At 33.5% G+C, this 115,343-nt stretch carries 105 protein-coding genes, 2 tRNA genes and 1 pseudogene (1 of these 108 cut by a window edge); 48 read left to right on the top strand and 60 right to left on the bottom strand.

From position 1 onward, the window contains the following. Positions 1 to 193 precede the first annotated feature (193 nt). From GWR14_RS03675 to GWR14_RS03640, 8 genes are all read left to right on the top strand, one after another. Positions 194 to 2,917, top strand: coding sequence for a TonB-dependent receptor (locus tag GWR14_RS03675; RefSeq protein WP_246236273.1), 2,724 nt, complete (start codon positions 194 to 196; stop codon positions 2,915 to 2,917). Between the two features lie 242 nt (positions 2,918 to 3,159). Further along, positions 3,160 to 4,086 carry a magnesium transporter CorA family protein gene (locus tag GWR14_RS03670; RefSeq protein ID WP_163407699.1) on the top strand — a complete coding sequence of 309 codons (927 nt, stop codon included), beginning with the start codon at positions 3,160 to 3,162 and terminating at the stop codon, positions 4,084 to 4,086. A gap of 259 nt (positions 4,087 to 4,345) precedes the next feature. Then, positions 4,346 to 4,960 (top strand): hypothetical protein, encoded by a 615-nt coding sequence (locus tag GWR14_RS03665; protein WP_163407698.1) that lies wholly within the window; start codon positions 4,346 to 4,348, stop codon positions 4,958 to 4,960. A 4-nt stretch (positions 4,961 to 4,964) separates the two neighbouring features. Next, positions 4,965 to 5,255: a winged helix-turn-helix domain-containing protein gene (locus GWR14_RS03660; protein ID WP_163407697.1), complete on the top strand. Its 291-nt coding sequence runs from the start codon at positions 4,965 to 4,967 to the stop codon at positions 5,253 to 5,255. An 81-nt stretch (positions 5,256 to 5,336) separates the two neighbouring features. Then, a complete protein-coding gene (locus tag GWR14_RS03655; protein WP_163407696.1) occupies positions 5,337 to 6,725 on the top strand; it encodes a DUF4153 domain-containing protein in 1,389 nt (462 codons plus the stop codon). Between the two features lie 261 nt (positions 6,726 to 6,986). Then, positions 6,987 to 7,460 carry a hypothetical protein gene (locus GWR14_RS03650; protein ID WP_163407695.1) on the top strand — a complete coding sequence of 158 codons (474 nt, stop codon included), beginning with the start codon at positions 6,987 to 6,989 and terminating at the stop codon, positions 7,458 to 7,460. A 102-nt stretch (positions 7,461 to 7,562) separates the two neighbouring features. Beyond that, entirely contained in the window at positions 7,563 to 9,308 is a 1,746-nt protein-coding gene (locus tag GWR14_RS03645) for a tetratricopeptide repeat-containing sensor histidine kinase (RefSeq protein ID WP_163407694.1), read from the top strand. Next, positions 9,301 to 10,047, top strand: coding sequence for a LytR/AlgR family response regulator transcription factor (locus tag GWR14_RS03640; protein ID WP_163407693.1), 747 nt, complete (start codon positions 9,301 to 9,303; stop codon positions 10,045 to 10,047). Before GWR14_RS03645 ends, GWR14_RS03640 begins: the two co-directional genes overlap by 8 nt. 195 nt (positions 10,048 to 10,242) lie before the next feature. On the opposite strand, the gene rluF is transcribed toward GWR14_RS03640, so the two are convergent. From rluF to GWR14_RS03615, 5 genes are all read right to left on the bottom strand, one after another. Further along, positions 10,243 to 11,055 carry a 23S rRNA pseudouridine(2604) synthase RluF gene (rluF, locus tag GWR14_RS03635; RefSeq protein ID WP_163407692.1) on the bottom strand — a complete coding sequence of 271 codons (813 nt, stop codon included), beginning with the start codon at positions 11,053 to 11,055 and terminating at the stop codon, positions 10,243 to 10,245. A gap of 117 nt (positions 11,056 to 11,172) precedes the next feature. Continuing rightward, on the bottom strand, positions 11,173 to 11,520 hold the full coding sequence (locus tag GWR14_RS03630; RefSeq protein ID WP_163407691.1) for an antibiotic biosynthesis monooxygenase family protein: 348 nt from the start codon (positions 11,518 to 11,520) through the stop codon (positions 11,173 to 11,175). A gap of 64 nt (positions 11,521 to 11,584) precedes the next feature. Next, a complete protein-coding gene (locus GWR14_RS03625; protein ID WP_163407690.1) occupies positions 11,585 to 12,448 on the bottom strand; it encodes an alpha/beta fold hydrolase in 864 nt (287 codons plus the stop codon). Positions 12,449 to 12,503: 55 nt separating this feature from the next. Beyond that, a complete protein-coding gene (locus GWR14_RS03620; RefSeq protein ID WP_163407689.1) occupies positions 12,504 to 13,283 on the bottom strand; it encodes a zinc ribbon domain-containing protein in 780 nt (259 codons plus the stop codon). Between the two features lie 3 nt (positions 13,284 to 13,286). Beyond that, on the bottom strand, positions 13,287 to 14,381 hold the full coding sequence (locus GWR14_RS03615) for a Nif3-like dinuclear metal center hexameric protein (RefSeq protein WP_163407688.1): 1,095 nt from the start codon (positions 14,379 to 14,381) through the stop codon (positions 13,287 to 13,289). Positions 14,382 to 14,505: 124 nt separating this feature from the next. On the opposite strand from GWR14_RS03615, the gene GWR14_RS03610 reads away from it, so the two are divergent. Genes GWR14_RS03610 through lpxK form a run of 3 tightly spaced genes read left to right on the top strand, consistent with a single transcriptional unit; the run spans position 14,506 to position 16,038 of the window. After that, a complete protein-coding gene (locus GWR14_RS03610; RefSeq protein ID WP_163407687.1) occupies positions 14,506 to 14,754 on the top strand; it encodes a DUF2683 family protein in 249 nt (82 codons plus the stop codon). After that, complete coding sequence (locus GWR14_RS03605) at positions 14,730 to 15,011, top strand: Txe/YoeB family addiction module toxin (protein ID WP_031455909.1); 282 nt, start codon at positions 14,730 to 14,732, stop codon at positions 15,009 to 15,011. The genes GWR14_RS03610 and GWR14_RS03605 overlap by 25 nt, the downstream gene beginning before the upstream one ends. A gap of 4 nt (positions 15,012 to 15,015) precedes the next feature. After that, positions 15,016 to 16,038, top strand: coding sequence for a tetraacyldisaccharide 4'-kinase (gene lpxK, locus GWR14_RS03600; protein WP_163407686.1), 1,023 nt, complete (start codon positions 15,016 to 15,018; stop codon positions 16,036 to 16,038). A 5-nt stretch (positions 16,039 to 16,043) separates the two neighbouring features. Here the strand turns inward: lpxK and GWR14_RS03595 are convergent, their stop codons facing one another. From GWR14_RS03595 to lipA, 3 genes are all read right to left on the bottom strand, one after another. Then, positions 16,044 to 18,206, bottom strand: coding sequence for a tetratricopeptide repeat-containing hybrid sensor histidine kinase/response regulator (locus GWR14_RS03595; RefSeq protein WP_163407685.1), 2,163 nt, complete (start codon positions 18,204 to 18,206; stop codon positions 16,044 to 16,046). A gap of 25 nt (positions 18,207 to 18,231) precedes the next feature. Further along, positions 18,232 to 19,230: a type I glyceraldehyde-3-phosphate dehydrogenase gene (gene gap / locus GWR14_RS03590; protein WP_163407684.1), complete on the bottom strand. Its 999-nt coding sequence runs from the start codon at positions 19,228 to 19,230 to the stop codon at positions 18,232 to 18,234. A 63-nt stretch (positions 19,231 to 19,293) separates the two neighbouring features. Continuing rightward, positions 19,294 to 20,160 (bottom strand): lipoyl synthase, encoded by an 867-nt coding sequence (gene lipA, locus GWR14_RS03585; RefSeq protein WP_163407683.1) that lies wholly within the window; start codon positions 20,158 to 20,160, stop codon positions 19,294 to 19,296. Between the two features lie 242 nt (positions 20,161 to 20,402). On the opposite strand from lipA, the gene GWR14_RS03580 reads away from it, so the two are divergent. Beyond that, positions 20,403 to 21,278, top strand: a complete 876-nt coding sequence (locus tag GWR14_RS03580) for a M48 family metalloprotease (protein ID WP_163407682.1) — start codon at positions 20,403 to 20,405, stop codon at positions 21,276 to 21,278. Between the two features lie 57 nt (positions 21,279 to 21,335). Here the strand turns inward: GWR14_RS03580 and GWR14_RS03575 are convergent, their stop codons facing one another. From GWR14_RS03575 to recF, 13 genes and pseudogenes are all read right to left on the bottom strand, one after another. Continuing rightward, complete coding sequence (locus GWR14_RS03575) at positions 21,336 to 21,716, bottom strand: PH domain-containing protein (RefSeq protein ID WP_163407681.1); 381 nt, start codon at positions 21,714 to 21,716, stop codon at positions 21,336 to 21,338. A 46-nt stretch (positions 21,717 to 21,762) separates the two neighbouring features. After that, positions 21,763 to 22,511: pseudogene (locus GWR14_RS03570) on the bottom strand (DUF4184 family protein). Positions 22,512 to 22,608: 97 nt separating this feature from the next. Beyond that, the gene (locus GWR14_RS03565) at positions 22,609 to 23,460 is read right to left on the bottom strand and encodes an energy transducer TonB (RefSeq protein ID WP_163407680.1); all 852 of its coding nucleotides are present in this window, start codon (positions 23,458 to 23,460) and stop codon (positions 22,609 to 22,611) included. A 156-nt stretch (positions 23,461 to 23,616) separates the two neighbouring features. After that, a complete protein-coding gene (locus GWR14_RS03560) occupies positions 23,617 to 24,168 on the bottom strand; it encodes an RNA polymerase sigma factor (protein WP_163407679.1) in 552 nt (183 codons plus the stop codon). Further along, positions 24,159 to 25,265 carry a glycosyltransferase gene (locus tag GWR14_RS03555; protein WP_163407678.1) on the bottom strand — a complete coding sequence of 369 codons (1,107 nt, stop codon included), beginning with the start codon at positions 25,263 to 25,265 and terminating at the stop codon, positions 24,159 to 24,161. Before GWR14_RS03555 ends, GWR14_RS03560 begins: the two co-directional genes overlap by 10 nt. Before the next feature lie 82 nt (positions 25,266 to 25,347). Further along, entirely contained in the window at positions 25,348 to 25,962 is a 615-nt protein-coding gene (locus tag GWR14_RS03550) for an FMN-binding negative transcriptional regulator (protein ID WP_163407677.1), read from the bottom strand. 11 nt (positions 25,963 to 25,973) lie between these two features. After that, positions 25,974 to 26,432, bottom strand: coding sequence for a GNAT family N-acetyltransferase (locus GWR14_RS03545; protein ID WP_163407676.1), 459 nt, complete (start codon positions 26,430 to 26,432; stop codon positions 25,974 to 25,976). Then, on the bottom strand, positions 26,429 to 26,935 hold the full coding sequence (locus tag GWR14_RS03540; protein ID WP_163407675.1) for a hypothetical protein: 507 nt from the start codon (positions 26,933 to 26,935) through the stop codon (positions 26,429 to 26,431). The genes GWR14_RS03545 and GWR14_RS03540 overlap by 4 nt, the downstream gene beginning before the upstream one ends. A gap of 26 nt (positions 26,936 to 26,961) precedes the next feature. Continuing rightward, complete coding sequence (gene murB, locus GWR14_RS03535) at positions 26,962 to 27,975, bottom strand: UDP-N-acetylmuramate dehydrogenase (RefSeq protein ID WP_163407674.1); 1,014 nt, start codon at positions 27,973 to 27,975, stop codon at positions 26,962 to 26,964. Between the two features lie 114 nt (positions 27,976 to 28,089). After that, positions 28,090 to 28,512 (bottom strand): hypothetical protein, encoded by a 423-nt coding sequence (locus tag GWR14_RS03530; protein ID WP_163407673.1) that lies wholly within the window; start codon positions 28,510 to 28,512, stop codon positions 28,090 to 28,092. Between the two features lies 1 nt (position 28,513). Further along, positions 28,514 to 29,566, bottom strand: a complete 1,053-nt coding sequence (locus GWR14_RS03525) for a glycosyltransferase (protein ID WP_163407672.1) — start codon at positions 29,564 to 29,566, stop codon at positions 28,514 to 28,516. Between the two features lie 70 nt (positions 29,567 to 29,636). Beyond that, positions 29,637 to 30,314, bottom strand: a complete 678-nt coding sequence (locus tag GWR14_RS03520; RefSeq protein ID WP_163407671.1) for a DUF2461 domain-containing protein — start codon at positions 30,312 to 30,314, stop codon at positions 29,637 to 29,639. A gap of 120 nt (positions 30,315 to 30,434) precedes the next feature. After that, the gene (gene recF / locus GWR14_RS03515) at positions 30,435 to 31,514 is read right to left on the bottom strand and encodes a DNA replication/repair protein RecF (protein WP_163407670.1); all 1,080 of its coding nucleotides are present in this window, start codon (positions 31,512 to 31,514) and stop codon (positions 30,435 to 30,437) included. Positions 31,515 to 31,755: 241 nt separating this feature from the next. Here recF and GWR14_RS03510 point away from each other — a divergent pair, with 241 nt between their 5' ends. The 6 genes from GWR14_RS03510 to GWR14_RS03485 all read left to right on the top strand — a co-directional run bounded on the left by GWR14_RS03510 (position 31,756) and on the right by GWR14_RS03485 (position 38,054). Continuing rightward, on the top strand, positions 31,756 to 32,535 hold the full coding sequence (locus GWR14_RS03510; RefSeq protein WP_163407669.1) for a tetratricopeptide repeat protein: 780 nt from the start codon (positions 31,756 to 31,758) through the stop codon (positions 32,533 to 32,535). 92 nt (positions 32,536 to 32,627) lie between these two features. Then, positions 32,628 to 33,200, top strand: a complete 573-nt coding sequence (ribH, locus tag GWR14_RS03505) for a 6,7-dimethyl-8-ribityllumazine synthase (RefSeq protein WP_163407668.1) — start codon at positions 32,628 to 32,630, stop codon at positions 33,198 to 33,200. A gap of 176 nt (positions 33,201 to 33,376) precedes the next feature. Further along, complete coding sequence (mutL, locus tag GWR14_RS03500) at positions 33,377 to 35,290, top strand: DNA mismatch repair endonuclease MutL (protein ID WP_163407667.1); 1,914 nt, start codon at positions 33,377 to 33,379, stop codon at positions 35,288 to 35,290. Continuing rightward, a complete protein-coding gene (locus tag GWR14_RS03495; RefSeq protein WP_163407666.1) occupies positions 35,287 to 36,084 on the top strand; it encodes a rhomboid family intramembrane serine protease in 798 nt (265 codons plus the stop codon). Before mutL ends, GWR14_RS03495 begins: the two co-directional genes overlap by 4 nt. A 46-nt stretch (positions 36,085 to 36,130) precedes the next feature. After that, positions 36,131 to 36,991: a rhomboid family intramembrane serine protease gene (locus GWR14_RS03490; RefSeq protein WP_163407665.1), complete on the top strand. Its 861-nt coding sequence runs from the start codon at positions 36,131 to 36,133 to the stop codon at positions 36,989 to 36,991. Positions 36,992 to 37,007: 16 nt separating this feature from the next. After that, positions 37,008 to 38,054, top strand: a complete 1,047-nt coding sequence (locus GWR14_RS03485; protein ID WP_163407664.1) for an endonuclease/exonuclease/phosphatase family protein — start codon at positions 37,008 to 37,010, stop codon at positions 38,052 to 38,054. A gap of 90 nt (positions 38,055 to 38,144) precedes the next feature. Here GWR14_RS03485 and GWR14_RS03480 read toward each other — a convergent pair whose 3' ends face one another. The 7 genes from GWR14_RS03480 to GWR14_RS03450 form a co-directional block, all read right to left on the bottom strand. Continuing rightward, positions 38,145 to 38,759, bottom strand: a complete 615-nt coding sequence (locus GWR14_RS03480; protein ID WP_163407663.1) for a WbqC family protein — start codon at positions 38,757 to 38,759, stop codon at positions 38,145 to 38,147. 91 nt (positions 38,760 to 38,850) lie between these two features. Then, positions 38,851 to 40,545: a signal peptidase I gene (gene lepB, locus GWR14_RS03475; protein WP_163407662.1), complete on the bottom strand. Its 1,695-nt coding sequence runs from the start codon at positions 40,543 to 40,545 to the stop codon at positions 38,851 to 38,853. Between the two features lie 47 nt (positions 40,546 to 40,592). Further along, entirely contained in the window at positions 40,593 to 41,300 is a 708-nt protein-coding gene (gene dapB / locus GWR14_RS03470) for a 4-hydroxy-tetrahydrodipicolinate reductase (RefSeq protein ID WP_163407661.1), read from the bottom strand. 45 nt (positions 41,301 to 41,345) lie between these two features. After that, positions 41,346 to 41,906: a DUF5683 domain-containing protein gene (locus GWR14_RS03465; protein WP_163407660.1), complete on the bottom strand. Its 561-nt coding sequence runs from the start codon at positions 41,904 to 41,906 to the stop codon at positions 41,346 to 41,348. Next, the gene (locus GWR14_RS03460) at positions 41,906 to 42,808 is read right to left on the bottom strand and encodes a ParB/RepB/Spo0J family partition protein (RefSeq protein WP_163407659.1); all 903 of its coding nucleotides are present in this window, start codon (positions 42,806 to 42,808) and stop codon (positions 41,906 to 41,908) included. The genes GWR14_RS03465 and GWR14_RS03460 overlap by 1 nt, the downstream gene beginning before the upstream one ends. 5 nt (positions 42,809 to 42,813) lie before the next feature. Beyond that, positions 42,814 to 43,581 carry a ParA family protein gene (locus GWR14_RS03455; RefSeq protein WP_163407658.1) on the bottom strand — a complete coding sequence of 256 codons (768 nt, stop codon included), beginning with the start codon at positions 43,579 to 43,581 and terminating at the stop codon, positions 42,814 to 42,816. Positions 43,582 to 43,957: 376 nt separating this feature from the next. Next, a tRNA-Pro gene (locus tag GWR14_RS03450) sits at positions 43,958 to 44,032 on the bottom strand. A 177-nt stretch (positions 44,033 to 44,209) separates the two neighbouring features. Between GWR14_RS03450 and trxB the strand changes: the two genes are divergently transcribed. Then, positions 44,210 to 45,157, top strand: a complete 948-nt coding sequence (gene trxB, locus GWR14_RS03445; protein ID WP_163407657.1) for a thioredoxin-disulfide reductase — start codon at positions 44,210 to 44,212, stop codon at positions 45,155 to 45,157. 133 nt (positions 45,158 to 45,290) lie between these two features. Here trxB and GWR14_RS03440 read toward each other — a convergent pair whose 3' ends face one another. The 5 genes from GWR14_RS03440 to GWR14_RS03420 form a co-directional block, all read right to left on the bottom strand. Beyond that, a complete protein-coding gene (locus tag GWR14_RS03440) occupies positions 45,291 to 46,124 on the bottom strand; it encodes a GIN domain-containing protein (protein ID WP_163407656.1) in 834 nt (277 codons plus the stop codon). An 85-nt stretch (positions 46,125 to 46,209) separates the two neighbouring features. After that, complete coding sequence (locus GWR14_RS03435) at positions 46,210 to 46,941, bottom strand: head GIN domain-containing protein (RefSeq protein ID WP_163407655.1); 732 nt, start codon at positions 46,939 to 46,941, stop codon at positions 46,210 to 46,212. A 3-nt stretch (positions 46,942 to 46,944) separates the two neighbouring features. After that, positions 46,945 to 48,675: a PspC domain-containing protein gene (locus GWR14_RS03430; RefSeq protein WP_163407654.1), complete on the bottom strand. Its 1,731-nt coding sequence runs from the start codon at positions 48,673 to 48,675 to the stop codon at positions 46,945 to 46,947. A 3-nt stretch (positions 48,676 to 48,678) separates the two neighbouring features. Further along, positions 48,679 to 49,011 carry a PadR family transcriptional regulator gene (locus GWR14_RS03425; protein ID WP_017498072.1) on the bottom strand — a complete coding sequence of 111 codons (333 nt, stop codon included), beginning with the start codon at positions 49,009 to 49,011 and terminating at the stop codon, positions 48,679 to 48,681. Positions 49,012 to 49,207: 196 nt separating this feature from the next. After that, positions 49,208 to 49,687: a DUF4870 domain-containing protein gene (locus GWR14_RS03420; protein WP_246236272.1), complete on the bottom strand. Its 480-nt coding sequence runs from the start codon at positions 49,685 to 49,687 to the stop codon at positions 49,208 to 49,210. 230 nt (positions 49,688 to 49,917) lie between these two features. On the opposite strand from GWR14_RS03420, the gene GWR14_RS03415 reads away from it, so the two are divergent. Beyond that, complete coding sequence (locus tag GWR14_RS03415; protein WP_163407653.1) at positions 49,918 to 50,370, top strand: DUF4442 domain-containing protein; 453 nt, start codon at positions 49,918 to 49,920, stop codon at positions 50,368 to 50,370. A gap of 74 nt (positions 50,371 to 50,444) precedes the next feature. Here the strand turns inward: GWR14_RS03415 and GWR14_RS03410 are convergent, their stop codons facing one another. The 7 genes from GWR14_RS03410 to GWR14_RS03380 all read right to left on the bottom strand — a co-directional run bounded on the left by GWR14_RS03410 (position 50,445) and on the right by GWR14_RS03380 (position 58,733). After that, complete coding sequence (locus GWR14_RS03410; protein WP_163407652.1) at positions 50,445 to 50,597, bottom strand: hypothetical protein; 153 nt, start codon at positions 50,595 to 50,597, stop codon at positions 50,445 to 50,447. Positions 50,598 to 51,182: 585 nt separating this feature from the next. Continuing rightward, complete coding sequence (locus GWR14_RS03405; RefSeq protein ID WP_163407651.1) at positions 51,183 to 53,423, bottom strand: multicopper oxidase family protein; 2,241 nt, start codon at positions 53,421 to 53,423, stop codon at positions 51,183 to 51,185. 6 nt (positions 53,424 to 53,429) lie between these two features. Beyond that, on the bottom strand, positions 53,430 to 55,961 hold the full coding sequence (locus GWR14_RS03400) for a heavy metal translocating P-type ATPase (protein ID WP_163407650.1): 2,532 nt from the start codon (positions 55,959 to 55,961) through the stop codon (positions 53,430 to 53,432). A 319-nt stretch (positions 55,962 to 56,280) separates the two neighbouring features. After that, positions 56,281 to 56,841 carry a helix-turn-helix domain-containing protein gene (locus GWR14_RS03395; protein ID WP_163407649.1) on the bottom strand — a complete coding sequence of 187 codons (561 nt, stop codon included), beginning with the start codon at positions 56,839 to 56,841 and terminating at the stop codon, positions 56,281 to 56,283. 2 nt (positions 56,842 to 56,843) lie between these two features. Continuing rightward, positions 56,844 to 57,371 carry a DUF3347 domain-containing protein gene (locus GWR14_RS03390; RefSeq protein ID WP_163407648.1) on the bottom strand — a complete coding sequence of 176 codons (528 nt, stop codon included), beginning with the start codon at positions 57,369 to 57,371 and terminating at the stop codon, positions 56,844 to 56,846. A gap of 97 nt (positions 57,372 to 57,468) precedes the next feature. Then, the gene (locus tag GWR14_RS03385) at positions 57,469 to 57,828 is read right to left on the bottom strand and encodes a hypothetical protein (RefSeq protein ID WP_246236271.1); all 360 of its coding nucleotides are present in this window, start codon (positions 57,826 to 57,828) and stop codon (positions 57,469 to 57,471) included. Positions 57,829 to 57,899: 71 nt separating this feature from the next. After that, positions 57,900 to 58,733, bottom strand: a complete 834-nt coding sequence (locus GWR14_RS03380) for an AraC family transcriptional regulator (RefSeq protein ID WP_163407647.1) — start codon at positions 58,731 to 58,733, stop codon at positions 57,900 to 57,902. A gap of 103 nt (positions 58,734 to 58,836) precedes the next feature. Here GWR14_RS03380 and GWR14_RS03375 point away from each other — a divergent pair, with 103 nt between their 5' ends. From GWR14_RS03375 to GWR14_RS03340, 8 genes are all read left to right on the top strand, one after another. After that, entirely contained in the window at positions 58,837 to 60,003 is a 1,167-nt protein-coding gene (locus GWR14_RS03375; RefSeq protein WP_163407646.1) for an MFS transporter, read from the top strand. 733 nt (positions 60,004 to 60,736) lie between these two features. Further along, entirely contained in the window at positions 60,737 to 64,021 is a 3,285-nt protein-coding gene (locus tag GWR14_RS03370) for a SusC/RagA family TonB-linked outer membrane protein (protein WP_163407645.1), read from the top strand. Between the two features lie 20 nt (positions 64,022 to 64,041). Beyond that, entirely contained in the window at positions 64,042 to 65,877 is a 1,836-nt protein-coding gene (locus GWR14_RS03365; RefSeq protein ID WP_163407644.1) for a RagB/SusD family nutrient uptake outer membrane protein, read from the top strand. Between the two features lie 38 nt (positions 65,878 to 65,915). Further along, positions 65,916 to 67,517 (top strand): DUF5123 domain-containing protein, encoded by a 1,602-nt coding sequence (locus GWR14_RS03360; protein WP_163407643.1) that lies wholly within the window; start codon positions 65,916 to 65,918, stop codon positions 67,515 to 67,517. A 50-nt stretch (positions 67,518 to 67,567) separates the two neighbouring features. Next, positions 67,568 to 69,079, top strand: coding sequence for a right-handed parallel beta-helix repeat-containing protein (locus GWR14_RS03355; RefSeq protein ID WP_163407642.1), 1,512 nt, complete (start codon positions 67,568 to 67,570; stop codon positions 69,077 to 69,079). 114 nt (positions 69,080 to 69,193) lie between these two features. Beyond that, the gene (locus GWR14_RS03350) at positions 69,194 to 72,085 is read left to right on the top strand and encodes a pectinesterase family protein (protein ID WP_163407641.1); all 2,892 of its coding nucleotides are present in this window, start codon (positions 69,194 to 69,196) and stop codon (positions 72,083 to 72,085) included. Between the two features lie 220 nt (positions 72,086 to 72,305). After that, on the top strand, positions 72,306 to 73,184 hold the full coding sequence (locus GWR14_RS03345) for a T9SS type A sorting domain-containing protein (RefSeq protein ID WP_163407640.1): 879 nt from the start codon (positions 72,306 to 72,308) through the stop codon (positions 73,182 to 73,184). 133 nt (positions 73,185 to 73,317) lie between these two features. Further along, positions 73,318 to 74,217: a carbohydrate kinase family protein gene (locus GWR14_RS03340; protein ID WP_163407639.1), complete on the top strand. Its 900-nt coding sequence runs from the start codon at positions 73,318 to 73,320 to the stop codon at positions 74,215 to 74,217. A gap of 24 nt (positions 74,218 to 74,241) precedes the next feature. On the opposite strand, the gene GWR14_RS03335 is transcribed toward GWR14_RS03340, so the two are convergent. Both GWR14_RS03335 and GWR14_RS03330 read right to left on the bottom strand, forming a co-directional pair. Then, positions 74,242 to 74,511, bottom strand: a complete 270-nt coding sequence (locus GWR14_RS03335) for a hypothetical protein (RefSeq protein ID WP_163407638.1) — start codon at positions 74,509 to 74,511, stop codon at positions 74,242 to 74,244. 116 nt (positions 74,512 to 74,627) lie between these two features. Beyond that, positions 74,628 to 74,701, bottom strand: a tRNA-Met gene (locus GWR14_RS03330). A gap of 152 nt (positions 74,702 to 74,853) precedes the next feature. Here GWR14_RS03330 and GWR14_RS03325 point away from each other — a divergent pair. Together GWR14_RS03325 and GWR14_RS03320 are read left to right on the top strand one after the other, a co-directional pair. Then, positions 74,854 to 75,246: an START-like domain-containing protein gene (locus GWR14_RS03325; RefSeq protein WP_163407637.1), complete on the top strand. Its 393-nt coding sequence runs from the start codon at positions 74,854 to 74,856 to the stop codon at positions 75,244 to 75,246. A 54-nt stretch (positions 75,247 to 75,300) separates the two neighbouring features. After that, positions 75,301 to 76,140 (top strand): aminotransferase class IV, encoded by an 840-nt coding sequence (locus GWR14_RS03320; protein WP_163407636.1) that lies wholly within the window; start codon positions 75,301 to 75,303, stop codon positions 76,138 to 76,140. Here the strand turns inward: GWR14_RS03320 and GWR14_RS03315 are convergent. The 5 genes from GWR14_RS03315 to GWR14_RS03295 all read right to left on the bottom strand — a co-directional run bounded on the left by GWR14_RS03315 (position 76,137) and on the right by GWR14_RS03295 (position 80,720). Further along, positions 76,137 to 76,697: a YqgE/AlgH family protein gene (locus GWR14_RS03315; protein ID WP_163407635.1), complete on the bottom strand. Its 561-nt coding sequence runs from the start codon at positions 76,695 to 76,697 to the stop codon at positions 76,137 to 76,139. The two genes, GWR14_RS03320 and GWR14_RS03315, sit on opposite strands and share 4 nt — an antisense overlap. Positions 76,698 to 76,826: 129 nt before the next feature. Next, positions 76,827 to 77,099 (bottom strand): HU family DNA-binding protein, encoded by a 273-nt coding sequence (locus GWR14_RS03310; protein WP_163407634.1) that lies wholly within the window; start codon positions 77,097 to 77,099, stop codon positions 76,827 to 76,829. Positions 77,100 to 77,278: 179 nt separating this feature from the next. Next, positions 77,279 to 78,226: a methionyl-tRNA formyltransferase gene (gene fmt / locus GWR14_RS03305; protein ID WP_163407633.1), complete on the bottom strand. Its 948-nt coding sequence runs from the start codon at positions 78,224 to 78,226 to the stop codon at positions 77,279 to 77,281. Then, positions 78,226 to 80,121 carry a RecQ family ATP-dependent DNA helicase gene (locus tag GWR14_RS03300; RefSeq protein ID WP_163407632.1) on the bottom strand — a complete coding sequence of 632 codons (1,896 nt, stop codon included), beginning with the start codon at positions 80,119 to 80,121 and terminating at the stop codon, positions 78,226 to 78,228. Before GWR14_RS03300 ends, fmt begins: the two co-directional genes overlap by 1 nt. 65 nt (positions 80,122 to 80,186) lie before the next feature. Beyond that, positions 80,187 to 80,720, bottom strand: coding sequence for an AAA family ATPase (locus GWR14_RS03295; protein ID WP_163407631.1), 534 nt, complete (start codon positions 80,718 to 80,720; stop codon positions 80,187 to 80,189). A gap of 289 nt (positions 80,721 to 81,009) precedes the next feature. Here GWR14_RS03295 and GWR14_RS03290 point away from each other — a divergent pair, with 289 nt between their 5' ends. The 4 genes from GWR14_RS03290 (at position 81,010) to GWR14_RS03275 (ending at position 84,424) form a co-directional block, all read left to right on the top strand. Then, positions 81,010 to 81,306, top strand: a complete 297-nt coding sequence (locus GWR14_RS03290) for a DUF493 family protein (protein WP_163407630.1) — start codon at positions 81,010 to 81,012, stop codon at positions 81,304 to 81,306. A gap of 4 nt (positions 81,307 to 81,310) precedes the next feature. Continuing rightward, a complete protein-coding gene (locus GWR14_RS03285; RefSeq protein ID WP_163407629.1) occupies positions 81,311 to 82,033 on the top strand; it encodes a DUF4290 domain-containing protein in 723 nt (240 codons plus the stop codon). A gap of 96 nt (positions 82,034 to 82,129) precedes the next feature. Continuing rightward, a complete protein-coding gene (gene murA, locus GWR14_RS03280) occupies positions 82,130 to 83,443 on the top strand; it encodes a UDP-N-acetylglucosamine 1-carboxyvinyltransferase (RefSeq protein ID WP_163407628.1) in 1,314 nt (437 codons plus the stop codon). A gap of 102 nt (positions 83,444 to 83,545) precedes the next feature. Further along, positions 83,546 to 84,424 (top strand): cation diffusion facilitator family transporter, encoded by an 879-nt coding sequence (locus GWR14_RS03275; RefSeq protein ID WP_163407627.1) that lies wholly within the window; start codon positions 83,546 to 83,548, stop codon positions 84,422 to 84,424. A 251-nt stretch (positions 84,425 to 84,675) separates the two neighbouring features. Here GWR14_RS03275 and GWR14_RS03270 read toward each other — a convergent pair whose 3' ends face one another. The 3 genes from GWR14_RS03270 to GWR14_RS03260 all read right to left on the bottom strand — a co-directional run bounded on the left by GWR14_RS03270 (position 84,676) and on the right by GWR14_RS03260 (position 88,497). Further along, on the bottom strand, positions 84,676 to 87,165 hold the full coding sequence (locus GWR14_RS03270) for a DUF5686 and carboxypeptidase regulatory-like domain-containing protein (RefSeq protein ID WP_163407626.1): 2,490 nt from the start codon (positions 87,163 to 87,165) through the stop codon (positions 84,676 to 84,678). 223 nt (positions 87,166 to 87,388) lie between these two features. After that, positions 87,389 to 87,802, bottom strand: coding sequence for a type II 3-dehydroquinate dehydratase (aroQ, locus tag GWR14_RS03265; protein ID WP_163407625.1), 414 nt, complete (start codon positions 87,800 to 87,802; stop codon positions 87,389 to 87,391). Positions 87,803 to 87,936: 134 nt separating this feature from the next. After that, the gene (locus tag GWR14_RS03260) at positions 87,937 to 88,497 is read right to left on the bottom strand and encodes a porin family protein (RefSeq protein ID WP_163407624.1); all 561 of its coding nucleotides are present in this window, start codon (positions 88,495 to 88,497) and stop codon (positions 87,937 to 87,939) included. 380 nt (positions 88,498 to 88,877) lie between these two features. Between GWR14_RS03260 and GWR14_RS03255 the strand changes: the two genes are divergently transcribed. After that, on the top strand, positions 88,878 to 89,351 hold the full coding sequence (locus GWR14_RS03255) for a hypothetical protein (protein ID WP_317165155.1): 474 nt from the start codon (positions 88,878 to 88,880) through the stop codon (positions 89,349 to 89,351). A 79-nt stretch (positions 89,352 to 89,430) separates the two neighbouring features. After that, the gene (gene xerD / locus GWR14_RS03250; RefSeq protein WP_163407622.1) at positions 89,431 to 90,327 is read left to right on the top strand and encodes a site-specific tyrosine recombinase XerD; all 897 of its coding nucleotides are present in this window, start codon (positions 89,431 to 89,433) and stop codon (positions 90,325 to 90,327) included. A 74-nt stretch (positions 90,328 to 90,401) separates the two neighbouring features. On the opposite strand, the gene rny is transcribed toward xerD, so the two are convergent. The 3 genes from rny to GWR14_RS03235 form a co-directional block, all read right to left on the bottom strand. Next, positions 90,402 to 91,961, bottom strand: coding sequence for a ribonuclease Y (rny, locus tag GWR14_RS03245; protein WP_163407621.1), 1,560 nt, complete (start codon positions 91,959 to 91,961; stop codon positions 90,402 to 90,404). 209 nt (positions 91,962 to 92,170) lie between these two features. Further along, entirely contained in the window at positions 92,171 to 92,464 is a 294-nt protein-coding gene (locus GWR14_RS03240; RefSeq protein WP_163407620.1) for a cell division protein ZapA, read from the bottom strand. Between the two features lie 5 nt (positions 92,465 to 92,469). Continuing rightward, positions 92,470 to 92,760: a hypothetical protein gene (locus GWR14_RS03235; protein WP_163407619.1), complete on the bottom strand. Its 291-nt coding sequence runs from the start codon at positions 92,758 to 92,760 to the stop codon at positions 92,470 to 92,472. A 178-nt stretch (positions 92,761 to 92,938) separates the two neighbouring features. On the opposite strand from GWR14_RS03235, the gene GWR14_RS03230 reads away from it, so the two are divergent. Genes GWR14_RS03230 through GWR14_RS03215 form a run of 4 tightly spaced genes read left to right on the top strand, consistent with a single transcriptional unit; the run spans position 92,939 to position 98,501 of the window. Continuing rightward, positions 92,939 to 94,633, top strand: coding sequence for a M23 family metallopeptidase (locus GWR14_RS03230; RefSeq protein WP_163407618.1), 1,695 nt, complete (start codon positions 92,939 to 92,941; stop codon positions 94,631 to 94,633). Positions 94,634 to 94,644: 11 nt separating this feature from the next. Further along, on the top strand, positions 94,645 to 97,113 hold the full coding sequence (locus GWR14_RS03225; RefSeq protein WP_163407617.1) for a TonB-dependent receptor: 2,469 nt from the start codon (positions 94,645 to 94,647) through the stop codon (positions 97,111 to 97,113). Between the two features lie 44 nt (positions 97,114 to 97,157). Then, complete coding sequence (locus tag GWR14_RS03220; RefSeq protein ID WP_246236270.1) at positions 97,158 to 97,739, top strand: hypothetical protein; 582 nt, start codon at positions 97,158 to 97,160, stop codon at positions 97,737 to 97,739. A gap of 42 nt (positions 97,740 to 97,781) precedes the next feature. After that, the gene (locus tag GWR14_RS03215) at positions 97,782 to 98,501 is read left to right on the top strand and encodes a CREC-EF hand family protein (RefSeq protein ID WP_163407615.1); all 720 of its coding nucleotides are present in this window, start codon (positions 97,782 to 97,784) and stop codon (positions 98,499 to 98,501) included. Positions 98,502 to 98,635: 134 nt separating this feature from the next. Here the strand turns inward: GWR14_RS03215 and GWR14_RS03210 are convergent, their stop codons facing one another. The 5 genes from GWR14_RS03210 to GWR14_RS03190 all read right to left on the bottom strand — a co-directional run bounded on the left by GWR14_RS03210 (position 98,636) and on the right by GWR14_RS03190 (position 104,825). Then, positions 98,636 to 99,337 (bottom strand): hypothetical protein, encoded by a 702-nt coding sequence (locus tag GWR14_RS03210; RefSeq protein WP_163407614.1) that lies wholly within the window; start codon positions 99,335 to 99,337, stop codon positions 98,636 to 98,638. A gap of 128 nt (positions 99,338 to 99,465) precedes the next feature. Then, positions 99,466 to 101,295, bottom strand: coding sequence for an ABC transporter ATP-binding protein (locus GWR14_RS03205; RefSeq protein ID WP_163407613.1), 1,830 nt, complete (start codon positions 101,293 to 101,295; stop codon positions 99,466 to 99,468). A 190-nt stretch (positions 101,296 to 101,485) separates the two neighbouring features. Beyond that, complete coding sequence (locus tag GWR14_RS03200) at positions 101,486 to 103,213, bottom strand: phospho-sugar mutase (protein ID WP_163407612.1); 1,728 nt, start codon at positions 103,211 to 103,213, stop codon at positions 101,486 to 101,488. Positions 103,214 to 103,350: 137 nt separating this feature from the next. Next, positions 103,351 to 104,307: a glycosyltransferase family 2 protein gene (locus GWR14_RS03195; RefSeq protein ID WP_163407611.1), complete on the bottom strand. Its 957-nt coding sequence runs from the start codon at positions 104,305 to 104,307 to the stop codon at positions 103,351 to 103,353. After that, the gene (locus tag GWR14_RS03190) at positions 104,307 to 104,825 is read right to left on the bottom strand and encodes a DUF4199 domain-containing protein (protein WP_163407610.1); all 519 of its coding nucleotides are present in this window, start codon (positions 104,823 to 104,825) and stop codon (positions 104,307 to 104,309) included. Before GWR14_RS03190 ends, GWR14_RS03195 begins: the two co-directional genes overlap by 1 nt. Before the next feature lie 251 nt (positions 104,826 to 105,076). Between GWR14_RS03190 and GWR14_RS03185 the strand changes: the two genes are divergently transcribed. The 3 genes from GWR14_RS03185 (at position 105,077) to GWR14_RS03175 (ending at position 108,564) form a co-directional block, all read left to right on the top strand. Then, on the top strand, positions 105,077 to 105,331 hold the full coding sequence (locus GWR14_RS03185) for a type B 50S ribosomal protein L31 (RefSeq protein ID WP_011921626.1): 255 nt from the start codon (positions 105,077 to 105,079) through the stop codon (positions 105,329 to 105,331). Between the two features lie 193 nt (positions 105,332 to 105,524). Further along, positions 105,525 to 106,700, top strand: coding sequence for a GlmU family protein (locus GWR14_RS03180; RefSeq protein WP_163407609.1), 1,176 nt, complete (start codon positions 105,525 to 105,527; stop codon positions 106,698 to 106,700). A gap of 229 nt (positions 106,701 to 106,929) precedes the next feature. Continuing rightward, positions 106,930 to 108,564, top strand: a complete 1,635-nt coding sequence (locus GWR14_RS03175) for an ABC-F family ATP-binding cassette domain-containing protein (protein WP_163407608.1) — start codon at positions 106,930 to 106,932, stop codon at positions 108,562 to 108,564. 69 nt (positions 108,565 to 108,633) lie between these two features. Here the strand turns inward: GWR14_RS03175 and GWR14_RS03170 are convergent, their stop codons facing one another. Continuing rightward, complete coding sequence (locus GWR14_RS03170) at positions 108,634 to 110,094, bottom strand: S41 family peptidase (protein WP_163407607.1); 1,461 nt, start codon at positions 110,092 to 110,094, stop codon at positions 108,634 to 108,636. A 161-nt stretch (positions 110,095 to 110,255) separates the two neighbouring features. On the opposite strand from GWR14_RS03170, the gene GWR14_RS03165 reads away from it, so the two are divergent. The 5 genes from GWR14_RS03165 to GWR14_RS03145 all read left to right on the top strand — a co-directional run bounded on the left by GWR14_RS03165 (position 110,256) and on the right by GWR14_RS03145 (position 113,640). After that, positions 110,256 to 110,765 (top strand): RNA polymerase sigma factor, encoded by a 510-nt coding sequence (locus GWR14_RS03165; protein WP_163407606.1) that lies wholly within the window; start codon positions 110,256 to 110,258, stop codon positions 110,763 to 110,765. After that, the gene (locus GWR14_RS03160; protein WP_163407605.1) at positions 110,752 to 111,243 is read left to right on the top strand and encodes a hypothetical protein; all 492 of its coding nucleotides are present in this window, start codon (positions 110,752 to 110,754) and stop codon (positions 111,241 to 111,243) included. Before GWR14_RS03165 ends, GWR14_RS03160 begins: the two co-directional genes overlap by 14 nt. Positions 111,244 to 111,258: 15 nt before the next feature. Continuing rightward, the gene (locus tag GWR14_RS03155; RefSeq protein ID WP_163407604.1) at positions 111,259 to 111,831 is read left to right on the top strand and encodes a DUF4252 domain-containing protein; all 573 of its coding nucleotides are present in this window, start codon (positions 111,259 to 111,261) and stop codon (positions 111,829 to 111,831) included. A 1-nt stretch (position 111,832) separates the two neighbouring features. Next, positions 111,833 to 112,375 carry a DUF4252 domain-containing protein gene (locus GWR14_RS03150; RefSeq protein WP_163407603.1) on the top strand — a complete coding sequence of 181 codons (543 nt, stop codon included), beginning with the start codon at positions 111,833 to 111,835 and terminating at the stop codon, positions 112,373 to 112,375. Between the two features lie 209 nt (positions 112,376 to 112,584). Continuing rightward, entirely contained in the window at positions 112,585 to 113,640 is a 1,056-nt protein-coding gene (locus GWR14_RS03145) for a virginiamycin B lyase family protein (RefSeq protein ID WP_163407602.1), read from the top strand. Between the two features lie 74 nt (positions 113,641 to 113,714). Here the strand turns inward: GWR14_RS03145 and carB are convergent, their stop codons facing one another. Further along, positions 113,715 to 115,343, bottom strand: partial view of a carbamoyl-phosphate synthase large subunit gene (gene carB, locus GWR14_RS03140; RefSeq protein WP_163407601.1) — the 3' portion only. 1,227 nt of this gene lie beyond the right edge of the window; 1,629 of the gene's 2,856 nt are visible here — the last part of the coding sequence; the start codon falls outside the window, past its right edge; the stop codon is at positions 113,715 to 113,717.

The following is a 115,343-nucleotide window of genomic DNA, read 5'->3' as shown; positions in this document are numbered from 1 at the left end:
TTATGCTTGTCTATTTAACATTTGTTGGGATTTATTTTTTGAATTAAAAAGTAAGTTTGACCCTAATAAAACAATAAAATATAAATAATTGAGTTTTTTTTAATAAAAAATATAAGTCATTTATGGTGAAAATTGTAGGTTTCCAGATATCTTTTGATGCTTTTTCAGTTCTTTTAAATAAAGGTACTTTATAATGAATGATATGATAAAAACGTTAAGTTTCATTGTGTTTTCTTTATGCTGTTTTTCTTCTTTAGCACAAAAGAGTATCGCTCTAAATGGTAAAATTGTTACAGAAAAAGAAGCACCCATTGAGGCAGTAACAGTTTACCTGATTCATCCCAAAGACTCTTCGGTAATAAATTATACTCTTTCTGATAAAAATGGTCACTTTAAATTAGAAACCAAAGCAATCTCCCAAAATATTATTTTGAAAGTTTCAGGAGAAGGTTATCAGGAGTTTTCTGAAACCATTGAAAAACTAACTCAAAATATGGATTTGGGAGTTATAAAACTTCTGAAACATGAAAACGAACTCAATGAAGTCATTGTAAAAAGCGAGGCTCCTGTTCGTGTTAAAAAAGATACTGTAGAATTTAACGCTTCCTCTTTTAAAATGCGCCCGGATGCTAATGTTGAAGCTTTGCTGAGGCAACTGCCAGGAGTAACCATTGATGCCGACAAAAAGATAATGGTAAATGGTAAGGAGGTTAATCAGATACTGGTAAACGGAAAACCTTTCTTTGGCGAAGACGGAAAAGTGGCGCTTCAAAACCTTCCGGCAGAAATTATAAAAAAAATACAGGTTTCGGATACCAAAACCAAAGAACAGGAATTTACCAAACAAGCCTCAACGTCAAATAATGCATCTATCAATCTAACGATAGAAAAAGACAAAAACAAAGGTTTTTTCGGAAAGGTACTTGGTGGTTACGGCAGCTCTGAACGTTATGAAAGCAGTGCTCTGATGAGTTATTTTAAAGATAAAAAACGCATTAGCTTTTTGGCTTCTTCCAATAATATCAATGCTACAGGGTTTTCTATGGATGAGGTTTTTGATAACATGGGAGGAGGCAGGAATCCAGGTTCCCGAGGTCCTGTAATTGGAAGAGGTCCGGGAATAATAAAATCAAATATGATTGGATTGAATTATGCTGATGAATGGTTTAAAGGGGCTAATTCTAACGTAAATTATTACTTTACGAATTCAAACTCTGAAAATAATAACACAACAACAGAAGCAACTTTGTTACCAACCGGTTCATTACTGGCTGTGTCTAATTCTAAAGACACCAGGGATTTTAATAAACACAATGCTGATTTGAATTTCGAATATAATATTTCGCCTGCTACAAAAATTATTGTTACACCAAAAATTGAAATAGGCAGAACCACATCAATAAGTGATTTTGATAAAAAAACATGGAATGAGAACAATCAGTTAATCAATACAAGCGGTTCTTATAATACGAATGAAACGGATAATAGCAATTTTCAAAATAATATTTTCGTTTTTACGAAAGGGAAGAGAATAGGAAGATACTTTACAGCCAATTTTCAGAACGAAAATTCAAGAAACGATTCCGATTCTAAAATAAATTCATTGACTGTTTTTACAGACGGATCAAGCCCGGATGATGAGCGTATCCAGGATGTTATTCAGAATACAGATAGAGATAAATACTCGTCTGCGATTCAATATACTGAACCTGTAAGCGATTCAGTAAGTTTAAATTTTAAAATTGTTTCAGATTTTGAAAAAACAATAGATGATAAAAAAACATTCGATCGTAATGGAGGGAATGATGATTATAATGATTTGTATAGTAATTACAGTTCTTCTAATAGATTTCAAATTAGCCCTAAAGTTGGATTTAGCATCAATAAAAAGAAATTCAATTTAACGGTATCTACAGGGACTTATCTTGTAAAGACACAAAATCATGCGCTCTATTTGAATGAAACAACCGATCTGAATAAAAACTATGTTATTCCCGAAGGTACAATTCAGACGAATTATCGGTTTACGAAGTCAAAAGGTATTTTCATGATTTATGATCGCAGGTTTACGATTCCAAAAGATTATCAGGTTTTGGCAGTTGCTAATCTGGATAATCCGCTAGTGGTCAGAACCGGAAATCCTGACCTTAAGGCTTCAACTTCACATTTTTTGTACCTTACTTTTTCAGACTATGATTTCCAGTCACGTTCAGGCTATTACATTTATACAAATTCAACCTATTATGATAATCAGATAGTAGGAGCTTCAGCCTATAATGCTTCAGGAAAACAAATTTCAACTTATGATAACGTATACGGAACATATAATACGATTGTAGGAGGGGAATGGAGTAAATCTATAAAAAAGGATGCCCATACTTATGGGCTGAGATTTAATTTAAGTACCACTTATAATTATGATAAAGGTTTTACTAATGGTGAGTTGTATTCGGCAAAATCACTGCGTTTTATGCCGGGAATGAGATTCTCGTATGATTATGGAGAATTGCTGAGCATCAAACCGTCTTATAATTTTACTTATAATGATACCCGATATAGTAATAGTTCCATAAGTTCAACTTCAAATACAACACACAATTTTAATGTGGAAATGACTACTCTCTGGCCTAAGAACTGGGTTTTGGGTAATGATTTTGGCTATTCATATAATTCAAACATCTCAGGGCCTTACAAAAAAGATTTTTATTTATGGAACACAAGTTTGTCTTATAAGTTTGCTGAAGACAAGTTTACTTTCAAAGTAAAAGTTTATGATATACTGAATCAAAATCAGAGTACTTCCAGGACTATTACGCCAACCTCAGTAGTCGATTCAGAAAATACTGTTTTAAAGCGCTATGTCATGTTCTCTTTATTGTATAAATTTCAAAATTTTGAGATAAAGAAAAAGAATTAAACTATAAATAAAATAATTTCAGCTTTACAGAAAAAACATAACAAAACTTTCGGATATGCTCATGTTGTCCGGAATTATTTTAGTATTTAATTAATAATTTTAAATTTCTGTTCTAAAAAATAAAAGATAATTTTGCGCCACTTAAAAAACACTTCTCCAAATGGACGATTATTATTCGTTAGTATTAAATTAAAGTAGCTTTTGAAAATTTTCAAAATGCTGCATAAAACCTGTATTTTGAAATGAAAGTATTTTACACAAGCAACAACGGAGTAACAGAAATCCCAACATGGAAACCAAATTGCTGGATTAGTATTCAGGATCCAACAGATTCAGAAAAGAAATATTTATTAGAAGAGCTTCAGATTCCCGAAGCCTTTTACAATGATATCGAAGATATCGACGAAAGACCCCGTATCGAAATTGAAGATGGCTGGACATTAATTATTATGAGGGTTCCCATCAAAAGTGATGATGTTAAATTGCCATTTCAAACCATTCCTCTGGGCGTAATTTTTAGAGAAGACATCTGTGTAACTATTACTTTTTACAAAACAGAAATTATAGCTGATTTTGTATTGTACTCACAGCGTAAAAATATAGGGATCAAAGACAATCCCGATTTGGTTTTAAGATTATTGCTTTCATCCAGTGTATGGTATTTAAAATATTTGAAACAAGTCAATCAAAAAATAAAACTGGCAGAAGATAATTTAGAAAAATCAATCAAAAATGAAGAACTGCAGGCACTCCTTCAAATAGAAAAATGCCTGGTGTTTTTTATTACTTCCTTAAAAGCTAACGATGTATTATTTCAGCGGATTAAAAACCTAAAAGCTCACAAAGCAAATTACGATTTGGAACTGCTGGAAGATGTTGAAATAGAATTGAGCCAGGCACAGGATACGGCCAATATTTACAGTAATATTTTAACCGGAATGATGGATGCCTATGCTTCTGTAATCTCCAATAACATGAACAACATTATGAAGCAGATGACTTCAATTTCAATCATTCTGATGATTCCCACGCTTATTGCCAGTCTGTACGGGATGAATGTACCGAATGGATTGGAAGACAGTAAATATGGTATCTGGATTCTTCTTCTCATTTCAGTTCTGTTATCTGCTTTTGGCGTATTTCTTTTCAAAAGAAGAAGATGGTTTTAAATCAATAAATTAAGAAATTACAAAGGTCTGTTCGTGTGAACAGGCTTTTTTTGTTTCACAATACGGTCTATCCATGCTACTTCGGTAGCTTATTTCAAACAAAGTTCACTGAATTCAGATGTAAATAAAAATTAAGTGAAGTTATCCCTCACGCACATTAGGAGTTAAAAGAGTTTTACAGACAAAAAATAAATAAATTCAGTTTTTAGTTTGCCAATTCAAAATAAACAATAACTTTGTATTGCAAAGTACTTTAATTATGAATCAGAAGCACCAGGAAGATTTAGCACATATTCGTTCTATGATGGAACGTTCTTCAAGATTTATATCCTTAAGCGGACTCTCAGGAGTTTTTGCGGGATTGTCTGCCCTTATCGGCGGATTGTACGTTTATGCTGTATTGGAGAAATACGGAATTAATTATTTTGAAATAAAAGAAAGAACTTTTTCTTCTGATTTGATTTCAGAATTAATTTTGACCATGTTCCTTATTTTAGTCTTCGCCTTAACTTTCGGGATTTTATTTACCATAAGAAAAAGTAAAAAATATGATTTGCCGATCTGGACATCGGCGACTAAAAATATGCTTTTAAATTTAGCAATTCCACTTTTGGCAGGCGGTATATTTTGTCTGGCACTTTTGTACCACCACATATACATTTTAATTGCACCTGCAACATTAATTTTCTACGGATTAGCTGTAATAAATGCTGAAAAGTATACATTTTCGGATGTGAAGTATTTGGGATACTGCGAATTGGTTTTAGGATTTGTTTCTCTGTTTTGTTTAGGATATGGTTTGATTTTTTGGATAATTGGATTTGGTATTTTACATATCTTGTACGGATTAATAATGTTCAAAAAATACAAATAACCCCATGGGAATTATTGATAAATTAAATAAAGATTTCGAAAGCCGTGTCAGATTAGGGATAATGTCTATTCTGATTGTAAATGAGTGGATTGACTTCACCGAAATGAAAACACTTTTGAATATCACAGATGGTAATTTAGCAAGTCATTCCTCTGCTCTTGAAAAAGCCCAGTATATTGAAGTAAAGAAAGAATTTGTAGGCAAAAAACCTAAAACCTCATATAAAGTTACCGATATTGGTCGTGCTGCTTTTAAAGAACACCTTAATTATCTGGAAAAATTAATGAAATTTTAATAACTAAATTTTTTTACCTAAAAACTTTGAAATACAAAGTACTTTTTAAATGTAAAAACTATAAACAATAATTCTAAAATCATGAAAAAACACCAATTTATTCTGGCCGGCAGTTTGATTTTTACACTGCTTTTTTACAATGAGACAATGGGGATTAATCTGGCTCTTTTCGGGTTAGTGATTACCGCTGCAATCTGTTATTTTTTTCAGGACAAATTTACAGACAGAACCCATTTAATATTAGTCGTAACCTCCATATTGTCTTGTCTGGCGTTTGCCTGGTACGGAGATTTTGCTTCTTTCTGGGCGTTGGCATTGTCAGTTACCTTTTTACAGTTTAAAACTCATGAAAGAGAACTTAAAGTCATTCAGGTAGTACCTCTTATTTTTTTAAACGGAATTACGTCGTTAGGACGCATTTTAATGTTTAAACAATGGCTTCCCGAAAAGAAAATCCATAATAATTTTGCTAAAAAACTGGTTGCCTTTGTCGTTATTCCGGCCGTTTTTCTGGGATTGTTTTTTATCGTCTATTCTTTCGGAAGCGACCATTTTTCTTCTCTGTTCACAGATTATACTTTAGATATTGATCTTTGGCAGTTAATCGTTATTTCCGTTTTAGGATTCTATATTTCTTTCAGTTTTTGGAATTACTGGATTCCGGAAGTTTGTTATGAAAAAAAGCATTTACTGGATAATGATTTCAGCAATACAGAAGCAATAGAAAACCAAAATACATTTTCTTTCCTTGATGTAGATTTTGAAAGAAAGAGCGGCGAAATTACGCTCGTACTTTTAAACCTGATGTTATTGGTATTCATTGGAACGTATAATTACGAACAGTTCTTTGAGGTGGTCGAAAAAACAAATTTAAGCTCAGATACACACGAACGCGTAAATGCTGTGATTTTCTCAATCGTTATGGCAGTAGGAGTAATTCTGTTTTACTTTAAAGGAGGATTCAATTTTGATGAAAAAGCAGCCCGTCTAAAAAGACTTGCCAAAATATGGATTGCATTAAACTGTGCTTTAATTATAAGTGCATTCACTAAAAACACCGAATATATTGCCTTTTTCGGATTAACGTATAAAAGACTGGGAGTATACTTATTTTTAGCTTTAGCCATTATTGGTTTAATACTTTCTTTTCAAAAAATTATCAGGCAAAAAACAAACGCTTATCTTTTTAACCACATGATTTGGTATTTATACGGAACGATTTTGGTTTGCAGTTATTTCAATTGGGGAAATCTGATTACCAATTATAATATTTCAGTAAACAAAGGAGTAGAGCCTACGTTTCTTAGTGATTTAAATTTTAATGATGAATCAAGGAGGGAATATTTTTTTAAGAACAATTTAGATGGTAAAGTAAAAGAAACTGCAAGAGAATACAAGATTCATTCTTATCAGGAAAAATCATTTTTATCAAAAACATTGTATTATGAGTTTTTGAAAGAAAATAAATAAACAAAAAACGACTAAATCCTACCATATCAAACGGTAGGATTTTTTTTATAAAATATTTTTTTGTATTGATTTGGTTTGTTTTTTTATTGACAAAAAGCAAATAATAACGTTGAATGTACACTTAAACAAAACTTATTCAGAAATACTTTGTTATATTTGATGTCGAAATCTTGCTTGTTATGTCAGTTAAATATGCCTTAATTGAGTACTATTTCATAAATGCAAAATATTAATTTAACCTAACCCCTAAAATTTATTACCATGGAAAAAACTACCCCGATTGAAGACCCTGTAATCATTTATCCTCCAGGAACAGATATTACGCCTGTAGCAGGAGCAAATTCAATAGGAAATGTGACATTTCAGGAAACGAAATCTGTAGAGATTTTAGCTCCTTATGTTGAAGCCTATTATTCTGCCAGAGAGAATACACTTACAATGAATGCTATTATTTATGTAGCTGCTGAGGTTATCAAAAATGAAGTACTTGATTATAATATAATTCAGAATACCTATATAGATATAGAAGGACAACCACAATTGCAATTTTTTATAGTATACAATCAGCCTGAAGAATTATCAGGAGATTTGTTTATTTATGAAGTAATCTTTCAGGCTGATGCAGATATTTTTATTGGAGGACTTTCAAAGCTAACATCAATCCAGACATTTCTATGGGATTCTGATCCAGTAACATCTAGAGGCACAGTTACTATAGTTCAACCAACTAATTAGAAGTGAAAAATAACTATTTTCTCCTAAAATAATATATTTCTACAATTATCATTAATATGTTTTTGATAGATGAAGATATTAAAAATATAATCATAAAATATAATGATTAAAGTTAAATGTTATTTTGTTTTAATATTTCTATTAATTCAGCTTTTTGCATTTTCGCAATTAAAACCCTCTAATGATGATGCTTTTAATACTGAAATTAAATTAAAAACGAAGGAGTTTAAAGAGCAGGTTAATTTTAGTATTGCTGGGGCATTTTTTTTACAGGAAAAATGGGATTCTACATTAGTGTATTCTATGAAACAGCTTAGTGATGCTAATGCAAACACTGAAATTATGAACTATTGCCATTACTTTAGAGCTATTAGTTTTAGAAATAAAAAACTTCTTAATGAAGCAAAGAAAGAATTTAATAGAATTTCTAATGATTTTAAGTTTTACCATAAAGTTAAAAGTCTTTTAGGAGAAATTGCATTAGAACAGAATGAATTTAAGAAAGCGCTAAGTTATTTTAAGGAGATAGAAAAATATTCTGCTTCGAAAAATAGTACATTAAAAGGAAATAATGTTTTGCATGATATTGGATTATGTTATTTGCATTTGAAGGAGTTTGATAAAGCAGAAGAATATTTATTTAAAAGTGCTCATGAACATGAGGCAGAAAAAGATACTTTAATGCTTATTGGTTCATATGTTGATATAGCTAATTTATATTATGAACAATATAAAGATTCACAAGCAATACCCTATTTTGAAAAAGCATATCATCTTTCTAAAAAAGTAAAATCATTTGAGTTAAAACAAAATGCCACATTAAACATGGCAGTAGTAGAAGAGAACAGAAAAAATTTCCCTTTAGCTTTAACTTACAGAAAAGAATACGAAACCTGGAAAGATTCTTTAAACGATCAAAACAAAGTCTGGGAGATTGCAGAAGTTGAAAAGAAATTTGCAGTCAAGCAAAAGCAAAAAGAAGTCAACGTTCTTGCTGCAGAAAATAAAGCAAAAATAGCCGAAAGAAATGGGTTTCTCATTTCTTCGGTTTTGTTGTTTGTACTGTTGGGTACCGGAGTTTATTTTTACAGGCAGAAAATCAGAAACAATAAAATAATCCTGGCTCAGAAAAACGAACTGGACGAACTGAATGCTACAAAAGATAAATTGTTTTCAATTGTCAGTCATGATTTGCGTTCTTCGGTAAACGCCTTAAAAACCAGCAATGGTAAATTGATCCAGAATCTGGAAAGTAAAAACTATACCGAACTCGATGTTTTATTGCACAAAAACAGTTCAATTGCCAGTGGTGCGTATAATTTATTAGACAACCTGCTCAATTGGGCTTTGCTGCAAACCAAACAAGGTTATTTTTATCAGGAATCATTGCATTTGATGAGAATTGTAGAGCATGTAGAGTACAATTACAAACCTTTGATGTTGAATAAGAATATTGAATTTAAAAGCAATGTTTCAGCTTCAGATTATGTGTTTGCCGATCTGGATTCGCTCAAAATCATTATTCGGAATTTTTTAGACAATGCGATTAAATTCTCTAAAGAAAACGGAACGATCTCTATTTACAGCCGTCCTTCATCAGAAGAATTTTGTTATCTGGTAATTGAAGATACCGGATTAGGAATGAACGAAGCGACAAGAAAAGAATTATTAAAAGAAACCATTTTGCTTTCGAAAAAGCAAAACGATGATATCATAGGAACCGGATTGGGAATGCAGTTGTGTAAAAGCCTGATTCGTAAAAACGAAGGGAAACTCGATATAGAGAGTGAGGAAAATGTTGGAACCAGGATTATCATAGCATTACCAAAGTTTAAAAACCATGGATAATATAAATGTACTTATTGTCGAAGATACACAGGAAGAAAGCGACGCACTTGTAAAAGTACTTACTGAAAATAATTATAACATTGCCGGGATTGCCCGTACGTATCAGGATGCATTAACGCTATTTTATCAAAAAGAAATTGACATCGTGGTTATCGATGTTTTTTTAGACGGAAAACCGGACGGAATTACCTTTGCAGAAACCATAAATATTGTTCCCAATAGCGTAAAACCATTTGTTTTTTTAACCAGTTCAAAAGACCGTCAGGTTTTCGAAAGGGCTAAATTGACCAAACCTTTTAGCTTTTTGTTGAAACCATTCAATGAGCTTGAAATTTTATATGCACTTGAAATGGCAGTCGAAAAGTTTTACGGACAAACCAATGCTTTCCATAGCGAAGATCAAAATGCTGTTGTCAGTAACGATTCGCTGTTTATTAAAAAAAATAAATCCTTGAAGAAAGTTCAAATCAGGGATATTGTGTACATAGAAGTCGAAGACCGCTATTGTAACATCATAACCGAAACAGAAAAATTTGTCATTTTAATTTCACTGACCAAAATCATTCAGCTTCTGGATCCGTCGGAATTTTTTCAGACCCACCGAAATTATATTGTAAACGCCAGTAAAATAGAGGAAATAATTGTAAATGATAATTTGATTGTCTTAAAAGGAAAACATAAAGTTACCTTAAGTGACAAATACAAAGACTTTGTAAAACACTTTAGAGTATTGAAATAAAATTTGTTTTTGAGTATTTTAGTGTTATATCATTTATGCGTATAAATAAATATTTTTTATATAACACTAAGTGCCAGAAATGAAACAATGTTGTGTTTTGAGATTAAACGAAACAATCTAAAATGCTTATATTCAATAGATATTCAAGGTCTTGTTTCTTTTGACTTTAGGACTTTTAAACTTTCAACTTTACTGTTAACGATCTCCTCTTTTTTTAAATCGGGGATCGTGTTTCGAAATGAATCCAGCTCTTCTTGTAGCCGGTTCAGGTTTGGGAAAACTTGCCTCTTCCGTTTTACTGGAAGGCTCGATTAACTGATTTAATTCTTTGATTTCAGCATCGGTTAAATCCCTGTAGCGACCAACGGGAACATCCAGCGAGATATTGATAATCCGGATACGTTTCAGTGCAGTAACTTCATATCCTAAATACTCAGACATTCTACGAATCTGACGGTTCAAACCTTGAGTCAGGATAATTTTAAAAGTATATTTACTGATTTGTTCTACTTTGCATTTTTTGGTAACGGTATCTAAAATAGGAACTCCGTTGCCCATGCGTTGTATAAAACGGTCGGTTATCGGTTTGTTTACGGTTACAGTATATTCTTTTTCGTGATTGTTACGGGCGCGCAAAATCTTGTTTACGATATCACCGTCATTAGTCATAAAAATCAGACCTTCACTGGCCTTATCCAGTCTTCCGATCGGGAAAATACGTTTTGGGTAATTGATATAATCGACAATGTTGTTTTTGACTTCCAGATTGGTGGTGCATTCAATTCCGACCGGTTTGTTGAAAGCCAGATAAATCATTTTTTCGTGTTTTTCAACGATTAGTTTTCCGTCTATGCGCACTTCGTCATCAGGTGAAACTTTGGTCCCCATTTCGGGTACAGAACCGTTTATGGTTACTCGTCCTTCTTCGATCAGTTTGTCTGCTTCCCGGCGTGAACAATAACCGGTTTCTCCAATGAATTTGTTAAGGCGTTTTAGATTTTCTTCCATGATACAAAATTAGTCAAATTTTAGACTTCTTAGATTGCTGGGCTACTTAGAATTTTAGATTTGGTTTGAATTTAGAAATTTTAAATAGATTTCTGTTTCTCTATGACTTTGATTGTCCTATTTATGATGAAATTCTTTGCTGTCTTCAGGAGTCTCATTTCTTTCAAACATTCCATAATCACGAATTACGGTTGCAATTCGTAAATGATAATCTTTAAAGATTTTATTTCTGCCTTTTTCCTGAGCTTGGCGGTGCATTTCTAGATTTCTCCATTGTTGAATACTTTCTTCGTTTTTCCAAAACGATAAAGACAGAATTTTTCCAGGGTCACTCAGACTCTGAAAACGTTCAATAGAAATAAATCCTTCAATACGATTTAATTCAGGCTTTAGACTTACAGCAATATCTAAATATTCTTCTTTTTTACCTTCGTTTGGGATGACTTCAAAAATTACAGCTATCATTTTTTTGAGTTATGAATTAAGTTAGAAGTAAGATATAACGAGTCTTTGTTCCTTTGAACCTTTGCTATTCTGAACCTTTCGAAGAAAACAAAAAGGCAATCACTTTTTGATACAATTCATCATCGTGCATGCCGTGACCTAACCCTTTGGTTTCTATAAACTGACTGTTTTTCCAGTTGCTGGCGATTTTTTTCCCTTCTTCAAAAGCAACAATTTTGTCTGTTGTGTCATGAGCAATTAACCCCGGAATATTGAATTGAGAAGCAAATTTTTGTCCGGAGAAATCTTCGAGTTTAAAATTGAAATGCGTTAAAAAACGATTTTCTAAAAGCGAAAACATCCTGGTATTTAAACTCAGCATCGATACATAATTATCAATCAGCGTTTTTAGGTCTGACGGTGCTCCTAAAATAACCATTTTATTAATGCTGGTATTTGGAAACAAATATTGATGGTACACACAGGCTGCACCCCCGATAGAATGCCCGATGATAATATCCGGCTGGTATTTTTCTACCGCTTTATTGATAAATTCAGCATAAAGCGGAACATTAAATTCCTTTCCGCTGCTTTGTCCGTGAGCAGGTGCATCAAGAGCGATAATGGTGCTTCCGGATTTTTGAAGATGCGGAAGCGTTTTTTTCCATCTTGATGAATTGCTTTCCCAACCGTGAACCAATAAGATTTTGGTTTCGTTTCCTTTCCAGATATAGGTTTGAAAATGGTGTTCGTTATGATGAAACGTTTCTGTTTCTGTGTTTCTTAGGATTTTTGGCAGTTTTTCTTTTTGCAGTCTGCCATCACGTGGCTGGCTGAAAAGCGCATAAGAAAGTTCAACAGCTTTTTGTGGGCGGATATAACTAAGTAAGTTAATATATTGTCCAACCGATTTTAATGTAATAAAACGAATTCCTTTTTTAAGTCCCAAACCTGGTAAAATTTATGGTAAAAAAAAGTCCCGATGTTGATCGGGACAATTTTATTTAGATTTTAGCGAACAATTGTTCCATTTTCTCTCTCTCTTCATCAGCAAGTGCGCTGTCAACTAAGATTCTTCCAGAATGCTCATCCGTTATGATTTTCTTTCTTGAAGCAATTTCTACCTGAGTCTGTGGAGGAATTGTGAAGAATGATCCGGCAGAAGCTCCTCTTTCGATAGACACAACAGCTAAACCATTACGAACACTGCTTCTGATTCTGTTGTAAGCTGCCAATAATCTGTCTTCGATTTGTGCGGCATATTCAGCAGATTTCTCAGTTAAGAAAATTTCTTCTTTTTGAGTCTCAGCCATAATAGCATCTAACTCTGATTTTTTATGTTTTAAGTGTGAGCTTTTAGCTTCTAATTTTTCTTTTAGATTTGAAATAACTTCTTTCTTGTGCTCAATAGAAGCTTTCATTTCTTTGATTTGTTTTTCAGCCAGCTGAATTTCTAATTCCTGAAATTCAACTTCTTTTGTCAAAGAATTAAATTCTCTGTTATTACGAACAGATTCTTGTTGTTTTGTGTATTTTTTGATAACCTCTTTGTGCTCCTCAATTGCAATTTTCTTTGCTTTGATTTGCTCTTCAATCACTTCTAGTTCACCTTTCAGTTTCTCTGAACGAGTGTTCAGACCTGCAACTTCATCTTCTAAATCTTCAACTTCTAAAGGCAGTTCTCCTCGTACGTTTCTAATTTCGTCAATTCTTGAGTCAATAAGCTGTAAATCGTATATGGCTCTTAACTTGTCCTCAACACTTAATTCTTTCGTATTCGTCATATTCTATAAGTACTTAACTGGATTTGTATTTTCTTCTGATAAAATGATGGCAAAATTAAGGATTTTTTTCCTAAGATAATCAACAATATAATTTTTTGTATAGCGTTCGCTCTCAAAATGACCAATATCGGCCAAAAGTAACTTGTTTTCGGCTTCATAAAACTGATGATATTTTAAATCAGCAGTTAAAAAAGCATCTGCTCCTGCGTTGATGGCGTTTCGAATGGCAAAACTTCCCGAACCGCCCAAAACAGCTACTTTTTTTATTTTTTTTCCTGTAAAGGCTGAATGTCGGATTCCGTCAGCAACCATTTTATCTTTTACAAAATGCAGAAACTCTTTTTCATCCATTTCGGTTTCAAATTCACCAATCATTCCTAAACCAATGTTTTGATGCGAATTTTGTAAATCATAAATTTCATAAGCCACTTCTTCGTAAACATGATTCGCAAAAAGCGCTTTTAAGATTCTGGATTGTAAATATTTTTCAAAAGTAACTTCAATTTTTATTTCCTCTGTTTCTGTTAATTCGTGGCGTTCTCCAATTACAGGATTGCTTTCAGAATTGCCTTTGTAAGTTCCGGTTCCGTTTGAGTTAAAACTGCAGTTTTCATAATTGCCAATTGTTCCGGCTCCGGCTTCAAACAGTGCCAGACGTACTTTTTGTGCATTTTCGGGAACTGTGTAAGTAACTAGTTTTTGAATGAAATTCTGCTTAGGAATCAAAATCTTTGAATTGATTAAGCCTAATGCATCACAAAATATTTTGTTTACTCCCTGCGAATGATTATCTAAAGCAGTATGAACGGCATAAATAGCAATATCGTTTTTGATGGCTTTTAAAATGGCACGTTCGACATAGTTTTTGCCGGTGATTTTTTTGATTCCGGAGAATAATATTGGATGAAAACAAACCACCAGATTACAGTTTTTGGTAATGGCTTCGTCAATTACTGCCTCTAAAGCATCATGGCAAATCAAAACCCCGGTGGTTTCAGTTTCTGAATTCCCGACTAAAAGCCCAACATTGTCAAAATCTTCAGCATAGGCCAAAGGAGCCATTTCTTCAAGAACGTCTATTATATTTTTGATTTTCATCTTTAAATTTTCATTATTTGTATTAACAAATTAACGAATTTGTTTGAAGTTGACCTTTGCTGAATGCATATTATTTACATTAATAATGCATATTTTGTATATTTGTAATTCTAAATCAATCGATATGACTACAGTAACAATAAAAATTAACGAACGTACTAAAGCAGGAAAAGCTTTTATGGCTATTTTGTCTGAAGCTTTTGTTAAAGGAGCTGATGGAGTAGAGATTGTAGAAACAGATTCAAAGAAACTTATAAAAAAAAACAGCCCCTATAATCCTGAATTTGTAAAAATGGTTTTAGAATCAGCAAAAAGAGGTGATTATACTGATGTTGATCCAAAAGATGTATGGGGAAGTTTGGGCTTAAAATAGAAAAATTAGCTGAAGCACATTTAAAGAAACATTTTAAAGCAGGTAATCAGGCCAGTATTAAAAAAATCACTCAAATATTAGAAGAACTTAGTGAAACTCCTTATGAAGGCGTTGGAAAACCGGAAGCATTAAAATACGGACTAAGTGGTTTTTGGTCGAGAGAAATAAACTCTAAAGACAGAATTATATATAAAGTGCAGGAGGATATTGTAACCGTTTTTGTAATTTCCGCAATGGGACATTATTCAGATAAATAACTTTATGAACTTACTTAGAAAAATCCTTTTTCCTTTCGCTATTTTATACGGATTTATTACTTCTATCCGTAATTTCCTTTTTGATAAAGGAATTTTAAAATCTACTTCGTTTGATATTCCTGTAATTGCGGTTGGAAATCTTAGCGTAGGCGGAACCGGTAAAACACCTCAAATTGAATATTTAATTCGGTTATTGTCGGATAATTACAAAGTAGCCACTTTAAGTCGAGGTTATAAAAGAAAATCAGAAGGTTTTGTTCTGGCTGATTCAAATTCAAATGCTGAAATTCTGGGTGATGAACCTTTTCAGTTTTATCAAAAATTTCCAAACATTCAGGTGGCGGTTGATGCCAATCGGGCTAACGGAATTACGCAATTGCTTTCACAGAAAATAAAACCGGAAATTATTTTACTGGATGATGCTTATCAGCACCGAAAAGTAAAAGCAGGATTTTATATTTTACTGACAGCTTTTGATGATTTGTATGCTGATGATTTTATGCTTCCAACCGGAAATTTGCGTGAAGGCAGGAGCGGAGCCAACCGGGCTAATATTGTGGTTGTTACCAAATGTCCGAAGAATTTGTCTGATGAAAAACAAAGTGAGATTCGGGAGAAATTAAAACTAAACTGTTCACAGCAAATCTATTTTACGTTTACAGATTATGATGATGCAATTTATAATGTAGGAGAAAAAATTGCTGTAAACGAAATTAAATCAGAGCCAAAACTGCTTTTGGCCGGAATTGCAAAGCCAAAACCTTTTTTTGATTATTTAAAGAATGAAAATGATGTGTGTCTGACTTTTCCGGATCATCATCATTTTTCTGAAACAGACTTAAAGGCAATTCAGGACAAAGCCGGGAATGAAAAAATCATTACTACTGAAAAAGACTATGTGCGGCTGAAAGATTCAGGATCGCTTTTACAATTATATTATCTGCCAATAAAAAGTTCTTTTGTCAGGCATCAGCAAAATTTTGACGCTTCAATTCTGAAATTTGTCAGGGATAATATAAATTTTTAGATAATTTATTTAAAAAATTTAGCAATTGTACTATAAAACTCATCAGGCACAAAGGGTTTTGTAATGACGTCATTCATTCCAAAAGATAAAAGCTGATCTCTGTTTTCGTCAAGTGAAATGGCTGTTAATGCAATAATAGGTGTGGTTTTGTCAAATTCACGAATTTGTTGGGTTGCAATTGTTCCATTGATTCCGGGAAGGTGAACATCCATTAAAATCATGTCAAATTGTTTTGTTTTTATTAGTTCTATGGCTTCTTCGCCGGTATCTAATATTTCACAATTCATGGATTTTTTCTCCAGCATTTTCCTCGTTATCATCTGATTTATTTTGTTGTCTTCAATCAATAAAATCAGTTTGTTTCTTAGTTGGTAGTCATTGTATATTTTAGTTTCCGGAATATCTGTTGATGGTTTGTCGCTTATTCCAAAACTTAATTTTAAACTAAAAGAAGATCCTTTGCCAACCTCGCTTTGTAGTTTTATTTTTCCACCCAAAAGTTCTGTTAGTTTTTTGACTATGGTAAGTCCCAAACCGGTTCCTCCATATTTTCGATTTACTTCTACAGAACCTTGTGAGAAGCTTTCAAAAACCTTTTTTTGTTTGTCTTTTGGAATGCCGATTCCGGTATCTGTTATTTCAAAGTAAACAGTAGCATTTTCGTTTTCAAGATTATCTAATTTAGCGATTACACTCACTTCACCGTTTTGAGTGAATTTTAAAGCATTGTTTATCAGGTTCAGGATTATTTGTGACAGCTTAGTTTTGTCGCCAATAAGGTTGTCCGGAATAGCATCGTCTACTTCAAGTTTAAAATGATTGTTATTGACAGCTGCTAATTCTTTTAATGAATTTTGAATGTTGACAAGCAGTGTTTTTAAATCAAAAGTGATTTTTTCAATTTCAATTTTAGTCGATTCAATTTTGTTTATTTCAAGGATCTCATTGATAAATGTTGTGAGGTAATTTCCGGAGAATTGCAGGGAATCTAAATATTTTAATTGGGACTCTTTTGGGTCGTCTTCAATTAATATATGAGCAATTCCGTTAATGGCATTTAGTGGTGTCCGGAGTTCATGGCTAACAGTAGATAGAAATTCTGATCTCGCTTTTGTCGCTTCTTCAGCTTTGTTTTTGGCTATTACGAGTTCTTTGTTTTTTTCTTTTAATAGTAAATTGTTTTGCGTTCTGATAATATTGTTTTTGTACAATGCCAGACTCAGTAACGATAAAATAGAGATAAGGGCAATCGCTAAAATGCTGATTAATTTTGAATAACGGTATGTTTTTACCTGTGCAGTTTCTTCACTTTTTCTTTTAAATTCGTCATTTAAAAGTTCATTTTTCTTTGTTTTTTTGAATTCGTCAAAAACAAATTTAGCATTTTTAAGCTTTACAATATAATTCTCGATCTGCTGGTACTCATCTAAATAGCTAAAGGCAAGTTCAAAATCTTTTTTGTTTTTATGATATTGACTTAGCGCCAGAATAATTTTTGACTTTTGTTTTAAATTCTGATTTTTTTGATAAAGTTTTAGTGCTTTATTAAAATAAACAATAGCCGAATCATTTTTTTGTTGTACAGCAATTAAACCGAGCTGATAATAAGCATCGGATCTGAGTGTTGAAAAATTATTATTGTCCGGAAGCTGGATTATTTTTTTTAAAATTTTGGAAGCTAAAATGTAATCTTTATGGGATTTAAGTTCAATTGCTTTTTGTAAATTTAAATTCTGAGAGTCGTTTAAATTCAGTTTATTGAAAACTGCATCTGCTTTTTTATAGTATGCTTCGGCAGTTTCATAATTCTTTTTTTCGGTGTTTACAATTCCGATGTAATATAAAGCAAGTGCTTTGGTTGCTGATAATGGGAGCTTATTAAATAAGGTAATGCTCTTATGAAGCTGTTTTAAAGCCTCGTCATAATTGAACTGGTTGTAGTGGATTTTTCCAAGCTTAAAAGTTTGATTTGCCTGATTTTCTGTTAAATGATGATTTTGGCAATAGTTTATAGATCGTTCTGTAAACAATACAGCTTTATCATATTGTTTATTTTTAAGACTGACGTTTATGGCTTTGTTGTAATACGAAATACTGTCTATATCCGTTTTGGTTTGCGAATACAAAGAGGTGTAATAAAAACTGATAAAAATAAAAAGGTATTTCATATTGTAATACTTTTTATAATGAATCTTATGTTTTTCTCATCAGCAGAATTAAATCGATTAATCTTGATGAATAGCCTATTTCATTGTCGTACCAGCCTACTACTTTTACCATTTTATCTATGACAGATGTCAATTGGGCATCAAATAAGCAAGAATGTGTATTGCCTATAATGTCAACGGATACGATTGGGTCTTCTGTGTAATCCAGTATTTTATTTAAATATGTTTTTGAGGCTTTTTGAAAAGCCTCATTAATTTCTTCGATTGTAACAGCGCGTTTTACATTGAATGTAATATCTGTTAAAGAACCATCAGGAACCGGTACACGAATACCGCAACCTCCAATTTTTTGGTGCAGATTAGGGAAGATTTTGGTAAGTGCCTTGGCAGCTCCTGTTGTTGTCGGAACAATTGACTGACTGGCTCCTCTTGCTCTTCTTAAATCTTTATGTGGCTGATCGTGTAAACTCTGGTCTGTTGTGTAAGAGTGTATTGTTGTAATGTAAGCTTGTTCAATTCCGCATAACTCATCAATAATTTTAATCATTGGAGCGGCGTTGTTTGTTGTGCAACTTGCATTTGAGACAATTTTTTCATTTCCGTCCAAAATTCCTTCGTTTACCCCCAGAACAACTGTTTTTATTGTGTCTACTTCAGACGGAGCAGAAAGAATCACTTTTTTGGCGCCGGCTTCAATATGTGCATTTAGTTCTTCGTGCGTTTTGTTTTTTCCTGTTGATTCAATTACAAAATCAATATTATGGCTTTTCCAGTCTAAATTTGAAATCTTATTTTCATGAAAAAATAAATAATGTTTTTCATTTACAAAAATGCCTTTTTCATCATGAGATACCGCAAAAGGTAAAACTCCGTGAATGCTGTCATATTTTATTAAATGTGACATTGTTTTGTTGTCTGCAATATCATTAATTGCAACAACTTCAATTTCGTTATGATTTAAAAGTAATCGAAATAAATTTCTGCCGATCCTTCCAAAACCATTTATAGCAATTCTAGTTTTCAAATTTTTAAGCTGTTGATTTGTTTAATCGGTTAAAACAAATTAAAGATTAACCGAATAAACTTTTTACAATATATGTTTTTGTGCTTTGTAAGATGAGCGAACAAGAGGTCCGCTCTCCACATGACGGAATCCTAATTCAAGTCCAAATTTCTCGTATCTTTCAAACTGTTCCGGAGTTATGAATTCTTTTACCGGTAAGTGTTTTTTACTTGGTTGTAAATATTGACCGATAGTTACTACATCGACATTTGCATTGCGTAAATCTCTCATGGTTTGAAAAACTTCTTCTTCAGTTTCTCCAAGACCTAACATGATTCCTGATTTGGTTCTGTTAATTCCTTTCTCTTTCAAATAACGTAAAACCTCCAGGCTTCGGTCGTATTTTGCCTGAATACGCACTTCACGGGTCAGTCGGCGAACAGTTTCCATATTGTGTGAAACAACTTCCGGATTCGCTTCTACAATTCGGTCAATGTTTCTTTCGATACCTTGAAAATCAGGGATTAAAGTTTCAAGTGTAGTATTTGGGTTCATTCTGCGGATTGCTTTTACAGTTTCTATCCAGATAATAGAACCACCGTCTTTTAAATCATCTCTGTCTACACTTGTGATTACAGCATGTTTAATATTCATTATTTTGATAGAGCGGGCTACTTTTTCAGGTTCATCCCAGTCTACAGTTTCGGGTCTTCCGGTTTTTACACCACAAAAACCGCATGAACGTGTACATACATTTCCTAAAATCATAAAAGTGGCCGTTCCTTCTCCCCAGCACTCGCCCATATTTGGGCAGCTTCCTGAGGTACAGATGGTGTTGAGGCTGTATTTGTCTACCAAACCACGAAGTTCAGTGTATTTTTGTCCAATAGGAAGCTTAACTTTTAACCATTTAGGCTTTCCGGTTGGTATATTTTCTATTGCGGTTTCCATACATTAAAATTGAACTACAAATATACGTAAACTTGTATAAGTTAGGATACTGTCTAATTACTATCTTATCGATTTTATTGGTTAATTATCGATGATTTGTTAATTTTATATGATAAATTAAGTCCGAATTTGAATAATACAATGAACTTATTGTTTAAATGGTTAAAAAAGAAATAAATATTAAGGGTTTTATAATTTTAGTTCTAAGTATATTTGTAGTGTTAATTTAAATCTGATTAAGAATGAAAAATAAATTTATACTTTTAGGAATTCTGTTTGCTTCTTTTGGTGTAAGCCAAATGAATGCACAGATTAATTTGGGAGATAAGGCCATTGGAGCTCTTCAAAAAGGAGTTACAAGTTTTACTTTAACAAACGCTGATGCAGCAAAATTATCTAAGGAAGCCGTTGATAAATTGGATGCAGAGAATCAGGTGGCCGGTCCAACAGATCCTTATACACTGAGACTAAATAGGGTTTTTGGGAAACATTCCTCAGGAGAAGGTTATACCCTGAATTATAAAGTGTATAAATTAAAAGAAGTAAATGCATTTGCAACGGCAGACGGTAGTGTTCGTGTGTATTCAGGATTAATGGATATAATGGATGATAATGAATTGCTGGCAGTAATTGGTCATGAAATTGGTCACGTTGCTAATAATGATTCAAGGGATGCTATGCGTGCGGCTTACCAAAAAGAGGCTCTGATTGATGGTGCTTCTTCACAGTCGGCTACAATTTCTAGTGTTACAGACAGTCAGTTAGGAAAAATTGGAAGTGCTATGATTGACAGCAAGCACAGTCGAAAACAAGAAGCTGAGGCCGATTTATTTGCGTATAATTTTATGAAGAAAAACGGCTATAATGTTAATGCTGAAGAATCTGCATTTAGAATTTTGGCTAAAATGAGTGAGGGTACAGAAGCATCGTTTTTAGAGAGAATGATGAGTTCACATCCTGATTCAAAACAGAGAGCCGAGGATGCCAAAAAAAGAGCCGAGAAAGATGGCTTGTATAAAGCTTATGTACAGCAAAAAATAGTAAATACAGCACCTGCAGCCACACCTGCAAAAAAGACAACAACGAAGAAAAAAACGACAACAACAAAAAAGAAATAAGAGTTTCTAAAATAAGTAAAAAGCCCGGCAAATTTAAAACTTGTCGGGCTTATTTTTTTAACCTAAAACGTGATGTGCCAGTACTTTTTGTACGTCATACACATTTACCGATTTATTGAATTGTTTTACAATGCTTGGCTGTAATTCGCTTGAAACCCAAATTTTTAATTCGGCATCAAGGTCAAAAGTTCCGGCAGTTTCTACACTAAATCGTGTAATGCTTTTATATGCAATTGATTTGTATTCTGTTTTGCTGCCTGTGATTCCCTGTACGTCAACTAAAATTAATCTTTTGTTGGTAAAGATAAAAGTGTCACGGATTAATTTGAAACCTATTTCAAATTGTTCATTATCAGTTAAAAGCTGTCCGTATTTTTTAATTAAATCTTCTTGGTTTACAGAACTGGCATTGCCAAGAATAGCTGAAAATATTCCCATTTTTTACTGTTTTTAATTTTGATTTATTTGTTAAACTATTGTAAAATTAATCGATTTTCTGGTTTTTTGAAAATTTGTTTAAGTTTAATACAAGCGGTGTCAGAATTAATGAAATTAGAATAGATGCAATAATTGAAACGATAATGTTGCCATATTCTTTAGCTCCAAGACCTGTATTAAATCTAAATGCTAAAATCGTAGTAGAGATTAATAATAACAAAATCCAATAGTTTTTATTTATTAAAGAAACTGGAGGAGAGCTTTTGGGTAGCTTAAAAAAGGTATAAATAATAATAGTTCCTCCTGTAATTGTGCTTGAATGTTGTGCAATTTTTATTGCTGGAATTTTTATATTAGAAATAACAAAAGTTTTTTGCAGACTGGCGATATGATTGATAAAATATCCGTGATCATGAGTAAAACTGTCCCACAAAAGATGTGTAGTTGTTCCGATTAAAATTGATATTATTATAACAAACCAGTTCTTTTTAAAAGAATTGCTCCAGTCAAAATTATTAAAAGTGAAAAATCGTATTTGAAATACCTTTGGTGCATTTTGGAACAACTGTTTTTTAATAATATTGTGAAAAAGAAAACAGAGAAGAAGAGCAAGAGGTAAATCAAACCATAAGATTCCATCAAGTGTATGGCTGTAAAGACTTTTACTTTCATTCTGATAAAATATTCGAAATCCGGGACTATACTACCAATGACAAGCCCTGTTAATGAAAACCAATTTTTAGGTAAATATTTAAATGGTAAAACAACCGCGGGATGAGAAAAGGTAAAAGGCATTAAAAATAATTTTAGACGCTGGGTTGATTAATTTTGATATAAATGTACATTTTTAATCAAAAAAAAAGCAGAACCTAAATTCTGCTTTTTTCTATCATTATTCCATTTCTGTTTTTATAGTAATCGGAAGGTTATACGCCGTTCTTACTGGTTTTCCGTCTAAAATTCCGGGAGCCCATTTTGTTTTTAGAGATTTTAAAACTCTTACAGCTTCTTTACCCATTCCGTAACCTGGATCGCTTTTTACTACAATATCAGTCATTGTACCGTCTTTTTCGATTACAAAAGAAACGTATACTCTTAATGTTTTCTCGGCATCCAGTTCTGGCTTGTTGAAATTGTTTCCTACATAAGTATAAAACTTGCCTATTCCTCCAGGGAACTCAGGCATTTTGTCTAATATTGCACTGTTTATTATGGTACTTCCTGTTCCGCCGTCAACTCCTGAACTGGTTCCGGTTCCGTCTCCTGTACCGCTACCTGATGATGGTAATGCATTAACTACAGTACCGTTTCCTGTAGAAGTATTGTCTACAACAGGTGTGTTGTCTTTGTTTGGAGCGATTTCTGGTAAAGCATCCTGGGTAGGAACAACAACAGGATTTACTAACTGACGAGCCTCTGTTACTTGTGCAACAGCCTGTTGTTGCTGTGCTGGTGGCGGAGCGACAGCTTCATCTGTTTTTGGCTTTACTATTTGGTCTAAATCAACTGGTCTCATTACGTCATCAATCGGAGGAATGCTTTCAGTAATAGGAGAGTTTGTTGTGAATTTACCAATCAGCATCGATACACTTCCTATGGTTGCTATTAACAGTAGGGCCATAAATAGTGCTGTGACAGTTGTTTTGGCATTTTCCTGGCGTAATTGATACGCGCCATATTCTTTGTTTTTGTTTTCGAAAACAAGATCGGTCCACTTGGTTTCATAGATGCTTAATTTAGACATGGTAATTGGATTTAAAAGGTTAAGTAATATTAAATCATAAGCAATAAGGATTTTAGTTTAACTAAAAACGAAAACAAAGAACTTTTGGTATGTGAATTGTTTATTTTTTTAAGAATAAAATTATGGATATTTTATCCTTTTTTTAAAGATAGTAAATTATCTGTTACGTTCGATAATTTCTGCCAATAATTTTTTGGCGCGGAGTAATTTTACTTTTACATTGCTTAAAGGCTCATCAATTTTGAGTGCAATTTCCTGATAGGTCATTTCCTGAAAATAACGTAACTGAATGACTTCCTGATAGTGTGGTTTTAATTCTTTGATGCATAAAAGCAAACGGGAAAGGTTTTGCTCCTTAATTAATGCATCTTCTGCAGATGGAGTAGGATCGGCAATATTGTATGCCTGCTGATCTTCGTTGTCGGTGATTTCAATAAAAAGACTGGTTTTCTTTTTTCTTAATAAATCAATATAAACGTTTTTTGCAATGGCAATTAACCAGGTGTTGAATTGAAATTCGGGATTATAAGTAGCAATTTTATCGAAAGCTTTTGAGAAAGTTTCAATGGTAATATCTTCAGCCGTAGTTTCGTTTTCGGTACGTTTTAGCATAAAGCTGTACACTTCATTCCAATAGAAATCTAATAAAAAAGTAAAGGCAATCTGATCACCTTTTTTTGCTTTTTCTATTTTAGAATTTATTTCCAATGTACAGGTTTTGAGAAAATATTGGTTATAAAGATATTGATTTGTGTGAATATAAGTATGAATTCTACAACCGGAAACCAAATTTTAAGATCTTTTTCTTTTAATTTGCCTGCAGAGAATCCGGTTACAGTCCAGGCAATAGTATAACGGGTTGCCAATAGAGCCAAAACCACGATCCATTGAAATTGAAATGACAATAAAACAATGGCTAATACGAAGAATAATAATTGTGAACTGTAAAAAAGCCCCAGTTGTATTTGATCAAAAAATTTATAATAATTAGCAGTCGAAGTATGTCTTCTTTTTTGCGAAAACCATTCTTTGTAAGTTTCTTTCGGTTTTGAATAGGTAAAACTTTCAGGAGCATACGCAATGGTAGTGTTGGCTTTTCTTGCAGCCTGATTTACAAATAAATCATCGTCTCCTGAACGCACCTGTATGTGTTCGATAAAACCATTTACATTAAAAAACTCTTCTTTTTTATAAGCTAAATTTCTTCCAACTCCCATATATGGAAGTCCGATTCTGGCCCAGGAAAAATATTGTGTTGCAGTCAAAACAGTTTCAAAACGAATGACTTTGTTCAGTAGGGAACGATTAATTTTTTCGTAACCGCCGTAGCCCAAGATTATAGTCTTGTTCATGGTAAACTGAGAACTCATAGCTGTAATCCATTCTGTTGAAGTTGGGTAACAATCAGCATCTGTAAACAAAAGATAGTCTTTTTTTGAAGCTTTGATTCCTAAAGTCAGGGCATACTTTTTATTTCCCCAAAAGGCTTCGTTGTTTTGGACTTTTACTAAACGGATATTAGAATATTGCTTTTCAAATTCTTCAAAGACTTCTAAGGTTTCATCGCTTGAAGCATCATCAATTAGCACGATTTCAAAATCAGGATAATTTTGTTCTGCCAGTAGCGGAATATATTTTTTTACGTTTTCTTCTTCATTTTTGGCACAGACAATTACTGAAACCGGAAGTTTTTTTTGGGTAATGTTTTGAGATTTAGCGAAAGCAAACTTTCCGAAAATCCCTAAGTAGTAAAAAACCTGGATGAATACAACAGCAATAAAGAAGTAAAGTAAAAATATAAGCATATGTTTTAATGTCTTTTAATTTCCGAATCTTGCGAGTGCAAATGTAGGTATGAATTCCTAATTTTCAATAGTTAAAACCGATTTACTTTCGGCATTTTGACATTTCTTTTGCAACAGCAATAGCCTGAGGGTTTTCCGTTTTCTCCAGTTCTGAAATTATATTTTTGTAATTAGAATCATCACGGTTCTGGGATAGTTTTTTAGTCGCCTGAATTTCATTGATTTCGATTTCAAAACCAAAGATTCCTCTCGCTTCACGCATAGTTTTTGCTGATAAATTTTCTACCCGGACAGGATTTTTAGAATTGGCTTCGTATTTATCAACCAGCTTTTTTAACTGCTCTACAGAAGTTTCATAATCCACAATTCTGATTTTTCCATAAATATGTACGGCTATGTAATTCCAGGTTGGTACATTTTCGTGATCGTACCAGGATGAAGAAATATAGCTGTGTGGGCCTGTAAAAACAGCTAAAACCTGATCGTTTTCCTGAAAACCTTCTGCCTGCGGATTAAGTTTTGAAATATGGCCCTGTAAAACTTCTTTTCCGTCAGCATTAATCTCAAGTTCAATTGGAATATGAGTAGCACATAATTTTCCGTTAGTCTGATTGATTAGGATTCCAAAACTGTTTTCTTTTAAAAAAGTTCTGATTTCTTCGGGATTTTCGTTTTTATATAAATCAGGTGTGTACATTTCATATTGTTTTATGTCAATGATTTTCCAAAACAAATTGCTTCCGGCCGATCTGCATATTTTCCGTAATTCGGAATTACGTTGTAGCCTTGTTTGAGATAGAATTGAACAGCTTCGTTATTTTTTATGCGGGTTTCCAAAATCAGATTTGTGTATCCAATTGATTTGGCTTTTGCTTCTAAAAAGTCTAAAACCGTCTGTCCGATTTTTTTTCGCGGAAGCTTCGAATACATTCGTTTTACTTCACCAGTGTTTTCGTTAATTGGTCTAATCGCTCCACATCCTACAATTTCATTGTTTAATTCAGCGATGACAAATACAAATTTAAAGTTGTCATACTGCCAGTCTGTGAATGAATTCTTTCCATCACTTCCAAAACGGTTAAATAAATTTGCAGATAATTCTTCTGTAATTTGAAAAGTCTTTTCGTCGTTTGGATTCGTTATTTTTATGGAAAGAATTTTCGTCATCTTTCAAAAGGCTTTTTGGAATTAAATAAATTTGGTTTAGCACTTAAGTATAAAATGGTTAAGCCAATGATTGTAAAAATAATTCCTTCAAAAAGGCATTGTGCTCCCAAATCATTAAAAAGTGCTGTTCTAACAGGGCGGAATAAATGCGATACTATTTCTCTTCTGAAAAATTTAAGTCTTAAGAGGGCATAAAGGGATATTGCAATTATGATGGTATTTAATGGTGAAAGTTTATTTTTCCAGTTGAGGAAAGAAATTAAGAATATTCCAACTAATAAACCCAAAAAAATCCAGACATATACTCCGGGCCAAAAGCTTAAGGCATCTTCTTTTGTTGGGAATAATTGATTGTAATATTCTGGTTTTTGAATTTGAAAATGATTTTTTAGACAAATGACTTTTTCAGTTACACTATAAATTCTGAGTTGGAGGATTCCATTAATGAAGAAAATCATTCCAAAGAACTGAATTAAGATAATTCTAATGTTTAGTTTTCTCATCAATAGCAAAAATAAATGAATCCTTTTTAAATAACGTTTACTTCTGCATCAATATGGATGCCAAAAGTTTCAAAAACGGTTTTTTGAACCTCCTTTGAAACTGCTAAAATTTCCTGTCCGGTTGCATTTCCATAATTTACAAGGACTAGAGCCTGATTTTTATGAACGCCGGCATCACCAAAACGTTTTCCTTTAAAACCAGCTTGTTCAATCAGCCAGCCAGCTGGAACTTTTACCTCGGTTTCTGAAACTTCATAATATTTCATTTCAGGAAACTTTTGATGAATTTTTTCAAAATCAGACTTTAAGATAATTGGGTTTTTAAAGAAACTTCCACTGTTACCTAACTCTTTAGGGTCTGGTAATTTACTTTTTCTGATAGCGATTACAGCATTGCTGACATCTTTTAGGGAAGGTTCAGTAATATTGTTTTTTGCTAATTCAGCCAGAATATCCCCGTAAGAAGTATTGATTTTATGATTGCGTTTGGTCAGTTTAAAAATGACCGAAGTAATTATATATTGGTCTTTTACTTTATTTTTGAAAATACTTTCACGGTAGCCAAAATTGCATTCCGCATTGGTGAAAGTTTTCATTTCCTGAGTTGCAATATTCATAGCTTCGCAAGAAATAAAAGTATCTTTAATTTCAGTTCCGTAAGCTCCAATATTCTGAACCGGAGTTGTGCCTACATTTCCGGGAATCAATGACATGTTTTCTAAACCGCCAAAATTATTGTCAATTGTCCAGAGAACGAAATCATGCCATACTTCTCCCGTCTGGCTTTCTACCCAAACAAAATCATCGTCTTCTTTCGTGATTTTTTTGCCTTTTAAATCGATATGAATCACCAAAGCATCAATATCTTTCGTCAAAAGCATATTGCTTCCGCCTCCTAAAATAAATTTTTTCTTGTTTTTGTTTTCTTCTAAAACGGTTTTCAATTCTGCGATAGAATGTACAGCAACAAATTCTTTAGCATTAGCATCAATGCCAAATGTATTATAGTTTTTTAAAGAAAAGTTGGATTGGATTTCCATAAATAAAAAGGCTTTTTAATCTGAATTCAAAAGTATGAATTATAAGTTTTGGTAACTGAAAAGAGTGCAAATTTTTATGCTAGGAACGAAAGCTTGGAATTCTTCATGATTAATTTAAGCGTCTTCTAATAAAATCATTAGGATTATAGGGGAAATCATAGAAAGTAACAAAATTAACGCACCAATTATTCGATCTGAAATTTTTATTCCCTTTTTTCCTCTAGGTGGGTAATCCCACTTAGTTGCTATTATAATATTTCGATTGTATAAAGTTTGAAAAAGAGGGTTGAAAAGTCTAACTAATAAAATGAAAATTAAAGGAACAAAATAAAATGCACCTGCAGGATTTGATTTCAATCTAAAAATTCCAATGATGAAAAAACAGAAAGCAAAAATTAAATGTTTTACTAGTTTAGCATTGTCAAAAAGAGTATTATATCTAAAAGTTTTTGGGTTTAATCCTTGTCCCCAAAGCATATAAAAAAATAAGTATCCGAAAGCTAATGCTATAGGAGTGAAAATTAATATTTTTTCCATATTAATAGTCTAGGTTTCGATTCAGTAACTCATGATATTTCTCTGAAATAATCGTCATATTAATATAATAATTCGCATTCTCCTTCACAAATTTTCTATTTCGAATAATCGCCTCATTTCGTAATTCAGGATTTTCAAAAGACCAAATTAATTCTTCTGCCAGCATTTTGACATTATCGATTTCAATTAACTGTCCGTTTTCGCGATGTGTAATCCAGCTTTGATTTCCGGGAATATCAGAAACGACAGGATAGCAATTGCAGGCCATAGCTTCAAATAAAGAGGCCGAAACACCCTCGGTAATTGGCATACTGATATAAATATTCGATTGCTGTAATAATTTTGGAAGTTCTGTATTCGGAATTCTTCCTGTAAATATTACTTTGTTTTCGATCTGGAGTTCTTTTGCTAAATCTTTTAAAAACTGCAATCTTGTTCCGTCTCCAACAATGGTCAGAGAAAAATCAATTCCTTTTTGGTTTAAAATTCCGAAAGCTTTTAGAATAGAATCGTGTCGGTATTCTGGCTGTAGCGAACGTGTTACAATTGCCTCAATTTTGTTCGAATTATTAGTTGAAGGAGTAAAAATTGATAAATCAATTCCTTTTGGGAGTATTAAAACTTTATTCATTTCAACACCAGTCTCTTTCATGTGAATAGCCATGACAGGTCCCCAAGCATGAATTAAATGCGCTTTTTTAAAAGCATATTTCTGAATGAATTTTTTATAAGGATATAAAACTGAAGTTTCAGGCCATAAATCGGTTCTGCCTTGTTGTGCAATAGCAATAGTTTTGGATCCTGATAATGCGGCAAGAAAACCGTAACTTGTTGTTCTTTCAGCAATAATCATGTCCGGTTTTTCTTTTCTGATGATTTTTTGAATAGAAACAGGGGCAAATAAATACTCTAAAATACGTTTGAATCTTTGATTATTTGGAGTTTGAAGTTCCCAGGTAATAATTTCAAAATCGCCAAATTCTTTCAGGCCTTTCATCCAGGTAATGGCGTCGGCGCGATAAGATTCTCCAAGAAAAAGTATTTTCCTTTTCATTATAAAAGTTTTTTCGCCACGAATTCACGAATTAATTTTGAATAAATCGTGAATTCATGGCGTTTTTTTTCTAAAATTCTTCAGTATCCAAAGCGCGGTTGATGAATTCGTTTAGAGGTTTTAAAGCAATAAGTTTTTGACTCATTTTCTTTACGAAATCTTTTTCCAAGACTTCAGAAACGTTATAAACTTGAGTTGCAGTGAAGCTTTTCAGTTTTAAAAATTCAATTGCTGGATGGTCTTTTTCGTAACCGCGAGGCATACTTTTAAGTGAATTGTTTTCGTTTATGTCTAAACTTTTAAACTCTTTTTTGAAGTTTTTATCATTTAAAATTTCCTGTAAATCATCATAGAAAAAAGCAATTTCTTTACGGACTTTCTTTAAGTCTTCTGCTTCAGGTGAATAAAATCCGCCAGCAATAAAACTCGCGCCTTTTTCGATATGAACATAATATCCGGCGCGGTTCAAACCTTTTGTTCCGCCAGACATCCAGATTCCTAAATGTGCTTTGTAAGGAGATTTATCTTTAGAAAAACGAATATCACGGTTAATTCTGAAAGTACAGTTTTTGACTTCCAATAATTCTAAGGAAGGATCGAGTGGTTTCATGACATCGAGAAAATCGCTCACCAATTGATGATAATCTTTTTTAAAAACTTCATATCGTTTTTTATTGTCCTGAAACCAGTCTCTATTATTGTTTCTTTTTAAATCGTCTAAAAATTGCAATGATTCTTTCGCTAACATGTTTCTTAAATATTTATTGCAGTTGTTTTCTAAGTTTTGTTTAGGCTAATTTAATGATTTCTGTTTTGGGACTGATTCTGAAAATGATACAAATTATATCATTTTTTGAAATCATAAAAATTATAAATTAAATATTTTATAACTCTGATGTGTCGATTTTACAATCGTTTCGGTGCGTTCCGGGTGCGTGTCAGAAATAAAAAGCTGTCCAAAAGTTTCGGTATTTACCATTTCTACAATTTTGGCAACACGCGTTTCGTCAAGTTTATCAAAAATATCATCAAATAAAAGAATGGGTTTTACACCGCTTTGTTTTTTCAGAAACTCAAATTGAGCTAATTTTAGGGCTATCAGAAAAGACTTCTGTTGTCCTTGTGATCCGAATTTTTTTATCGGATGTGAATCAATTTCAAAAGACAAATCATCTTTATGAATTCCGACTGTTGTATAATGCAGCACTCTGTCCTTATTGATGTTTTCCTGTAAAAGCGTTAAAAGGTCTTTTTCGTGCAAATGGCTTTCGTAAACCAATTGTACGCTTTCTTCAGATCCGGTTATTGCCTGATGATGTACATTAAATATTGGTATAAATTGCTCAAGGAAATCTTTTCGTTTTTCAAAAATCGATTTTCCGTATTCATTCAGCTGTTCGTTATATATAGATAAGGTGTCGTTGTCAAAAGTATGATTAAGGGCAAAATACTTTAAAAGGGCATTTCGCTGCGTAATTACTTTTTGATAGTTTATTAATTGATGGAGATAAGTAGAATCTAACTGAGAAATTACACTATCCATAAATTTTCGGCGGGTTTCGCTTCCTTCAACAATCAAATCACGATCTGCAGGCGAAATAATGACTAGCGGAATAAACCCGATATGATCTGAGAATTTATCGTAGGGTTTACCATTTCGCTTTAAAACCTTTTTTTGTCCTTTTTTTAAACTGCAGACAATCTGCTCTGTTCTTTCGTTTTTATTTAATTCGGCATCAATTACAAAAAACTCTTCACCATGTTTGATGTTTTGAACAGCAAGTGGATTAAAATAGCTTTTTCCGTAAGCAAGATGATAAATGGCATCCAGTACGTTGGTTTTTCCAATACCATTTTTTCCCACAAAGCAGTTGATTTTGAGGTCGAATTCAAAACTTGCTTCGGAAAAGTTTTTATAATTGAATAAAGAAATTTTGTTTAAATGCATTTTTTAGGGACTCCACGTGAAAAATTCACCGTTTTTGGCAGCAAAAATTTGAGGCTGCAAATTACCGAAAATTATCGATATAATTGGTTTCGGAAGATTCTTAGGCTGATTTATTTTCCTGCTTCTGCGAAAGGACAAATGCTTTAGTAAAATATTTTTTTTAAAATAGTGATAATTTTGCTTTTTTTTATCTCAGTTTCAATAAAAATTTTATTTTTGCCGTTCACTAAATTAATTTTAAATGGCTACTTACAATAAAAGAGGATATAAAGCACCGAAAGAGAAGGAAGTAAAAGAAGTAACTGAAGAACAACAGGTAGTAATTGATGAAAAAGACAGCACAACAGCTGGTGTTTTTTCTAAATTAGATGAAACTGCTTCAAAAACTGAAGACTGGGTTGCTAAAAATCAAAAAATCATTATTGGTTTAGTTGCTGGTATTGCAGTTGCTACTATTGGATATTTAGCTTACCAGAAATTTATTGAAACTCCTAAACAGGATGAAGCTGCTAACGAAATGTTTGTTGCACAGCAAAACTTCCAAAAAGCTGTTGATGGTGTAGCAAGTGATTCATTATACAAATTAGCATTGAACGGTTCTGAAGGTAAATTCGGATTCATTAAAATTGCAGAAGAATATTCTGGAACAGATGCCGGAAATTTAGCAAACTACTATGCTGGTATGGCCTATTTGAATACAGGTAAATTTGACGATGCAATTAAATATCTTGGAGAGTTTAAGTCGGGTGATATGATTTTGAGTGCATTGGCAACTGGAGCTATAGGAGATGCATACTCTCAGAAAAATAACCAAAAAGAAGCTTTAAGTTATTATGTAAAAGCTGCTGAATCTAACAAAAACGATTTTACAACTCCTCGTTTCTTGTTAAAAGCAGGTAAAACAGCTTTGGCTTTAGGTCAGAAGGAAGATGCGTTAAAATATTTGACAGATATCAAAGAAAATTTTGACGGAACTCCTGAAGCTGCTTCAGTTGATGCTTTGATTGGATTAGCGCAATAATTTAATTTTTAGAGTTCAGATTTAGTTTTTAGATTTGTATTTTTGCAATCTAAATCAACCCCGAAATAAGGGTTAAATCTTAAATATTAAAAATGGCTACCGAAAATAAAAATTTATCAGAATACGATAAAAACACAATCCCAAATGCGAAAGACTTTCGATTTGGGATTGTTGTTTCTGAATGGAATGATACTATAACAGAAGGACTTTATAATGGTGCTTTTGATGCGCTGATCGATTGTGAAGTTCCTGCACAGCAAATTATCCGTTGGAATGTTCCGGGAAGTTTTGAATTGATTTATGGAGCAAAAAAAATGCTTCAGACACAAAACGTTGATGTGGTTATTGTAATCGGATGTGTAATTCAGGGACAAACCAAACATTTTGATTTTGTGTGTGAAGGTGTTACACAGGGAATTAAAGACTTGAATGTTCAAACCGATATTCCTGTTATTTTCTGTGTTTTAACAGATAATAACATGCAGCAGTCAATTGACAGAAGCGGAGGAGTTCACGGAAATAAAGGTACAGAAGCAGCAATTGCCGCTATTAAAATGGCCTACATTCGTCAGCAGGCTTCAATTGCACATACATTCAACCAGCCTTTGCTGACTTCCGGTGCTCTGCAGATTGAAGATTCACCAAGAAAAATAGAAAACGAATAAAACACGTTTGTTTTAAAAATATTAAAACCTATACTGTGTAATAATGGTATAGGTTTTTTGTTTTTTTTATGACATGACATATTCTAAAAGCCAAGAGAAAATTATTAAATTTGTATACCTTAGTTTAGATTTTAAATCAAAATTCTTAAATCGTTAATCTACTATCTTAAATTTTAATGTCAAGTATAATTCAATTACTTCCTGATCACGTTGCTAATCAAATTGCTGCTGGAGAGGTGGTCCAAAGGCCTGCTTCAGTGGTAAAAGAATTGTTAGAAAATGCTGTTGATGCAAATGCAACGGACATTAAACTGATTATAAAAGATGCCGGTAAATCATTGGTTCAGGTTATTGATAATGGCAAGGGGATGAGTGTTACTGATGCCCGTTTGTGTTTTGCGCGCCACGCAACTTCAAAAATCCGTCAGGCAGAAGATTTGTTTTCTCTTGCAACCAAAGGTTTTCGTGGAGAAGCATTGGCTTCTATTGCTGCAATTGCCCACATGGAAATGAAAACCAAACAAGATCAGGACGAATTAGGAACGCACATTGTAATTGAGGGTAGTAAATTTGTTTCGCAGGAAGTGGCTGTTTTACCAAAAGGCACTTCGTTTGCCGTGAAAAATCTGTTTTTTAATATTCCGGCACGTCGTAATTTCTTAAAGTCGGATACGGTTGAATTTCGTCATGTCATGGATGAATTTCAGCGTGTGGCACTTGCACATCCAAATATTCATTTTACTTTTTATCATAATGGGAGTGAAATGTATAATCTTCCGGCAGCAGGTTATCGTCAGCGAATTGTTGGAATTATGTCTGGTAAGACTAATGAAAAATTGGTTCCTGTAAATGAAGATACAGAGATTATCAATATTCAAGGATTTGTTTGCAAGCCTGAATTTGCGAAGAAAAATAGAGGAGAACAGTTCTTTTTTGTAAATGATCGTTTCATAAAAAGCGGTTATTTGCATCATGCAGTTATGGCAGCTTACGACGGCTTATTGAAAGATGGTTCACAGCCAAGTTACTTTTTGTATCTTCAGGTACCGCCTAATACAATTGATATTAATATACATCCGACTAAAACTGAAATAAAGTTTGATGATGAATCAGCTTTGTATGCTATTTTGAGAGCCTCAATAAAACATAGTTTAGGTCAGTTTAATGTGGCTCCGGTTTTGGATTTTGACAGAGATTCAAATTTAGATACACCATATCATTATAAAGATATGCAGGCGGAAACGCCAACAATTCAGGTTGATTCCACTTTTAATCCGTTTACCGATGACAAAACGAATCAGCATTTCAGTAAAGCCAGTTCGGGACCTTCAAACTACAGTTCAGGATCTTCGTCCGGGTCATCCTATTCTGGTTATTCAAAACGAGTAGAGCCTACTGCAAGCTGGGAAAGTTTGTATGTGGGACTGGATACCGAAAATTCTGAAAGTATAGAAAGTTCGCCTTTTACATTCGAAAATGAAGAAGTGACTTCTTCTTTGTTTAACGACGATGAGGTAGAACAGACTAGTCAGAAAACGTATCAGATTCATAAAAAATATATTGTTTCGCCAATTAAATCAGGAATGGTTATTGTGGATCAGCAGCGTGCTCATCAGCGTATTTTGTACGAACAGTTTTTACTAAATATGACCGTTACGCAGGCTTCAAGTCAGCAATTGCTTTTTCCGCTGGATTTATTTTATTCTTCTGCAGAAATGGAACTGATTGAAGAATTAAAACCTTCACTGGAAACCACCGGATTTGTCTTTGATGCGACAATGTCAGATCATGTTGTGATTTCCGGAATTCCGGTAAATATTACCGAAAGTGAAGTTCCGCTGGTAATAGAACAATTGTTGAGTGATTTACAGGACGGCATTCCTGCCAACAGTTATAGTCAGAATGATACTATTGCCAAGTCGATGGCCAAAAGTTTATCGGTTAAAACCGGATCATATTTAACCGAAAAAGAACAAGATAATTTAGTAAACGGTTTGTTTGCCTGTAAAGATCCTAATATTTCACCTTTTCAAAAACCTACTTTCATCACTATGCGTGTGGAAGATATAGATAAAAAGTTTGCCTTATGATGAATATCACTCCAGTTGTAAAACAACTCCTTATTATTAATATTATTTTTTTTGTAGGTTCTCAGTTGGTAGATGCATCTTATGGGTATTTATCATTGTTTTATCCTGAAAGTAATAATTTTCAAATTTGGCAGATTATTACTCATATGTTTATGCATGCACCATGGCCAAATTTTGCTCATATTTTATTTAACATGTTTGCATTATATAGTTTTGGTTCTGCATTGGAACATTTTTGGGGAGGAAAAAAGTTCTTGTTTTTTTATATTTCATGTGGACTAGGAGCAGCTTTGCTTCACACAGGAGTAAATTACCTTCAGTTGCAATCGCTTTTGAGTTCGGTTTCAGAATTGAATTTATCTAAAGCTGACCTTCATTTAATTTTGAATACAAGATATGAATCTGGGGAAATTATACAAGGTCAAGTTGCTGCTATTCTAAAAAATGCACATTGTACTCAAGAACAATTTAATATTTTAGGAGAGGCTGCTGGAATTGTACAATCTCCTGTCTTAGGAGCTTCTGGTGCAATCTATGGTTTGCTTACCGCTTTTGCCTTTATGTTTCCTAATGCTGAGTTAGCCTTAATGTTTATTCCTGTTCCAATCAAAGCGAAATATTTTGTTCCGGGAATTTTAGCAATTGATTTATTTTTAGGATTTAAAGGTAGCTCCCTTTTTGGAAGTGGAGGTACAGGGATTGCCCATTTTGCTCACGTTGGAGGAGCGATTGCCGGTTTTTTAATGATGTTATACTGGAAAAAAAATCAGTTCAATAACAATCGTTGGAATTAATTTTTAACTTTAAAATGATTAACTTTAAAAATCAAACGAAGACTTTATGAATATTCTTGACGATCTAAAACTGCAATATAAATTAGGAGGCATCGCAATGCGCATGATTTATTGGAATATTGCTTGTTTTCTTATTTCTTTAGTCTTCTATAAATTTTCAATTGGCCAGTTTGATTTTCCTAATTGGCTTGCATTGTCATCAGATCCGCAGGTTTTTATGTTCAAACCTTGGACATTTTTAACCTATGCGTTTTTCCATTTTGGATTCATGCATTTGCTGTTTAATATGCTGGTCTTGAATTTTGCCAGTAATTTATTCCTGACATTTTTTAATCAAAAGCAATATTTAGGGCTCTATATTTTAGGGGCTATATTTTCAGGGATTGTATTTGTTTTAAGTTATTATGTTTTAGGAAACTCAGCATCAATAGTTGGGGCTTCGGCGGCAATTATGGCAATTTTGGTGGCTGCTACAACCTATCAGCCATTAATGAATGTTAGGCTGTTTTTGTTTGGTAATGTGAAACTTTGGCATATTACAGGAGTTGTTTTGCTGTTAGATTTAATGCAGCTTCGGTTAGAAAATATGGGCGGACATATTTCTCATCTTGCAGGAGCTTTTTTCGGATTTGTATATATAAAAATGCTTCAAAATGGTACAGATTTAAGTGTTGTTGTTTCTAAAATATTAGATTTTTTTGCCAATTTATTTAGAAAATCCCCAACGACCCCATTCAAAAAAGTTCATAAAAATTACAAGAAACCTACAGAGAAAACCACATCACGAATTGTTACGAAAGACAAAACGCAACAACAAATTGATGAAATTTTAGACAAGATCAGCCAGTCCGGTTATGATTGTCTCACAAAAGAAGAAAAAGAGTTTTTATTTAAAGCTGGAAAATAATCCTTAGCCAAAAAATATGAAGAACCTTTCGTGGTTTAACAAAATAATGTTCTTTTTGAATATGGTGCTAACTGTGTTTACATTCAGCATTTATATTTTACCTTTTTTAGCACCTAAAAGTTTTCCACTTTTATCGGTGCTTACACTGTTTATGCCTGCTTTCTTTGTTGCAAATGGATTGTTTTTTCTTTATTGGGCAATTCAGTTTAAAAAACGTCTTATTTTGTCAGGTTTGGTTTTATTGACCGGAATTACGTTTATTAGTAAATTTTATAAAATATCAGGTAAAGAATATATTAAAGGAGAAAAGGATTTTTCTGTAATGAGCTATAATGTTCGGCTTTTTAATGTTTTTAAATGGCTGGATCGTGATGATATTCCGTCAAATATAAAAACTTTTATTGATGAAAAAGACCCTGATATTTTGTGTATACAGGAATATTCTAATTCTGCTCATCTTGATTTAAAAGTATATCCTCATCGTTATATCTTTATTGATGGAAAAAAAATAAAAACCGGTCAGGCCATTTTTTCAAAATTTCCGATTATAAATGAAGGGAATATTGTTTTTCCTAATTCGGATAATAATGTGGTTTATGCAGATATAAAACGTGGTAAGGATGTGATCAGGGTTTATAATATGCACTTGCAGTCTATTAAAATTTCACCTGATGTGAATGAGATTTCTGATGATATTGATAATGTTAACCAAAAAAAATCGCAGCGTATCTTTGCCAGAATAAGCAAGGGATTCAGGCAGCAGCAGGAACAGGCAGAGATTTTCAAAGAAAATATAAAACAATGTAAAACCCCGATTATTATTTGTGGAGACATGAATAATAGTCCGTTTTCTTATGTTTACAGAAATATTAAAGGAAAACTGAAAGATGCTTTTGAAGAAGCGGGAGAGGGTTTTGGAGCGACTTACAAATTCAAATATTATCCGGCCCGGATAGATTATATTTTTACAGATCCTAAAATGAAAGTAAAGCAGTTTGAAAGCTTTTCTGATTTTGAAAATTCAGATCATTATCCAATAATGACAAGACTTTCAATGGAATGATTTTTTAGTCGAAAGTGGAAAGTCAAAAGTCTGAAATTAAAAAGTTAAGTGATATGAAAATAATTCACAACTTACAATTCACAATTAATTTTATATAATTTTCTGCGTTTTTAAATAATCCATTGCGAATTTACCTTCGTTAAAAAGTAAATCTAAAACACTTAAATTGTTGATAAAACCATGTTTGTCATCAAAAACCTGAGGGTATTTTTCGAATGAATTAGCATCTTTTTTTCCGTTTGCCAAACGTCTGAAATCAGCAAAATCTGAAACATCGTGGAAATATTCAGTAGTTTTTCCAAATTCTAATTTCATTCTGAGGCATTTTGTTACAATGTCCAGAACTTCGAAATTTAAATCCATTAAAAAGGTGTGTTTTTTTTCAAAAATCGGAACAATATCGTCCTCAAAGTACTCAAAGAAAGGGGAGCTTCTGTATGCAGCTTCTAATGATTTAAAATGCTGTTTCTGCCAGTCAAATTCATTTTCGATCAAAATATCTTTTGTTTTTTGATGTGTGGTTTTAGAATGTTTGACAGGGATGTTTAATAATTGAATTCCATTCGGACTATAGATATAAGTTCTGTTTCTATTGGTCTGTTTCTGAAAATTATCTTCCATTTCAAAAGTTATAGTTTCAGATTGAGCCATTACCGCAAAATGACTAATTGAAGGAAAATAGGTAGGAAGTAATAAGGAATTCATTTTGTTTGTTTCAGAGTTTAAAAGTTTCAGGTTTCAGGTTGACGTTAAGAACGTGAAACCTGAAACCTGAAACAAAAATAACTTATTTTATTTATGCTTTGTTTTCTTTTCTCTTTTTCCAGAAGAATTCCCCAACAAAATAAAGGGCGAGAACAATTAGGAAATATTTGAAATAAGACTGAGGCTGGCCTTCACCATCAACAGTTGTGAAAACCCTGTCCCAGCGAATTTTGTTGATTCCTTTTCCGTTGGTATCCCAGCTCATCCAAATAAAAACAGGTTTACCAACAATATGGTCGCCGGGAACAAATCCCCAGTAACGACTATCTTCTGAATGATGACGATTGTCTCCCATCATCCAATAATAATCTTGTTTGAAAGTATAAGAGTTAGTTACTTGGTCGTTGATTTTAATTTCATTACCATTGATTTCTAATTTGTTTCCTTCATATACCTTTATTATTCTTTCGTATAAAGTTATGTTGTTACTATTTAATTGTACAGTTTCACCAGCTTTAGGAATTGATATTGGTCCGTATTCATCCATTGTCCATTTTCCATTGTGAGGGAAGATTAAGACATCTCCTTTTCCTTTGTCGATATACCTAACGATTGAATCTATCGTTGAGTTTTTTCTTAATTCAGCTGCGGCTTTTAATGTTAGATTTGCGTTTGCCTGAGCCAGATATTGTTCCTGAGCGTATAATCCTGATTTTGTAATCACATCAGCAGGGATTCCATTAAATCCAGTTTGTACGGTGTATGAATTGTCAGGATTATGGTTAGCAGACATAATATAAGGTCTTACGGCTTCTAATTGCGCATCGCTATTTGGTTTGATTATGTATGTTCTTGCAAATTCAGTAGAACCTGTAGATTTTAATAATTCGTTAGATACGCCTTTAGCAGCATAAATAGTATGTTCGTATTGGGGTTTTGCTCTTTCGGGTAAAATTAATTCTTTACCGTTAATATATACTAAACCATTTTTAATAGATAAATTGTCTCCAGGAATACCTACGCAGCGTTTTACGTAATTTGATTTCTTGTCAATTGGTTTTATAACACCTGGTCTTCCTTTTGGTTCAAAGAAATAATGAACAGTATCAACCGGCCAGTTAAAAACAACAATATCGTTTCGTTTTATTTGTTCTAAAGCAGGAAGCCTGAAATAAGGTAATTGCGGCCAGCTTAAGTAAGATTTCTTTTTTGTTAATGGAATAGAATCGTGAACCATTGGTAAAGCAACTGTTGTCATTGGGACTCTTGGTCCGTAGTTTACTTTGCTTACAAATAAAAAATCACCTATTAATAATGATTTCTCTAATGAAGAAGTAGGAATAGTAAAAGGCTGGATAACATAAGTGTGAACCAGTGTTGCTACGATTATTGCGAAAAGTAAAGAGTTTACTGTATCTGCGGTTTTGTTTTCGCTAGTTAATTTTCTGTTTGCATTATGCTCTAATTTTTGTGTATAGTTGACATAATAAATATAAAATCCGAATGTAAAAATTCCTAAAATAGTATCTAAAGTTGATTTTTTGCCAAAAGTCCTTAAGGTTTCTACCCAAACAACAGGAAACATAATCAGGTTTATAATCGGAATGAAAAGCAATAATGTCCACCATGTTGGGCGGCTTATGATTTTCATTAAAACAATAGAATTATAAACAGGAACAGCTGCTTCCCATGATTTTCTGCCGGCAGCCTGATATAATTTCCAGGTACCTAAAAAATGGATTATTTGTACTGCTAAGAAAAAAACAAACCAAAGATAAAGTGTCATAGTTTTATATTTTAGTTCTGAAATTTCAGAATATTATTTTTTGGATTTTATTTAGATTCCAGATTTAAAACGTCTTTCATAGTGTAGATTCCTGTTTTTCCTGCAAGCCATTCTGCAGCAATAACAGCACCAAGCGCAAAACCTTCGCGATTGTGAGCAGTGTGTTTTATTTCAATGCTGTCAATAGCTGAGTCATAATTTACAGTGTGCGTACCGGGAACTTCGCCAATTCTTTTAGCTTCGATGTGTATTTGATTATCTTTTGCTTCTTCTAAAGTCCACTCCGAATAATTGCTGTTTTCAATAACGCCTTTTGCTAAAGAAATTGCCGTTCCGCTTGGAGCGTCTAATTTTTGAGTATGATGAATTTCTTCCATTGATACTTTATAAGAATCAAACTGAGCCATAATTTTGGCTAAATATTCATTAAGTCCGAAGAAAATATTAACACCTAAACTGAAATTTGAACTGGAGATGAAACCACCTTGTTTTTCGTTACAAAGTGCTATCATTTCATCGTAACGGTCCAGCCATCCTGTTGTTCCTGAAACTACAGGAACATTTGCATGAAAACAATTTGAAATATTGTCTACGGCTGCTGTAGGTACACTGAAATCAATAGCAACATCTGCTGTCGAAAGTCCGTCGTAAGTATTAAACTCGTCTTTTTTCAAAACAATTTCATGACCTCTTTCCAGTGCAATTCTTTCGATTACCTGACCCATTTTTCCGTATCCTAAAAGTGCAATTTTCATTTTTTTTTGTATTTTTTTTAAATTTAAACAGATTAAAAATGCTGTTTAAAAGTTGTAGTTAAAAGTTAGTCCGACATTCGGTTTAAAAGTTACATCCGCAGGGTAAATTTCCGGACGGAGCGATAGTCTTTCGTTGACGTTAAATTGAATTAAAGCAGCATCAACATTGGCATCAATGATGTTTAGAACATAGAATCCAACAACAAAAAGAGCCGATAAATCGCGATTACGCTGATAAAATTTCTGACCGGCGATAAGCCTGTCATCGTCTAGATATTGGTAATTATCATTGTTATAACCTTCAAGTCTTCGTTTATAGGCGTCACGATAATCATTGTATTTTTTGTTATTGTCAATGTAGAAATACAGGCTGGTGCCAATTGCACCGTAAACCAAAGGAATTTTCCAATATTTTTTATTGTATGCTTGTCCTAAACCAGGTAAAATTGCTGAGTAGAAGGCTGCTTTTGCAGGTCTTAGTGGATCTATTTCCTCTAATTTACTAGTGTCTTTAGCTACCAAAACCGTTTCTTTTTCTGCCTGGGCAAAAAGAGAGACGGTTCCTAAGAGAAAGAACAAAAGACTTATGGGGACAATTTTATTCACTATCCGTTTATTAATTTTATAATTCTGTTAAAGTCTGCTTCGGAATTAAAAGGGATTGTGATTTTTCCTTTTCCGTTGCCAGCCACTTTTATGTCAACTTTTGATCCAAAATAGTCGTTGAAAGTGTTTTTTTGAGTTTCTCTAACTACAAACGCAGAATCTGCTTTAGGTTTTCCTTCGGCTTTAGGCTGATTTCCTTCGTGATAATTTTTAACTAAAGCTTCCGTTTCACGAACAGATAAGTTTTGGCTTACTATTTTTTGGTAAATATCAGTCTGAACATCTAAATCTTCAATATTGATAATAGCTCTTCCGTGTCCCATGCTGATAAAACCATCACGGATACCTGTCTGAATAATAGGGTCTAACTTTAAAAGACGTAAATAATTGGCAATAGTAGAACGTTTTTTTCCTACTCGCTCGCTCATTTGTTCCTGAGTTAATTGAATTTCGTCAATTAAACGCTGGTAAGAGAGAGCAATTTCGATGGGGTCTAAGTCATGACGCTGAATATTCTCTACTAATGCCATTACTAATGATTCATTGTCATTAGCAATACGGATGTAGGCCGGAATATGAGTTAGTCCAATTGATGTTGAAGCACGTAAACGGCGTTCTCCGGAGATTAACTGATATTTGTTGAAATCTAATTTTCGAACAGTGATAGGCTGAATTACACCAAGTTCTTTGATGGAAGTAGCTAATTCGCGTAGTGATTCTTCGTTGAAATTACTTCTGGGCTGAAACGGATTTATTTCGATAGCACTTATTTCAAGCTCAATAATGTTTCCAACTACTTTGTCAGCATTTTTATCTTCTACTGATGTAATATCATTTTCAGGATCTTTTAATAATGCTGATAATCCTCTTCCTAAGGCTTGTTTTTTAATTGCTTTTGTCATAAAAACTATTTGCTGTTTTTCTTTATAATTTCCTGAGCTAAATTAATGTAATTTACTGCTCCTTTGCTGGTGGCGTCATAATTGATGATGCTTTCGCCAAAACTTGGAGCCTCACTTAATTTTACATTTCTCTGGATAACGGTTTCAAAAACCATATCATTAAAGTGTTTCTGGACTTCTTCAACAACCTGATTTGATAAACGTAATCTAGAATCGTACATTGTTAACAATAGCCCTTCAATGTCAAGATCAGGATTGTGGATTTTTTGAATACTTTTAATAGTGTTCAATAGTTTTCCTAATCCTTCAAGTGCGAAATATTCACATTGAATAGGAATAACTACAGAATCAGCTGCAGTTAAAGCATTCAGAGTTAGTAAACCCAGAGAAGGAGCACAGTCAATAATGATATAGTCATATTCTTGTTTTGCTTCTTCTAATGCTTTTTTTAGCATGTACTCACGGTTTTCTTTGTCAACCAATTCAATTTCGATCGCAACAAGGTCAATGTGGGCAGGAATCACGTCAACGTTTGGCGATGTACATTTTAAAATGGCTTCTTTTGGTGTTACGGTATGCTCAAGAATTTGGTAAGTTCCAGTTTCAACTGTTTCTACGTCAATTCCTAGGCCAGATGTAGCATTGGCCTGTGGATCAGCGTCGATCAACAATACTTTTTTCTCTAAAACACCTAATGAGGCAGCAAGATTTACTGATGTAGTAGTCTTTCCAACGCCTCCTTTTTGATTAGCAATAGCAATGATTTTGCCCATTTATTTTCTGAATTTTGAACCGTAAAAATACAATTATTTATGGTTTTTGAAAATCTATTTTGTTAACATTTATGAAACGCTCCTGAACCTTTGTTTGGTGGGTGTTTAAGTGAAATTAATTTTACTTTGAATGAAAAATATTAACGAAGATTCTTGCTGTTTAATATAGATTTTGCAAAAAAATGTTGTGCTTGGGAAATCTTTCATAAAAAATGAATGACTATTAAAAAACTCTTTTCAAAAATGAAAAGGGTTTTTGTTGGAGTGGAATGATTCGAATCTGAAATCTTTCCAATTTCAATCAGGACAGGATAATTGTTCCGGATGTTTAGTTTAGAACAAAAAAAAAGTCTTTTCATTTTTGAAAAGACTTTTGTCGGGGTGGCAGGATTCGAACCTGCGGCCTCCTGCTCCCAAAGCAGGCGCGATAACCGGGCTACGCTACACCCCGAAGATGTATTTTGGAATACTGCCCGAAAGCGGATGCAAAGATATAAATAAATTTCGTTTACGAAAGGAAAATTTTAAAATAAATAAAACTTATTTTAAGATAGTTATTTAGGATTTATTTTGAGGGTGATTTTTTATAATAAAGTTTACATTTGCATCTCTAAAAACTATAAATGCTATGTCAGATACAATCGAAAAAATTAAATGCCTAATTATAGGTTCTGGTCCTGCAGGTTATACTGCTGCTATTTATGCTGCCAGAGCAAATATGAATCCGGTTTTATATCAGGGAATGCAGCCAGGGGGTCAGCTGACAACTACAAATGAAGTGGAGAACTTTCCGGGTTATGTTGATGGGGTTACAGGGCCTGAAATGATGATTCAGTTACAGGAACAGTCAAAGCGTTTTGGAGCAGATATCCGTGACGGATGGGCTACAAAAGTTGATTTTTCAGGAGATATCCATAAAGTGTGGATTAATGATAAAATAGAATTGCACTGTGAAACGGTTATTATTTCTACAGGAGCTTCAGCTAAATATTTAGGATTACCATCAGAACAGCATTATTTGAATATGGGTGGAGGAGTTTCTGCCTGCGCTGTTTGTGACGGTTTTTTCTACCGTAATCAGGAAGTTGTAATTGTTGGGGCAGGGGATTCTGCTTGTGAAGAAGCACATTATTTATCTAAACTTTGTAAAAAAGTAACGATGTTAGTAAGAAGTGAGAAATTCAGAGCTTCTAAAATTATGGAGGAGCGTGTTCGTAAAACTGAGAATATCGAGATTTTAATGAATCATGATACTGTTGAAGTTTTAGGTGACGGAAATGTAGTTCATGCTATCAAAGCATTAAATAAAACTAGTGGAGAAGTAATTGAAATTCCTGCAACAGGTTTCTTCGTAGCGATTGGTCATAAACCAAATACAGATATATTTAAAGATTACATCACTCTCGACGAAACAGGTTATATTGTAAATACTCCGGGAACATCTAAAACAAATGTTGAAGGTGTTTTTGTAGCAGGAGATGCAGCAGATCATGTGTATCGTCAGGCTATCACTGCAGCTGGTACAGGTTGTATGGCCGCACTTGATGCCGAAAGATATTTAGCTGCTAAAGAGTAAAGATTTAGTTTCAGGTTTTCTCTGTTTGAAGTTTCAAGTTATTTGAGTGTAAATCTAGAAAGGCTGTAAATAAAAAAATCCATTCGTGATGCGAATGGATTTTTTTATTCATACAAACCTGAAACAAAAAAAATTATTTAATCTTCTTAATAAGTTTAGCTTCTTCACTAAAGCGGGTAAGTTCTATTTTTGGTTTTCCCAAAAGTGAAACTTCTGCTTTGTCTCCTATTGCAAGAGAAATAGAAGTTTCGGCTAAAACAGTTCCTGTTGCATTGTTTTCAGCAGTAAAATTTGCTTCTTTTATGGTGAATTTCGATCCTGTAAAGCTCGAATTATTGTCTATTCTAATACTTCCTTTTTCAGCAGCACCCTCAATGGCAGCTGTTGCTTTTTGGTATAAATCGCATTTGAACTTAATTGCAGATACCAAAGATTTAATAGTTGAATTTTTACTTAATTGTAAAGATCCTTCATCTGATTTTAAATTTAGCTCGGTTTTAGATTTATCGTCAGCGGTTAAACTGAATTTTTTTGCATTTACATTCAAGAACAATTTAGAATAGTCATAACTATAGAAGTTAATATCATCTAACTGAAGTTCCTGGATGGCATACACAATAGCTTCGTTTTTAGTAATTACTTTCGTAAATGATTTGGTATAAGTAACACGGACTGATAGTTTCTTGAAAATAGTGGATTCTTTTGATGTATACAGACGAAGTGTTTTTTCTCTTAAATCCATTCCGATGATATCATGTAGATTGTCATCTGCTTCAATTTTTATTTCGTTTTTTTCGCCTCGTTCCAAATAAACTTCAATGTTGTCATCAACTTCGATAGCATCAAAATCACCAACTTCTTTTACCGATGTTGTAACAATTTTAGTGCCTTTAACTTTTTCTCTTTTTTGCGCAAAAGTGAATGTAGTAACTAATAGCAATAACATTAGGGCTGCGTTTTTCTTCATTAATTCTGTATTTTGATTTTGGCAAATATAAAAAAATCATCCACTTTTGATGAATGATTTCTTTTATATTTAACACATAGTAAGGTTATCCTTTGCTAACGCTCCCACCTGAATTTTCAGTTTTTTCGATTGTTTTAGGTGATGAGTCATAATTAATGCTTCCACCGCTAGAAGCTTCGGCTTTTAAACTTACTATAGGATGTACATCTACACTGGCTCCGCTTGAGGCTTCTGCATGAACTTCATTAGCCAGAAGTTTTTCAGCATTAATACTGGACCCGCTCGATGCTGATGCTTTTATTTTTAATGCTTTGCCTTGTATGTTTATTGTGCTTCCGCTTCCAGAATCACTGGAGATATTGTCAGATTCAATGTTAACATCTATTGAAGCAGCACTGGATGCTTTCAGATCTATATCTTCTCCAAGAATCACTTTTTGAGCTTGTATAGTAGACGCACTAGAAGCCTCCAGTTTGTTGATAACCGGCATTTTTACAGTTACTCTTTTAGTAACATCACCAAATGAACTGTATTTGCATTTAATAATCAATGTTCCGTTTTCTACTTTTGTAATAATGTCTTTTTGCAGATTGTCATCGGCCTCAACTGTAATTTCAGTCGAATCAGACTGTATGATTACCACATCGATAGCATTGCTAACAGATACTTTTTTAAAATCACCCTCAACGATTCTTTTTTGAGTGGTTACATTTCCGCTGCCCTCAATCGTATTCAAATTAAAGTTACATGAGGCAAACAATAATGCAGTAATAGCTGCAATAATGAATTTCGTAATATGAATGATTATTTTTATCATGGTTTAGTTAATTTTAATTATAACTCCGTTTTTATCAGTGGTTAGCCTTCCTTTTCCTTTTTTGGCATTTAAAACTTCTTCTCCATTAATTTTAATCGAAACTTCTTTTACAGTATCGTTTTCATTAACGTAATCGTTGTCATTTTTATAGTCATTATCATTATAATCGTCTTCATCTGCAGGACAATTCAAACATTTAATTTTAGAACCCTGTACTTTATAGCTATAGTTTCCGCTAAAGTGTAAGTTAAAGAAATCATTTTCAGAGTCATCATAGTCCTGTATTGAAGCATCTGGTTTAAATAATTGACCTTCTGGTAAGTATAAAAATACATCTACTTCCTGACCTCTGAATTTATTTTTCACATCTGTAAGAAAATAATTATCCAAAATTAAATAATTTCCTTTGATCTGAAAGTTGTAAATAATTTTTTCTGCTCTTTTTTTAGCACTTGTAAATGAATTTCCCCTTGCACTTTTTTCGATTTGTATGTAAGGAGCTGCTTCATCGGTATGCAAAACATGTAAACGAACATCATTTGAATAGATTAAATCATTATTGGCAGAGTCCTGTACAAACTCAAAATCTTTATGATGATCTAAATCTTTCGCATAGTAATCATTATATCTGAACTTTACATAAAGCGTATCATTAGGAGTAATGTTGATTGTTTTTTTCTCTACCGCTTTATTATCGTATGAAATTTCAGTAGCTTGTTTGATTCCTATACTGATCGCAATGGCAACAGCAATAATCCAAATCGCTAATAAAGTATATTTGGCAATGTTTCCGATAGTTTTTGTATTTGGAGACAACAATTTGAAACCCAAAAGTGTCATAAAGAAAAACGGGATTCCAACAGCAAAGAACATTAATAAACCAAATGACCAGATCGGATATTCAGTAAAGTTACCGGCTTCGATAAAGTTTTGCCAAGGAAAATCAAGAAAAACATTTGTTCCTAAAGTGAATATTCCAATTAATAATAATATTAAGACAGTAACTCCTGACATAATCAAAATTACTCCTAAAAACTTAGCAAAGATTTTAAAAACCGTCATGATAAAGTCTCCAAATGAACTACTTATTCTCTCAGCTCCCGACTTTACCTGGTTTCCCATTTTATCATAATCTGCATTTTTGAATTTATCAGATAATGAATCTATTTCTTCACGAACTTTTTTTTCGATGTTTGAAATCGTAACTGGTTCTCCTGTCATTTCCAGTTTCTCTGAAGTTGTTACTGCTTCAGGAGTTACAATCCAAAGAACGAAATAAGCTAAAATCCCTGTTCCAAAACCTGCAAAAACAAATATTAAGAATACGATTTTAACCCATACAGCATCTATTCCAAAATAATGTCCCAGACCTGTTGCTACACCGCCAATCATACCTTTTTCTTTGTCACGGTATAATTTTTTGTGCTTTGTGTTTGCATAATTAAAAGACTGATTTGCATTTTCTTCGTCTTCAAGTCTGTAATCTTCAGGCTGTCCCATTACCGCAATCACTTCGTCAACATCTTTCAAGCCAACAACATGTTTTTCGCTTTTTTGCTTTTCTGTTAAAAGTTCAGAAACACGCATTTCGATATCCTTAATAATTTCATCCTGACCAGATGAGTTGTTTAATGATCTTTTTATAGCGTCAAAATAGCGTGTCAATTTTAAATATGCATCTTCATCGATGTGAAAAAACATACCGCCTAAGTTAATATTTACTGTTTTGTTCATGACTTATTGATTTTGATTGGTGATTAGTTTTACGGCATCAGACAATTCTGTCCAGGTTCCGCTAAGTTCGTTTAAAAATGTTTGTCCTATCTCGGTTAATCCGTAATATTTTCTTGGTGGTCCCGATGTCGATTCTTCCCATCTGTAATTGAGTAAGCCGTCGTTTTTTAGTCTGGTTAAAAGAGGATAAACAGTTCCCTCAACAACTAATAATTTTGCGTTTTTTAAAGTGTCTAATATTTCAGATGTATATGCGTCTTTTTCTTTTAATACCGATAAGATGCAAAACTCAAGAACACCTTTGCGCATCTGTGCTTTTGTGTTTTCAATGTTCATAATTTCATTTCATTTTTTTTAGATTGAACAATTCGTTTTTTGATTGATGATGATGATGATTGATGATTGATTGTTTTTTAGGAGCTGTTTCCTGCTATTCGCTGCAATCTTTTCTGCCGAACCCCGGCACAAAAGGATTTCCACTTCTATCAGGGCTGGGGCTCCGGTTTAGCTATAACCTTTAACCCTTTAATAATTACTTTATAAAAGGAATCGTTAACGGATATTTGTATAATTCTCCGTTTGAAGCTTTTATCGAAGCATAAATCACTAAAAAGAATTCAACAAATTTTAATAATCCAAAAAGAATTACTGCCGTGATCCCAACACTTAAAAGACCAATATTTCCTTCAAGATTAAAATTTCTGATGATAAAATCTTCATCATTAATAATTGCTTCGATTGGAAGGTTCTGCAAAAACACAGTTACAAAAATCGGAATTGCAATAAGTGCTAAAATCAAAGTGTAAAGCAATAAGCTTAACTGAAAATTCAAAGCCTGTTTTCCGTGGTGATCTGCAAATTCAGATTTGTCTTTATAATTTGTCCAGATGATAAGTGGAAAAATATAATTCCCAAACGGAATGATGTACTGACTTAATGTACTCAAATGAGTAAATGCTGCTGTATTCTTTTCTGATGTTTTTTCCATGATGAGTGGTGTTGATGTTTCCATGATTAAAAGTATATAGTAATTTCTTATGCAAATATATATCTAAAAAACAGTATCTTGTTTTACATAGTACCATATATTAACAAAATTTTAACAAGTTTGAAATTTGTAATATAATGATAATTTGCTCAAAATCATTTGAAATGCCTGATTTTACTGGTTATGTTTGAAAGTATAATGAATTTATTGTGCGCGCATAGTTTTTTTGTATTTTTGCATAAAAAATATATCAAATGGCAGTTTCAGTTTCTAAACTCAATAAATTTGTCTTCTTCAAATTACCATCAGCTTACTTTTGCGGGGTACGTGTAAAAGATATAAACGAAAACAGTTGTGCAGTAACAGTAAAACACAGATGGATTAATCAAAACCCTTTTAATTCGATGTATTTTGCAGTTCAGGCAATGGCAGCTGAGCTGACGACGGGTGCTTTAGTGATTTCTCAAATTCAGGAAAGCGGTAGAAAAATATCAATGTTAGTAGCCAACAATAAAGGAAACTTCAGTAAAAAAGCCACTGGTAGAATTACATTTGTCTGCAACGACGGACATTTAATTGCAGATGCTATCAAAAAAACGATAGAAACCGGAGAAGGGCAGACGTTCTGGATGAAATCGGTAGGAACAAATGAAGAAGGTGTTCAGGTTTCTGAAATGGATTTTGAATGGAGTGTTCGTTTGAAGTAGATCTTTAGGTATAAAATTATATAACAAAAAGACCTCGTTTTTAGCGAGGTCTTTTTGTTGAAATCAGGTTCAATTTATTTTTTAGCGCAACAAGATTTTTTTTCTGCTGCTGTTTTTTTGCAGCAAGATTCTTTTTTTGCTTTTTCTTTTGTCGTTGGTTTAGTTTGCTGAGCACTTACTCCAATTGAAAATAGAGCAACGGTTACTACGGTGATTACTTTTGTCATTTTGTTATAATTTTTTATTAGTAATAGTATAATTAGTGAGTCAAATATAGAAGGTTTTATGATTGGTATAAATGAGGGATTTGTTAATGTTTTAGTAAAAGTGAATCTAAAATATGAAGATTCAATGCTTTTCAATATTACGGTTATATGATTTTCTTATGAAGAACTGAACTACCATTATGATAATTAACACAATTATAAAAAAGAATTCTATGATTACAAGTCCTACAAAAGGCATTCCGCAATGAAATTGTCCATTAGACTCAGATCTCAGTTTATAATCGAGTAATTTAAAAGCAAAATAATAAAAGAGAATTTGCGAAAAAAAACTAATCAGGCATACTTCCGACAAATTTAGTTTAATGCTTTCTGAAATTGCTTTTCTCCCAAACATAGTTTGAAATAATAAAGGCAAGGTAAGTAATAAGAGTAATAGAATTCCGTACATAAATTTAGTTTAAAGTGATTTTGGGTGATTATTTGCCTTTTCAAAATTGATGCCATTAAATAGTTCAGTTTTACTTTTCGAATAATTTTAAAAGACATTATTATATATTTACTTAATCACTTATATCGTTCAAAAAATCAATAATTCAAATTAAACCCAAATCCAATTCCCATATCACTGTCATAATGCGTTGTGATTCCGAAGTTTCGGGCAACGATGTATTTCAGTCCCGTCATATATTCTTTATCCGTATTCCACATTAAATTCACTCGAAGTCTTTGTGAGAGCGGAATATCTTTTCGTTCAAACTGTACTCTTACATTTCCATCGGTATACACTTCAACTTGTGCTTTTACGAGCATTGGTAAAGTATATTCAGCACCTAAACTGAAAACTGAACGATTGTCTTTGGTGTTTTTCTGTCCAAAAAGATTTTGTTCCTGTTCGTCCATTCCCATTTTTCGGTAACGCCAGTCAAAACCGATAAAAGGCATTAACCATTGATTTTTTCCAATATATCTTCCAATATGAGTTTCGGTTTCATAACCATGTTCGTTGTTGTAACCTAAACGCCATTCTGTTCCGATGCTCCAGCGTGTGTTGCTGTACATAGCTTCACCATCATTTCCGTTTGAAGCAAAATCATTTTCACCCATAAAATGAAACATACGGTCATCCATTTTTAACATTTTATAGGCCATTTCTGGATGATGAATCAACGGATTTGGTGCTGAATTTTCGTAACTAAAAATTCTTCCCATTCCTGCCATCATATGATATAAAATATGACAATGAAAAAACCAGTCGCCATCGGCATTTGCCTGAAATTCGATTGTGTCGGTTTCCATCGGCATAATATCAATTACATTTTTGAGCGGTGAATAATCGCCGTGTTCGTTCAAAATTCTAAAATCATGTCCATGTAAATGCATGGGGTGGCGCATCATTGATCCATTGTATAAAACAATACGAACGTTTTCTCCTTTTTTGATTAAGATTTTATCTGTTTCAGAAACTACTTTATTATCCAAACTCCAGACATAACGATTCATATTTCCAGAAAGCGTAAAACGCAATTCTTTTACCGGAGCGTCTTTCGGAAGATTGGTTTTAAAAGGCGATTTTAGCATTCCGTAATTCAAAGTCACAATTTCAGAAGTTTCGGTGCTGTCACGTTCCATTTTCATATCGTCCATATTATGGTTGGAATGATCCATAGCAGGTTTTGCATTTTCATCTTCTCCCGAAATTTCAGGATACATAACGGCATTCATGTCCATTTTGTTCAATGACATATTCATTCCCATATCGTTCATTTCGCCATTCATTTTCATCATATCGTTCATCATTTTCATTCCTTCAAAATATTTTAGTTTCGAAAGATGATGAACAGGCTGTTTTTCTCCATTTCCTAAAAACAATGATGCAGATCCGGTTCTGTCTTCGGCTGTAGCCAAAAAGGCAAAAGCTTTATTGTTCTCTGGAATGGTAACCACGACATCATAAGTTTCAGAAACCGCGATAATCAAACGATCAACTTCTACCGGTTCAACGTCATTTCCGTCGCTGGCCACAACGGTGATTTTTCCACCGCCATACGTCAGCCAGAAATAACTAGAAGCACCACCATTAGCAATTCGTAATCTTACTTTTGAACCTGGTTTAAGGTCTGAAAACTGCTGTTCGTTTTTTCCGTTAATCAGGAACTTTTCATAATAAACATCGCTGACATCCATGGCATTCATTCGTTTCCATTCGTTGGTTACTTTGGTCGAAAAATGCCCTTGCTTCAAAGCTTCAAAATAACTTTGAGTGGTTCCTTTTTTTATAGCAAAATAATCATTGGCATTATGAAGCATTCGCTGGATATTCTCAGGCTTAAGATCTGACCATTCGCTTAAAATAACCGGAATTGTCGGTAAATCGTCAATGCCTTTTCTAATCGTTGCATCGTCTTTTTTCTTATTGATGATAAAAAGTCCGTATAAACCAATTTGTTCCTGTAGTCCTGAATGGCTGTGATACCAATACGTTCCGTTCTGAATAATTGGAAATGTATATTTATGAGTTGTTCCCGGTTCAATCGGCATTTGAGTTAAGTATGGAACACCGTCTTCTTTATTAGGCAAAAATAATCCGTGCCAGTGCATGGCTGTATCTTCATTTTTTAATTCGTTATGCACATAAATTTCCGCAATATCGCCTTCGGTAAAAGTCAGCGTCGGCATCGGAATTTGTCCATTCACTGCAATCGCACGTTTTTCTTTACCTGAAAAGTTGACAATCGTATCGCGAACATGTAAATCGTAACGTACGATTTTCTGTGCCTTTAGCTGAAAAGCGACCAAGAAAAGTATAAAGAGGTATTTGATTTTCATGAATGATTATAATTTTAAATTTCTCAATCGCAAAGCATTTACGATTACGGATACCGAACTTAAACTCATTGCTACTGCAGCCAACATTGGCGAAAGCAAGATTCCTAAAATCGGATATAAAATTCCAGCAGCAATTGGCACGCCCAAAGTATTATAAATAAAAGCAAAGAATAAATTCTGTTTGATGTTTGACATCACAGAATGGCTGAGTTTTTTTGCTTTTACAATCCCGTTTAAGTCTCCTTTTACTAAAGTAATTTTAGCACTTTCAATCGCAACATCGGTTCCTGTTCCCATAGCAATTCCAATGTTAGATTGTGCTAAGGCAGGAGCGTCGTTGATTCCATCGCCTGCCATGGCAACAATTTTTCCTTGAGCTTGCAGACGTTCGATTTCTTTCAATTTATCTTCGGGCAGACAATCTGCTTTGAAAGAACTTAGATGTAAATGATCGGCAACTGCTTTTGCAGTATTATGATTATCACCCGTCATCATGATTACTTCAACACCTTGTGCAATTAATTCTTGAATCGCTTTTGCACTGTTTTCTTTAATGGCATCGGTAATAGCAACATAGCCTAAAATAGTCTGATCAATAGCAATATACGAAATAGTTTTGCCTAAATTCTGTTCGGCAATAACTTGTTTTTCTAGATCTGAAGAAATAGCGGCACCAATTTCGTCCATTAATTTTTTATTTCCTAAAGCGACTTTTTTGTTTTCTATGATTCCTAAAACGCCTTTTCCAGCAATAGTTTCAAAACCATGAACTTCTTTAAAAATAGTGTTTTTTGTTTTCGCGTAATGCACAACGGCCTGCGCTAATGGATGTTCGCTGTGCTGATTTAACGAAGCAATGTTTTCAAGCAGAAAATCTTCGTCATTATTAACAGCAGCTATTTTTTCAACCGACGGTTTTCCTTCGGTAATTGTTCCCGTTTTATCGGTTATCAAAACATCAATTTTGTTCATGTTTTCTAAGGCTTCTGCATTTTTAATCAGGATGCCGTTTTGAGCGCCTTTTCCAACTCCGACCATAACCGACATTGGTGTCGCCAATCCAAGCGCGCAGGGACAGGCTATAATTAAAACGGCAATGGCATTAATTAATCCGTAAACATAAGCGGGCTCTGGTCCAAATTTCGCCCAAAGAAAGAATGTCAACACAGAAATAATAACAACCGTGGGTACAAAATATTTAGAAACGTGATCGGCTAATTTCTGAATTGGAGCACGAGATCTGCTGGCGTCATTTACCATCTGGATAATCTGTGAAAGCATCGTTTCTGAACCGACTTTTTCAGCAATCATCACAAATGATTTGGTACCGTTTATAGTTCCTGAGATAACTGCATCGGCTGTTTTTTTGTCTACGGGAATTGGTTCTCCTGTAATCATCGATTCGTCGATACTGCTTTCACCAGAAGTTATTTTTCCATCAACTGGAATTTTTTCTCCTGGTTTTACACGAAGTAAATCGCCTTTTTTGATGTTGTGAATAGAAATTACTTTATCTACTCCATTTTCTACCAAAGTAGCTTCTGTCGGAGCCAATTTCAGTAATTCTTTTATTGCGCCATTGGTTTGTCCATGTGCTTTGGCTTCCAATAATTGTCCCAATAAAACCAAAGTGATAATTACGGTTGCGGCTTCAAAATACAAATGAATCGTTCCGTGATGTGATTTGAATTCGGTTGGGAAAATATCAGGAAAAAACATTCCGGCGATGCTAAAAAGGAAAGCAACGCTGGTTCCAATTCCGATTAGAGTAAACATATTCAGATTCCAAGTCACAATAGATTTGTAAGCACGAACAAAAAACATCCAGCCCGCATAAAATAAAACTGGAATCGAAAATAAAAACTGAACCCAATTCCATTTTTCAATAGACACTATATTGTAAAGCGGGTTATTCGGAATCATTTCTGACATTGAAATAATGAAAATAGGAAGCGTAAACAAAATCGCAATTTTCATTTTTTTCAATAGATCCGTATAGGTTTTGTTTTCTTCGCTTTCTGAAGCCTGCATCGGAACTAAATCCATTCCGCAAATTGGACAGTCGCCTGGTTCGTTTGAAACAATTTCTGGATGCATCGGGCAGGTAAATTGTGTTGCTGTGATAGCAACTTGTGGCACTAAATCCATTCCGCAGACAGGGCAGTCTCCAGGTTTATTATAGGTTTTGTCGCCTTCGCAATGCATTGGACAATAATAAAGGCCATTTGCACTATGTTGATGTACTTTTTCAGCTGTTTTATGGTGATCGTGGTTCTCTTTTTTATGACCCGAACAGCATGATTTTATTGCTGGTTCAGAATGGTTTTTAGGAGAATCCATTGCAATGGTATAATTTCCTGCGGCCGATAAAACTTCCTGAAATTTTTCTGTCGGAACATGGTTTTCCATTGTTATGACAGCCGTTGGCGGATTTAAAGTCACTTCTGCCTGAACGCCTTCGACCTCATTTAAAGTTTTTTCGACTTTGGTTCGGCATCCGTTGCAAGACATTCCTGAAATTATATATTGGTGGGTCATTGTATTGGTTTTTAAGTATTACAATGCAAATTTCAGAAGTACAATTTACAACGATTTGTATAATTTTGAGAATGATTTGTAAGATTTACTAAGATTTTTGTTTCAAGCAGATTTTTTTAAGGTTGTTATTAATCTCGCAAAATCGCAGAGACGCAAAGTTTTATATTTGTTAAGATAATTAAAAAATGTCTCCCGCAGATTCTGCAGATTTAGCTGATTTAAATTTTAATATTTACAATTAATTTATCTGCTAAATCTGCCAAATCTGCGGGAGAATAAAAAAACTTTGCGTCTCTGCGCCTTTGCGAGAGATTGACTTTTACAAATTCTCTATCTGAATACGTTTATTATCTTTCAATTGTTTGAATGAAGTAGGAGTGTAGCCCGTAATTTTCTTGAATTGATTGCTTAAATGTGCTACGTTGCTGTAGTTGAGAATATCGGCAATTTCGCTAAGAGAAAGTTCATTATAAACCAACAATTCTTTTACTTTTTCGATTTTCTGACTAATGAAATACTTCTCGATAGTCGTATTTTCGATTTCAGAAAATAAGTTGCTCAACGAATTATAATCCTGATTAAGGTTTTCTGCCAGATATTCTGATAGGTTGATTTTTAAATCATTGTTTTTATGATGAACCAAATCGACAATCAGATTTTTTATTTTCTCGACGGTTTTCGTTTTTTTATCATCGATCAAATCAAAACCTAAAGCTTGGAGATTTTCTAATAAAACCTCTTTTTGCGAATCGTTGATTTCGTTCTGTAATTCAACTTCTCCCAATTCAACAGCAATAGTTTGAAGTCCGAGTTTTTCCAACTCAGACTTCACAACCATTTTGCATCGGCCGCACACCATGTTTTTGATGTAGAGCTTCATATTTATTTGATCGTTTCTATGACGTTTCCGCAAGACAGCATCGAAAAACCATAGTACGGATTCTTAACTGCTTTTTCTTTGCTTAGCCAGTCAGCATCAGCCATTGGGCAATATTGTTTGTAGATTGGTTCTGCTGGACTTGACACTTTTATCAAATCGTAAGTGCTTTTAGATAACGATTTGAAAGTCTCACGTTGTTTTTTTAAATCCGTTGTAGCTGAAATACTTTTGGCATCGGCAGTTAATTTTTTAACTACTTTCATCCAAACCGTATGTTCGTTGCTTTTTAATTTGTCCATTTTTACTGCTGTGATTGCAGTTAATAAACTTGCGGCTTTCGCTGAAGTTAATTTGCTATCACTTTTAATAAGTGCATCTTTTACTGTAAAATAAGCATCGTAAACCGATTGTAATTGAGAATCGGCGATTTCAATTGCTGTCAATTCAGAATTATTGTTTTTTGCCTGAATAGTATTGGCGCTAAATAATACTGTAAATACTGTTGCTAAAGCTATGATTGATTTTTTCATCGTATATACTGTTTGGTAAAGGAATTTATTTCCTTTAAAATTAATTAAAAAAGTTGATTTCAAAAAGACCCAATATGGGCTGTTACAAATGCAATAATTATATTTTCGGCGGAAGCCAAATTGAAGTGAAACCCGCAGAAATATTAACCTCAGCGTAATAAGTAAAAGTATTTTTTATAGAAAAATTGAAAACATTTTTCTGTAAATCAAATTCGTTTGAGTTTAAAATGATATTTTGAAATGCTGTTGTATTACAGCCAGAATGACGGCATTTCCCATCACAATTATGTTTTTCTTGTTTTGAAGTTTTCTTTTCACAGCATTTTTTAGAACAGCTGTTTTCTTCATTAGAAGCAATTTCTTTAGAATGTCCAGTATTGCATGCATAAGTATAACTCGGATTCAAAAAGAAGCTAAGAGTTATAAAAAGCATTATTATGTGGATTTTCTTTTTCAAAGAAATTGTTTTTTAGAAATACAAATTTAGTTAAAAAACTTCGAGCAAATCATTATTTAAGATTTCGCTAACTAGAGTTTTTTGAAATCGGTTGGTTTCATGTTTTTTCGTTTTTTGAAATAATTGGTTAAATGACTTTCATCTGTAAAACCAAATTCGTACGCAATTTGTTTAATCGGCAATTGATTGTTGTGAAACCTTTTTTCGATTAAAGTGGTTCGTAAATTATGAATGTATTCGCGATAACTAACGCCAAAAGTCCTTTTGAAATAAGCACTGAAATAGGTGTGAGCAATATTAAAATGCTCTGCAATTACTTTAACCTGAACTAATTTTGGCTGATAAATATTCTGATGAATATAATTCGCAATTTGTTCATTGTCTAAATGTGTCGATTGCATCTGCAGATTCATACAGCGAATAGTTTCTTTAATCAAGCCAAAAATCGAAAGAATCTGATAAAAAACAATTGGAGAAGTGGTAACATCAATATAACGATCGTAGGTTACAATATTTTCGACCGTGTTTTTTAGAATTGTTTTGCAAGGTTCATCAAATTTTAAAACGGTTTCTTTTAAAATTTTATCCCTCATGAAACTTTCGGGAGTATTTACTAGAAATTCATCGCAGGTAAGACTCTGTTTAGAGTTGAAATAATTATCAGTGAATTTGATAAAAATGAAGCGGGTACTTTTCTTGATATCAAAATAGTGTTGGTCGTCTGGTGAAATCACAAATAAGTCTCCTGCTTTATAAACTAATAGATTGTTGTTTAAATGATGAACGCCACTTCCTTTCTTAATATAGATGATTTCGTAATAGGTATGCGTATGTGGAGGAAGATGAAATTTTTCTTCTTCAAATTCATCAAGAACTAACGTTTTAAACTGATTTAATTTAGGCATAACTTAAATTTACAATTTTATATCGTAAATATACAACTTTTTTGATGGTTAACGGTGTTAAATTTGTATCGTAGAAATTAATTTCCTTTCTACTAGAATCAAAATGAAAAAAAGTCTTATTGCCTTGTCTTTAGGAGGCTTAACTATAGGAATAACTGAATTTGTTATGATGGGCCTTTTGCCTGATATTGCTTCAGATATGAAGGTGTCAATTCCCGTTGCTGGATATTTAATTTCATCATATGCTTTGGGTGTTGTTATTGGCGCACCGTTATTAGTAATCTTAGGAAGAAACTTTCCGCCAAAAAAAATGCTTTTGCTATTGGCGTTGATGCTAACCGTTTTTAATACGCTTTCGATAATTGCGCCAAATTATAATTTTTTATTTGCTTCTCGTTTTCTTTCTGGTTTACCACACGGAGCATTCTTTGGAGTAGGAGCGGTAGTTGCAAGCCGTCTGGCAGATAAAGGAAAAGAAGCACAGGCTATTTCTATTATGTTTGCCGGATTAACTATTGCTAACTTAATTGGTGTGCCAATAGGTACTTATATAGGACATCATTTTATTTGGCGTTATACCTTTATATTAATCGCTTTTACGGGTTTGCTTACCTTTATATTTATTTCGTTATGGATGCCAAAATTGGAAAAAGCAGGAAATGTCAATATGAAAACACAATTACAGTTTTTCAAAAAAACAGAAGCCTGGTTAATTATCGGAATCACTGCAATTGGTTTTGGAGGATTATTTGCGTGGATCAGTTATATTGCTCCTTTATTAATTAATATTTCTAATTTTTCGCCAGAAGATGTTTCATATATTTTAATTCTTGCTGGTTTCGGAATGGTTGTCGGGAATTTTGCAGGAGGAAAACTGGCTGATAAATATTCTCCGGCACCTACCATATTAGCTTTGTTACTTATAATGGTAGTTGATCTATTGATGGTTTACTTTTTCTCCTTTAATCAATATGTATCATTGTTTTTGACTTTTTTAACAGGAGCTATTTCTTTTTCAGTAATTGCTCCTATTCAAATGTTGATGATACGTACTGCTAAAGATGCTGAAATGATTGCATCGGCATCACTTCAGGGAAGTTTTAATGTTGGAAATGCTTTGGGAGCTTTTTTAGGAGGGTTGCCTTTGGCTGCTGGTTATGATTTTGCTTCACCGAATCTTGTCGGAGTCGCAATGGCAGTGACCGGAATAATTATTACTTTTGTTTTAATGCAGAAACATAAAGTAAATTTACAGTTGCAGAATATTTAAGAAGAATAAATTTGAAAATAAAAACCTTTAAGCATATTTGTTTAAAGGTTTTTTTATGCAAAAAGATTTATAAAAGGGAGGTATGTTGGTTTAACGAAGTGTAAATTGATACATTTTAGGTTAATCAAAACAGGTCCCTGTTAATTTCTTATTTGCTCTTTTTTTATAAGCGAAACTAACATGGAATGACTAAGTGATAAAAAACTTAATGCTTTGAGGTGCTTTTTGTGAAAAAAAGAGTCAAAACATATCGCTTGTATTCTTTTTACTGAATAAAGGAGTTTTTCTTTTTGGAATAATAACTGGATTTTTCTTCCAAAATTTACAATCATTCTGAATTCGTAAGAAATTGCTTTTTATCCACGTTTTTCTTGGAATTGTTAAAATGATTTAAGAACGTGCAATCGATTGAATTTAATTCAATATTTTAATAAGCTTAAAAAAAATAAAAGTGTATTTGATAATTATCGAGGTAAAAAAATAAATATATGATATTAAAAAAGAGAATAATTTTTTATTCGTAATTTTTTTTGTGATTATTTTATGAAATTTAATTTTTTATATAGATTTTTTTTCTATGTTTGTGTAATCGATTACATGTTGTTTTTTTGTGAAAGAAAAACCGTTTTTTTTTAACATTTTCAATGTTTTTGCAGGATTTTTATTCCAAATAAATAAGCTAATAAAATGTGAACTTTTAAATAAACTATATAAATAAACTAAACAGTAAACTATGAATTTTAAAAAGTTATTTGATCAACGAACAAATTGTTGGTTTGCAATTGTTTTATTTTTGTGTTTGCTTACCAGTAATAAGGTAAGTGCACAGGATTTAACAGTTGAAGGTGTCGTAAAAGATGCATCAGGTTTAACCTTGCCTGGAGTAAATGTATTAGAAAAAGGTTCGAAAAACGGTGTTGCAACTGATTTTGATGGTAAATACAAAATTAAACTATCGAATTCAAAAGCAACTTTGGAGTTTTCATTTATAGGTTTTACAACACAGTCAGTTGCTGTAGCTGGTAAAAAAACGATTAATATTGTTTTAGCTGAGGAAGCAAATGCTTTAAATGAGGTAGTGGTTGTAGGATATGGATCAGTTAAAAAGTCTGATTTAACAGGAGCGGTAGCCAGTATTTCGGGTACGGATTTGAAAAAAGTGCCTGTTCCTAATGTAGCTGAAGCTTTGACAGGTCGTATTGCAGGAGTGCAAGTGACGAGTTCAGAAGGTTCTCCTGATGCGGAAATCAGTATTAGAGTTCGTGGTGGAGGGTCTTTAACGCAATCTGCAGCGCCTCTATATATAGTGGATGGTTTCCCGGTAAATAGTATGAGTGATATTTCGTCTTCTGATATTGAAACACTGACAGTATTGAAAGATGCTTCATCTACAGCTATTTATGGTTCGCGTGGAGCTAATGGTGTAATTTTGATTACAACAAAAAGTGGAAAAGATGGTAAATTAGCGGTTAGTTTTAATGCGTTTTATGGTATGAAAACCAGAGCTAAAGATTTTGATGTTTTACCGGTAGAGGATTATGTAAAGTGGCAATATGAGTACGCTTTGTTAAATCAAGGATCAGGTACAAAAGTAGCTTCTAATCCTACATCATATACGAACTATTTTGGTAATTGGCAGGATTACGATATGTATAAAGGAATGAAAGGGAATGACTGGCAAAAACAAATTTTTGGACGTACAGGGGAGGTTCAAAGCCGTGATTTAGGTATTAGAGGAGGAAATGAGAAGTTGAATTACAATTTTAATTATGCTCACTATGATGAAAAAGCGATTATGTTAGGTTCTGACTATAAGCGTAATAACTTGTCTTTAGCATTAAAGAGTAAAGTGAATGATAAAATTGATTTAACTTATACAATGCGTTATTCTGATACTCAAATTAATGGTGGTGGAGTAAACGAACAAAATGAAAAATCATCAGCTGATTCCCGTTTGAGAAATGCAATTGCTTATGCTCCACTGCCAATCCCAGGAATTTCAACTGATGAAACAAATGAAGATGTTGCCAATAGTTTAGTTAATCCAGTGCTTTCAGTTTGGGATAATGACCGTGAACAATCGCGTAAAAACTTTAATATGTTAGGAAGTTTTTCATGGGAGTTGGTTGATAATTTGAAATTTAAAACTGAATTAGGTTTGGATAATTTTTATTATCAGGATGCTCGTTTTTATGGAACATCAACTTATTATGTTAATAGTTCACCTGATGTTACGGCTCCTTTTAAAGGAATGCCGGCTTTGATAATGACGGATAAAAAAGATAATAGATTTAGAAATGCCAATACTTTAAATTATGATTTTAAAAAATTATTAGGTAAAAATCATCATATAGATTTATTAGTAGGAGAAGAAACTCTCAGAACAACTTCAACAACTTTGACAAATACGCTTCATGGTTTTCCTGATTTTTTTGATTTGGATCTGTCAAGAAAATTAACAACACAATCTGGTACAGTTAATCCAGCTTATGTAGGAACGCCTTCAAATTCTAATCAAGCCCGTTTTGTGGATAATTATTATGCTCCAGATGATAAATTATTGTCTTTTTTCGGTAGAGCAAATTACAATTTTAAAGATCGTTATTTGTTAACAGCTACTTTTCGTGCAGATGGTTCAAGTAAATTTTTAGGAAATAATGTATGGGGATATTTTCCAGCTTTTGCTGCTGCCTGGAAAATTTCAGAAGAGGGATTCTTAAAAGATCAAAGTTGGTTAAGTCAGCTAAAAATCCGTGCTAGTTATGGAGAAGCGGGTAATAATAATATTCCTACTGGGCAAACAGTTCAAAACTTTGAGTCTAAACCTATAACTACAATAAATGGAGTTTCAACTAGTTGGGCTACAAATAGTAAATATATGGCTAACCCTAATTTGAAATGGGAGACTACAGTTACTCAAAATATAGGTTTGGATTTTGGTTTCTTCAATAACCGTCTTAGTGGAACATTAGATTTTTACAATAATAAAACTAGTGATTTGTTAATTGAATTTCCTGTAGCTGGTACGGGTTATGAATACCAATATCGTAATATGGGACAAACTCAGAATACTGGTTTTGAGGCTAGTTTAAATATTGCTGCAATTGAAGCAAAAAACTATGGGTTAAACTTTTCGTTTAACGTAGGGATAAATAAAAACAAAATCAATTCATTAGGTATAATGGGAGATTTTCCATACTCATCAGGTTGGGCATCAAATCAAATTACTAACGATTATATGGTAATGCAAGGTTATGCTTTAGGACAAATGTATGGTTACAGAAATGCTGGTCGTTATGAGGTTTCCGATTTTGATTGGAATGGAACTACATATACTTTAAAAGGTGGTTTAGTTGATAATGGTCCTGTTGGTGCAATGCCAGGTTCGATGAAATTAAAAGATTTGAATGGCGATAATATAATTGATAGTAAAGATCAAGAGATTATTGGTAGTGCACTTCCGAAAAATACAGGGGGTATGGTAATTAATGCAAATGCTTATGGATTTGATTTATCTGCAGCTTTTAACTGGGCTCTTGATTATGATGTTTATAATGCGGATAAAATTGAATTTTCTACAGCCAGTCAAACTAATGGGGAGTATAGAAATTTAAGTACTGTTATGGCTGACGGAAAACGTTGGACTAATTTGAATCCTACTACAGGGGAACTAGTTACAGATCCTACCGCTTTAGCAGCTTTGAATGCAAATACAACTATGTGGTCACCTTATATGGGACGTTTTGTTTTGAGTGACTGGGCTGTAGAAGATGCATCTTTCTTACGTTTAAATACTTTAACCCTGGGTTATACTGCGCCTGAAAGTTTTATCTCTCATTTAGGTTTAACAAAGTTACGTGGCTATTTGACAGCTAGTAACGTATTTGTATGGACAAATTATTCGGGTTCAGATCCTGAAGTTTCAACAAGAAGAAAAACGACTTTGTCACCGGGTGTTGATTCATCAGCATACCCACGTAGCAGGCAGTTGATTTTCGGTCTAAATGTTAATTTCTAATTTTAAAGTAGTACAAAAAAATGAAACATAAAATAATAATTGCAGGATTAGCTTTGGCTACACTTTTTACAGCCTGTCAGGAGTTTGGAGATGATTATTTGGAAGCTCCGGCACAATCTACATTAGATGAATCTGTAATTTTTTCTACTCCGGGGTTAGCAAAAGGAGCTATTGACGGAATTAAGGTGCCTTTTGGAGAAACGAATTCCTATCGTGGTCGTTTTTTACCATTTTATGGGATGAATACAGATGCAGAATGGTACAATAATTCACAATCTGTTTCAGGACAATCTGATTTGTGTACTTACGATGCTAAAATAGATAATAATCAAATGAATACAGCTGATAATGCCTGGGCTTCGATGTATGGAGGTATTGAGCGTGCTAATATCGCTATTAGAGGTCTTCGTCAATATGGAAATCCATCCCCAGGAACAGAAATGGGACAACTTTTGGGTGAGGCATTAACATTGCGTGCTATTTATTATGCTGATCTAATGAGAGCATGGGGTGATGTGCCATATCGTTTTGAACCTATCAACAACGAAACTTTATATCTTCCTAAAACTAATCGTGATATAATTTATAAACAATTGATTGCTGACTTAGGAGAAGCTTCAACCTTGGTGGCTTGGCCTAATGCATCGTCTGAAACTTCTACAGTTGAGCGTATTAATAAAGCTTTTGTAAAGGGTTTAAGAGCACGGTTGGCTTTAGTAGCTTCAGGATATCAACAATATCCTGATGGAATCCGCAGAAGTAATGATCCTGACTTATCTGTTGCTAAAATGTATGCCTTAGCTTTAAATGAAGCACGTTCGGTAATTCAAAGTGGTACAGCGCAGTTAGACTCTACTTTTGAAGGGTTTTGGAGAAATGTAAATCAAGATTATATAACTGCAGGAGGAGAATCACTTTGGGAAATCCCGTTTGCTGAAGGTCGTGGACGTGTATTATATAGTTTTGCAGTTAAAAATCAGTCACCAAATCAATTTCAGTCAAATGGTTCAGGACCAGGTGGTTCAGCTGGGCCTTTACCTACTGTTTTTTATGACTTTGATGAAAAAGATACCCGTAGAGATGTAACTTGTGTGCCTTATCGTTGGGGTACTGCTGTGAATGGTATTGCTAAACAGGAATTGGTAGCTTTGAATACATGGTATTTTGGTAAATATCGTTATGAATGGATGAAACGAAGAGTTACTGCTGCCAGTGATGATGGAGTAAATAAAGTATATATGCGTTATGCTGAAGTATTGTTAATTGCTGCTGAAACAGCAAATGAATTAGAAGGACCAGGTGCAGCTGCGACATATTTGAAGCAGATAAGAGAAAGGGCTTTTGCAGCTGCTGACCGAGCTACTAAAGTGGATGCCTATGTAAATGCATTATCTTCAAAAGAAGCTATGTTTGAAGCTATTGTAAAAGAGCATAAATTTGAGTTTACTGGTGAAATGGAGCGTAAACAAGCTTTAATTCGTTGGAATCTATTAAAAGCTAAATTGGATGAATCGAAAACTAAAATGACTAATTTACGTGATAGAGCTAATGAATATTCAGATGTGCCTGCAACATTATATTATAAATATGTAAAAGATGTGGCTAATGAATCTAAATATGGTGGGTTAGATAATACTACTATTTTATCGATTTATGGATTAAATCGCGGTGAATCTACAAATCCAGGTGCTGATTATTCATCTTTTACATGGAATAATTTGAACGATACTAAAATTAATTCGGTGTATAAAACAGGTGTTAATCCTGATAATCGTCAGTTTTGGCCTATTTGGCAATACTTTATTAGTAACAGTAATGGACAATTGTTAAATGATTATGGTTATCCAAACCAATAATACTTTTGTATGATTATTTAATGTAGAAAAAGAAGATTATGAAAAAAAGAAATATACTCAAAGGAATAATTGCTGCTTCAATGTTAGCTGTACTTGCCGGAAGCTGCGAAAGTTATACAGAAGATCTTATTACTGTATTGGATACTAATCGTGAATTTTCCCCAACTGGTTTCAAGGCTACAGTTCGTAATCGAACTTCTGCTGAGTTAGTTTGGGATACCAATGAATCAGATGATCATTATGTAGTTCAGTTTAGTGCAAATGATGCTGATTTTGGTACTATTTTTAAAGAATTAAATGTTACCGCTGATCAATTACCGATAACTGTAGCTTTAGAAGGAGAAACACTTTATTCAATCAGAGTAAAAGCAGTAAGCAATAGAGGTAAAGAGGATTCAAAGTGGTCAGAGACTACGGCTCAAACTTTAGACGAGCAAATTTTCTTAGCTACCCAGGCTGGTGATATCTTAGGAAAAGAAGCTACTCTTAGATGGATTGCAAACAGTAGTGCTACAAAAATAGTACTTACACCTGCTGATGAGACAAAACCTACAGTTACTCATACTATTACTGCAGGTGAAAAAACGAGTGGCGTTGCAATAGTTACAGGATTAAGCTCGTTGACTAAATATACTGCAGATATATTCAATAATACTTCCAGAAGAGGTTCGCAAGTAATTCAAACAGAGGTTGATCTTTCAGATGGTACAGAGGTTGGTCCAACTGATGATTTGGCAACAATAATAGCTAATGCAGGGGCAAATGATATTTTGATATTAAAGCCTGGAGATTATACATCTCAAGTAAGTACTATTGTGCTTAATAAGCCAATTACTATAAGAGGTTTAAGAAGCTTTGATAAACCAAAATTAAAACTTACTTTTTCTTTGGCTCTTTTCACCACTGGTGTTACAGGTAATATTAATTTAATAGATTTGGATTTAACAGGTTCTCCTGCATCAGCAAGTAATAAAATAGATTTTATAAGGTATTCGGTTAGTGGGAATTATAGTAAGCTTCTTGTTAGTGGGTGTACGATTCATGATTACGAACGTACTTTAATCGGAGCAGGAAGTGGTATTGCGGCTAATATTCCATCAATAATTGTAGAAAATTCTGTCATTACCAATGTTGGAACAGCAGGATCAGGGTCATTTATAGATTTTAGAGCTGCTTTCGCAGATGAAATTATACTTAGAAAGAGTACATTTAATAATTGTGTACCAGGTGCAGCATTCATAAGAGAAGATAATGCCACTACTTTTGGGACTGTTACATCAGATGTAACAATTGATAGTTGTACTTTGTATGGTGTAACTAATACAATTGCAGCTAGTGGTCTTCAAATTATGTATGTTCGTTTTACAACAAACGAAGTTACAGTTAAGAATTCGATTTTTGCTGCAACAATTGCAAGGTTTTCTAATCAATCTACAACAGATTTAGAACCGACATTTGAAAACAATAATTACTTTAATGCTCCTACGCTTAATGATGCGACTGCTGTTGCACCTTTAAAAGCAGATGGTGCGGGAACTGCATTAGATCCGCAATTTGTTAATGCAGCCGGTGGTGATTTCACAGTTAAAAATCAAGTTTTGATTGATAGAAAAGTTGGTGATCCACGTTGGATTAAATAAAAACTTATTTTGTTAATTATAAAAGGCATGCTGAATTTAAACGTTTACGCATGCCTTTTTTAGTAAAAAACATCTTATTAATTAGATTTGATTTTGAAATGAGTATAAAGACAATTTTTAGGCTTTTAGTATTATTCGCTTTGATTTCGTGTCAAAAAGACGATGATTCTGCTAGTGAAGTTTCGACTGTATTGGTTCAGAATATCGAAATTCAGGGAGCGGATATAACTTCAGGTGGGACTGGTCAAATGACTGCCAAAGTAATACCGGATAACGCAACAGATAAATCGGTTTCATGGAAAGTTTCTGATGCAGCAGTTGCAGATGTTTCTTCTACGGGTTTAATTACAGCAAAGAAAAACGGAACTATTACCGTAACAGCTACGGCAAATGATAAAAGTGCTGTTATTGCTACTAAAGTGATTAATATTACAGGTTTTTCAACTACTCCAGTAGCTGATTACGAGGTCTCAACAGTTGCTGAATTGAATACGGCTCTTGGTAAAGTTAAGGCAGGTGAAACGATTGTTTTGAATGGTGGAACATATGCAATGACCTCAAAAATCACGATAAGCACTTCTGGTACTTCAGATAAAATAATTACGCTTAAAGCGAAAGATGGAGCAGTAAGACCAAAATTCGATTTTTCTGCTATGACTGAAAGTTCTTCTAATCAGGGTATTGTTTTAAAAGCAAATTACTGGCATTTCAAAGGAATTGATATTTATAATGCCGGTGACAATGGAATGCAGATTACAGGGAACAATAATATAATTGAGTTCATGACTTTTTCAGAATGTTCAGATTCAGGATTACAATTGGATAACGGTGCGGCAAATAATACAATTCTGAATTGTGATTCTTATTTCAATGCTGATTCAAGTCTTGAAAACGCTGATGGTTTTGCCTGTAAGCTAAATGCAGGTACCGGTAACAAATTTATAGGATGCCGTGCATGGCAAAACCTGGATGATGGATGGGATGGTTATCTGAGAGGTGCTGATAATATTTCTACAACATACCAAAATTGTTGGGCAGTTAAAAATGGTTATCTTAAAGATGGAAGTAAAGGAGCCGGAGACGGAAATGGCTTTAAGACAGGGGGTAGTGATGACAAACTATTGAAACATAATGCAAAATATACCAACTGTATAGCAGCAGGAAATGTTGCTGATGGTTTTGATCATAATAGTAACAGAGGAGAAGTTACCATTTATAATTGCTCGGCTTATGACAACGGTAGAAATTATTCTTTCAGCAGCACGAATCCGTTGGCAAAACTTATTATTAAAAACAGTAATGTTTTAGGTGCTTACGGAACAACTTTGGCTGATGTTGTGGATAGTACAAATAACAGTTGGCAAAACGGAATAACAGTCACAGCGGATGATTTTAACAGTATTGATTATGCTCAGTTACTGGGAGCTAGAAAAGCAGATGGCAGTTTGCCGGATGTAACTTTCTTTCACTTAAAGTCAGACAGTGATATGATTAATAAAGGAGTAGATGTTGGACTGCCTTTTAATGGAGCATTGCCTGATTTAGGTGCTTTTGAATTTTAGAAAATAAAAAGAATCCGTTGGTTTATTAGTTTACCATGATAAAGCCAACGGATTTAAATATTAACCATTAATAATAAACAATCAAAAATTTACTAATTTTTTTAACCACTTTTTATGAAAACAAAATTACGTTTATTGCTTATTACGATACTGTTTTCTGTATCGTTTACTTATGCCCAAAAAACCGATGTTTGGGACTTTGGGGCTCTAGGGCAGCCAGTAGTAACAACTACACCGTTTGATGATTCTAATTTATATACGAAACAATTAACTGTGGATATTATTAACGGATGGTATTCCTCGTCTATAACGGTAGGTAGTTCAGGTTTTGCGTTGCCTACGCCTTTTACCGTTGGCGATCTAACTTGGGTTGGTAATACTTCAGATCGATTAAGAACATCAAACACAGGTTTAACTCGTTATGATTCTGCTTTAGGAACTTCAGCAGCAGGATATACTGGTAGAGTGTATTGTAATGGGACAACAACAGGGACGAACAGATATTTTGATTTGAAATTGAATGAAGATGATGAAGTAACAGTTGTTTGTAGGGTTGATGCTCAACCTGGAGAGTTAAGTGTTTCAAATGGAGTTTTACAAGTTGAAAAATTTGCTGTTACAGAATCTTCGTCTTCAGTAACGGAAGCAAAGTTTGTTGCGAAACAAGGAGGAACTTTTAAAATTTACTGTACGCAAGGAAAAGGAAGCTTTTACAGGATTTTAAGAAAACCTGCAACTTATATTAATATTACAGGTACAATTGATGAAACTTTGGCTGCCGGAATCTCCGGTTATTCATTGATGTTTACAAATTTAGCCGGAAAATCATGGACAGTTCCTGTTGCTTCAGGTTCGTACAATGTAAGTTTGCCTTCTGGTTTTGACTATAAAATAACTTTAGTAAATGCTAATGATTATGTTATTAACAGCGGTGCCACTTTATCGGTTACCAATACAACTACTAGTCATAATTTGATGGTTAAGGCAGTGGATACATATACTGTATCAGGGGCTATTACAGGATTAGGTTCAGATATTTCGAAACTTACCGGGCTAACGTATGTGGCAGATCCTGCAGCAAATAAAATTTATGTTCCTAAACCGGTTGTAAATAATGGAAATTCTACGTATAGTGTAAAACTGGAGCCAAATACACAGTATACAATTTCAGGCCAAGGTGTAAACGATTATGAATTGTTGGCAAATACAGTTACTCTAACTGCAGCAACAAATGCTGATTTAGCATTTACACCAAAACAAACGTACCCTGTTACAATTAATACTACAGGTTTGGATGCTACGCAAATTAGTAATTTGAAATTGACTTTCACAAACTTAAACGAAAGCGGTTATGTCTATAATTTTAATTCAGTTTCAGGAATAGCTTTACGTAATGGAACATATAGCATTTCTTATACTGGATTAGATAATAGTGTAGTTGTGATGACGCTAACGTCTAATTTAAAAGTTAATAATGCTGCTGTTTCTAAAACACTTGATTTTGTGGCTCCAGCTTCAACAAGTAGTTTGCCTTATGCTTCGGTGTTAGCAGTAGGTACAGACAAACCCTATAAAACTATTAATGCAGCACTTGCAGATGTTACAAGAATGACGCGTACAGCTACGGAGCGTGTAACGATTATGGTTGATCCGGGGAATTATGAAGAAATGCTAGTGATAAATCAGGCGAATGTGACTTTGAAAAATGCCGCTTCAACTCCAACTATTGAGCTATTGAATAAAGGTGTTGATATTGGAAGTTCATCAGTTAGAATCACCTCTTATTATGGTCATGGATACAATTATTATAGTATGAAAAACCAAAAATGGGATGCCGACGTGTTAAGAGTGAATAAGGAAAATGGTTCCTTAACTTATACAAATGCTGGTGCCGGAACTACAAACGGTTCTTATTGGAATGCTACCGTTGTAGTGACTGCAAATGGTTTTGAAGCTAACGATATTATTTTTGAAAATTCGTATAATCAGTATATCTCATTAAAAGAGTCTCAGGATATAGTAGAGCTTGGATTAGAAAATAAAGGAGTTCGTCCAACAACTTATGGAAGTACTGTTGTTCAGAACAAATCATTTGTTGAAAGAGCAGCTGCATTAGCTATTGCTAATAATATTGATAAAGTAGTTTTAAATAAATGTAGAGTAGTAGGTCGTCAAGATTCTTTCTTTGGCGGTACAGGGTCAAGAGTGGTAGTGTACAAAGGAGTGATGATGGGAGGTACAGATTATATTTTTGGTGGAATGAACGCTGTATTCTACAAAACAGACTTGGCAATGAATACTAGCGATGTTAGTAGCGATGTTTGTTACATCACTGCTCCGCAGCAATTAACAGGAAGAGGATATTTAATGTACGAATGTAAGGTTACTTCTGCTGTTCCGGGAACTGAAACGGCATCTGCCAGCGGTTCCAAGCCAGGTTATTTTGGACGCCCATGGGCTCCTACTACTAGCGAAGTTGTTTTTTATAATACAACAATAGAAGCATCTGCTTTTCCAGGAAATGTAGGTCAGTCACTAATTATTCCTCTTGGATGGTTAAATTCTCTAAATTCTGCGCAATCTCTTCAAATGTATGAATATGGGACTATTGAAAATTCTGGAGCAAATAACAGTTCAAGTCGTGCTGGTTGGACTACCCCTGTGTTAAGTAGTCCTGTTTTAAATGATGGTACGGCAATTACTACATTTAATTTTACAAAAGGAAGCGATAATTGGGACCCGTTACCGCAATTAATTTCTAACGAAAACTTAGGAGTAAAAGACAATACGCCAACTTCTGCTGTGAATGTAGTTGGATACCAAAACAGAATTACAGTTTCAAATGTAAAATCTGAAACTGCTGTAGCGATTTATAGTATTACCGGAGCTAAAGTGAAATCATTTAAAACAAGTCAGGATATCGACTTTGAATTTCAAAACGGTGTTTGGATTGTAGTAATTAAAGCTGCTGATGGTCAAAAATCAGTAAAAGTGATTACGCATTAATATTTATAAATTTAAATTTATTCTAAAGCAGGTCTGAGTTTTGTCTCAGGCTTGCTTTTTTTGTTGTTTTGTTTGTAATTTGTAATAAAATGAATAATTAACGAATTTAAAATAGTATGTGTAAAAATATTTACGAAAATTTTTATGGTTAATAAAAAAAAGCTATTTTTATGCAATCGATTACAAATGGATTATTAATAAACTATAAAAACTATAAATTATGAAAAGAAAATTACTTTATTTTGCTTCTATTATCTTATTTACGGCATCTTCTATTAGCGCCCAAAATGTTTACGATTTTGGAGGTGCAACTATAGCTGGATATACTAATCTTACTTCGGTAAGTGTTATCAATGCGTTGTATGGTCCTGGTACAGGTACTAATCCAACAGTGCCTAATGCTGCAAGTACAAATAATGTGCTTAATACCACTTTTACTGTAGGGAAATTAACGTTTACTCCTGGTGGATCTGCTAGATTAAGAACGGATAATACGGCATTGACTCGTTATGATGGAACTGTAGGAGTTTCTCCAGCTTTTACTCCGACTCCAAGTTCTATTGGACGTTTAGCATCTAATGCAGTTGGAAATGCTACTAATAAATATAATTTTAAATTTGCTTTAACAGCTGGAGATAAGTTGACGATTTTTGTTTCTTCTGATGCTACATCAGGTTCTACAAGTGCATCGTTTACTGTTGCTGGTCCAACAGCGGCAGATTCGTTTGTTGTTACTGGAAATCTTACTCAATCTTATGTTATTCATATAACTGCAGGTACAACTGGAGATTATGTTTTATATGATCCTGTAAGTAAGTTAAATGTTTATAGAATTTATGAATCGGATGTTACTAATGCTGTTTTAGGAACTCAAACCTTTACAGAAGTGAATAATGTAAATATTTATGCTAATAATGGTAAAATATTTTTATCAGATGTGAAATCTACTACCAAAGTAAATATTTATAATGTACTTGGGGCGTTAGTAAAATCCATTGAAGTTAACGAAGATACAGGTTTGGATGTTAATAGTGGTTTTTATATTGTTAAAGCACAATCTGTAGAAGGTGTAAAATCAGTAAAAGTATTGGTGAACTAATTTAGTTCTAAAAAATATCAAAAGGGAATGTTCAGTTAATGGATATTCCCTTTTTTTTATGCGCTAGACTGTTTAATGTTTATGAAATAGAATAGTTTTTTTATTTTAAATCGTAATTTTAGAAAAAAATTAAATGGATAGTAATAAAAAAATAAAAGCAGTAGCCTTTGGGGAAATTCTTTGGGATGTTTTTGAAAATAAAAAAAAGATCGGTGGGGCTCCGCTAAACGTTGCTTTGCGAATGAAAAGCTTCGGCTGTGAAGTTTCAATGATCAGCAGTGTTGGGCAGGATCAAGATGGAGCTACAATTCTTCGTGAAATAGAAATTTTAGGGATTGAGACGAATGCTATTTTACAATCCGACACATATCCTACAGGTTTGGTAAATGTAATATTAGATAGAAATGGTTCTGCTTCTTATGAAATTAAATATCCTTCAGCCTGGGATAAAATCGTTTTAGATGATTATGCTAAAATTTTGGTTGGAAATGCTAGTGTTTTAATTTACGGAAGTTTGGTATGCAGGGATGAAGTGTCCCGTAAATCATTGGAAATATTATTGCAAAACGAAGTTTATAAAGTGTTTGATGTCAATTTGCGAAAACCTCATTATTCGTATGAGGTTTTAGAAAAGCTGATGATTCCAGCAAATTTCATCAAATTTAATGATGAAGAAATAGAGGAAATTGCAGCAGTCTGGCAATCTCCATTTACTACGCTTGAAGAAAATATCCAATTTATAGCTTCACGAACAAATACATCGTCTATTTGTGTGACAAAAGGAAAAGATGGTGCATTACTGTTTTGGGAAGGGGAATTGTATAAAAACGATGGTTATACTGTTAAGGTTGTAGATACAGTAGGGGCTGGTGATTCTTTTTTGGCCGCTTTAATAACTTCTTTGCTTACAGGAAAACAACCGCAAGCTGCTATTGATTTTGCTTGTGCTGTAGGAGCTTTGGTTGCTTCATTCTCGGGGGCTAATCCAAAAATTTCTTCTGTTGAAATTGAAAAGCTGATTTCAGGAAAATAGTTTTTGCGTCAGGGTTAAATAAGTTTATGGTTTTGGTTGTTTTTCTTCCTCTAAATTATCAGCTGCTGAAATCTGGTCAAGTATATTGGTTTGGTTGGGCGAAATATAGTTTTTAGTCTCTCCTGTATTTTCCTTTTTAAAAAGGAGATCCAGTGCATTGTATAATTTTAAAAGAACATCCCTGTCTTCTTTTGCAATCTCTAAAGCTGTATTGAAATTAAATACATAATTATTCGAATTACGAACTTCTACTTTAATCGTTTTTGATGTGATTTTAAATTTGACTATATCCATGTTGTATTGTTATCCCAGTTTGTAAAGATGCTAATTTAATAAAGTTCTTCGCTAAATAAAGAATTAATTTAAATAAAAAACCCTTAAACGTTTCTGTTTAAGGGTTTTGCCTTTTGTAGCGAGGACGGGAGTTGAACCCGTGACCTCAGGGTTATGAATCCTGCGCTCTAACCAACTGAGCTACCTCGCCTGGACTGCTATCATTTGTATTCCTGATTGCGGGTGCAAAGATATAAATAATATTAAAGCTTACAAGCATAAAATGAAGAAAAAAAAATATTTTTAAAAATGCTTTGTTTTTGGACAGATATTCTTATATTTCGAAAAAATTAAAAGAAGTATATGGAGTCAAAAGTACGTTACGAAATAGAGTTCCCGATCAATTCTTCTCCGCAATTATTGTATCAATATATATCAACTCCTTCAGGTTTGTCTGAATGGTTTGCAGACAATGTTAACTCAAGAGGTGAATTTTTTACTTTTATCTGGAACGATTCGCAGGAAAAAGCACGTTTGGCATCTAAGAAAACCGGTGAAAAAGTCAAATTTAAGTGGGTAGATGAAAGCAGTAAGGATACAGAGTATTTCTTTGAGCTACATATATTAGTAGATGAGCTTACCAAAGATGTGTCGTTGATGGTGATTGACTTTGCGGAAAAAGAAGAAGTAGGGGAAGCTAAACAATTGTGGGAGAATCAAATATCAGACCTGAAACATCTTATAGGTTCTGTTTAGTAAAGTCTGTATTTATATCTTATATTTGCCCTGAACAAAATTCAGGGTTTTTTTATGATTAATTTTAACGGAAACATAGTTGCGCAGAACGATAATTTACTAACCCAAAATCGTGCTTTTCTGTATGGGGATGGGGTTTTTGAAACACTTAAAATAAGCAACGGTAAAATTTTGTTTCTGGAGGATCATTATTTCAGGCTGATGGCTTCGATGCGAGTGGTAAGAATGGAAATTCCGATGAATTTCACGATGGAATATTTTGAAGAAGAAGTTTTGAAACTGGTAAAGGAAATAGGGATATCAGATTCGGCTAGAGCAAGAATAACTGTTTTTAGAAATGATGGGGGGGTGTATTTACCGAAGACAAATGAAATCTCATACCTGATTCACGCCACGGTACTTGAAGCTACTTCTTATACTTTAAATAATGGTCAGTATGAAGTTGATTTGTATAAAGACTTCTATGTCACCAAACAATTGTTATCGTCGATTAAAACTACCAATAAGATGATAAATGTTACGGGAAGTATTTTTGCTCATGAAAATGGTCTTGAGAACTGTGTTTTGTTGAATGACACTAAAAATGTGGTCGAAGTGTTACAGGGGAATATATTTATGGTAACAGGGAAAAAACTGATTACACCTCCTGTTTCTGAAGGGTGTTTAAACGGTGTTATGCGTAAACAAATCCTGACTTTGGCTAAGAAACTAGAAGGAGTAGAGGTTTCTGAAGAAATAATTTCACCTTTTGATCTTCAAAAAGCAGATGAATTATTTCTGACAAATGTAATCACAGGAATACAGCCGATAACAAAATACCGAAAAAAAGAATTTACAAGTAATCTGGCCTTTTTATTGGTGCAGAAATTAAATGAATCCATATCTGAAAATTAATTCAGATATGGGTTTTCAGGTGCGTTCGACCAAATGAGATAATCTCCACCAAGTTCAATAATCTGCTCCTTCCAGAAATGGGTGGCTGATTTTCCGATAATTTTGTTTTTATAATTGTTATCAGCTATAATCCAGGAGTTTCCCTGCATTTCATTCTCCAGCTGGTTTTCATCCCAGCCTGTATAACCCAAGAAAAAACGAATGTTGTTTTTGCGGATAGATCCGTCATTTATTAATTCTTTAGTTGATTCAAAATCTCCTCCCCAATAAATTCCGTTTGAAATTTCTACACTGTTGGGAATCAGTTCTGGGATGTTGTGAATGAAATAAAGATTATCCTGTTCAACAGGTCCCCCATTATATATCTTGAAACTGGCATCAATTTCTGGTATCAGATCATTAATAGTGTATTTTAACGGTTTGTTAATGATAAAACCTATTGATCCTTCCTTGTTATGGTCTGCTAATAAAATTACCGATCTGTTAAAAGATAAATCTCCAATTATTGAAGGCTCGGCAATAAGCAGGTGTCCTTTTTTTAATTTTTCTGAAATCATACGGCTACAATTTTTATTAAATTTAATCATAAAAATTTTAAAAACCCAAATAAAATCGTTAAACCGCACAAAAAAACCTTCCATAGGGAAGGTTTTAATTATATTATAAGTTTAGGGAACTTCTTACTTTTAGTTCACTGCACCTTCTAATTCAGCTCCGGCTTTGAATTTTACAACATTCTTAGCAGCGATTTGAATTGTTTTTCCTGTTTGAGGGTTTCTACCATCTCTGGCAGCTCTAGATGACACTGACCATGATCCAAAACCTACTAATGAAACTCTTCCGCCTTTTTTCAAAGTAGCTCCTACGTTTCCTAAAAATGACTCTAAAGCTAATTTTGCCGCAGCTTTTGTAATTCCTGCATCAGCAGCGATAGCATCGATTAATTCTGATTTGTTCATAATAATTAGTTATTAATTGTTGGTTAAAAAAATTGTTAATACACAAATTTAGTAGGAAATCCGTTGCGTGCAAGTGTTTTCTTTAATTTTAGCAATAATTGTTAATAACTTGCTTTTTTTGTTCATAAAACATGTTGTTTGTCGACTAAAAACAAGTACAAACCCCTGTTTTACTGAGCTTAATAAACTTTTGCACCATCAGAAAAAGTGGTGCCGTTTAATAATTCGGCTACCTTCATTCTTTTCTTTCCTGGTAATTGTAGGCTTAATAACTGAATATATCCTTCTTTTATTGCAATTTTGATTTCTTTTTTGCTGTTAATCAGTTTTCCTGTTTCATAGCTGTGAGTGTCTGAAATAAGTACGGTTTCGTATATTTTAATGCTCAGTTCTTCGTTTTTATCTTTCAGAAAACACCAGGCTGCGGGATATGGATTCAATCCTCGAATTAAATTATTGATTTCATCTCCGGATTTTTCCCAGTCAATCTTGCAGTTTTCTTTGTTTAGTTTATAAGCTGTTTTGATATCGTCGTTGTCTTCCTGAATTGTTGTGGTAACATTTCCGTTTTCAATCACTTTTAAAGTATTAATTACCGTTGTGCTTCCCAAATGCATAAGTCGGTCGTGTAATTGCCCTGCATTTTCCTGTGGTTCAATCGCAATTTCCGAATTCAAAATCATAGCTCCGGTATCAATTTTATCATCAATAAAGAAAGTCGTAACACCGGTTTTGGTTTCGCCATTAATAATTGCCCAGTTAATTGGTGCAGCGCCGCGATAATTTGGTAATAAAGAGGCATGAAGATTGAAAGTTCCTAAAGATGGCATTTCCCAAACTACTTTCGGTAACATTCTAAAGGCGACTACAATTTGAAGATTAGCATTCAAAGCTTTTAATTCTGCTAAGAAATTCTCCTCTTTTAAATTCGTTGGCTGTAATAAGGTAAGATTGTTGGCGAGTGCGTATTCTTTTACAGCAGAATATTTTATTTTTTGTCCGCGTCCTGCTGGCTTGTCTGCAGCTGTAATAACACCGACAACTTCATAATTGTTTTTAAGGATGGTGTCCAGAATGCCGACTGCAAATTCTGGAGTTCCCATGAATATAATTCGTAATTTTTCCATTAAGTTCTTAAAGTGTATTTATTGTTCGCTAATATAACGATATGATTATTTTCTAATAATTCCTGAATTGCTGCTAAAACATCTTTTGTGTCTAACTTTATCTGATTCTGAATTTCCCGCGAAGTTAATGCAGTTGTTTTTAATAAATGAAGAATTTTATCAGCAATAGAATCGGCTTCGGTTATTTTACCTTTTTGGGTGATGCAGTAGGAGCAGACACCACAATTAGAATTAGTTTCTTCTCCAAAATAATCCAAAACCAAACGATTCTTGCAGGTTTTGTCTTCCTTTATATAATGGAGTACAGATAAAAGCTGATCTTGTTTCAGTTTGTTTTGTTTTTCCAGATATTTTGAAATCCGGTTAATGGTCAAATCATCTTCGCGGACTTCATTAAATAAAATAGTCGCATCATTGTTTTTGGATTTATATTCGATAATTTCTTTTTCTTTTAGTTTTTCTAAAACAGCAGAGATTTGTTCTTCAGAATGATTAGATTTTTTTGCAATCAGCGGAAGGTTTAACGGAGTTTTCATTTCATATACGCCCGGATACGTTCTTAAAATTGCCAGAATAATTTCTTCATCATTCGGATTCAGACTCATGTATCGAATAACTTCTTTGGACTCAATCAAAAATTCAATCGTAACTTTTTCCGAAAATTCCTGAGACATTGTGATAATTCCCTGCTGATTTAAAAACTGCAAAGCATTATAGGTTTTTAAAGTTGGGAAGTCGTATTTATTACAAAAATGGTTCATTTTAAAAGAATGTGAATCATCGATACCTTCGCCATAAGCAATCTGAAAATAATTGCATAATTTGACATACATCGTTTTTAAAAACTTTTTATCAGGAAGAATACTTAAAAACTGCTGTTCTGTCTGATTCGCATCTGAATTGTTAAAAAGTAAAACAGAAAATGCTTTTTCTCCATTTCTTCCTGCTCTCCCGGATTCCTGATAATAATTTTCTAAATTCTCAGGTAGTTGAGTATGGATAACAGTTTTTACATTGTCCTTGTCAATTCCCATTCCAAAAGCATTTGTGGCTACAATAACCTGTGCCTGCTCTGACATCCATAATTGCATGTTTTTGTCTTTTTCGTGGGACGAAAGACCGCCATGATAATACGTCGCCCTAAAACCTAATGATTGTAATTGCGTTGACATGTTCAGGCACGATTTTCGGTTTCGTACATATATAATAGAAGGCTGTGGATTTTTCTTCAAAATCTGTTCCACACGATATAATTTGTCTTCAACTTCAAAAACCATGTAGGCGATATTTTTTCTTTCAAAAGACTGCTCAAAAAGTCTGGTGTCTTTTAATCCTAATTCGGTTTTAATATCTTCAACAACTCTTGGAGTCGCAGTCGCAGTTAAAGCCAAAAACGGAATTTTAGGGAAGTATTTTTTAAGTTCGGAAATTTTTAAATAAGCCGGTCTGAAATCGTGTCCCCATTGCGAAACACAATGCGCTTCGTCAATCGCAATTAAATTGATGGGAAGGTTTTTTATACGTTCCAAAATCCAGTCCGATTGTAAACGTTCAGGCGAAAGATATAAAAACTTGTAATTTCCGTATTGGCAATTATCCAGAAGATCGATGATTTCTTCCGTGTGAATTCCGCCAGTAAGTGCAATTGCTTTGATATCTCTTTTTTGAAGATTGGCTACCTGATCTTTCATCAAGGCAATCAAAGGTGAAATTACCAGACATATTCCTTCGCGCATCATAGCGGGAACCTGAAAACAAATGGATTTTCCGCCTCCGGTTGGCAGCAGAGCAAAAGTATCTTGACCTTCTAAAACCGAATCGATAATTTCTTTTTGGAGCGGTCTAAAACTGGAATGTTTCCAGTATTTAAAAAGAATTTCCTGTGCATCCTGCATGGCCAATGTGTTAAAGTTAAAAATTTAGAAATCAGTTTCTAGTTTTGCAACTTTAAACCAGGCTGCTAAATTTTGTCTAATATATAAAGAATTCTGTTTTCAACCGTGTCTTTCGGGACCTCAATTAAATCGTAACCATATTTTTTGTAGGTTTCAATAAGATGTTTCTGGATTTCCAGCGCCTGTTCAAAATTTTCATAACGTTCTGTGTCACTTTCGTAAATTTCTTCCCAGGGCGGCAGAATAAAAGTTTTAGAATATTTGTAGTCTTCACAGGCTTTTGTGAAAAACTCCGGATATTGGTCGCCAATATAATCCATATAAGCAACAACATCAGGGATTCCGCGGTCAATAAAAACTACGTTGTCAGGTTCTTCTAATGCACTTTTAAATTGCTGAATACGACCTTCAAGCAGCATTTCGCTGAACAATAAAGGCTGTTCCAAAAACAATTGCTCGATACCTCTTTTTTGGGCTTCGAGTGTAACTTCTCTTGAAATTTCAGGGTAGCAGCAATAGCCACGAGCAACTAATTCGTTTATAAGCGTAGATTTTCCTGTGCCAGGACCGCCAAGGAGAACTATGATTTCTTTTTGCACTATTCTAAAAATAAAGCGCAAATTTACCTAAACTTATTCATAATTAAAAAGATTATTTGTCTGAAGCGAAAGATTTGGCATTTTTGCAGACATAGGTTCCTGCTTTCGGCTTTATCTTTTATGGTGAACACCACCATAAAAGGATGCCGCCTTAATCAGGGCTAAAAGAGGAGATATTGTTTTGTATTTGAATTATTTATAGAATAGAAAATAATAAGAAGTTTGGGATTGAAAAAAAATCTAAAATCAGAAATCAAAAACGTATATTTGCCTTTATTTTTAATTACGAATGGAGAACGATAAAGAAAAAAACACAGCCGAATTTTATGAAAGATTAAAAGTCGAGCTGGATAACGCAAATACCTGGCCGGCAGAATACTTATACAAATTTATTGTGCCGTCTGTAGCCGATAATGTTGAGCGTGTTCAAAAAGCTTTTGACAGAATGGGGGCGGTTATTAAAACAACAAAATCTAAAACCGGTAAATTTACCAGCGTTTCTGTAGATGTTACTATGAACAGTTCAGATGATGTGATTAGCAAATACAAAGAAGTTTCTACAATAGAAGGTATAGTTTCATTATAAACTTATGATCGAAAAATATAAAAGAGAAGCCGCGAGTGATGTTGTCTATAATTTAGAATACAATTCTGAAAGACAGCGCTTAATAATTCCGGAGTATGGTCGTCATTTACAAAAACTGATAGATCAGGCTACTGCAATCGAAGATGATGAAACGCGCAATAAAGCCGCAAAATATATCATTCAGGTTATGGGAAGCTTAAACCCGCATTTGCGTGATGTGCCGGATTTTCAGCATAAACTTTGGGATCAGCTTTTTATAATGTCTGATTTTAAACTGAATGTTGAATCTCCATACCCGATTCCATCCAGAGAAGTTTTGGAGCTAAAACCGGATGTTTTACAGTATCCGCAAAATTTTCCTAAGTATAGATTTTACGGAAACAACATTAAATACATGATTGATGTTGCTAACAAATGGGAAGAAGGAGAAATGAAAAATGCTTTGGTTTTGGTTATTGCCAACCACATGAAAAAATCTTTCTTAAGCTGGAACAAAGACACCGTAAAAGATGATGTGATTTTTGAACATTTATACGAACTGTCCGGAGGGAAAATCAATTTGTTGCAAAGTACAGAGGAGCTTTTAAATACAACTGATTTGATGCGTACCAACAAACGCATGTCGAATAAAATTTCACAGCCTGGACAGCCAAAAATTCAAAACAATAAAAATAATAATAAAGGAGGTAAAAAACCTTTTCAGAAAAATAACAATCAAAACAAATAAGCTGTTAAGTGTCTAAGTTGCTAAGTAACTAAGTTTTTGACTCAGAATCTTAGAATCTAAGAACCTTAGTATCTTAAAGAAGAACCTAAAAAAACTATGGGAATTTTTAAAATCGAAGGAGGAACTCCTTTAAAAGGAGAAATCACTCCGCAAGGAGCAAAGAATGAAGCATTACAAATTTTATGTGCCGTGCTTCTAACAGGAGAGAAGGTAAAAATTAATAACATTCCTGATATTATAGACATCAATAAATTAATCACTTTGTTGGGGAATTTAGGGGTGAAAATTCAACGTAACGAACCAGGATCGATTACTTTTCAGGCTGATGAAGTAAATGTTGGATATTTAGAAACCGAAGCTTTTAAAAAAGAAGGAGGAGCGCTTCGTGGTTCTATTATGATTGTTGGACCGCTTTTGGCTCGTTTCGGAAAAGGATATATTCCAAAACCGGGAGGGGATAAAATCGGTCGTCGTAGATTAGATACACACTTTGAAGGTTTTATTAACCTTGGAGCAAAATTCAGATACAACAGAGAAGATCACTTTTACGGAGTAGAATCACCGGAAGAAGGTCTTCAGGGAACAGATATGCTCCTTGACGAAGCTTCTGTAACCGGAACTGCAAACATTGTAATGGCTGCGGTTTTAGCAAAAGGGCAAACAACAGTTTACAACGCTGCTTGTGAACCTTACTTACAACAGTTATGCAAAATGCTAAACTCTATGGGAGCTAAAATCACTGGAGTTGGTTCTAACTTATTGACTATCGAAGGTGTTGAAAGCCTTGGTGGTTGTGAACACAGAATTCTTCCTGATATGATTGAAATCGGTTCTTGGATCGGATTAGCGGCTATGACAAAAAGCGAAATCACGATTAAAAATGTAAGTTGGGAGAATTTAGGTTTGATTCCGAATACTTTCAGAAAATTAGGTATTACAATCGAAAAACGTAACGACGATATTTACATTCCGGCTCACAAAGACGGATACGAAGTGAAAACAGATATCGACGGTTCTATCTTGACTATTGCTGATGCACCATGGCCAGGTTTTACTCCTGACTTATTAAGTATTGTTTTGGTTGTGGCAACACAAGCAAAAGGAGATGTTTTAATTCATCAAAAAATGTTCGAAAGCCGTTTGTTCTTTGTGGATAAATTAATCGATATGGGAGCAAAAATCATGTTATGTGATCCGCACAGAGCTGTGGTTATGGGACATAATTTTGAATCACAATTGAAAGCAACTACAATGTCTTCTCCTGATATTCGTGCGGGAATTTCATTGTTGATTGCAGCACTTTCAGCAAAAGGAACAAGCACAATCCAAAATATTGAACAAATTGATCGTGGATATGAGCGTATCGATGAGCGTTTAAGAGCCATTGGAGCTAAAATCGTTAGAGCTTAAAAAAGTTAGCCATGAATTTCACAAATTTAGTTTTTTAAATTAGTGAAATGAAAACACAAAGTTAGTCTTCGTGAAATTCGTGGCGAAAAAAAAATAGTCTGAATGACAAACGAACAAAAAGCTATAAAAGCTACATACTTTAGTATAGCCGGAAACACCTGCTTAGCCCTTACAAAAGGCTTAGCAGGTTTTTTTGGCAATTCTTATGCCCTGATTGCTGATGCAATCGAATCTACCACGGATATATTTTCATCGTTTTTGGTGCTGTTCGGAATCAAATATTCGAATAAACCGGCAGATGAAAATCATCCTTATGGGCATGGGCGAGCAGAGCCCCTGATTACATTTTTGGTGGTTGGGTTTTTAATTACTTCGGCAACAATTATAGGTTATGAAAGTATTGCTAATATTCAGACCTCCCATGATTTACCGAAATTGTGGACTTTGTACGTTTTAGGTGCGATTATAATCTGGAAAGAATATTCTTTTAGATTGGTAATGAAACGAAGCAAACAAACCAATAGTACTTCTTTGGCGGCGGATGCCTGGCACCATCGAAGCGATGCAATAACTTCTGTAGCAGCCTTTATCGGAATTTCATTTGCTTTGTTTATGGGTAAAGGATATGAATCTGCAGATGACTGGGCGGCACTTTTTGCAGCATTTTTTATTTTATATAATAGCTATAAAATTTTCAGACCGGCTCTTGGCGAAATCATGGATGAAAATCTTAATGATGATTTGGTAGAAGAAATCCGTGTTGTTGCTTTGAAAGTTCCTGGTATTCTTGGAACAGAAAAGTGTTATATCCGAAAAGCCGGAATGCGTTATCATGTAGATCTTCATGCCATTGTTTCTGCTAAAATTTCGGTAAAAGAAGGCCATGATTTATCACACAAATTACAAGATAAACTAAAAGAAGAAATTCCTCAATTAGGAAATGTTCTAATTCATATTGAACCTGATGATTATCATTGTTAGAGGTTCATGGTTGCAAAGTTTCAAAGGGACAAAGGTTTTTTAGAATCAATTTTTTTGTCAGGCTGAGCGGAGTCGAAGTCCACGTAAAGAGAATCAAAATGAAAATCCGCTTAAATCTGTAAAATCTGCGTAAAACTAAAGATAAAGATTTAAGGTTAAGGATTTTTATTTGTAGACACTTTTGTTTTTAAACAAAGGAATTGCAGAGAAAAAACTTAGCTCCTCAGAATCTTATTATCTTAGAACCTTTTTTAATCTAATACATTCAAAATTTTCAACCCAAATACAACACCGTTTTGCTGAACGCCGCCTTGATAAGAATGAACATAATCAATTCGGAACAATTTGAATTTTCCGAAACCTAAATTGTCTAAACCAACTGTAAACTCAGAATAAGGCTTTCTGTCGGGAATTGCTAATGAGTGAAATCCGATATTCATTGTAGATTTTAAAAGATTGATTAATGGAATTTTATTGGTTACAAATCCCATATCGTTGTGTTCCAAATGCATTTCAAAATAACTGTCGTTTGTGCTGTTCGAATAATAAGGCATTAAATTGAACACATTAAGATAACGGTCTGTCGTGCCAATATGTGTCTGGTTTCCGTTGAAATGCCTGTAATCTATAAAAGCAATGTTCTTGGCATTGAAGAATTTACCGGCCTTAAAATTCATCCCCAAAAGACCTTTGTTATCTAATTTTAAATCATATTGAATTGAAGTTCCAATGCGTTCGAATTCGTAATTTTTTTCACTAGCAGCAAAAGCTTTTTCAAAAGCAAAATAAACAGTTGGATACTTTTCATCTTTGAAATTATACCTGCCGTTCGGTCTTGAAATATATTTGTTTCCAAAATTAATTCTCAAATTCAGATTGGCTTTAATTAAATGATGCTGAGTAAAAGCGGGAGTACTAAAATCATCGGGATCCAGTGGATTATTTGATGAATAAATATCATCTCTTTTAAAGAAAGAATAATCAGTTGTATTAAAGAGCGGTTTTCGTTGTTCGTAAGCAATTTTTGCGTTGAGATTTATTCCGTTTGCAATATCCTGAGCATAATTGACCTGAAGAAATTCTAAATTGTACAATTTTATATAATTGTCTTTAAAAAATAAAGAGCTTATAGAATTGACAAATTTAGTAATAGGTTCGGATCCATTAAACTGAGCAGTTTTGGTTCCTCCCGAAACCCAGATTGATGCGTAATTGATAGTATTGAAACGATGACTGAATTCTCCGGTTACACGTAAACGCTGGTCTGAAAAGCCATAATTAAAGGTTGTACTAATTAGTGTGCTTTTTCCTTTTTCCTCATTCCATTTTTTAAATGAAAATCCAGAATCAAGATTGAAGCCTTGAACTGTATTAAAACTCAATGAAGTAAAGTTTAATAAACCTTCGTATTTAAAAGAATGTTTCTCATATGTGTTTTTATAATCGTAGCCTCTTAAAATATCAATAATCTTAAATTTATTGTTTTTAGCATCTATAGAATCAGTGTATTTTTGTGATTTTCTAATTGTCTGCAGACTGTCTTTTTTTGCATAATCAGTACTTTCTTCAAGCGTTAACGGAATCGGACGAATTTCATTCCAATACAAATCGTCTTTTTTATTAGCGTTAAGTTCAAAAGCGACTATTTCGTTTCCAAAAATTTTCTTTTCGAATGCAGCAGGAAATTCATAATTAGAATACACGTAGTTGAAAGTTCCCGAAAATTTTATTCCAAAAAAGCCCGCATTAAACGATAGGGTTTGTGCATTTTTGGACCAGATTTTATTGGCAGAATTATAACTGAAGCTCTGTTTTAGACTCATCACTTCGGTAAATTCGTTTTTCATTCGGTAACCTTTGATGTCTAAATCAATGGCATAAATGGCAAAACTGTCATCGACAATATAAATGTAACCTTCAAAAACAGGTTCTTTATCACGTTTAGGAGATACTTTAATTTTGTTGATCTGATGTTTATTGTCGTCAAAAAAAGTGCCTTCAAGTTTGTATTTGTAATAACTGAAAGCATTATTTGCAATAGGTGAAATGAGCCTGATATCGAAGTCCAGGGTATTCTCATAAAAATCATAAGTCGATAAGGCTGCAGTATTGTAGCTATATCCTCTGTCGTTTCCAGAGATTTTAGAAGCAATTATTTTCTCTTTTAACTTGTCCGGTTTTTCGAAAGTGATTTTTGAAATAGTTTCAGATAGATATAAAATTCCGGTTCCCGTTGAATCTAAATTGGATGCCATATCTTCGCCAAGATCTACTTTTTGTCCCAGAATTTTTTTAGGGAGGTCTTTTACTTTAAACATCCCTTTCGAATAAAAGTCGGCTGTATAACGTCCTGTTTTATCTGAATTCTCCTTTTTGTTTGCAATTGCACTTTTTATAATGGCATCTGCGGGATTATTTTTAGGGTCAATAATGACTTCGTTTAAAGTAAAACTTTCTTCGGACATTTTTACATCAAGAATTATTGATTTTGAGTCTGAAGCAACAGTGAGTTTTTGGGTTTTAAAACCCAGATACTGAAAAATGATTTTGTTTTTACCCGGTTCCTTTACATTCAACTGATATTTTCCCTGTTCGTTTGAGGTAGTTCCGGTATAGGTGTTCTCTTCAAAAATGGATACAAACGGCAGGGGATTTCCCTTTTCATCGGTTATAGTTCCTTTGATTTGGGCAAAATTTGAAATTGAAAAAAATAAAAGGGCAGATAAAATAATGTTTTTCATGTAAGTGGATTGTCTTACAAAAATAGAATAACCTGAATCTGAGCTTATTAATAATTTGTTAAATTGTAAAAGTGATATTAGAAGTAATTTGCTAGCAATAGTAGTTAAAATTTGAAAGCTTAATGTTTTATGTTTCTCGCAGATTTAGCAAATTGAGCAGATTTTTAGATAAAAACCTTAGGTTCTGCAAAATCTGCGAGAGAATATTAATTTAAATCGTTATTTACAAAAAGGACTGAATGGCCAACTCGTAACTTTTTAACCCAAAACCTAAAATGACACCTTTTGCATTTCCGGATAAATAGGATTGATGTCTAAAGCTTTCACGGGCATAAGTATTTGAAATATGTACTTCAATAATCGGAGTTGTAACGGCTTTCATCGCATCGCCCAGACCAATTGAAGTATGAGTATAAGCACCGGCATTCAAAATGATTCCGTCGTATGTAAAACCATATTCCTGAATTTTTCCAATTAGTTCACCTTCGATGTTACTTTGATAATAGGAAAGCTCAACGTTTGGGAATTTTTGTTTTAGGATCTCAAAATAATCTTCAAAAGTCTGGCTTCCGTAAACTTCAGGTTCACGTTTTCCTAATAGATTCAAATTGGGTCCGTTGATAATAGCGATTTTCATATATGTTTAATATTGGGATTGAATTTTGATATTGCAATGGATTTTTAATATTGCTAATTGCCATTGAACTTTGTAAAAATAAAAAAACCGCTCTAAATAAATAGAACGGTTTTTGTAAAACTATGTGATATATTTTAGAACATAAAACCAGCGGATAACTGTATGGTTGAGTTTTTTATATCTGCATCTTTTGAAGCTTCTGTTAATCCTAAACCATAACGGCCCTGAATGAAAATGTTTTCAGTGATTTTAAAACCTAATCCGGCGTTAAGACCAAACTCAAAAGTTTCTGGCTCTTCAAAATCTACATCATCTTTTTGATTTAATAAAAAGGATGCCTGTGGTCCAAGTTCAAGACTAAAGGAATCACTTAAATAAAATTTAGCCATTACAGGAATAGATAAGTAACCTAATTCGTTTTTAAACTCCTCTGCAGCATTTTTATAAGTTGCACCTTGTGTAGAATATAAAAGTTCGGGCTGAATAGAAAATTTTTCTAGTAGTTTAACTTCTGCCACTAAACCAGCGTGATAACTGGTTATTCCATCTTTGCTGTAATCTATTCCATCAAAACTAGCATCCCCTGTTTGGTTTGCAAGGTTTACCCCTGCTTTAACTCCGATTTTTAATAACTGTGCCTGAATTGATGCTGATGTGGCAATGAATAAAGCCGTAGCTAAAATTATTTTTTTCATAATGTTAATTTTTAAGATTTAATTAATTGCTAAATAACAAAAAATAAAACTCTGTCTTTTTATAATTATTGTTTTTGATGTTATAATATTTCCATTTGATTAAAAAATGAATGAAAAATAGTCGTTTTTAATTAATAAGAAAGAATTTTACTAATAATTAATATTTTTTTTGTCTAACGGTTTTTAGTGATATTTGAAAATGTAATTGTTTGATATTTAGATTTTTGATTTTTTTAACAGGATTTTTACAATGTATGCTGTTAATTATTTTGTTGTTCTAATTTGGTTTGTTAATGTTAAATTCTATAGATTTGCCCTACTAAATAATCTATTAATTTATCAAAAAAATGAAAAAAATTATTTTATCTGCAATCGCAGTTATGGCATTTGGATTTGCTAATGCACAAGAACAAACAGCAAAAGGAAAATGGTTAATTGAAGCTAACACTGCATTTGGTGCTGGAACAGGAAACACTGCGTTCTCTTTGACATCAACAGATGGTGATACAGCTTGGAATATCGGAGCTGAAGGTGGATACTTCGTAGCTAACAATTTAGCGGTTAAACTTGGTTTAGGATATGGAGATGATGGTTTTGATAGTAGTATCTTTTCATACAAGATTGGAGCAAAGTACTATGTTGTAAACAAAATCCCAGTTGAACTTTCTTATACAGGAGTTAGTATTAAAGATGCTGATGATAATCCTTCTTTTGTAGGTTTACAAGGTGGATATGCTATCTTTTTAGGACCAAATGTTTCTGTTGAGCCAGGTCTACGTTACAATTTTACTACTGATGATAAAATTGCTGAAAGCTTTCTTCAATTTAATGTTGGATTTGCTTTACACTTCTAATAAAAAAAAATGTTTTTTTAAAACCTTCTCTTAATCGGGAAGGTTTTTTTATGCTCCAAAAATATGTTACTTTGTGTATATGAAATGGAGTACTTACATAAAAGATTATCAGTCGTATTTACGAATTGAGCGTGGTCTGTCTAAAAATACAATCGAGAATTACAGCTTTGATATTGAGCGGTTATGTCTTTTTTTAGAGACAAATAAAATAGATATTTCTCCGATAAAAATTTCAGATGAAACTGTTCAGCAGTTTATTTATTCAGTTTCAAAAGAAGTTAATCCACGTTCTCAGGCGAGAATTATTTCAGGTTTAAAAAGCTTTTTTAATTATCTGGTTTTTGAAGATTACCGGACAGATAATCCGATGGAATTGATTGAAACGCCAAAAACAGGTCGTAAGCTTCCCGATACGCTATCGGTTGAAGAAATTGATAATTTGATAGCTGCTATAGATTTAAGTTCAAATGAAGGGGAAAGAAACAAGGCAATGCTTGAAACTTTGTACGGCTGTGGGCTTCGGGTTTCTGAATTGGTTTCTTTAAAAATTTCAGACCTGTTTTTTGAGGAAGGTTTTATTAAGATTACCGGAAAAGGTAACAAAGAGCGTTTTGTTCCGATTGGCGATTTAACTCAAAAGTATATTGAAATTTATCGCAAGGATGTACGGACTCATTTGAATGTCAAAAAAGGGCACGAAGATACCTTGTTTTTAAACCGTAGAGGAAATCAGTTGACCCGGGCTATGATTTTTACTATTATTAAAGATTTAGCGGTAAAAACGGGTTTACATAAAAATATTAGTCCACATACTTTGCGACATTCTTTTGCTACACATTTATTAGAAAATGGTGCCGATTTACGATCTATTCAGTTAATGCTTGGGCATGAATCGATAACAACTACCGAAATCTATGTTCATCTGGATAGAAGCTTTCTGAAAGAAGTAATGCATAGTTTTCATCCAAGGCGATAGCTTTAGGTAAAATCAGAAATAAAAAAAAACTTCCCGTTACTGAGAAGTTTTTTTATGAAAATATTTTGAGAAACTTATTTAGCAATATTTACTGCTCTGGTTTCGCGGATAACGGTCACTTTTACCTGCCCCGGATAAGTCATTTCGGTTTGGATTTTTTGTGAAATTTCGAAAGACAGATTGGCTGCATTTTCATCAGAAACTTTTTCGCTCTCTACAATTACACGAAGTTCTCTACCAGCCTGAATGGCATAAGCATTTTTAACACCGCTGAATCCGTAAGCCACATCTTCCAGATCTTTCAATCGCTGAATGTATGAATCTAAAACCTGACGTCTTGCACCTGGTCTTGCACCTGAAATCGCATCACAAACCTGAATAATTGGAGATAATAATGATTTCATTTCAATTTCATCATGGTGTGCTCCAATAGCATTGCAAACTTCTTCTTTTTCACCGTATTTCTCAGCCCATTGCATACCTAATAAAGCGTGAGGTAAATCGCTTTCAGTATCCGGAACTTTACCAATATCGTGAAGCAAACCTGCTCTTTTTGCTAATTTTACATTTAAGCCTAATTCTGCAGCCATGATACCACAAAGTTTAGAAACTTCTCTGGAGTGCTGTAATAAGTTTTGTCCGTAAGAAGAACGGTATTTCATTCTACCCACAACTTTAATTAATTCTGGATGTAAACCGTGGATTCCTAAGTCGATTACAGTACGTTTTCCAACTTCGATAATTTCGTCATCAATTTGTTTAGCAGTTTTAGCAACAACTTCTTCAATTCTCGCAGGGTGAATACGTCCGTCAGTTACTAATTTGTGTAAAGACAAACGGGCAATTTCTCTACGAACCGGGTCAAAACAAGAAAGGATGATGGCTTCAGGGGTGTCGTCAACAATAATTTCTACTCCTGTTGCAGCTTCTAAAGCTCTGATGTTACGTCCCTCACGGCCAATAATTCTACCTTTTACATCATCAGATTCAATGTTGAAAACAGAAACACAGTTTTCAACCGCTTCCTCAGTTCCAACTCTTTGAATTGTATTGATAATGATTTTTTTAGCTTCTTGCTGAGCAGTAAGTTTTGCCTCTTCAATAGTTTCCTGAATTTGAGACATCGCTTTTGTTTTAGCTTCAGCCTTTAAGCCTTCAACTAATTGTTCTTTTGCTTCTTCTGCAGAAAGACCAGAAATTACTTCAAGCTGTTGTAACTGGCTTTTGTGCAGTTTGTCTACTTCAGCCTGTTTTTTGTCTAAAGATTCAATTTTGTTGTTGTATTCAGCTGTTTTAGCTTCAAATTCATCATTAACTTTTTTAGCTTTCGAAAGTTCATTCGAAACCTGAGATTCTTTATCACGTACTCTTTTTTCTACTTCAGCGACTTTTTTGTCTCTTGCCAAAATAACCTGTTCGTGTTCGGATTTTAATTCTATGAATTTTTCTTTTGCCTGAAGAATTTTATCTTTTTTAATATTTTCAGCTTCTAAATTAGCATCTTTTAAAATTGAAGCGGCTTCTTTTTTAGCGTTTTTGATTAGGTTAGAAATATTACTTTTCTCGATAATTTTAGCTATTGCAAAACCTGCTGCAATACCTACAATACCAATGATGATTGTTATGATGTCCATGTTTGTTAGGGTTTATATATAAAAAAAGCCTACATTAATTGCTTGTATAAACTCGTAAAGACAAGTTTTGAGCTAACTCACTGTTCAAGTTTCCCAGCCAAAAGGAGGGCATACTATAGTAGCGACGATTTGCTCATTCTAATTTGTTAGTGTTGAGTTTACCAAATGTGAACTAATGTAGGCAGTATCTTAGTTTATGTAAAGAACGTTTAATTTTCGAGATATTGATCTAAAAGCAAATTTAATTTTTTAATTCTTTTGATGATTTCCTGATCATCATTAGTATAATCAATTTGTTTTTGTTCTACCTGCGATGCAAATTGCAGTGCACACATAGCCAATACATCTTGTTTGTCGCGAACGGCGTAATTTTCTTCGAATTGCTTAATCATAGCATCAATTTTTTTAGAAGCGCTTCTAAGTCCTTCTTCCTGAGCAGGGTCAACCGTTAACGGATAAACCCGGTCTGCAACTGATATTTTAATTTTAAGCTTTCCGTCCATATTTACTAATCTGATAATTGTGTAATACAGTAATCAATTTCGCGAATTAATGAATTTATTTTAAGCTTTGTCTCTCTCTTGTTATTGTCGCTGCCAAGCAACGAATTGGCTATCTTAAGTGTTTCATATTGCTTCTTCAAAGCTTCAATTTCTTCAGATTGTTTCTGGATAATTTGCGCTGCTTTGTTTAATTCTAATCGTAAATCCTGATTGTTTTTTTCTAAAGCTTTTGATTTCGCAAAAAGCTTTTCGACTTTATATTCAAGAGTATCAATTATTTCAGCAATTACACTCATTATAAATCCTATTCATTACTTAATCCTACAAAGTTAGTATTCCTTTTTATTAATGCAATTTTTTATCGATTTTTTTGCATTAAAAATAAGCAAATTAATGAAATTCAGTGAATTGTATTTTTACAGTTTTATCTTCGGTTTTCCCTCCTTAATTTTTATCTTAGCAAAAATGTTACCTATGAAATTTTCTGCGTTTTTTTTATTTTTTTGCAATTTTATTTTTGCTCAGACCCAACATCCAAAGGATTATTTTCGCCCACCACTTGATATTCCGATGCAGTTATCAGGGAATTTTGGAGAATTGAGGCCTAATCATTTTCATGCCGGATTTGATTTGAAAACAAATCAAAGGGAGGGGTTAAATGTGTATGCTGTTGCAGATGGATATGTGTCCAGAATAAAAATTTCGACTTTTGGAAACGGAAAATGTATTTATATCACGCATCCCAATGGTTACACTACAGTTTACGGACATTTACAAACTGCAGTCGGACCAATTCAGGATTATATTCACAAAACACATTATAAGGAAAAGTCTTTTGAAATCGAAATGTTTCCAAAACCAGACGAACTTCCTGTAACCAAAGGTCAAATAATCGCGCTTTCGGGGAATACAGGCTCTTCTGAAGGACCGCATCTGCATTTTGAATTTCGTGATACAAAAACAGAATTTGTTATAAATCCTATGTTTTTTGGATTTGATCAGAATATAAAGGATACTAAAAAACCAACGATTTCGAGCTTATTTGTATATCCAATGGATAATACAACGGTAAATCAATCCAAACAGCCTTTATTACTTAATCTTTCGCTTCAAAAGGACGGAACTTATTTAGCAGGTAAAGTAAAAGCCAATGGACGAATAGGTTTTGGGATAAATGCTGTTGATACCGATGATGTTTCGTTTAATAAAAATGGTGTCTTTAATGTAAGTACTTTTTTAAACGGAAATCAAAATTATAATTATCAGTTTAATACGTATTCTTTTGATGAAATGCGTTTTATTAATGCTTTTATTGATTATCCGAAATATAAAAAAACGGGACAACGCGTGCAAAAGTTATTTATGAAAACTCCGTTTGCGCTGAGTATTATAAAAGCAGACTCTCTTAATGGATTAATTCCCGTTGAACCTAATTTGGCTTCAACTTACAAAATTGATGTTTCTGATTATTTTGGAAATTTATGTTCGGTTACTGTTCCTGTTGAATATGATTCGGAGGTACCGGTTATAAATGCAGAACCTGCAGCCGGGAAATATTTCATTCGATACAATAAGGACTCGAATTTTGAAAAAGATAATATGTCTGTTTTCTTTCCTGCGGGCACTTTCTATGAAGATTTTAATTTGAATTTTGATGTAAAAAACAATCGGATTTATATTCATGAAGATGTTGTTCCGGTGCATTCTAATTTTACTATTACTATAAAAGACAGTACTTATTCTGAAACTTTAAGGGATAAACTTTTTATTGGAAGAATAAGCGGAAACAATAGGAGTTATAATGCAACTACGAGAAAGGATAATATTTTTACAGCAAAGTCAAAAACATTAGGGCAATACGGTTTGGTTTTAGATACGATAGCTCCGGTTATAAAAATAGCTAAGCCAATTCAGGATAAATGGATTAGCGGTGTTAAAAACATTCAGTTTACGATAGGTGACGCATTGTCCGGAATCAAATCATACAACGGATATCTGAACGGAAACTGGATTTTGTTTGAATATGATAACAAAACTAGAAAAATAACACACAATTTTGATGATAACATAGTCGCAGAAGGAGCAAACGATTTAAAAATTGAAGTAGTTGATAATGTGGGGAATTCTGCTATCTTTGAAACACGTTTTTTTAGAAGTCAACAAAAATAAAATCTAAACCTTTGAATCATTTTAAGTTAATAATTGTTTTTCTTTTTTTATGGACTGGCTGTGCCGTTTCTGCTCAAAGTGCCCGTGTTAAAGGGTTTATTTTAGATAGTGAAAATCATCCTGTTGCAGATGTTAATATTTCGGCAGGTGATAAAACCACGAAATCTGATGCTAAAGGTCATTTTCAGATTTTTGTGCCATCAAACAAAAAAGTAGCTTTGATTTTTACGCACATTTCTTTAAAAATGATAACGCTGACAGTAAATCTGAAGCCTTATGAAACTTTTGTTTTTAATCCTGTAATGAACAATTCGGAAGAGCAAATGGGCGAGGTTTTTGTTTCTTCAAAAAATAAAAAACGGGTTCAGGGAATTACGGTTATTGATCAGTCTACTATAAAAAAAATACCCGGAGCAAATGCAGGGATAGAAAATGTGCTGAAAACATTGCCGGGGGTAAATTCGAATAACGAACTAAGTACCCAATATGCAGTTCGGGGAGGTAATTATGATGAAAATTTGGTTTATGTAAACGAAATCGAAGTGTATCGTCCGTTTTTAATTCGTTCAGGACAACAGGAAGGACTGAGTTTTACAAATACTGATTTGGTGCAGAATGTAGATTTCTCAGCCGGAGGTTTTCAGTCCAAATTTGGAGATAAATTATCTTCTGTTTTAGATATTACTTACAGAAAACCAACTCAGTTCGGAGCTGTGCTTGAAGCTAGTTTTCTTGGCGGAAGTTTAGCTATTGATGCCGTTTCTAAAAACAAAAAATGGTCCGCTGTAACAGGTGTGCGCTATCGTAATAATAGCTTGCTTGTAAACAGTCAGGATACACAAACTAATTATACACCAACATTTGCAGATATTCAGACGAATATTAATTATGATGTTTCTCAAAAATGGCAATTAAGCTTTTTAGGAAATATTTCTCAAAATAAATATTTATACCAGCCCTTAACGAGACAAACAACATTTGGGACAATTGATCAGCCAATGGCACTTGCGGTTTATTATGAAGGACAGGAAAAAGATCAGTATGATACTTATTTTGGAGCTATTAAAACAACTTATAAAGCTTCGCCAACTCTTACTTTTAAATTGATTGGGTCTTTATTTCATACTATTGAGCAGGAACATTTTGATATTTTGGCGCAATACCGTTTAGGAAATGTAGATGAAGATGGAAATATGAATCCTGATAATGTTGATTTTACAAGAGGTATCGGTACACAGCTCAATCACGCCCGAAATGATCTGGATGCTTTGATTGCAAATATCGAATTCAAAGGTTTTAAAGAATGGAAAAACAATAGCCAGTTAGAATTCGGATTGAAATTTACAAGAGAATCGATACGTGACAGAGTAGTGGAGTGGGAGGTGATTGATTCTGCCGGATTTTCGATAAATCCTCCTATTTTGGATCTCCCTAAAAATAACCAGCCATACGAACCATACACAGGGCCACTTTTGCCATACCAAAATATTCGTGCAACTAATTTTAATGATATAAACAGATTTTCAGGTTATGCTCAATGGAATAATAAAACAGAATTAGGTTCTAGTCAATTTTGGTATACTGTTGGGGCTCGTTTTCAAAGCTGGCAGGTTTCAGGGGCAGACGTAGAAGGTAAAAATCAGACTGTTTTTAGTCCGCGTGTACAATTTGCTTTAAAACCGGACTGGGATATGGATATGATTTTCAGGCTTTCAGGAGGATTGTATCATCAGCCGCCATTTTATAGGGAGCTCAGGGATATGAATGGTAATGTTGATCCGAATGTAAAGGCACAGCAATCTGTACATGTTGTTTTGAGTAATGATTATAATTTTAAAATGTGGAACCGTCCTTTTAAATGGGTCACTGAACTTTATTATAAATCACTTTCAGATGTCAATATATATTCGATTGATAATGTACGAATTCGTTATGTAGCAGATAATAATGCCAAGGCGTATGCACAAGGACTGGATTTCAGATTAAACGGAGAATTTGTTCCGGGAACAGAATCGTGGGTAAGTTTTGGTTATTTGAAAACAGAAGAAAACTACGAAAACAAAGGTTATATCGCTCGTCCAACAGACCAACGTTTAAAATTTGCAATGCTGTTTCAGGACTATATGCCTAATATTCCAAGTGTGAAAGTATATTTAAACTTAGTTTACAATACAGGATTACCTGGTGGTGCGCCGGCTTATTCAGATCCATATTTATATCAAAACAGACTGAACGATTATCGTCGTGCAGATATTGGTTTTGCAAAAGTTTTTGTCGACAGCAGTAATCAGAATTTAAAGACAGGCTGGCTGAAAAATTTTAAAGAGTTTTCATTAGGACTGGAAATATTCAATCTTTTCAATAACCAAAATGCGATCACCAATACATGGGTGCGCGATGCTTATACTAAAAATCAATACGCAGTTCCGAATTATATGACTTCAAGGGTTTTTAATATAAAACTGAATGCGAGGTTATGATCGAAAAACGTGAAAAAAGAAAGAAAATTTTTTACGTTCCGGGAATGATTTCTTTGGTTTTTATTCCGTTGTTTTGTTTGTATCATTTTCATAAGATTGAGGCTTTTAAAAATTATGAAGCTTTAGATTTTTCACTTCCAAATAAAGAAGATTTTGAAAAGTATAAAGTTTGGGATTTAAGAAAATATAAAATATTTAATTTCAATAACCAGAAATCAAAAGAAGAGCAAAAACTAAAAGAATTGCGACTTTTTATGCATGATTTAGTGAAATATTATGATACTATTAATGGGGCAAAAATTCAATTTGGTCCAAAAACAGACTATGATACTTTTGTTAATGTAATCGATATTGTTTCTGAAGAAAAAATCCCAACATGGGTTTTGTTTGGTAATAATATGTATATAATTGCTTGTGCTAGGCCAAAGAAGCGTGGATTTGTTTGTGGAACTACAGAATATTCTTTAAGAAATTCACGTTTAATGGAAGAAGAGAGTCGGAAAATAGAGCTTAATGTTTTTCAAAAATCATTTTTAAAGCAGCAATGGCTTATTCTTCTAGGATATTTAGGAATTGTTCTAATCAACATCTTTACCTTAGTAAAAATCAATAAAAACCAAAATTAGAATCAAAAAATAGTATATTTGATAATTGAATATAATTTGCAGATGAAAAAGTACCTTAAATATACAGCCTTAGCAATTGTTGTAACACTAACCAGCTGCCGGGAAGAAGTTCAAAAACCAAAAGTAAGTTACGATGTGTCAAACAAAGTAAGTGTTACAAAAGCAGATTCTACTCAAATTGAAATTGCTGATCTTCCTATTCAGATGGAAGGGACAGATTATTTAATTCATCCGGTTGGAGATTTAAGAGTTTTTGAAAAGGGAACAAAAGCGCGTTACGGATCATCAAGTGTAAATGATGTGAGTTTTACTATTTCGAATTTAGGAGAATTTGAAATTACGGGATATCTGCAAAATTTGAAATTTCAAAAAACAGATTCAGATTCTATCAGACCCTTGTCTGATAAACCGGTTTTGATTTTAACAGCTACATATTTAAAAACTGTTGCGGATAAAACCAAAAATAAAATAATGGTTTATACTTTGACAGATTCTGATACAAACAAAGACGGCAAAATTGATACAAGTGATATCAAAACTTTATATTTAAGTGATATTAGCGGAGAAAACTTCACGAAAGTTTCAGCGGATTTGCATGAGCTTGTGGACTGGAGTGTAATCGAATCTAAAAACCGTTTATATTTTAGAACAATTGAAGATACCAATCAAAACGGACAGTTTGATAAAAATGATGTACTGCATTATAATTACATAGATTTAACTTCTAAGAAATGGGAAGTGAAAAATTATAAACCAATTTAAAGTTTCAAATGCTGAGCTAAGATTTTGGATGACAAAAGCCCTTTAAAATTGTTTTAATTTTAAAGGGCTTTTGTTATTTATGACAAGATTGAGAATTGCTGAAGAAAAACTTAGAATCTTAGCAGCTTAAAAAACTAAATCAAAATATCACTTTCCAAATCTGATTTTTCTATTTCAAATCCAAAACCAAGACGCTCAACCAATTCAATTATTAGTTTCTTATACCAGTTTTCTGATTTGGGATGGATATATATTTTTTCAATTAACTCATTGATGTCAACATTGATTTTTAATCCTTCATTCAGTTTTAAAGTGCTTTGGGAAGTGTCTGTAATAATGCGGACTTCGCGTTCGTATTGAAAGCTTTTTCTTTTAAATAAGAAGGGGAAGAAGGAGTCGTCAAAGGGAATGTATTCTTTTTTGTAGTCGATATAATTTACCTCACCGATATACTGATCAAAATTTTGCTCAGGATTTACCGCTTTTTGCAATCTTCCGATAGTGGACTGTATGGCCAATCCTTCGCTGTTTTGTGTGAAAATCTGCCACATTGCAAACGATTCGTATTCGTTGATATGCCAGCTGCTGACTGCTACTTTTTCCCGATGTGTTTTGTAATAATTTAAAAACTCAGGATTGTCAATAGCGAGTTTTTTAATTTCTTCGAAAGTTGGTTCGCTAAAGGTGCCTTCGTACTGATCTTCAAATTTATCAGAGCGGGACATAAATAATTTTTTCGAAAGCAGTAAATCAAGAAATTTAGATAAATCAAGATATTTCCAAACGACAGTATCAGGATCGTCAGGCAGTTTTATGTTTGGGTTGTTAAGATACATTTTGAGAGAATTAAATGATTTATTCTTACTAACCTAAAGTTATAAAAATAAACACAGATTAAAGAAATTAAACTTAGTTTTAATGTTTCCTTAATCTGTGTAAAATAATATTAATGTTGTGATGAATCTTAAGATTCGAAAGACTGCATCGTCACCAGTTTGTTATAAGTGCCGTTGTGTGCAATTAATTCTTCGTGAGTTCCTTGTTCTACAATTCGTCCTTTTTGCATTACAACAATCACGTCTGCTTTTTGGATTGTAGAAAGTCGGTGAGCAATAACAATTGAAGTTCTGTTTTGCATCATATTTTCAAGTGCCACCTGAACAAATTTTTCGCTTTCGGTATCAAGAGCTGATGTTGCTTCGTCCAAAATCATAATTGGAGGGTTTTTTAATACCGCTCTCGCAATAGACAAACGCTGTTTTTGGCCTCCGGATAATTTATTTCCGCTATCGCCAATATTGGTATAAATGCCTAAAGGCAATTCTTTTACAAATTCATAAGCATTAGCAATTTTCAAAGCTTCTATGATTTCATCATCTGTAGCATTTAGTTTTCCTAGAGAAATATTAGCTTTTATAGTATCATTAAATAAAATACTATCCTGAGTAACTAATCCCATAAGACTTCTAAGAGACTGCAGGTTCATGTCTTTGATGTTTACTCCATCAATAGAAATTGAGCCCTCATTCACATCATAAAAACGGGTTAGCAGGTTTGCAATAGTACTTTTTCCGCTTCCTGATTGTCCTACCAAAGCAACAGTCTGGCCTTTTTTAATTTGAAGTGAAAAATCCTTTAGGACGGTTTCGTTTTCGTATTTGAAATTGATATTCTGAATTTCGATATTATTGTCAAAGCCTGTTTTTTCTAATGCTTTTTCTTTAGAAGTGATAGTGTTTTCCTGTTCTAAAATTTCCAATACACGGTCAGCAGCGGCATTTCCTCTTTTTACAGCATATGATGCTTTTGAAATTGATTTTGCAGGTGTAAGGATATTATAAGCTAGTCCCATATAAGCAATGAATGATGCTCCGTCCAGGGTTTTTTCAATTAAAACCATCTGACCTCCGTACCATAACAAAATGGTAATAACCATGATTCCCATAAATTCACTTGCGGGAGAAGCTAAGTTTTGACGATGTCCAATACTATTTGATAACTTAAAAAAACGTTCTGTTGAATTCTGAAACACGGTATTGAAATAATTTTCAGAATTATACCCCTTTACAACTTTTAATCCTCCAATAGTTTCTTCAATAGTAGATAAAAAGGTACCCTGTTCCTGTTGGGCTTTACTGGATTTCTTTTTAAGTTTTTTTCCGATTAAAGAAATGATATATCCTGAAATGGGAATGAAGACAAAAACAAATAAAGTTAGTTTAGCGCTAAGAATTAACATAGCGATTATAGTAAAGATAATGGTTAGAGGTTCTTTTACAATAAGTTCTAAAATGGCCAAAAAAGAATTCTGAACTTCATTTACATCTGCGGAAATTCTCGAAATAACATCTCCTTTTCGTTTTTCAGAAAAAAAAGCCAAAGGTAATTCTAGTGTTTTTTTATACATCGCATTTCGCATATCTTTCAAAACACCATTTCGTAAATAAGTAACAAAAAACATTGCCAGATAATCAGCCAGGTTTTTTAATAGAAAGATAGAAATTATGATGGCTACCATAACTGAAAGTACAAAACCCGGATTATTTTGGTCTGTATTGGTGGTGATGTAATAACTTAAGTAGTTTTCTCCATATTCTTTTATGTGCGCTATTCCTTCATATGTAGGCATGATGGTATTTCTTTTCGTTTTGTCAAATAAAACCTGAATCATTGGAATCAATGCCATGAACGATAGGGTGCTGAAAAGTGCATACAAAACATTAAAAAAGATGTTTAAGAAGGCATATTTTTTATAAGGAGATATAAAAGGTAGTATTTTTTTGAAATTACTCATTTATTTTTTTGATATTGATTTTTTTATCGCACAAAATTAATCGAATTAGGGAGGTTTCAATTTCTTTTTGCTTTTTTTTATAAAAAAGCTCTGATTTGTATTGAGAAATATAAATCAGAGCTTAAATGTATAAGATTACCAATTGTGATATTGTGTGTATAAATTGGATTTACTTAAGAAGGAACTTTTATTAATTCAATTGCATGTCTGCAATGATATTCTGTATTTTTTGGTCTAAGAATTTTTCAGCCTCATCAAAATCCAAAACTGATTCAATTTCAGCATTTACGCTGATATAGAATTTAATCTTTGGTTCTGTTCCGCTTGGTCTGGCACAAATTTTAGAGCCGTCTTCAGTATAATAAATCAATACATTTGATTTTGGCATATCCATCACAGATTCTTCGCTTGTCAGTAAATTCAAAGCAACAGACGACTGATAATCTTCTACCATGATAACTCTTTGTCCGTTAATTTCTTTCAATGGATTTTCTCTTAGATTAATCATCATCTGATTAATTTCTTCCAGACCTTCAATTCCTTTTTTAGTTAAAGAAACCAAATATTCCTTATAGAAGCCATTTTCTACATAAAGCTGTAAAAGTTCTTTATATACAGAACTTCCTGCAGCTTTTGCCTGAGCAGCAACTTCGCAGATTAATAAGGTTGCAGCAACAGCATCTTTATCTCGAACAGCATCGCCAACCATGAAACCAAAACTTTCTTCGCCACCTCCAATAAATTGAAGGTCAGGAAAATCTTTAATCATTTTGGCAATCCATTTAAAACCTGTCAGACCAACTTTGCATTCAACGCCATAGCTGGTTGCCAGTTCCATAATCATCGGAGTCGAAACAATAGTAGAGCCAACAAATTGTTTCCCATTAATTTTACCTGCTTTTTTCCATTGTTTTAAAAGGAAAGAAGTCATTAAAACCATGGTCTGATTTCCGTTAAGTAAAATCATTTTACCATCGTTATTACGAACAGCAACACCCAAACGATCACAATCAGGATCTGTTCCTACTACGATATCAGAATTTGTTTTGTCTGCCAAAGCTAAAGCCATAGTCAGTGCTTCCGGTTCTTCAGGGTTTGGAGATTTAACTGTAGGGAAATTTCCATCAGGAATAGCCTGTTCCGGTACAATGTGAACATTTTTATAGCCAGCTTCAGATAAAGTGTCAGGTACAGATTTTATAGAAGTTCCGTGTAACGAAGTGAAAACAATATGTAGATTGTCTTTGGCTTCAGCCGGAGTATTGAAACTTGCGTTTTCGATAGATGATTTTACGAAAGCCTTGTCAATTTCGGTATCAATATACTGAATCAGACTTTCATTTGCATTGAATTTGATTTTATCGTAATTTAAACTTTCAATTACGTTGATAATAGCAGTATCTTCAGGAGGAACAATCTGGCCTCCGTCTTGCCAGTATACTTTATAGCCATTGTATTCCGGTGGATTGTGAGAAGCAGTCAATACAATTCCGCATTGACATCCTAAATATTTAAGTGCAAATGATAATTCAGGTGTTGGGCGCAAATCTGAAAACAAATACACCTGAATCCCGTTTGCTGAAAAAACGTCAGCAACTACTTTTGCAAGAGTATTACTGTTATGACGGCAGTCGTAAGCAATAACAACTTTTATAGGTTGGTTCGGAAAAACTTCATGCAGATAATCAGAAAGTCCCTGAGTGTTTTTTCCAAGTGTATATTTGTTGATGCGATTGTTTCCAATTCCCATAACACCGCGCATTCCCCCAGTTCCAAATTCCAGATTTTTATAAAAACTTTCTTTCAGTTCTTTTGGAGATGTTGTCATTAATTCTTTAACAGCAGCTTGTGTCTCTTTATCAAATGTAGGTGTAAGCCATTCGTTTACGGCGTCTAAAATATTAGGAGCTATATTCATAATAAATGTCTTTTTTAATGTTTATAAATAAGTTTTTTCAGGAGCTAAATCCTGCTGTTCACTATATCTTTTGTGTCCCGATTGCTATCGGGACCGCCACAAAAGGATGCCGTTCCCATCAGGGCTGGGGCTTTACGTTAAAAATTAACCTCGCGGGCAACTTTATATCGGGCTTCGTTGCTTTTAGTACGTAAAATAATTTCGCCTAAAAATCCGGCCAAAAACAACTGAGTTCCTAAAATCATTGTAGTTAAAGCAATATAAAACCATGGATTATTGGTTACCAGTGTGTATTTCATTCCGGTATACATGTGGTAAAGCTTAGAAAAGCCAATATAGCCTGCAGCTAAAAATCCAATGATAAACATAAAAGAACCAATCGCACCAAACAAGTGCATTGGTCTTTTTCCGAATCGAGATAAAAACCAAATCGTAATCAAATCAAGGAATCCGTTAATAAAACGTTCCATTCCAAATTTGGTTTCGCCATATTTTCTGGCCTGATGTATAACTACTTTTTCACCGATTTTTCCAAATCCGGCATTTTTAGCCAAAACCGGAATATATCGATGCATTTCGCCTGAAACTTCGATGTTTTTTACGACAACATTTCGGTAAGCTTTTAAACCACAATTAAAATCATTTAACTCAACGCCCGAAGTTTTTCTGGCTGCCCAGTTAAATAATTTTGAAGGCAGGTTTTTTGCCACAACAGAGTCGTAACGTTTCTTTTTCCAGCCGGAAACTAAATCATATTTCTGAGCTGTAATCATTTCGTACAATCCCGGAATTTCATCCGGACTGTCCTGTAAATCGGCATCCATTGTAATGATGACATCACCCTGGGCCTTTGCAAAACCGGCGTGTAAGGCCTGCGATTTTCCGAAGTTTTTCATGAAGCGAATTCCTTTCACATTCGGATTTTCGTTAGAAAAACTTTCGATAATATTCCACGAATCATCTGTACTACCGTCATCTACAAAAATGATTTCATAAGAGTAATTGTTAGACTGCATCACTTTAATAATCCATGAGTAGAGTTCTTTTAGTGATTCCTCTTCGTTTAGAAGCGGTATAAGTATAGATAAATTCACTATTGCTGTAATGGTTTAGATTTGATAATTGCTGATACGATTAAATTGAATATAGAACTGACTACGATTGAAAAAAGTCCTCCCTTAATAAGATTTCCAATAGAAAAATTATCGTTTTTTAATAATTCATTTAGTTCAGATGAGGTTTTTCCCATAGCTTTAAAAAGTTCTAATTGTTTTGAGTTCATAAAATTATTTATCTCAGGTTTAAATTCAGGAGCTATATGGTTGTATAAGATGTAGTTGAATGTAATTGATATAAATATTCCAATGCTTGTCGATATTAATAAAGTAGTAAAAGAATCTTTTAAAGTAATTGTGTTTTCTAATTGTTTTTTAGTTATAATAGCTTGAAATATCCTTATGCCCCAATATGATAACCAAACAATAATGCCAAATAAAGAGCTTTTATAAACAGTGGATCCCCCAACATATACAAAGGTTTGTGACAGACAAGCAACAATTCCTATGATTAAACCAAATGTAATTCCATTCTTCTTTATAACTTCATTAATCATATTTTTTTATATGTTTTAAAATTAATCCACAAATATAGCAATTCCCAATATAATCGAAGATAAAAAAAGCTTTTTGAAATTAACTAAAAAAAAGCAGGTTAAGTATTTGTTTATTAAAAAAGAATTGTAAATTTGCACACTCAAAAATAATTAAATTTTTAAATAAAAAGAGTATCATTTGTTTATACCTTTTTCTAACCATGAGAAAGCCTCAAAATAAAAATGCTCTGAAACAATAAATAAAAGAAAAGATGAAAAAAGGAATTCACCCAGAAAATTACAGATTAGTTGCATTTAAAGACATGTCAAATGATGACGTTTTTATCACTAAATCTACAGCAGATACAAAAGAAACAATTGAAGTTGACGGAGTTGAGTATCCAGTTGTAAAAATGGAGATTTCCAGAACATCTCACCCTTTTTATACTGGTAAATCTAAACTTATCGATACTGCAGGACGTATTGACAAGTTCAAAACTAAATATGCAAAACACGCTAAAAAATAATAGCTGTTTTATATTGATACAAAAGCCTTCCATTTGGGAGGCTTTTTTTATGGCTTAAATCTAATTTTTCGAAAATAATCAGAAGAGTTTTCTTTGTTTTATGAAAACAGATCTTTAGTCTAACGCATAAATATTTGTAACTTTGGAAATGATAACCAAATCAAGATTTTAACAAGTACCAAATTTATTATATATGAACTACATTCTTTTTGACGGTCCCGTTCGAAACGCTTTATTACCTTTTACTTTTACAAGGCCCGTGGCTGATATCTTAATCGGAATCATGACGATTCGTCAAAAATGGGAAGCCCGTTTAGGATCTACAATCACTACAATTACAGAAGAATATTTGTCTGCCAAATTTCCGATGGTAGAAATGGAGGAAAATGTAATGATAAACGCAGCATATTTGCCAAATGATACGCTTGTTGAAATGGTTTCCGAACTAAAGGAAAATCAGGCAATTTTTAAAGGTGATGATGTAATTGCTTTTTTTACAACCGAAAATCAGGAAGAAGTTGATTTTGACTCATATGAAATTATTCAGTACAATGATGATTGTCTAACGGTTGAGCATACCTGGGATATTTTTTCTAAGAACGATGCTGCAATTCGTGCAGATTTTGCTTATTTGATAGAAGGTCGTAAATCACAGCCAATTCCAAAAAGTGTAAATGTTATTTCTCCTGAAAATATTTTTATTGAACAAGGAGCGAAACTGGAGTTTGTAACTTTGAATGCTTCAACAGGTCCTATATATATAGGTAAGAATGCTGAAATTATGGAGGGAACTGTAATTCGGGGACCTTTTGCTTTATGTGAAAATGCACAGGTAAAACTGAATGCAAAAATTTATGGAGCCACAACAGTTGGGCCGGGATCCAGAATAGGAGGAGAAGTTAAAAATGCTGTTCTTTTTGCAAATTCAAATAAGGGACATGATGGATTTTTAGGTGATTCTGTTTTGGGTGAATGGTGTAATATTGGAGCAGACAGTAATAATTCGAATCTGAAAAATAACTATGAAGAAGTAAAATTATGGAGTTACGAGACGGAAGGTTTTGCTAAAACCGGACTTCAGTTTTGTGGTCTGATGATGGGGGATCATAGTAAATGCGGGATCAATACGATGTTTAATACAGGGACGGTAGTAGGTGTGAGTGCTAATATTTTCGGAAGCGGTTTTCCTCGTAATTTTGTTCCGAGTTTTTCATGGGGCGGAGCAGCTGGTTTTACAACTTATATTACCAAAAAAGCTTTTGAAACTGCAAAACTGGTTATGGCTCGCAGAAATATTGAATTTGATGAAACGGAAGCTGCAATTTTAGAGCATGTTTTTGAGGAAACAAAAAAATGGAGAAAAGACTGATTTAATGAGATAATTAGTCAATTTGAAAATGAGATAATGAAAACCCGATAGTCTTAAAACTTTCGGGTTTTGTTTTATTTAAGATTTTGAAAATTATCTAATTCTCAAATTGGCACATTTTCTAATTATCTCATTGACACATTGTCTAATTAATCTATCTTTGCGGCTTCAAAAAAATACTTGCTCAGAAAACGAACAATCTAAGCAGTCTAAAATCTAAAGATCTAACATGATTACAGTTAACGATATTTCGGTTCAGTTTGGCGGAACTACACTTTTTAGTGATGTTTCTTTTGCTATTAATGAAAATGATAAAATTGCCCTTATGGGTAAAAATGGTGCGGGAAAATCGACACTTTTGAAAATAATTGCAGGAGCAAACAAACCTTCTACCGGAAGTATTTCTGCTCCTAAAGAAGCTGTAATCGCTTATCTGCCTCAGCATTTGCTAACCGAGGACGGAGCTACTGTGATGGAAGAAGCGTCTAAAGCTTTCAGTGAGATTTTTAAAATGAAAGCCGAAATTGATGAAATCAACGAGCAATTGACCGTTCGCACAGATTATGAAAGCGATGATTACATGAAGCTAATCGAAAGAGTTTCTGACCTAAGCGAGAAATTTTATGCAATTGAAGAGGTAAACTACGAAGCAGAGGTTGAGAAGATTTTAGTTGGTCTAGGTTTTGAGCGTGAGGATTTTGGTCGCCAGACTTCTGAGTTTTCAGGAGGATGGAGAATGCGTATTGAACTGGCAAAGATTCTATTAAGAAAACCAGATTTGATTTTGCTGGATGAACCTACTAATCACATGGATATTGAAAGTATCCAATGGTTAGAGGATTTTTTATTGACTCAGGCCAAAGCAGTTGTGGTTATTTCGCACGATAGAGCATTTGTAGATAATATCACCAATCGTACGATCGAAGTGACAATGGGGAGAATTTACGATTATAAAGCAAAATATTCTCATTACTTAGAACTTAGAAAAGATCGTCGTATTCATCAGCAAAAAGCATATGATGAACAGCAAAAGATGATTGCTGATAACCGAGCGTTTATCGAACGTTTTAAAGGAACGTTTTCTAAAACAGATGCGGTTCAGTCTCGTGTAAAAATGCTTGAAAAACTAGAAATCGTTCAGGTTGATGAGGTGGATACTTCTGCATTACGATTAAAATTCCCACCTGCAGCACGTTCTGGTCAATATCCGGTTATTGTAAAAGAAATGTCTAAAGCTTATGGTGATCATGTTGTTTTTAAAGACGCTAATATTGTAATCGAGCGTGGTCAGAAAGTTGCTTTTGTCGGGAAAAACGGAGAAGGAAAATCAACAATGATTAAAGCGATTATGAAAGAAATTGGTGTTGATTCCGGAAGTGTAGAAATTGGTCATAATGCACAAATTGGATATTTTGCTCAAAATCAGGCAGCTTTGTTGGATGAAAATGCAACAATTTTCGAAACAATTGATAGTATTGCGGTTGGAGATATCAGAACCCAGATTAAAAACATTTTAGGAGCTTTCATGTTTCAGGGTGATGATATTACCAAAAAAGTAAAAGTACTTTCCGGAGGAGAAAAAACACGTCTGGCAATGATTAAACTATTGTTGGAACCTGTTAACTTGTTAATTCTGGACGAGCCTTCGAATCACCTTGATATGAAGACAAAAGATATTATTAAAGATGCGCTTCGTGATTTTGACGGAACTTTAATCCTGGTTTCTCACGACCGTGATTTCCTTGACGGATTGGCAACTAAAGTTTTTGAGTTCGGAAACAAACGTGTAAAAGAGCATTTTGAAGATATAGCAGGTTTCTTAGCGCATAAGAAAATGGATTCTATGAGAGAAATTGAAAAGTAATAAAATGCTTTTCTTTTTAAAGAAAAATGCCCCAAAAGATTTTTTTTGGGGCATTTATTTTTTGTTTTTTTAGTTTTTCAAAGGACTATCTATGTACATTTCACGACCAAAACGGCGCATTGATTTTGAGTCTGAAAAATAAGGGAGAGTCTGGTCTTTGTCTGTTTGTGTTCTTTTTGCTGTTGAACCTGTAATTTTTGAGATAGCAAGATTTAATAAAGGTTCTGACGGGTCGCCTAAAACACCGTATGTAAAAACACTTTCGGTCTGTTGGTAGGTCGGTGGTAGTCCTCCTGTGTAATCTCCAAAGTTAGCTGAATTTGTAATTTTAAAGACCAAAGGCTGCATCGCATATTTATGAGTTGGATTTACTTTGGTTTTTGATAAGGTTTCAGAATCATAAACTGTAAAAGAACCAACATTTTTACCTACAGTGGTCTCACCAATTTGAATCACAGTGATGTATGGTTTTAGGCCATTTACTACCAATTCACTGGCTGAGGCAGTACTTCCGGTTGTTATAATGTAGACAGTGTTTAGATTTAAACTGTTCAAAGTGGCTCCACTGCCTGTTTTGTCCGTAAATCTTTCATTAAATGATTCAAGGTCATCATTGGTTAAACCTGTCATTATTTTAGAATTATATTGTCTTTTTGAGAATACCTGGTCCTTAAATTGTCCTGTAATCATACTTGCTAATAATGTTGCAGAATGAACAGAGCCACCACCATTGTATCTTAAATCCAAAACTAAATCTGTAACTCCTGATGTTTTTAATTGTGAGAAAGCCTGATTAAGGGCATCGTCATATTCATTATAGAAGCCATTATACATTAAATATCCAATTTTGTGGCTGCCTGAAGTTATTGTTTTGGTGATTAAGACCGGGTTTTCTTCTAAAACCGTTTTGGTAAGAGAAACAGATTTTCCATTTAGAACAAAAGTACTTCCGTTATAATCCGCCAGATTTAAAGTGTAACTATCAGAATCTAAAAGTAATGATTCGTAGTTGGAAATGGTAAGCGGGGTACCGTTAACACTCGTAAATAAGTCTCCGCGTTTTATACTTTTGCCCGATGCGTCTGAGTTAGGAATAATGTATCGTATATAACCTACTAAATTGTTCGATCCTGTAGATTGTCTGCTTAATCTAAAATCAATACCACTGTTTTTTGTAATTCCGTTTAGTTCTTGTTCTAAAACAGTATAATCGTCTACAATCCAGCTAAAACGATCAATTGCATCTCCGTTAGGATACTTGCTTTCAGGTTTATTTAATAAATCTTCAAATAAATCTTCCGGTTTTGAATATCCTTTCAAAAATGAATCCAGCGCATTTTGGTCTGCAAAACGGTTATCGGCAAGGTTTGGTACATCAGCTTGCCATAAATAAACTTCATTTAGTCCTCTCCAAATAAAATTATTTATTTGGAGATTTTTTGGAGTAGCAACATCATCATTGTCATCACAGGCCTGCAGGCTAAATGCTGCCAAAAATAATAAAACTAAATTTTTTGATATTCTTTTCATATACTATTAGGTTTCATATTGTATCAACGTAAAAATAGTATCTTTAGTTTTAACTTGAATGTATTGTAGGACTTTTTTGCAATATATTTTTTAATTTGATTGTAACAAAATTAATAGTTACTCGTCTTGATTATATAAGCTAACGAATAACCGTATAATTTATGAACCAAAATGTGTTTATAGAATTAGTAAATCCTTTCAAAGACAAAGTTTTTCGTCTGGCAAAACGATTGCTTGCCAGTACAGAAGAAGCTGAAGATGCAACTCAGGAGGTAATGGTTAAGTTATGGAATAAAAAAGAAAGTTTAAGTACTTATAATAATGTTGAAGCTGTGGCGATGACGATGACTAAAAATTATTGCTTGGATCAGTTAAAATCAAAAAGAGCAGATAATCTTAAAATTGTGCACAATAATTTTACAGATCGAGAACCTCAATTAGATAAAAAACTCGAAGACTCGAATAGTTTAGAATGGGTTGAAAAAATAATAAATCAAATGCCGGAACAACTTCAGGTGTTGATTCAATTGCGGGATGTTGAGCAATATGAATTTGAGGAAATTGCAAAAATTGTAAATATGAATGAAACTGCAATTCGGGTAGCACTCTCAAGGGCAAGGAAAAAAATTAGAGAATCAATGCTTAATGCACACAGTTATGGAATTAAATAAAATAGAAAATATATTAGAAAAATACTTTCAGGGAGAAACAACTATTGCAGAAGAAAACGAATTAAAAGAATATTTTTCTTCACCGGATGTTGCGCAGCATTTGGAGCAATACAAACCTATTTTTGCCTATTTTTCTAAAGTAAAAGAACAAACAACAACGTATGAACCGGAGAGCTTCGCTCGAACAGGAGTAGCAATTCCACTTCAATCCAGGAAACGTAAAGTAGCGTGGTTATCGATTGCGGCATCAGTTGTTCTTTTACTGGGTATCGGAACTTACTTTTTTGTGAGCGAACAAAATAATGCAGCTGTAGTGGCTTCGCAAACAGAGTTAGGAACCTACGATAATCCCGAAGAGGCCTTAAAAGCAACACAAAAGGCTTTGAATTTATTATCAAACAATGTTAATGTAGGTATAGAAAGTGTGCAATACATTAAAGAATATGAACAATCAAAAAACAAAATTTTTAAACAGTAATTAAATTTGATAAAAATGAAATCAATAATTGACAAATACAGAAAAAATAATAATAGGATAGGTAGTAAAATCATTTTGACATTGGTTTTTGCTTTAATTAGTCAGTTTTTTTATGCACAAAGTGCTTTTGATAAATACGACGGTCAGGATGATGTGACGTCTGTGATTGTAAACAAAAAAATGTTTGATATAATGAGTAAAGTAAAAGTTGATCCATCTGATAAAGAAACTCAGCAGTACATGAATCTTATTAAAAAGCTGGATAATTTAAAAGTATTTACAACCAGCAATCCAAAAGTGGAAGCAGATATGAAACTTTCGGCTGATAAATATATTAAATCTGCGAGTTTAGAAGAATTAATGCGTATCAGCGATAGTGGTAAAAATGTGAAAATCTACGTTAAATCTGGTACAAGCGACACAAAAATAAAAGAGTTGTTTATGTTTATTGATGGCGCAAAAAATGAAGATACTGTTTTGTTGTCCTTAACAGGAAACTTTGATCTGAATGAAATTTCAGTATTGACAGACAAAATGCAGCTTCCGGGTGGTTCTGATTTAAAAAAGGCTTCAAAAGGCAAAAAATAGTATGAGAACCACTGTTTTTACTTCAGTTTTTTTTGTGTTGCTAACTTTAATAAGTTGTAATTCTGAACCTTCACTTCAAAAGTATTTTGTTGAAAATTCGGAGAAAAAAGATTTTATTGCTTTAGATGTTTCGCCAGATATTTTAAATGTTGACAAAGCAAAATTATCCGAAGAACAAACTGAAGCTTTGAATTCTTTTGATAAAATGAATGTTCTGGCTTTCAAAGCAAATGATAAAAATCAAACACAATTTGAAACAGAAAGAGCCAGGGTAAAAGCCATTTTGAGAAATCCTAAATATCAGGAATTAATGAAGGTTGGTTCTGGTAAAGATGGTGCTTCTATAAGTTTTGTTGGTGCCGATGAAAATATAGAAGAATTTGTGATTTTTGCTAACCGAAAAGAAAATGGTTTTGCTGTGATTCGTATTTTGGGTAAAAACATGAATCCGAATAATATAATGACTTTAATGTCGGTTTTAAAAGAATCAAAAATAGATATGGAACAATTAAAGCCTTTACAGGAATTGGCTAAGGCTAAATAATACATCTTAATTAAAAACAGAAAGCTCCAAAAAGGAGCTTTTTTTATGTCAGAATTTTATTTATCAAACTTTGTTCTAAGATAACTTAAATAAAAAAGCTAAAATTTTAATTTTTTAATAAAAATAAAAATAAGGGTATATTTTCTTATAAAAAAGTAAAGTCTCATGAGTGGAAATTTTATCTTTGGATTAATATAAAAATTTAATGCATGAAAAAAGTTTTACTCTTAGCTCTATTATCAACGTTTAGTATCAATGCACAAACTCCAACTAATTATGTAACAGGATTGGGGGTTCCTACAGGAATTGCATTCGATGGTTCAGGAAATTTATTTGTCGCAGATTATAATGCTTATAAAGTGACTAAAATTACTCCAAGCCTTACACAGTCTATTTTTATTAGCACACTAAATGCTTCCCCACAACAGATTGCTTTTGATGGCAGTGGAAATCTTTGGATAGCTGGATCGGGTAATTTCGGCAATGAAATTACAAAGACGACAGCAGCCGGAGTTGTTACTTCTTATACAGCTACAAACAGTCCATACGGAATAGCTATTGATGCTTCTGGAAATGTTTATTATTCAGAAGCTAATTCTGGAAATATTAAAAAAATAACGACTGCCGGAATAACTTCGACTTTTGTAACTGGTCTTACGACACCAAACGGATTGGCTTTTGATAAATTGGGTAATTTAATTGTTGCTGACAAACTTGATGGTGCAATTAAAAAAATAACTCCTGCAGGAGTTGTTAGTACTCTAATTTCAGGAATGAACAACCCGGCCAATGTAGCTTATGCTCCAAATGGGGATTTGTATATTTCGACAGGATCACAAAATAGAATTTTTCGATTCCCTTCCGGAGGTGTTGACGGAGATCAGGTTCAATTTATCAGATTTAATACAGATTATGATACTCCTGCCCAAATGGCTTTTTACAATGGTGCATTATATGTTAGTACAGGTTCGAGTACAAAAAAAATAATTAAAATAACAGATCCTGTTTTAGGATTAGGAGATGTACAGAATTCTGGCAATAATGAATTTACCATTTATCCTAATCCGGCAACAGATTATTTATATATCGAAAATAACGAAGCTGATTTAAAAGCGATTCAATTATTCGATATTGCAGGTAGGCTGGTTGCAGAATTTAAATCGTCAGAAGCGAAAGACAATAAAATTATTTTACCACCTAATTTAACTTCTGGAAATTATATTTTAAAAGTTAATAATGTGTCTAAAAAGATAATCGTAAAATAAATATTTAGATATTTCAAGCAAAAAGCCTCAAATTTTAAATTTGAGGCTTTTGTTATTTTAAGAAGTAAATATTACTATTTACTCAAATACATTTTTCTTCTAGAGTACAATTCATAGAATTGATCATCTTTTAAGTCATCAATAAACAAGATACTTTCTCCTGTTGATTTCATTTCTGGTCCTAACGCTTTGTTTACGTTCGGGAATTTACTGAAAGAAAAAATAGGTTGTTTGATTGCAAAACCGTTTAATTGTGGGTTGAAATCAAAGTCAGTTACTTTGCTGTGACCTAGCATTACTTTTGTAGCGTAGTTTACGTAAGGTTCTCCATAAGCTTTTGCAATAAACGGAACCGTTCTTGAAGCTCTTGGGTTTGCCTCGATAATATAAACCGTATCATCTTTAATCGCAAACTGGATATTGATTAAACCTACAGTTTTTAAAGCTCTTGCAATTTTATGCGTGTGATCTTTAATTTGCTGCATTACAAACTCTCCTAAGTTAAAAGGAGGTAATGTTGCGTTACTATCTCCAGAGTGAACTCCGCAAGGCTCGATGTGTTCCATAATTCCGATGATGTAAACATTTCCATCAGCATCACAGATTGCATCAGCTTCTGCTTCGATTGCGCCTGCTAAGTAGTGATCTAATAATAATTTGTTTCCTGGAATTGCTTTCAACAAATCGATAACATGTTCTTCAAGCTCTTTTTTGTTGATTACAATTTTCATTCCCTGACCTCCTAATACATAAGAAGGACGAATTAAAAGAGGAAAATCTAAAGTATCTGCTAATTTTGAAGCCTCGTCAGCAGTTTCTGCGATTCCGAATCTTGGGAACGGAATGTTTAACTCAGTTAATAAGTCAGAGAAACGTCCTCTGTCTTCTGCTAAGTCAAGCGCGTCAAAACTAGTTCCGATGATTTTTACACCGTATTTAGATAATTTATCTGCTAATTTAAGCGCTGTCTGACCTCCCAACTGAACGATTACACCTTCTGGTTTTTCGTGTTGAATGATGTCATAAATATGCTCCCAGAAAACTGGTTCGAAGTATAATTTATCAGCTGTATCAAAATCTGTAGAAACCGTTTCAGGATTGCAGTTAATCATGATCGTTTCGTAACCGCATTCTTTTGCTGCTAGAACTCCGTGTACACAAGAATAATCAAACTCGATTCCCTGTCCGATACGGTTTGGTCCGGAGCCTAAAACGATCACTTTCTTTTTATCTGTTACGATACTTTCGTTGTCTACAAAGCGTTCTCCGTTTGCTTTTTCGATTTCGGCTTCAAAAGTAGAGTAATAATAAGGAGTCTGTGCTTTAAACTCAGCTGCACAAGTATCAACCAGTTTAAATACACGGTTGATGTTCATGTCTGTACGTAAAGTATGCACTTCACTTTCAAGACAACTCATCATGTGAGCGATTTGTCTATCTGCAAAACCTTTTTGTTTTGCTTCAAGCAATAATTCTTTTGGAAGATTTGAAACTTTGTAGTTTGAAATTTCTTTTTCTAAAGTATAAAGCTCTTCATATTGTTTCAAGAACCACATATCGATTCTTGTAATTTCATGGATTGTGCTCAATGGAATTCCCATTGCAATTGCATCATAAATCACGAATACACGATCCCAACTTGCATAGGTTAGTTTCTCGATAATTTGCTCGTAATTTTTGTATCCTTTTCCATCAGCTCCTAA

This window comes from Flavobacterium ajazii (assembly GCF_010614725.1).
GTDB classification, from domain to species: Bacteria; Bacteroidota; Bacteroidia; order Flavobacteriales; family Flavobacteriaceae; genus Flavobacterium; species Flavobacterium ajazii.
Note: the sequence above shows the minus strand (reverse complement) of the source record. Positions and strands in the feature narration are given on the sequence as shown.

Bases quoted from the DNA above. Each gene is read 5' to 3' on its own strand.
- GWR14_RS03190 (WP_163407610.1), bottom strand. From the start codon at position 104,825: ATGATTAATGAAGTTATAAAGAAGAATGGAATTACATTTGGTTTAATC.
- GWR14_RS03650 (WP_163407695.1), top strand. From the start codon at position 6,987: ATGGAAAAAACTACCCCGATTGAAGACCCTGTAATCATTTATCCTCCA.
- GWR14_RS03220 (WP_246236270.1), top strand. From the start codon at position 97,158: ATGATTTCTTTGGTTTTTATTCCGTTGTTTTGTTTGTATCATTTTCAT.
- GWR14_RS03530 (WP_163407673.1), bottom strand. From the start codon at position 28,512: ATGGAAAAAATATTAATTTTCACTCCTATAGCATTAGCTTTCGGATAC.
- GWR14_RS03390 (WP_163407648.1), bottom strand. From the start codon at position 57,371: ATGAAAAAATCAATCATAGCTTTAGCAACAGTATTTACAGTATTATTT.
- GWR14_RS03655 (WP_163407696.1), top strand. From the start codon at position 5,337: ATGAAAAAACACCAATTTATTCTGGCCGGCAGTTTGATTTTTACACTG.
- GWR14_RS03645 (WP_163407694.1), top strand. From the start codon at position 7,563: ATGATTAAAGTTAAATGTTATTTTGTTTTAATATTTCTATTAATTCAG.
- GWR14_RS03395 (WP_163407649.1), bottom strand. From the start codon at position 56,841: ATGAAGCTCTACATCAAAAACATGGTGTGCGGCCGATGCAAAATGGTT.
- GWR14_RS03345 (WP_163407640.1), top strand. From the start codon at position 72,306: ATGAAAAGAAAATTACTTTATTTTGCTTCTATTATCTTATTTACGGCA.
- GWR14_RS03425 (WP_017498072.1), bottom strand. From the start codon at position 49,011: ATGAACATTGAAAACACAAAAGCACAGATGCGCAAAGGTGTTCTTGAG.
- lipA (WP_163407683.1), bottom strand. From the start codon at position 20,160: ATGGAAACCGCAATAGAAAATATACCAACCGGAAAGCCTAAATGGTTA.
- rny (WP_163407621.1), bottom strand. From the start codon at position 91,961: ATGGACATCATAACAATCATCATTGGTATTGTAGGTATTGCAGCAGGT.
- GWR14_RS03575 (WP_163407681.1), bottom strand. From the start codon at position 21,716: ATGGGAATATTTTCAGCTATTCTTGGCAATGCCAGTTCTGTAAACCAA.
- GWR14_RS03285 (WP_163407629.1), top strand. From the start codon at position 81,311: ATGATCGAAAAATATAAAAGAGAAGCCGCGAGTGATGTTGTCTATAAT.
- GWR14_RS03370 (WP_163407645.1), top strand. From the start codon at position 60,737: ATGAATTTTAAAAAGTTATTTGATCAACGAACAAATTGTTGGTTTGCA.
- GWR14_RS03215 (WP_163407615.1), top strand. From the start codon at position 97,782: ATGAAAAAGTACCTTAAATATACAGCCTTAGCAATTGTTGTAACACTA.
- GWR14_RS03550 (WP_163407677.1), bottom strand. From the start codon at position 25,962: ATGTACACACCTGATTTATATAAAAACGAAAATCCCGAAGAAATCAGA.
- GWR14_RS03365 (WP_163407644.1), top strand. From the start codon at position 64,042: ATGAAACATAAAATAATAATTGCAGGATTAGCTTTGGCTACACTTTTT.
- dapB (WP_163407661.1), bottom strand. From the start codon at position 41,300: ATGAAAATTGCACTTTTAGGATACGGAAAAATGGGTCAGGTAATCGAA.
- GWR14_RS03260 (WP_163407624.1), bottom strand. From the start codon at position 88,497: ATGAAAAAAATAATTTTAGCTACGGCTTTATTCATTGCCACATCAGCA.
- recF (WP_163407670.1), bottom strand. From the start codon at position 31,514: ATGCATTTAAACAAAATTTCTTTATTCAATTATAAAAACTTTTCCGAA.
- GWR14_RS03495 (WP_163407666.1), top strand. From the start codon at position 35,287: ATGATGAATATCACTCCAGTTGTAAAACAACTCCTTATTATTAATATT.
- GWR14_RS03205 (WP_163407613.1), bottom strand. From the start codon at position 101,295: ATGAGTAATTTCAAAAAAATACTACCTTTTATATCTCCTTATAAAAAA.
- GWR14_RS03200 (WP_163407612.1), bottom strand. From the start codon at position 103,213: ATGAATATAGCTCCTAATATTTTAGACGCCGTAAACGAATGGCTTACA.
- GWR14_RS03230 (WP_163407618.1), top strand. From the start codon at position 92,939: ATGAAATTTTCTGCGTTTTTTTTATTTTTTTGCAATTTTATTTTTGCT.
- GWR14_RS03185 (WP_011921626.1), top strand. From the start codon at position 105,077: ATGAAAAAAGGAATTCACCCAGAAAATTACAGATTAGTTGCATTTAAA.
- GWR14_RS03420 (WP_246236272.1), bottom strand. From the start codon at position 49,687: ATGGAAACATCAACACCACTCATCATGGAAAAAACATCAGAAAAGAAT.
- aroQ (WP_163407625.1), bottom strand. From the start codon at position 87,802: ATGAAAATCGCTATTATCAACGGACCCAATTTGAATCTATTAGGAAAA.
- GWR14_RS03170 (WP_163407607.1), bottom strand. From the start codon at position 110,094: ATGAAAAGAATATCAAAAAATTTAGTTTTATTATTTTTGGCAGCATTT.
- GWR14_RS03455 (WP_163407658.1), bottom strand. From the start codon at position 43,581: ATGGGCAAAATCATTGCTATTGCTAATCAAAAAGGAGGCGTTGGAAAG.
- GWR14_RS03480 (WP_163407663.1), bottom strand. From the start codon at position 38,759: ATGAATTCCTTATTACTTCCTACCTATTTTCCTTCAATTAGTCATTTT.
- GWR14_RS03210 (WP_163407614.1), bottom strand. From the start codon at position 99,337: ATGTATCTTAACAACCCAAACATAAAACTGCCTGACGATCCTGATACT.
- GWR14_RS03145 (WP_163407602.1), top strand. From the start codon at position 112,585: ATGAAAAAAGTTTTACTCTTAGCTCTATTATCAACGTTTAGTATCAAT.
- GWR14_RS03235 (WP_163407619.1), bottom strand. From the start codon at position 92,760: ATGAGTGTAATTGCTGAAATAATTGATACTCTTGAATATAAAGTCGAA.
- GWR14_RS03485 (WP_163407664.1), top strand. From the start codon at position 37,008: ATGAAGAACCTTTCGTGGTTTAACAAAATAATGTTCTTTTTGAATATG.
- GWR14_RS03610 (WP_163407687.1), top strand. From the start codon at position 14,506: ATGACTACAGTAACAATAAAAATTAACGAACGTACTAAAGCAGGAAAA.
- GWR14_RS03180 (WP_163407609.1), top strand. From the start codon at position 105,525: ATGAACTACATTCTTTTTGACGGTCCCGTTCGAAACGCTTTATTACCT.
- GWR14_RS03360 (WP_163407643.1), top strand. From the start codon at position 65,916: ATGAAAAAAAGAAATATACTCAAAGGAATAATTGCTGCTTCAATGTTA.
- GWR14_RS03315 (WP_163407635.1), bottom strand. From the start codon at position 76,697: ATGATTTCAGAAAAATTAAAAAAAGGACACCTGCTTATTGCCGAGCCT.
- GWR14_RS03620 (WP_163407689.1), bottom strand. From the start codon at position 13,283: ATGACGAATACGAAAGAATTAAGTGTTGAGGACAAGTTAAGAGCCATA.
- GWR14_RS03545 (WP_163407676.1), bottom strand. From the start codon at position 26,432: ATGACGAAAATTCTTTCCATAAAAATAACGAATCCAAACGACGAAAAG.
- GWR14_RS03160 (WP_163407605.1), top strand. From the start codon at position 110,752: ATGGAATTAAATAAAATAGAAAATATATTAGAAAAATACTTTCAGGGA.
- GWR14_RS03490 (WP_163407665.1), top strand. From the start codon at position 36,131: ATGAATATTCTTGACGATCTAAAACTGCAATATAAATTAGGAGGCATC.
- GWR14_RS03340 (WP_163407639.1), top strand. From the start codon at position 73,318: ATGGATAGTAATAAAAAAATAAAAGCAGTAGCCTTTGGGGAAATTCTT.
- rluF (WP_163407692.1), bottom strand. From the start codon at position 11,055: ATGGAAGAAAATCTAAAACGCCTTAACAAATTCATTGGAGAAACCGGT.
- lepB (WP_163407662.1), bottom strand. From the start codon at position 40,545: ATGACACTTTATCTTTGGTTTGTTTTTTTCTTAGCAGTACAAATAATC.
- GWR14_RS03325 (WP_163407637.1), top strand. From the start codon at position 74,854: ATGGAGTCAAAAGTACGTTACGAAATAGAGTTCCCGATCAATTCTTCT.
- GWR14_RS03405 (WP_163407651.1), bottom strand. From the start codon at position 53,423: ATGAAAATCAAATACCTCTTTATACTTTTCTTGGTCGCTTTTCAGCTA.
- GWR14_RS03430 (WP_163407654.1), bottom strand. From the start codon at position 48,675: ATGAACAAAACAGTAAATATTAACTTAGGCGGTATGTTTTTTCACATC.
- GWR14_RS03555 (WP_163407678.1), bottom strand. From the start codon at position 25,265: ATGCTTATATTTTTACTTTACTTCTTTATTGCTGTTGTATTCATCCAG.
- GWR14_RS03155 (WP_163407604.1), top strand. From the start codon at position 111,259: ATGAAATCAATAATTGACAAATACAGAAAAAATAATAATAGGATAGGT.
- GWR14_RS03320 (WP_163407636.1), top strand. From the start codon at position 75,301: ATGATTAATTTTAACGGAAACATAGTTGCGCAGAACGATAATTTACTA.
- GWR14_RS03240 (WP_163407620.1), bottom strand. From the start codon at position 92,464: ATGGACGGAAAGCTTAAAATTAAAATATCAGTTGCAGACCGGGTTTAT.
- GWR14_RS03675 (WP_246236273.1), top strand. From the start codon at position 194: ATGAATGATATGATAAAAACGTTAAGTTTCATTGTGTTTTCTTTATGC.
- GWR14_RS03270 (WP_163407626.1), bottom strand. From the start codon at position 87,165: ATGAAAAACATTATTTTATCTGCCCTTTTATTTTTTTCAATTTCAAAT.
- GWR14_RS03165 (WP_163407606.1), top strand. From the start codon at position 110,256: ATGAACCAAAATGTGTTTATAGAATTAGTAAATCCTTTCAAAGACAAA.
- GWR14_RS03275 (WP_163407627.1), top strand. From the start codon at position 83,546: ATGACAAACGAACAAAAAGCTATAAAAGCTACATACTTTAGTATAGCC.
- murB (WP_163407674.1), bottom strand. From the start codon at position 27,975: ATGGAAATCCAATCCAACTTTTCTTTAAAAAACTATAATACATTTGGC.
- GWR14_RS03175 (WP_163407608.1), top strand. From the start codon at position 106,930: ATGATTACAGTTAACGATATTTCGGTTCAGTTTGGCGGAACTACACTT.
- GWR14_RS03255 (WP_317165155.1), top strand. From the start codon at position 88,878: ATGGCATTTGGATTTGCTAATGCACAAGAACAAACAGCAAAAGGAAAA.
- GWR14_RS03580 (WP_163407682.1), top strand. From the start codon at position 20,403: ATGAAAAATAAATTTATACTTTTAGGAATTCTGTTTGCTTCTTTTGGT.
- GWR14_RS03400 (WP_163407650.1), bottom strand. From the start codon at position 55,961: ATGACCCACCAATATATAATTTCAGGAATGTCTTGCAACGGATGCCGA.
- GWR14_RS03565 (WP_163407680.1), bottom strand. From the start codon at position 23,460: ATGTCTAAATTAAGCATCTATGAAACCAAGTGGACCGATCTTGTTTTC.
- GWR14_RS03605 (WP_031455909.1), top strand. From the start codon at position 14,730: ATGGGGAAGTTTGGGCTTAAAATAGAAAAATTAGCTGAAGCACATTTA.
- GWR14_RS03290 (WP_163407630.1), top strand. From the start codon at position 81,010: ATGGAGAACGATAAAGAAAAAAACACAGCCGAATTTTATGAAAGATTA.
- xerD (WP_163407622.1), top strand. From the start codon at position 89,431: ATGAAATGGAGTACTTACATAAAAGATTATCAGTCGTATTTACGAATT.
- GWR14_RS03630 (WP_163407691.1), bottom strand. From the start codon at position 11,520: ATGATAGCTGTAATTTTTGAAGTCATCCCAAACGAAGGTAAAAAAGAA.
- GWR14_RS03525 (WP_163407672.1), bottom strand. From the start codon at position 29,566: ATGAAAAGGAAAATACTTTTTCTTGGAGAATCTTATCGCGCCGACGCC.
- GWR14_RS03595 (WP_163407685.1), bottom strand. From the start codon at position 18,206: ATGAAATACCTTTTTATTTTTATCAGTTTTTATTACACCTCTTTGTAT.
- GWR14_RS03350 (WP_163407641.1), top strand. From the start codon at position 69,194: ATGAAAACAAAATTACGTTTATTGCTTATTACGATACTGTTTTCTGTA.
- GWR14_RS03375 (WP_163407646.1), top strand. From the start codon at position 58,837: ATGAAAAAAAGTCTTATTGCCTTGTCTTTAGGAGGCTTAACTATAGGA.
- mutL (WP_163407667.1), top strand. From the start codon at position 33,377: ATGTCAAGTATAATTCAATTACTTCCTGATCACGTTGCTAATCAAATT.
- GWR14_RS03540 (WP_163407675.1), bottom strand. From the start codon at position 26,935: ATGAGAAAACTAAACATTAGAATTATCTTAATTCAGTTCTTTGGAATG.
- GWR14_RS03380 (WP_163407647.1), bottom strand. From the start codon at position 58,733: ATGCCTAAATTAAATCAGTTTAAAACGTTAGTTCTTGATGAATTTGAA.
- GWR14_RS03300 (WP_163407632.1), bottom strand. From the start codon at position 80,121: ATGCAGGATGCACAGGAAATTCTTTTTAAATACTGGAAACATTCCAGT.
- GWR14_RS03520 (WP_163407671.1), bottom strand. From the start codon at position 30,314: ATGTTAGCGAAAGAATCATTGCAATTTTTAGACGATTTAAAAAGAAAC.
- GWR14_RS03435 (WP_163407655.1), bottom strand. From the start codon at position 46,941: ATGATAAAAATAATCATTCATATTACGAAATTCATTATTGCAGCTATT.
- lpxK (WP_163407686.1), top strand. From the start codon at position 15,016: ATGAACTTACTTAGAAAAATCCTTTTTCCTTTCGCTATTTTATACGGA.
- GWR14_RS03460 (WP_163407659.1), bottom strand. From the start codon at position 42,808: ATGACAAAAGCAATTAAAAAACAAGCCTTAGGAAGAGGATTATCAGCA.
- GWR14_RS03670 (WP_163407699.1), top strand. From the start codon at position 3,160: ATGAAAGTATTTTACACAAGCAACAACGGAGTAACAGAAATCCCAACA.
- GWR14_RS03615 (WP_163407688.1), bottom strand. From the start codon at position 14,381: ATGAAAATCAAAAATATAATAGACGTTCTTGAAGAAATGGCTCCTTTG.
- murA (WP_163407628.1), top strand. From the start codon at position 82,130: ATGGGAATTTTTAAAATCGAAGGAGGAACTCCTTTAAAAGGAGAAATC.
- GWR14_RS03335 (WP_163407638.1), bottom strand. From the start codon at position 74,511: ATGGATATAGTCAAATTTAAAATCACATCAAAAACGATTAAAGTAGAA.
- GWR14_RS03310 (WP_163407634.1), bottom strand. From the start codon at position 77,099: ATGAACAAATCAGAATTAATCGATGCTATCGCTGCTGATGCAGGAATT.
- GWR14_RS03660 (WP_163407697.1), top strand. From the start codon at position 4,965: ATGGGAATTATTGATAAATTAAATAAAGATTTCGAAAGCCGTGTCAGA.
- GWR14_RS03150 (WP_163407603.1), top strand. From the start codon at position 111,833: ATGAGAACCACTGTTTTTACTTCAGTTTTTTTTGTGTTGCTAACTTTA.
- trxB (WP_163407657.1), top strand. From the start codon at position 44,210: ATGTCAGATACAATCGAAAAAATTAAATGCCTAATTATAGGTTCTGGT.
- GWR14_RS03355 (WP_163407642.1), top strand. From the start codon at position 67,568: ATGCCTTTTTTAGTAAAAAACATCTTATTAATTAGATTTGATTTTGAA.
- fmt (WP_163407633.1), bottom strand. From the start codon at position 78,226: ATGGAAAAATTACGAATTATATTCATGGGAACTCCAGAATTTGCAGTC.
- GWR14_RS03415 (WP_163407653.1), top strand. From the start codon at position 49,918: ATGGCAGTTTCAGTTTCTAAACTCAATAAATTTGTCTTCTTCAAATTA.
- GWR14_RS03510 (WP_163407669.1), top strand. From the start codon at position 31,756: ATGGCTACTTACAATAAAAGAGGATATAAAGCACCGAAAGAGAAGGAA.
- GWR14_RS03665 (WP_163407698.1), top strand. From the start codon at position 4,346: ATGAATCAGAAGCACCAGGAAGATTTAGCACATATTCGTTCTATGATG.
- GWR14_RS03640 (WP_163407693.1), top strand. From the start codon at position 9,301: ATGGATAATATAAATGTACTTATTGTCGAAGATACACAGGAAGAAAGC.
- GWR14_RS03410 (WP_163407652.1), bottom strand. From the start codon at position 50,597: ATGACAAAAGTAATCACCGTAGTAACCGTTGCTCTATTTTCAATTGGA.
- GWR14_RS03440 (WP_163407656.1), bottom strand. From the start codon at position 46,124: ATGAAGAAAAACGCAGCCCTAATGTTATTGCTATTAGTTACTACATTC.
- ribH (WP_163407668.1), top strand. From the start codon at position 32,628: ATGGCTACCGAAAATAAAAATTTATCAGAATACGATAAAAACACAATC.